Origin of the sequence: Mammaliicoccus sp. J-M40 (genome assembly GCF_022386395.1) — a bacterium.
Classification (GTDB): Bacteria; Bacillota; Bacilli; order Staphylococcales; family Staphylococcaceae; genus Mammaliicoccus; species Mammaliicoccus lentus.
This window is the reverse complement of record NZ_JAJNIQ010000004.1, coordinates 115,344-208,399: the sequence shown is the minus strand read 5'-3', so window position 1 is coordinate 208,399 and position 93,056 is coordinate 115,344. Positions and strand designations below refer to the sequence as shown.

General features: G+C 32.5%; 103 protein-coding genes, 2 tRNA genes and 2 riboswitches. Of the genes, 10 read left to right on the top strand and 95 right to left on the bottom strand.

Annotated features, from left to right (window positions below; translation table 11 throughout):
• Positions 1-152: 152 nt before the first annotated feature.
• The 19 genes from LQ688_RS07370 to LQ688_RS07280 form a co-directional block, all read right to left on the bottom strand.
• A tRNA-Gly gene (locus tag LQ688_RS07370) sits at positions 153-226 on the bottom strand.
• A 22-nt stretch (positions 227-248) separates the two neighbouring features.
• Positions 249-334: transfer RNA gene (locus LQ688_RS07365), tRNA-Leu, on the bottom strand.
• Between the two features lie 259 nt (positions 335-593).
• On the bottom strand, positions 594-1,049 hold the full coding sequence (locus LQ688_RS07360; protein ID WP_064204135.1) for a SprT family protein: 456 nt from the start codon (positions 1,047-1,049) through the stop codon (positions 594-596).
• On the bottom strand, positions 1,039-3,192 hold the full coding sequence (locus LQ688_RS07355) for a Tex family protein (RefSeq protein ID WP_064204136.1): 2,154 nt from the start codon (positions 3,190-3,192) through the stop codon (positions 1,039-1,041). Before LQ688_RS07355 ends, LQ688_RS07360 begins: the two co-directional genes overlap by 11 nt.
• A gap of 133 nt (positions 3,193-3,325) precedes the next feature.
• Positions 3,326-4,096, bottom strand: a complete 771-nt coding sequence (gene sigB / locus LQ688_RS07350; protein ID WP_016999688.1) for an RNA polymerase sigma factor SigB — start codon at positions 4,094-4,096, stop codon at positions 3,326-3,328.
• Entirely contained in the window at positions 4,071-4,547 is a 477-nt protein-coding gene (gene rsbW / locus LQ688_RS07345) for an anti-sigma B factor RsbW (RefSeq protein ID WP_016999689.1), read from the bottom strand. Before rsbW ends, sigB begins: the two co-directional genes overlap by 26 nt.
• A 1-nt stretch (position 4,548) precedes the next feature.
• Positions 4,549-4,875, bottom strand: coding sequence for an anti-sigma factor antagonist (locus LQ688_RS07340; RefSeq protein WP_016999690.1), 327 nt, complete (start codon positions 4,873-4,875; stop codon positions 4,549-4,551).
• Between the two features lie 72 nt (positions 4,876-4,947).
• Entirely contained in the window at positions 4,948-5,952 is a 1,005-nt protein-coding gene (locus tag LQ688_RS07335; RefSeq protein WP_016999691.1) for a SpoIIE family protein phosphatase, read from the bottom strand.
• 103 nt (positions 5,953-6,055) lie between these two features.
• The gene (locus LQ688_RS07330; protein WP_016999692.1) at positions 6,056-6,427 is read right to left on the bottom strand and encodes a type II toxin-antitoxin system PemK/MazF family toxin; all 372 of its coding nucleotides are present in this window, start codon (positions 6,425-6,427) and stop codon (positions 6,056-6,058) included.
• On the bottom strand, positions 6,428-6,595 hold the full coding sequence (gene mazE, locus LQ688_RS07325) for a type II toxin-antitoxin system antitoxin MazE (RefSeq protein ID WP_016999693.1): 168 nt from the start codon (positions 6,593-6,595) through the stop codon (positions 6,428-6,430).
• A gap of 86 nt (positions 6,596-6,681) precedes the next feature.
• Positions 6,682-7,830: an alanine racemase gene (gene alr, locus LQ688_RS07320; RefSeq protein ID WP_070044858.1), complete on the bottom strand. Its 1,149-nt coding sequence runs from the start codon at positions 7,828-7,830 to the stop codon at positions 6,682-6,684.
• Between the two features lie 47 nt (positions 7,831-7,877).
• Positions 7,878-8,246: a holo-ACP synthase gene (acpS, locus tag LQ688_RS07315; protein ID WP_064204140.1), complete on the bottom strand. Its 369-nt coding sequence runs from the start codon at positions 8,244-8,246 to the stop codon at positions 7,878-7,880.
• Positions 8,243-8,743, bottom strand: coding sequence for a PH domain-containing protein (locus LQ688_RS07310; RefSeq protein ID WP_016999696.1), 501 nt, complete (start codon positions 8,741-8,743; stop codon positions 8,243-8,245). Before LQ688_RS07310 ends, acpS begins: the two co-directional genes overlap by 4 nt.
• The gene (locus LQ688_RS07305) at positions 8,733-10,265 is read right to left on the bottom strand and encodes a PH domain-containing protein (protein WP_016999697.1); all 1,533 of its coding nucleotides are present in this window, start codon (positions 10,263-10,265) and stop codon (positions 8,733-8,735) included. Before LQ688_RS07305 ends, LQ688_RS07310 begins: the two co-directional genes overlap by 11 nt.
• Positions 10,255-10,734: a PH domain-containing protein gene (locus LQ688_RS07300; RefSeq protein ID WP_016999698.1), complete on the bottom strand. Its 480-nt coding sequence runs from the start codon at positions 10,732-10,734 to the stop codon at positions 10,255-10,257. The genes LQ688_RS07305 and LQ688_RS07300 overlap by 11 nt, the downstream gene beginning before the upstream one ends.
• 86 nt (positions 10,735-10,820) lie before the next feature.
• Complete coding sequence (gene cshA / locus LQ688_RS07295) at positions 10,821-12,350, bottom strand: degradosome RNA helicase CshA (RefSeq protein WP_064210827.1); 1,530 nt, start codon at positions 12,348-12,350, stop codon at positions 10,821-10,823.
• Positions 12,351-12,514: 164 nt separating this feature from the next.
• The gene (locus LQ688_RS07290) at positions 12,515-13,204 is read right to left on the bottom strand and encodes an alpha/beta hydrolase (RefSeq protein ID WP_016999700.1); all 690 of its coding nucleotides are present in this window, start codon (positions 13,202-13,204) and stop codon (positions 12,515-12,517) included.
• A complete protein-coding gene (locus LQ688_RS07285) occupies positions 13,201-14,550 on the bottom strand; it encodes a UDP-N-acetylmuramoyl-tripeptide--D-alanyl-D-alanine ligase (RefSeq protein ID WP_103268923.1) in 1,350 nt (449 codons plus the stop codon). The genes LQ688_RS07290 and LQ688_RS07285 overlap by 4 nt, the downstream gene beginning before the upstream one ends.
• An 11-nt stretch (positions 14,551-14,561) precedes the next feature.
• On the bottom strand, positions 14,562-15,635 hold the full coding sequence (locus tag LQ688_RS07280; RefSeq protein WP_239706014.1) for a D-alanine--D-alanine ligase: 1,074 nt from the start codon (positions 15,633-15,635) through the stop codon (positions 14,562-14,564).
• A 180-nt stretch (positions 15,636-15,815) separates the two neighbouring features.
• Here LQ688_RS07280 and LQ688_RS07275 point away from each other — a divergent pair, with 180 nt between their 5' ends.
• Positions 15,816-17,009, top strand: a complete 1,194-nt coding sequence (locus LQ688_RS07275; protein ID WP_135021140.1) for an FtsW/RodA/SpoVE family cell cycle protein — start codon at positions 15,816-15,818, stop codon at positions 17,007-17,009.
• A gap of 105 nt (positions 17,010-17,114) precedes the next feature.
• On the opposite strand, the gene LQ688_RS07270 is transcribed toward LQ688_RS07275, so the two are convergent.
• Both LQ688_RS07270 and LQ688_RS07265 read right to left on the bottom strand, forming a co-directional pair.
• Positions 17,115-17,249: an Lmo0850 family protein gene (locus tag LQ688_RS07270; protein WP_016999704.1), complete on the bottom strand. Its 135-nt coding sequence runs from the start codon at positions 17,247-17,249 to the stop codon at positions 17,115-17,117.
• A gap of 140 nt (positions 17,250-17,389) precedes the next feature.
• Complete coding sequence (locus LQ688_RS07265; protein ID WP_016999705.1) at positions 17,390-17,593, bottom strand: copper ion binding protein; 204 nt, start codon at positions 17,591-17,593, stop codon at positions 17,390-17,392.
• A 164-nt stretch (positions 17,594-17,757) separates the two neighbouring features.
• Here LQ688_RS07265 and cls point away from each other — a divergent pair, with 164 nt between their 5' ends.
• Positions 17,758-19,239, top strand: a complete 1,482-nt coding sequence (gene cls, locus LQ688_RS07260; protein ID WP_135021137.1) for a cardiolipin synthase — start codon at positions 17,758-17,760, stop codon at positions 19,237-19,239.
• Between the two features lie 132 nt (positions 19,240-19,371).
• Complete coding sequence (locus tag LQ688_RS07255; RefSeq protein ID WP_239752705.1) at positions 19,372-20,028, top strand: HD domain-containing protein; 657 nt, start codon at positions 19,372-19,374, stop codon at positions 20,026-20,028.
• A gap of 240 nt (positions 20,029-20,268) precedes the next feature.
• On the opposite strand, the gene yidC is transcribed toward LQ688_RS07255, so the two are convergent.
• From yidC to LQ688_RS07220, 7 genes are all read right to left on the bottom strand, one after another.
• Positions 20,269-21,138, bottom strand: a complete 870-nt coding sequence (gene yidC, locus LQ688_RS07250; RefSeq protein ID WP_016999708.1) for a membrane protein insertase YidC — start codon at positions 21,136-21,138, stop codon at positions 20,269-20,271.
• 78 nt (positions 21,139-21,216) lie between these two features.
• Positions 21,217-21,861, bottom strand: coding sequence for a thiamine phosphate synthase (gene thiE / locus LQ688_RS07245; RefSeq protein WP_135031212.1), 645 nt, complete (start codon positions 21,859-21,861; stop codon positions 21,217-21,219).
• Positions 21,861-22,652: a hydroxyethylthiazole kinase gene (gene thiM, locus LQ688_RS07240; RefSeq protein ID WP_135031101.1), complete on the bottom strand. Its 792-nt coding sequence runs from the start codon at positions 22,650-22,652 to the stop codon at positions 21,861-21,863. Before thiM ends, thiE begins: the two co-directional genes overlap by 1 nt.
• Complete coding sequence (gene thiD / locus LQ688_RS07235; RefSeq protein ID WP_103268929.1) at positions 22,645-23,457, bottom strand: bifunctional hydroxymethylpyrimidine kinase/phosphomethylpyrimidine kinase; 813 nt, start codon at positions 23,455-23,457, stop codon at positions 22,645-22,647. The genes thiM and thiD overlap by 8 nt, the downstream gene beginning before the upstream one ends.
• 2 nt (positions 23,458-23,459) lie before the next feature.
• On the bottom strand, positions 23,460-24,140 hold the full coding sequence (gene tenA, locus LQ688_RS07230; protein ID WP_135031102.1) for a thiaminase II: 681 nt from the start codon (positions 24,138-24,140) through the stop codon (positions 23,460-23,462).
• A 76-nt stretch (positions 24,141-24,216) separates the two neighbouring features.
• Positions 24,217-24,314: riboswitch (TPP riboswitch) on the bottom strand.
• Positions 24,315-24,459: 145 nt separating this feature from the next.
• Positions 24,460-25,293: a LysM peptidoglycan-binding domain-containing protein gene (locus LQ688_RS14115; protein WP_135031103.1), complete on the bottom strand. Its 834-nt coding sequence runs from the start codon at positions 25,291-25,293 to the stop codon at positions 24,460-24,462.
• Positions 25,294-25,763: 470 nt separating this feature from the next.
• Positions 25,764-26,345: a single-stranded DNA-binding protein gene (locus LQ688_RS07220; protein WP_016999714.1), complete on the bottom strand. Its 582-nt coding sequence runs from the start codon at positions 26,343-26,345 to the stop codon at positions 25,764-25,766.
• 183 nt (positions 26,346-26,528) lie between these two features.
• Here LQ688_RS07220 and LQ688_RS07215 point away from each other — a divergent pair, with 183 nt between their 5' ends.
• Positions 26,529-26,966 carry a YwpF family protein gene (locus LQ688_RS07215; RefSeq protein WP_016999715.1) on the top strand — a complete coding sequence of 146 codons (438 nt, stop codon included), beginning with the start codon at positions 26,529-26,531 and terminating at the stop codon, positions 26,964-26,966.
• Between the two features lie 93 nt (positions 26,967-27,059).
• Here LQ688_RS07215 and fabZ read toward each other — a convergent pair whose 3' ends face one another.
• The 30 genes from fabZ to LQ688_RS07065 form a co-directional block, all read right to left on the bottom strand.
• The gene (gene fabZ, locus LQ688_RS07210) at positions 27,060-27,503 is read right to left on the bottom strand and encodes a 3-hydroxyacyl-ACP dehydratase FabZ (protein WP_016998917.1); all 444 of its coding nucleotides are present in this window, start codon (positions 27,501-27,503) and stop codon (positions 27,060-27,062) included.
• Entirely contained in the window at positions 27,503-27,787 is a 285-nt protein-coding gene (locus tag LQ688_RS07205; RefSeq protein ID WP_016998916.1) for a DNA-directed RNA polymerase subunit beta, read from the bottom strand. The genes fabZ and LQ688_RS07205 overlap by 1 nt, the downstream gene beginning before the upstream one ends.
• A gap of 1 nt (position 27,788) precedes the next feature.
• Positions 27,789-29,084, bottom strand: coding sequence for a UDP-N-acetylglucosamine 1-carboxyvinyltransferase (gene murA / locus LQ688_RS07200; protein WP_016998914.1), 1,296 nt, complete (start codon positions 29,082-29,084; stop codon positions 27,789-27,791).
• A 152-nt stretch (positions 29,085-29,236) separates the two neighbouring features.
• Positions 29,237-29,467: a DUF1146 family protein gene (locus LQ688_RS07195; protein WP_016998911.1), complete on the bottom strand. Its 231-nt coding sequence runs from the start codon at positions 29,465-29,467 to the stop codon at positions 29,237-29,239.
• A 192-nt stretch (positions 29,468-29,659) separates the two neighbouring features.
• Complete coding sequence (locus LQ688_RS07190; RefSeq protein ID WP_016998910.1) at positions 29,660-30,064, bottom strand: F0F1 ATP synthase subunit epsilon; 405 nt, start codon at positions 30,062-30,064, stop codon at positions 29,660-29,662.
• A 22-nt stretch (positions 30,065-30,086) separates the two neighbouring features.
• The gene (gene atpD, locus LQ688_RS07185) at positions 30,087-31,502 is read right to left on the bottom strand and encodes a F0F1 ATP synthase subunit beta (protein WP_064204155.1); all 1,416 of its coding nucleotides are present in this window, start codon (positions 31,500-31,502) and stop codon (positions 30,087-30,089) included.
• Positions 31,503-31,519: 17 nt separating this feature from the next.
• A complete protein-coding gene (gene atpG, locus LQ688_RS07180) occupies positions 31,520-32,389 on the bottom strand; it encodes an ATP synthase F1 subunit gamma (protein ID WP_016998909.1) in 870 nt (289 codons plus the stop codon).
• Positions 32,390-32,420: 31 nt separating this feature from the next.
• Positions 32,421-33,935 carry a F0F1 ATP synthase subunit alpha gene (gene atpA, locus LQ688_RS07175; RefSeq protein ID WP_016998908.1) on the bottom strand — a complete coding sequence of 505 codons (1,515 nt, stop codon included), beginning with the start codon at positions 33,933-33,935 and terminating at the stop codon, positions 32,421-32,423.
• 19 nt (positions 33,936-33,954) lie between these two features.
• Positions 33,955-34,494, bottom strand: a complete 540-nt coding sequence (locus LQ688_RS07170; protein WP_016998907.1) for a F0F1 ATP synthase subunit delta — start codon at positions 34,492-34,494, stop codon at positions 33,955-33,957.
• Complete coding sequence (locus tag LQ688_RS07165; RefSeq protein WP_016998906.1) at positions 34,494-35,018, bottom strand: F0F1 ATP synthase subunit B; 525 nt, start codon at positions 35,016-35,018, stop codon at positions 34,494-34,496. Before LQ688_RS07165 ends, LQ688_RS07170 begins: the two co-directional genes overlap by 1 nt.
• A gap of 98 nt (positions 35,019-35,116) precedes the next feature.
• Positions 35,117-35,335: a F0F1 ATP synthase subunit C gene (gene atpE / locus LQ688_RS07160; protein WP_016998905.1), complete on the bottom strand. Its 219-nt coding sequence runs from the start codon at positions 35,333-35,335 to the stop codon at positions 35,117-35,119.
• A gap of 51 nt (positions 35,336-35,386) precedes the next feature.
• Positions 35,387-36,109: a F0F1 ATP synthase subunit A gene (atpB, locus tag LQ688_RS07155; RefSeq protein WP_016998904.1), complete on the bottom strand. Its 723-nt coding sequence runs from the start codon at positions 36,107-36,109 to the stop codon at positions 35,387-35,389.
• Positions 36,110-36,139: 30 nt separating this feature from the next.
• Positions 36,140-36,490 (bottom strand): ATP synthase subunit I, encoded by a 351-nt coding sequence (locus tag LQ688_RS07150; protein ID WP_016998903.1) that lies wholly within the window; start codon positions 36,488-36,490, stop codon positions 36,140-36,142.
• 161 nt (positions 36,491-36,651) lie between these two features.
• Positions 36,652-37,788 carry a non-hydrolyzing UDP-N-acetylglucosamine 2-epimerase gene (wecB, locus tag LQ688_RS07145; RefSeq protein ID WP_239752704.1) on the bottom strand — a complete coding sequence of 379 codons (1,137 nt, stop codon included), beginning with the start codon at positions 37,786-37,788 and terminating at the stop codon, positions 36,652-36,654.
• Positions 37,789-37,809: 21 nt separating this feature from the next.
• Positions 37,810-38,439: a uracil phosphoribosyltransferase gene (gene upp / locus LQ688_RS07140; protein ID WP_016998902.1), complete on the bottom strand. Its 630-nt coding sequence runs from the start codon at positions 38,437-38,439 to the stop codon at positions 37,810-37,812.
• A gap of 21 nt (positions 38,440-38,460) precedes the next feature.
• On the bottom strand, positions 38,461-39,702 hold the full coding sequence (locus LQ688_RS07135) for a serine hydroxymethyltransferase (RefSeq protein WP_016998901.1): 1,242 nt from the start codon (positions 39,700-39,702) through the stop codon (positions 38,461-38,463).
• A 24-nt stretch (positions 39,703-39,726) separates the two neighbouring features.
• A complete protein-coding gene (locus LQ688_RS07130; protein WP_016998900.1) occupies positions 39,727-40,251 on the bottom strand; it encodes a TIGR01440 family protein in 525 nt (174 codons plus the stop codon).
• Positions 40,248-40,685, bottom strand: a complete 438-nt coding sequence (gene rpiB, locus LQ688_RS07125; RefSeq protein WP_239752703.1) for a ribose 5-phosphate isomerase B — start codon at positions 40,683-40,685, stop codon at positions 40,248-40,250. Before rpiB ends, LQ688_RS07130 begins: the two co-directional genes overlap by 4 nt.
• Positions 40,686-40,771: 86 nt before the next feature.
• A complete protein-coding gene (locus LQ688_RS07120) occupies positions 40,772-41,188 on the bottom strand; it encodes a low molecular weight protein arginine phosphatase (protein ID WP_016998898.1) in 417 nt (138 codons plus the stop codon).
• Complete coding sequence (locus LQ688_RS07115) at positions 41,185-42,231, bottom strand: L-threonylcarbamoyladenylate synthase (RefSeq protein WP_239752702.1); 1,047 nt, start codon at positions 42,229-42,231, stop codon at positions 41,185-41,187. Before LQ688_RS07115 ends, LQ688_RS07120 begins: the two co-directional genes overlap by 4 nt.
• Before the next feature lie 91 nt (positions 42,232-42,322).
• Complete coding sequence (prmC, locus tag LQ688_RS07110; RefSeq protein WP_239752701.1) at positions 42,323-43,177, bottom strand: peptide chain release factor N(5)-glutamine methyltransferase; 855 nt, start codon at positions 43,175-43,177, stop codon at positions 42,323-42,325.
• On the bottom strand, positions 43,164-44,240 hold the full coding sequence (gene prfA / locus LQ688_RS07105) for a peptide chain release factor 1 (protein ID WP_016998895.1): 1,077 nt from the start codon (positions 44,238-44,240) through the stop codon (positions 43,164-43,166). Before prfA ends, prmC begins: the two co-directional genes overlap by 14 nt.
• Positions 44,233-44,832 (bottom strand): thymidine kinase, encoded by a 600-nt coding sequence (locus LQ688_RS07100; protein ID WP_016998894.1) that lies wholly within the window; start codon positions 44,830-44,832, stop codon positions 44,233-44,235. Before LQ688_RS07100 ends, prfA begins: the two co-directional genes overlap by 8 nt.
• Before the next feature lie 117 nt (positions 44,833-44,949).
• On the bottom strand, positions 44,950-45,204 hold the full coding sequence (locus LQ688_RS07095) for a type B 50S ribosomal protein L31 (RefSeq protein ID WP_016998893.1): 255 nt from the start codon (positions 45,202-45,204) through the stop codon (positions 44,950-44,952).
• Between the two features lie 110 nt (positions 45,205-45,314).
• Complete coding sequence (rho, locus tag LQ688_RS07090) at positions 45,315-46,631, bottom strand: transcription termination factor Rho (protein ID WP_064204158.1); 1,317 nt, start codon at positions 46,629-46,631, stop codon at positions 45,315-45,317.
• Positions 46,632-47,054: 423 nt separating this feature from the next.
• Positions 47,055-48,482, bottom strand: coding sequence for an aldehyde dehydrogenase family protein (locus tag LQ688_RS07085; RefSeq protein ID WP_016998892.1), 1,428 nt, complete (start codon positions 48,480-48,482; stop codon positions 47,055-47,057).
• Positions 48,483-48,679: 197 nt separating this feature from the next.
• Positions 48,680-49,009, bottom strand: a complete 330-nt coding sequence (locus tag LQ688_RS07080; protein WP_016998891.1) for a winged helix-turn-helix transcriptional regulator — start codon at positions 49,007-49,009, stop codon at positions 48,680-48,682.
• A 68-nt stretch (positions 49,010-49,077) separates the two neighbouring features.
• Positions 49,078-50,334 (bottom strand): UDP-N-acetylglucosamine 1-carboxyvinyltransferase, encoded by a 1,257-nt coding sequence (locus LQ688_RS07075; RefSeq protein ID WP_016998890.1) that lies wholly within the window; start codon positions 50,332-50,334, stop codon positions 49,078-49,080.
• A 176-nt stretch (positions 50,335-50,510) separates the two neighbouring features.
• Entirely contained in the window at positions 50,511-51,368 is an 858-nt protein-coding gene (fdaB, locus tag LQ688_RS07070; RefSeq protein ID WP_016998889.1) for a class IIb fructose-bisphosphate aldolase FdaB, read from the bottom strand.
• Positions 51,369-51,453: 85 nt separating this feature from the next.
• Complete coding sequence (locus tag LQ688_RS07065; protein WP_016998888.1) at positions 51,454-51,807, bottom strand: response regulator; 354 nt, start codon at positions 51,805-51,807, stop codon at positions 51,454-51,456.
• Positions 51,808-51,867: 60 nt separating this feature from the next.
• Between LQ688_RS07065 and LQ688_RS07060 the strand changes: the two genes are divergently transcribed.
• Positions 51,868-52,395, top strand: a complete 528-nt coding sequence (locus LQ688_RS07060) for a DUF2529 family protein (protein ID WP_016998887.1) — start codon at positions 51,868-51,870, stop codon at positions 52,393-52,395.
• Positions 52,396-52,813: 418 nt separating this feature from the next.
• Here the strand turns inward: LQ688_RS07060 and LQ688_RS07055 are convergent, their stop codons facing one another.
• From LQ688_RS07055 to LQ688_RS07045, 3 genes are all read right to left on the bottom strand, one after another.
• Positions 52,814-54,418, bottom strand: a complete 1,605-nt coding sequence (locus LQ688_RS07055; protein ID WP_016998886.1) for a CTP synthase — start codon at positions 54,416-54,418, stop codon at positions 52,814-52,816.
• 143 nt (positions 54,419-54,561) lie between these two features.
• The gene (gene rpoE, locus LQ688_RS07050) at positions 54,562-55,089 is read right to left on the bottom strand and encodes a DNA-directed RNA polymerase subunit delta (protein WP_016998885.1); all 528 of its coding nucleotides are present in this window, start codon (positions 55,087-55,089) and stop codon (positions 54,562-54,564) included.
• A gap of 104 nt (positions 55,090-55,193) precedes the next feature.
• Positions 55,194-56,054 carry a GNAT family N-acetyltransferase gene (locus LQ688_RS07045; protein WP_064204161.1) on the bottom strand — a complete coding sequence of 287 codons (861 nt, stop codon included), beginning with the start codon at positions 56,052-56,054 and terminating at the stop codon, positions 55,194-55,196.
• Between the two features lie 151 nt (positions 56,055-56,205).
• Here LQ688_RS07045 and LQ688_RS07040 point away from each other — a divergent pair, with 151 nt between their 5' ends.
• The 3 genes from LQ688_RS07040 to LQ688_RS07030 all read left to right on the top strand — a co-directional run bounded on the left by LQ688_RS07040 (position 56,206) and on the right by LQ688_RS07030 (position 59,383).
• A complete protein-coding gene (locus LQ688_RS07040; RefSeq protein ID WP_103268942.1) occupies positions 56,206-57,810 on the top strand; it encodes a BCCT family transporter in 1,605 nt (534 codons plus the stop codon).
• Between the two features lie 160 nt (positions 57,811-57,970).
• Positions 57,971-58,594, top strand: coding sequence for a pentapeptide repeat-containing protein (locus tag LQ688_RS07035; RefSeq protein ID WP_016998882.1), 624 nt, complete (start codon positions 57,971-57,973; stop codon positions 58,592-58,594).
• Between the two features lie 18 nt (positions 58,595-58,612).
• Positions 58,613-59,383, top strand: coding sequence for a TrmB family transcriptional regulator (locus LQ688_RS07030; RefSeq protein WP_182094050.1), 771 nt, complete (start codon positions 58,613-58,615; stop codon positions 59,381-59,383).
• A 73-nt stretch (positions 59,384-59,456) separates the two neighbouring features.
• On the opposite strand, the gene LQ688_RS07025 is transcribed toward LQ688_RS07030, so the two are convergent.
• The 9 genes from LQ688_RS07025 to LQ688_RS06985 all read right to left on the bottom strand — a co-directional run bounded on the left by LQ688_RS07025 (position 59,457) and on the right by LQ688_RS06985 (position 66,835).
• Entirely contained in the window at positions 59,457-59,990 is a 534-nt protein-coding gene (locus tag LQ688_RS07025; RefSeq protein ID WP_064204163.1) for a hypothetical protein, read from the bottom strand.
• Positions 59,987-60,607: an ABC transporter ATP-binding protein gene (locus tag LQ688_RS07020; protein ID WP_135031109.1), complete on the bottom strand. Its 621-nt coding sequence runs from the start codon at positions 60,605-60,607 to the stop codon at positions 59,987-59,989. Before LQ688_RS07020 ends, LQ688_RS07025 begins: the two co-directional genes overlap by 4 nt.
• The gene (locus LQ688_RS07015) at positions 60,604-61,302 is read right to left on the bottom strand and encodes a hypothetical protein (protein ID WP_016998877.1); all 699 of its coding nucleotides are present in this window, start codon (positions 61,300-61,302) and stop codon (positions 60,604-60,606) included. The genes LQ688_RS07020 and LQ688_RS07015 overlap by 4 nt, the downstream gene beginning before the upstream one ends.
• The gene (locus tag LQ688_RS07010; protein ID WP_016998876.1) at positions 61,302-61,955 is read right to left on the bottom strand and encodes a hypothetical protein; all 654 of its coding nucleotides are present in this window, start codon (positions 61,953-61,955) and stop codon (positions 61,302-61,304) included. The genes LQ688_RS07015 and LQ688_RS07010 overlap by 1 nt, the downstream gene beginning before the upstream one ends.
• The gene (locus LQ688_RS07005) at positions 61,942-62,739 is read right to left on the bottom strand and encodes a hypothetical protein (protein WP_016998875.1); all 798 of its coding nucleotides are present in this window, start codon (positions 62,737-62,739) and stop codon (positions 61,942-61,944) included. Before LQ688_RS07005 ends, LQ688_RS07010 begins: the two co-directional genes overlap by 14 nt.
• A gap of 211 nt (positions 62,740-62,950) precedes the next feature.
• On the bottom strand, positions 62,951-63,613 hold the full coding sequence (locus LQ688_RS07000; protein ID WP_016998874.1) for a DUF2750 domain-containing protein: 663 nt from the start codon (positions 63,611-63,613) through the stop codon (positions 62,951-62,953).
• Positions 63,614-63,718: 105 nt separating this feature from the next.
• Positions 63,719-64,906 carry an L-aspartate--L-methionine ligase LdmS gene (gene ldmS, locus LQ688_RS06995; protein WP_218688336.1) on the bottom strand — a complete coding sequence of 396 codons (1,188 nt, stop codon included), beginning with the start codon at positions 64,904-64,906 and terminating at the stop codon, positions 63,719-63,721.
• Positions 64,903-66,090 carry a M20 family metallopeptidase gene (locus LQ688_RS06990; protein WP_070044868.1) on the bottom strand — a complete coding sequence of 396 codons (1,188 nt, stop codon included), beginning with the start codon at positions 66,088-66,090 and terminating at the stop codon, positions 64,903-64,905. Before LQ688_RS06990 ends, ldmS begins: the two co-directional genes overlap by 4 nt.
• Before the next feature lie 61 nt (positions 66,091-66,151).
• Positions 66,152-66,251: riboswitch (SAM riboswitch) on the bottom strand.
• Positions 66,252-66,292: 41 nt separating this feature from the next.
• Entirely contained in the window at positions 66,293-66,835 is a 543-nt protein-coding gene (locus LQ688_RS06985; protein ID WP_016998871.1) for a GrpB family protein, read from the bottom strand.
• A 138-nt stretch (positions 66,836-66,973) separates the two neighbouring features.
• Here LQ688_RS06985 and LQ688_RS06980 point away from each other — a divergent pair, with 138 nt between their 5' ends.
• Complete coding sequence (locus LQ688_RS06980; RefSeq protein ID WP_016998870.1) at positions 66,974-67,441, top strand: S-ribosylhomocysteine lyase; 468 nt, start codon at positions 66,974-66,976, stop codon at positions 67,439-67,441.
• 87 nt (positions 67,442-67,528) lie between these two features.
• On the opposite strand, the gene LQ688_RS06975 is transcribed toward LQ688_RS06980, so the two are convergent.
• The 5 genes from LQ688_RS06975 to LQ688_RS06955 all read right to left on the bottom strand — a co-directional run bounded on the left by LQ688_RS06975 (position 67,529) and on the right by LQ688_RS06955 (position 72,136).
• Positions 67,529-67,879, bottom strand: coding sequence for a DoxX family protein (locus LQ688_RS06975; protein ID WP_016998869.1), 351 nt, complete (start codon positions 67,877-67,879; stop codon positions 67,529-67,531).
• A complete protein-coding gene (gene deoB / locus LQ688_RS06970; RefSeq protein WP_016998868.1) occupies positions 67,879-69,063 on the bottom strand; it encodes a phosphopentomutase in 1,185 nt (394 codons plus the stop codon). The genes LQ688_RS06975 and deoB overlap by 1 nt, the downstream gene beginning before the upstream one ends.
• Before the next feature lie 11 nt (positions 69,064-69,074).
• The gene (locus LQ688_RS06965) at positions 69,075-70,376 is read right to left on the bottom strand and encodes a pyrimidine-nucleoside phosphorylase (RefSeq protein WP_239752700.1); all 1,302 of its coding nucleotides are present in this window, start codon (positions 70,374-70,376) and stop codon (positions 69,075-69,077) included.
• 75 nt (positions 70,377-70,451) lie between these two features.
• Positions 70,452-71,114 (bottom strand): deoxyribose-phosphate aldolase, encoded by a 663-nt coding sequence (deoC, locus tag LQ688_RS06960; RefSeq protein WP_016998866.1) that lies wholly within the window; start codon positions 71,112-71,114, stop codon positions 70,452-70,454.
• Between the two features lie 83 nt (positions 71,115-71,197).
• Positions 71,198-72,136 (bottom strand): sugar-binding transcriptional regulator, encoded by a 939-nt coding sequence (locus LQ688_RS06955; RefSeq protein ID WP_239752699.1) that lies wholly within the window; start codon positions 72,134-72,136, stop codon positions 71,198-71,200.
• 109 nt (positions 72,137-72,245) lie between these two features.
• Between LQ688_RS06955 and deoD the strand changes: the two genes are divergently transcribed.
• The gene (gene deoD / locus LQ688_RS06950; protein WP_064204172.1) at positions 72,246-72,956 is read left to right on the top strand and encodes a purine-nucleoside phosphorylase; all 711 of its coding nucleotides are present in this window, start codon (positions 72,246-72,248) and stop codon (positions 72,954-72,956) included.
• A gap of 531 nt (positions 72,957-73,487) precedes the next feature.
• On the opposite strand, the gene LQ688_RS06945 is transcribed toward deoD, so the two are convergent.
• The 20 genes from LQ688_RS06945 to dhaK all read right to left on the bottom strand — a co-directional run bounded on the left by LQ688_RS06945 (position 73,488) and on the right by dhaK (position 92,976).
• Positions 73,488-73,931 carry a Dps family protein gene (locus LQ688_RS06945; protein ID WP_016998863.1) on the bottom strand — a complete coding sequence of 148 codons (444 nt, stop codon included), beginning with the start codon at positions 73,929-73,931 and terminating at the stop codon, positions 73,488-73,490.
• A 209-nt stretch (positions 73,932-74,140) separates the two neighbouring features.
• Complete coding sequence (locus LQ688_RS06940; protein ID WP_026023602.1) at positions 74,141-75,055, bottom strand: D-ribose ABC transporter substrate-binding protein; 915 nt, start codon at positions 75,053-75,055, stop codon at positions 74,141-74,143.
• A gap of 22 nt (positions 75,056-75,077) precedes the next feature.
• A complete protein-coding gene (locus LQ688_RS06935) occupies positions 75,078-76,016 on the bottom strand; it encodes an ABC transporter permease (protein WP_016998861.1) in 939 nt (312 codons plus the stop codon).
• Entirely contained in the window at positions 75,997-77,493 is a 1,497-nt protein-coding gene (locus LQ688_RS06930; protein ID WP_239752698.1) for a sugar ABC transporter ATP-binding protein, read from the bottom strand. Before LQ688_RS06930 ends, LQ688_RS06935 begins: the two co-directional genes overlap by 20 nt.
• Positions 77,494-77,505: 12 nt before the next feature.
• Entirely contained in the window at positions 77,506-77,895 is a 390-nt protein-coding gene (gene rbsD, locus LQ688_RS06925; RefSeq protein ID WP_016998859.1) for a D-ribose pyranase, read from the bottom strand.
• Positions 77,888-78,769 (bottom strand): ribokinase, encoded by an 882-nt coding sequence (rbsK, locus tag LQ688_RS06920; RefSeq protein WP_016998858.1) that lies wholly within the window; start codon positions 78,767-78,769, stop codon positions 77,888-77,890. Before rbsK ends, rbsD begins: the two co-directional genes overlap by 8 nt.
• A 1-nt stretch (position 78,770) precedes the next feature.
• The gene (locus LQ688_RS06915; protein WP_070044870.1) at positions 78,771-79,736 is read right to left on the bottom strand and encodes a LacI family DNA-binding transcriptional regulator; all 966 of its coding nucleotides are present in this window, start codon (positions 79,734-79,736) and stop codon (positions 78,771-78,773) included.
• Between the two features lie 67 nt (positions 79,737-79,803).
• Entirely contained in the window at positions 79,804-80,190 is a 387-nt protein-coding gene (locus tag LQ688_RS06910; RefSeq protein WP_239752697.1) for a thiol-disulfide oxidoreductase DCC family protein, read from the bottom strand.
• Between the two features lie 171 nt (positions 80,191-80,361).
• A complete protein-coding gene (gene nhaC, locus LQ688_RS06905; protein ID WP_064204173.1) occupies positions 80,362-81,780 on the bottom strand; it encodes a Na+/H+ antiporter NhaC in 1,419 nt (472 codons plus the stop codon).
• A 176-nt stretch (positions 81,781-81,956) separates the two neighbouring features.
• Positions 81,957-82,319, bottom strand: a complete 363-nt coding sequence (locus LQ688_RS06900; RefSeq protein ID WP_016998854.1) for a transcriptional regulator, SarA/Rot family — start codon at positions 82,317-82,319, stop codon at positions 81,957-81,959.
• Positions 82,320-82,548: 229 nt separating this feature from the next.
• Entirely contained in the window at positions 82,549-83,925 is a 1,377-nt protein-coding gene (locus LQ688_RS06895) for an alanine/glycine:cation symporter family protein (RefSeq protein ID WP_239752696.1), read from the bottom strand.
• 159 nt (positions 83,926-84,084) lie between these two features.
• Positions 84,085-85,449: an EVE domain-containing protein gene (locus LQ688_RS06890; protein WP_218688334.1), complete on the bottom strand. Its 1,365-nt coding sequence runs from the start codon at positions 85,447-85,449 to the stop codon at positions 84,085-84,087.
• 181 nt (positions 85,450-85,630) lie between these two features.
• On the bottom strand, positions 85,631-86,626 hold the full coding sequence (locus LQ688_RS06885; protein ID WP_016998852.1) for a LysM peptidoglycan-binding domain-containing protein: 996 nt from the start codon (positions 86,624-86,626) through the stop codon (positions 85,631-85,633).
• 285 nt (positions 86,627-86,911) lie between these two features.
• A complete protein-coding gene (locus LQ688_RS06880) occupies positions 86,912-87,145 on the bottom strand; it encodes a hypothetical protein (protein WP_016998851.1) in 234 nt (77 codons plus the stop codon).
• A 17-nt stretch (positions 87,146-87,162) separates the two neighbouring features.
• A complete protein-coding gene (gene manA, locus LQ688_RS06875) occupies positions 87,163-88,104 on the bottom strand; it encodes a mannose-6-phosphate isomerase, class I (protein ID WP_070044874.1) in 942 nt (313 codons plus the stop codon).
• Between the two features lie 195 nt (positions 88,105-88,299).
• Positions 88,300-89,829 carry an AbgT family transporter gene (locus tag LQ688_RS06870; RefSeq protein ID WP_016998849.1) on the bottom strand — a complete coding sequence of 510 codons (1,530 nt, stop codon included), beginning with the start codon at positions 89,827-89,829 and terminating at the stop codon, positions 88,300-88,302.
• 449 nt (positions 89,830-90,278) lie between these two features.
• Entirely contained in the window at positions 90,279-90,971 is a 693-nt protein-coding gene (locus LQ688_RS06865) for a FadR/GntR family transcriptional regulator (RefSeq protein ID WP_064204178.1), read from the bottom strand.
• Positions 90,972-91,044: 73 nt separating this feature from the next.
• The gene (gene dhaM / locus LQ688_RS06860; RefSeq protein WP_016998848.1) at positions 91,045-91,419 is read right to left on the bottom strand and encodes a dihydroxyacetone kinase phosphoryl donor subunit DhaM; all 375 of its coding nucleotides are present in this window, start codon (positions 91,417-91,419) and stop codon (positions 91,045-91,047) included.
• A gap of 3 nt (positions 91,420-91,422) precedes the next feature.
• Positions 91,423-91,998: a dihydroxyacetone kinase subunit DhaL gene (gene dhaL / locus LQ688_RS06855; RefSeq protein WP_239704109.1), complete on the bottom strand. Its 576-nt coding sequence runs from the start codon at positions 91,996-91,998 to the stop codon at positions 91,423-91,425.
• 12 nt (positions 91,999-92,010) lie between these two features.
• Positions 92,011-92,976, bottom strand: a complete 966-nt coding sequence (gene dhaK / locus LQ688_RS06850) for a dihydroxyacetone kinase subunit DhaK (protein WP_239724176.1) — start codon at positions 92,974-92,976, stop codon at positions 92,011-92,013.
• Positions 92,977-93,056 lie beyond the last annotated feature (80 nt).

The window sequence follows — 93,056 nt, the reverse complement described above, 5'->3', positions numbered from 1 at the left end:
CAGGATCAAACTCTCCATAAAAGAAGTAAGCTTGATTAGCTCTTGTTGATTGGTTAAGCCAATCACTCTTTGAAGTACTTTCAGTACTCAATTATTGGAATTAACGTTGACATATTGTCATTCAGTTTTCAATGTTCATTTTAAAAATTTTATGGAGCGGGTGATCGGAATCGAACCGACATCATCAGCTTGGAAGGCTGAGGTTTTACCACTAAACTACACCCGCTTATTCGATTTAAATTGATGAATGGTGCGGCCGAGAGGAGTTGAACCTCCACGGGATTTCTCCCACTAGGCCCTCAACCTAGCGCGTCTGCCATTCCGCCACGACCGCGCATGGTTTGCAGCTCTTTCAATCAATTTCTTATTTAAGTGACTGTCATTAATTATATTACTTAATGTTTACAAAGTCAACAATTTAGTTTAACTTTTTAATGTAATTTTACTTTCTTGAAATTGCCTTAACGTTTTGGTTCGTTTTGTTTAAGCAACGTTTATTATCATACGACGGATTTCTAATTTCGTCAACAACTTTTGTACGTTTTTTTATAAAAAAAGTACTACACTTCAAATTTCTAGTGTAGTACTTTCCTTTAGTTTATTTTTGATACTATTTTTAACTTTCCACCACATCGTCCACATCTATATTTCTGTGTATTTACCTTTTTGATTCTTTTAAATTTCAATTTACATTTAGTACATGTATATACATAATTAGCTCGTTCATCATAACTTTTAATAGGTTTACAAAATCTCGGTGCATCTACTAATTGTATTAACTGCTTAAAATCTTTATCTCTATGTTGATATCCTTTACCTTCTATATGTAGATGATAGTGGCAAAGTTCATGTTTAATAATATCAATTAGTGCTTTTTCACCGAAATGATTAAGTTGTTCTGGATTAATTTCTATATTATGTGAATTAAGTAGATATCGCCCACCCGTTGTTCTTAAACGTTTATTAAATATTGCTTGATGTTTAAAGGGCTTTTGAAAATACTCCAACGAAATTTGTGAAACAAGTTCTTGTAGTTCATTATTTTCCATTAGGATCTATCATTGTTAGTGATACTTTTTGTTTTTCTAGATTAACATCTAACACCCATACATCTACAATATCTCCAACACTAACAACATTCATTGGATGTTTTACAAAACCTTTAGATAATTTAGATATATGAACTAAACCATCTTGTTTAACTCCTACATCTACGAACGCACCGAAATCTACTACATTTCTTACAGTACCACTTAATGCCATATTTGGTTTTAAATCTTCCATGGATAAAACATCTGATTTCAGAATTGGTGTTTCAAACTGATCACGTGGGTCCCTAAGAGGTGCAATTAGTGAAGAAATGATATCTTCTAATGTAGGTACACCTATATTTAGTTTCTCACTCGTTTCATTTAATTCTATTTTATTTAATTTTTCTTTTAAGTTATCTGTTCCTATATCTTCTTTAGATAACCCTACATATTTAATTAATTCATAAGCTGCTTCATAACTTTCTGGATGTATAGCAGTTTTGTCTAAAGGTTCTGTACCTTCTAAAATTCTTAAGAAACCGATACTTTGTTCAAATGTCTTATTACCTAATCTAGGTACTTTCGCAATTTCAGAATGATGTTTTATAGCGCCTTGCTCTTCTCTAAACTTGATAATATTATGCGCTACAGTATTGCTCAAACCTGATACATAACTTAATAATGATGGTGAAGCTGTGTTTACATCAACACCAACTTGGTTTACAGCAGTTTCTACAACGAATTTTAAAGTTTCTGATAAACTCTTTTGGTTAACGTCATGCTGATATTGTCCTACACCTATTGATTTAGGATCAATCTTCACTAATTCACTCAATGGATCTTGTACACGTCTACCTATTGACACTGCACTTCTTTCCTCAACTTTAAAGTCTGGGAATTCTTCACGTGCAACTTCCGAAGCTGAATATACTGATGCTCCCGCTTCGTTAACAATTATAAACTGACAAGATAAGTTATGTTTCTTTATCATTTCTGCCACAAATTGTTCCGACTCTCTACTTGCAGTACCATTACCTATAGCAACCAATTCAATCTGATGCTTATTAACCATATCTAAAAATACTTTTTCCGATTGTTCTATTTTAGATACTGGTGGATGAGGATAAATTACATTCTTATCTACAAATGAACCGTACTCATTTATTACTGCTAATTTACAACCAGTTCTATAGGCTGGATCTAGTCCTAATATCTTTTTACCTTTCAATGGAGGTTGTAATAATAAGTTCTTCAAATTCTCAGAAAAAATTTCAATAGCATGATTTTCAGCTTTTTGAGTTAATTCAGTTCTTATTTCTCTTTCAATTGATGGTAATATTAAACGTTTTAAACCATCTTGTATTGCTTCTTTTATAACTTCAAAATGTTTATGCTTTTCACCAATATATTGTTTTATCAAATATGACTCTAACTTTTCTTGGTCTATATCGAAACTTACTTTTAGTACACCTTCAGTTTCGCCACGATTAATTGCCAACACTCTATGAGGTACGATTTTTTTAATAGGCTCTTCATATTCGTAATACATTTCAAATATATTTTTTTCGTCTTCTGCTTTTTTCTTTTTCTCAGTTACGAGTTTACCTTGAGTTTCAATTTGATTTAATATGTATTTTCGGTATTTTGGTTCATCAGAGACAATTTCGGCGATTATATCTTGTGCACCTTTAATAGCGTCTTTTTCTGATTTAACTTCTTCAGTAATATATTGAGCCGCTTCATCTTCAAGTGTATGTGTATCTTCACCTTTAATAATCCATGTTGCTAAAGGCTCAAGCCCTTTTCTTTTTGCTTCTGTTGCTCTCGTTTTTTTCTTTTTCTTAAATGGACGATACAAGTCTTCTATTCTTTGAAGTTTTGTTTGTTTTAAAATATCATTTTTTAAATCTTCAGTAAGCAACCCTTGTTCATCGATAAGTCGTATAACTTCTTCTTTTCGTTTCTGTAAATTAACAGCATAATTATATTCAGTTTCTATAAGTTTGATTTCAACTTCATCTAATCCACCTGTTAGTTCTTTTCTGTATCTCGCAATAAAAGGAACTGTATTCTTATCTTCTAGCAATTCTAGAACTGTTTTAATTTGTTTTTCTGAAAACGGATGGTTATTTTTTATAATGTTAATCAATTCTTGATTCATAGTTGCCTCCTAAAAATGTTTATAATTTATTTTAACATAAATCACGAAATTGAAATTATTGCTAACTTATTATTAATATAAAAAAGTCCGAGACATAAATAAATGTCCCAGACTCACTATCGTTATAGTTTATTCACTTCATGGCTGCTTCTTGCAACTTTTTAATTGCTGTTCTTTGTAATCTAGAAACATGCATCTGGCTAAGTCCAATTTTTTCTCCAGTTTCTTTCTGACTCAAGCCTGTTATAAACGTGTATTGAATGATTTCCCGTTCACGCTCTGTTAATATTGGTAGAATTTTTTCAAGTATCATTCTTTTTTCAGTTAAATCGTAACCTTCTTCTGAATCTCCCATTATATCTAACAGCGTAACAGTCGATCCATCTTTATCTGCTTCAATAGTGTGGTCGACACTCAATGCATTATAACTTTGTCCCATTTCCATAGCTTCTAATACATCTTCTTCTGTTACTTCTAACCTATTTGCAATTTCAATAATTTTAGGCGAACGACCTAATTCATTCGTTAACTCTTCATTAGCTCTTTTAATCTTTGGGCCAATTTCTTTAATTCTTCTAGGAACGTGTACACTCCATGTTTTGTCTCTAAGATATCTTTTAATTTCACCAATTACTGTCGGCACTAAAAAAGCTTCGAATTTACGTTCGAACGATGTATCAAATCTTTTAATTGCGCCTAACAACCCGACCATACCTACTTGAACGAGATCTTCATGGTGTGCTTGACCTTTAGAATATTTATAAGCTAATGATTCGATTAACTTTTGATAATGTAATACAAGTTTTTCTTGAGCATCATTATTATTATTTTCCTGATAGTCTGCAATCCATGCATTTATTTCATTTGGTGAAACTTCTTTATAAGCTTTGGACTCTTCCGTCATGTGTTTGCACCTGCTCTTTAGATAAATACTTTATCATACTTATTGTAACACCAGCGTCTTTTTGAACACTCACTTCATCCATTAATGATTCAATAAGAAACAAACCTAATCCGCCTTGTCTCATGAAATTAACATTATCACTTTCTTGATATGGACCTAACACTTTTTTAGCTTCTTCATAGTTAAAGCTTTTACCTGAATCAGAAACGATGATTTCAATTTTATCTGTATATACAAGATAACCGATAAGTATTTCTCCATCAACTTTATCACTATAAGCATGTTTCACTGCGTTTGTGACCGCTTCTGATACTGCAATTTTTGAGTCTTCTATATCTTCATATGAAGCACCAGCACGATTGAAGACACCAGATAATGTTAATCTTACTAGTCCTACGTATTCCGCTGCTGCAGGAAATCTCATCTCTATATAATCATAGTTAGATGTCATTTTATTTTACCTCCGTTCCCTTGTTGACATGCATGAGTTCTTTAAGACCCGTAATTTCAAATAATCTTTCAATTCTTTCTGATACGCCGAGTACATATAAAGATTTCCCATGCTCGTTTAATGATTTTAATGTGCCAACAAATAAACCTAAACCGGTAGAATCTAAATAACTCACATCTTGCAAGTTTACATGTATATCATGAGTTCCTTTTTGTCTAATTGGTTGTAAAACTTCTTGTAGTTCTGGCGCAGTGTATACATCTAATTCACCGCCAACCTTTATTTCGTAATAATTTTCATGTTCTGTTGTTTCAATGTTAAGATTCATTCTTCCTTACACCCCTACTTATATTAGACTTTCATCATTAATATCTACCCTATATATTTAATATTAATCTTATTATTTTACACGTTTTACAATTAATATTGTTAAATCATCTCGTTTGTTAGGATTTTGAAGCTTCACAAGCTCTTCATATAGTATTTGTACGATATCTTGTGGATGTAACTGTTTATGTTCTTTTATCATATTAAGTAAATCTTTAGTTTTAATGAATTCATTTTGCTGATCTCTTAATTCAGTAACGCCATCTGTAAATACTATAATCATATCTTGCAATTCAATTTTAATTTCGCTTTGTTTATACCTTGTATGTTTATTTACACCAAGTACAATTCCTCTTTCGGTCATTTCCTCAAACTCTCCAGTTTGATCTCTGTATATATAACCAGGTTCATGACCAGCAGAGCTATAATAAAGCATATTATTAATTTCCTCATAAAGTCCATAAAACATCGTGACGAACATATTTTGGTTAACGTTTTTTTCGACTACTCGGTTTAAACGTTTTAAACCATCACTTGGTAATTGAGAATGGCCGTATGAGTCCATTCCAAATTTAATCATACTCATCGCAAGTGCTGCAGGAATACCTTTCCCTATAACATCTGCCACTGCAAAGCTCATTGTGCCATCATTATGGTCAATCAAATTGAAGTAATCTCCACTTACTCTTTGTGCTGGCACAGAAATTGCCCCAATTTGAATGCTATCAAACTGAGGGATTTGGGGTTTCAGCATCGTTTGTTGTAGACTTGACGCCACATCCATTTCCTTATCATGAATTTTAATCTTGTTTAACAATTTCTTATAATCTCTATATGTGAAACCATAGCCAATGATTACTTCTATTAATACGTCAAAAGAACTTACAATCTGTTGTTTTGTTAAATCATTTTGATCGCGAATGATTTCTAAATGCAATTGCACGATTTCTTCTGGCGAAACATTATCTTCAATTGCTTCATTAGAATAAGTTTGACAATTTGATAGAATATCATCATTTGAAGTATTTACGTATTCTAACAATAATTGTTGATAATATTGCTTCTTCTGCTCTGACACAAAGTCACCTCGTTTCTAAAAGACTAAAAAAGCTTTAGGCTAATCCTAAAGCGATTGTTGCTTTAAAAGATGTATAATTCTTCTAAAACATATATTCAATATCCTATGTATTACCTAATGTATCAAATTTATATTGCAAAGTGAGATTGAGGCTAATTGCAATTGCAGAATCAACCTCTTTCATCTTTGCATCAGATAAATATGTTAATTTTTCTTTCAACCGTTTCTTATCGATTGTTCTAATTTGTTCTAGCAAAATAACTGAATCTCTATCTAGTTTATATTTCGCTGCTTCAATTTCTACATGTGTAGGTATTTTAGCTTTATTAATCTTCCCAGTAATCGCTGCTACAATAACAGTCGGACTATATCTATTACCTGTGTCATTTTGTATAATAACGACTGGTCTTGTTCCCCCTTGTTCAGAACCAGTTACTGGAGAAAGATCTGCAAGATATACATCTCCTCTTCTCATTTATTCACCTTGTTGAGAAGTTAAGTGTGACTCATTAGAATCACAAGCTTCACATTCACTATAATATGCTTCAGACGCAAGGGAGAGATTTAAATCAGCCATATAACGGTATCCTTCTTTCAGTGTTTGTTCTAAACTTTGATTGCGATTTTGTGTTAACGATGTCATAACAAATACCTCCAGATTAATTAAGCTTTAAAATTATGAAAATTAAGTTATTAATATCATAACAAATGTATTTAGTTTTGACTATATCATTTTAGTAATTCATTTGTAATTTCACTATTTTCACCTGCGTAATATATACGTGGTAATCGTTTTTTCAGATTACAAAGCACCTCATAATTTATTGTATCTAAAGCGTTTGCAATTTTTTCAGCTGACTGTTCCGAATCAATATCGTTATCCATGAGAATAACCTTATCTCCAACTTCTACATCATCAGGTACTTTAATCATTGTTTGATCCATGCAAACTCTACCTATTACAGGGCACTGAGAACCATTGACATTAACATAGGTATTTTGCATTTTTCTTAAATAACCGTCTGCATAACCAATAGGCAAAGTTGCTACTTTCGTTTTTTCTGAGGTCGTGTACGTTGCTCCATAACTAACAGTATCGCCTGCTTCGAGATATTTAGTTTGAACAACTTCTGTTACAAGTTGTGCTGCTGGCTTTAATTTCAAGTTTGAAATTTCTTGTATATATTGTGATGGATAATATCCATATAGTGAAATACCAAACCTTACAGCAGTACAAATAGATGCGTCATATCTTAAAGCACCAGCAGAATTTTGAGCATGAACATACTCTGGAGTATGTGAAGATTCTACAAATTTCTCGAATAAATTATATTGTTGTTCAGAAAAGTCATTTGGTTCATCAGCAGATGCAAAATGGGTATAAACACCTTCAAAAATTAAACGTTCATTCGTTTCAATCGTATTAATGACCTGTTGGTATGATTCGATACTTCTCAGTCCGATTCTACCCATTCCTGTATCTATTTTAACATGCATCCAAAGTGGCTTATCTGTTTCATCATTTAAAAATTCAATTGCACTTGATAACCATTCTTCTGATGGCACCGTTACTGCTACTCTATGTTGAACTGCTTTATTAATATCTTGAGTGTTGATTACACCTAATACTAGAATCTTAGCTTTAATACCATGCATTCTCAGTTCTATTGCTTCGTCTAAAGTAGCAACAGCAAAAAAGTCTACCCCTTCATTCATAAGATATGTTGCTATTGGCACACTTCCTAATCCATATCCATTAGCTTTAACTACCGCCATAATCTTTTTATTTGGGTGTAAACGGCCTACTGCTTGATAATTTTCTAGAATCGCTGGTAGATCAACGTTGATATAAGTTGGCCTATAATATTTTTCGGACAACAGCAAAGCACCTCCTTGTATAATATTTGTATTTTATCATATCGCTGTTATTCTTGCTTACTATTATCCACTTCTACTACAACAAATGCTTCCGCGTACGATTGAGTATGTGCAATGGAAACATGCGTTATAAATCCCTCACATTTAATATTCGGTTTCCCTTTTGAATCAGGTAAACAATTAACAGAATGAAATCCATAATCTTTTCCTATACCTGTTCCCATTGCTTTAGTAAAAGCTTCCTTTACAGCAAATCTACCTGCCAAAAATTCTACTTTCCTATCTTCTAAAGAAATGTTATTAAAAATTTCTATTTCATCATCTGTGAGTATTTTTTGTGCCATTGATGGTCGTTTATTATACCAATCACGAATGCGGTCAATCTCAATTAAATCAATCCCTACTCCGTGAATCATACGTTTTCACCTTCATTTTCATATTCATCTTTATTATCATCAATTCTATTTTGTATAGAACGTTTAATTTCGTTTGCTATATCAACTTTTAAATATTTTAATCCGCTATTTCCACCTGCAGTAGATAATGAAATACTAGCTAAGTTAAATTTTCTCATGAAAAAACCTTCATACAAGTCAACATTCTGAATTCTACCCATCGGTATTGTCGATTCTTCAATCATAAAAATACCTGATTTAATATTTACTTCATCATTTGTTATGTCATAACGGAAATTGCGGTACATATAATATGGTTGAATGATTAAGCCATATATACCAATAATCAAACCTATTCCAATAGGAATTAATATAAACCATTTCGAAATATCTGTTAACCACAATTTAAGTACGACAAACATAGCGATTGTTATGATTAAAATTATTGCTAAAGTAATCAGAGTACCTATTCGTTCAACTGTTTTTCCTTTTGGATCCATTTTATGTTTAGGAAGCATCTTCACTTACCTCCTTTTCCTTATACCAATTATAAATATCGATAGCATCTTTTTTATTAATAAATCTCAAGCCTTTAGATAACATTCCATTGCCATATGCAAGATGAATATTAAAATGTGCTATATCTTTTCTTTTAATAATAGGATTTTCGCTTAACTCATACGTTAAAATTTTATCTCTATTTGCCCAAATTGTTTCATATTCAAATGGCGATGCATTTAAAATACTAATCGAATCATCAAATACTTTAAATCCGGATTTTGTAGTTTGAACAGTCGCATATAATAACATGATTAAAATAATTGCCGCTCCTATAATCCAAGTGTATGACCATAAGTATATTTGTATAGGTAATACAATAGCGATAATAAATAAGCTTGGAATAAAAATTCTTCTTCTAATTCCTTGTAATGGTAATCCTTGTTTTACTGGTTTAAATTGAAATTGTGGAATAATTTCTTCAAGTAACTTGTATGCTTTTTGTTTCTTTAAAAATGGTAATATCGTTACATGTGTAACATCTAACTCTTCAGCATTTTCAAAATTACCGTCTGTCGTTATAATTGCAGAAATTTTAGTATAACCAATCATTCTTCTAAAAAGTGTTTCTTCTTCTTTCAATGCTTGAATTCTTGTAATTGGTACTGTTCTTTTCTTAACTGTTAACAATCCGTATTTTACAGTTAAAAGTTCTCCGTCAAACGTTAGCTGATACCTAAAGTTCTTAACAAAGACAATTAATGAACCAATAATATAACTCAATATAACAAATATTACGCCTAAACTTACCATAATAACTGTTAAATTAACAAATTGGTTAATAAGCGGATCTATTAATGCTTCGACATCCATAACTTGTGCTAAAAAGCCATACAGTGACCCTAAAGCTGCGAACACTATTAAAATACCACCACTTGTAAAACTCATCTTCAATAATTCTTTTACTGATAATCTGTAGAAAACGACATCTTCTTTCTCATTTATCGTTTCTTGTTCATTTTCATTTCGTTCTTCTTTATGTTCATCATTTAAATCAGCTTCATTATCACTAACTTTACTATTTGCATTTTTAATTTTATTTTTTCTTTCTTTTATGTAATTAGATAAATCATCGCTTTGTTTTTTAGTGACTGTATCTAGTTCTATACCATCACTTGCAGTTTTTACACTTAGATTAACACCACCTAATATTTGATGGACTATATTTTGAGATGTATCCATAGATTGTATACGTGCAATGTTTAATTCTTTTCTATTTTTAGAAAAAACGCCCCATGTCATAATAAGTTGGTCATTTTCAATCCAATATCTTGTTTTGTATATTTTAATACTTTTAGTAATTGTGCCCAATACTGAAAAAATTAAGATAGCCCCTGGAAATATTAACTCGAAAATATTATCGAATCCACTTCTAATTACTAAAAAGATACCTATAATTAAAGGGAATAAATTGGATTTTATAGATTGTAATAGTCCACTGACATATGAGATTGGATGTAATTTTTGAGGATTAAACATCATCTGTCACCTCTTTTACTTTAGTAATGATTTTCTTCCTTGTTTCTTCGGCTAATTTTCGATTAACCATTGGTAGTCTGATTCTACTACCCGCTGTTACGACTACAACGAAATATATATTAAATCTTCTAGAAATTGGTCCATGTTCAATTTCAATAAATTGAATTCTATTAATAGGCTGTACTGAACGCTTTTGATAGTATAACCCTTTTTGAATTTCAATTGAGTGTTCACTTATTTCAAATGAAGTTCGCTTCAATCGTATAATCGGATTTATAAAACCTAAAACAATTATGATTACCAATAAGGCTGTAACAGGATAAATTAGAAAATGCCACCAATCAAACCTTTGCCATAACCAAATAAAAACACTGTATAACAAAATTAAAAAAACAATTGAAATACAATGATCGATATAATCATATTTTATAGATTGCTTTGGCATTTTGTTATCTAAAACTTTTTTATACATACTATCTCCTTCTCCATTACAATTTAGGTGTATTATATCATAAAAAAAGACGCATAACCTTTGAGATTATGCGTCTTTTTTAATTATTATTTTGAATGCTCAGCGAATGTTCTACCTGAGAATTGTTTTTTTGAACGTGGTTTACTAGGTTTATTATTTTTACCTTTATTACGATCAAAATTATTGTTTTTATCATTGCTACGACGTTTGTTTTTGCCATCAAATCTAGTTCTAGATTTACCACGACTACCGCCACCACTGCGGTTGCCTTGTTTACCTTTGTAACCTGATTTTTTAGATAATGGTTTCTCAAATGTTAATTGTACGTCAGCCTCATCATTAGATTTAATTAATTCTTGTAATAAAGCTGCTACTAATTTTTGATTACCGTATTCACTGATTAATTCTTCAGCAATTTTTTCGATACGGCCTTCAATTGGGTTTTCTACCCATTTTTTAACTTTATCTTTAACATCTGATTCTTTTGCTTTCATTACTTCACCTGGTGTTGGTGGACGTAAAGCAGTCATTTGACGTTTGTTTGCTTTTTCAATTTGACGGATATAATCCATTTCAATTGGGTTAACAAATGTTACTGCAGCGCCTTTTTTACCTGCTCTACCTGTACGACCAATACGGTGAGTATAGCTTTCAGTATCTTGAGGAATATCAAAGTTATAAACATGACTTACGCCAGAAATATCTAATCCACGTGCCGCTACATCAGTAGCAACTAGAATATCAATTTGGTCATTTTTGAATTTTTTCAATACTTCTAAACGTTTAGCTTGTGTAATATCTCCGTGTAAACCTTCAGCACGATAACCTTTAGTGATTAAAGCACTTGTTAATTCATCTACACGTCTCTTTGTACGGCCAAATACAATTGCTAATTCTGGATTTTGTACGTCTAGTAAGTTTGTGAAAGTTTCGAACTTCTCAAGTTCTTTAACAATAGTATAATATTCATCAATTTGAGGATCAGAAAGTTCGTTTGACATCGTCTTAACGATTTTAGGGCTCTTCATGAATTTTTGTACTAATTCTTGAATTGCTTTAGGCATAGTAGCAGAGAATAGTAATGTTTGACGATTTTCACTTGGAAGTTTAGACATTATAAATCTCATATCATCTATAAAGCCCATGTTCATCATTTCATCTGCTTCATCTAATATTAAAGTGGTAATAGAATCTGTTTTTAACGTTTTTCTATTTAAGTGGTCAATAACACGTCCAGGAGTACCTACTACAATTTGAGGTCCTTTTTTCAATGATTTAATTTGTCTATCGATTGGCATACCACCAAATACAGTGATAACATTTACGTTTTGACCTTTACTAAAGGTACGTAATTGTTCTGCTACTTGCATTGCTAATTCACGCGTCGGTGCAAGTATTAATGCTTGTACGCCTTGTTTGTCGGCTACTTTATCTATTAATGGAATACCAAAAGCACCTGTTTTACCTGTACCAGTTTGTGCTTGACCTAACACATCTGTACCATTTAATGTATGTGGAATACTCTCCACTTGAATAGGTGTTGGTTCAGTAAATCCCATTCCGTCCAAAGCGTTTAAGGTAGCTTCGGAAATACCTAATTCTTTAAATTTTTGCAAAATAATTCTCCTTTTATATAGTTAATTCTCTCGTCTTTTTTATTCAACTTCTATATACTACCACCCTTTTTACAATAGCGCAATCTGATAAAACTGTAGTTTACATTTAATTTTCACTAATTAAAATGCAAAAAAACTGCGCTAAAAAAGGGTTTAGCCCAGTTTTAAAATATTTTTTTATTTTTAAATATAAATTTTTCAACTTCATAAAAAACAGTTTTATTAACTTTTGATATACAAATTTCATGTGGTCCTCTATCAACTTCTACCAATTTAGCATGTTTCATTCTTTTAACTAATTGACGAGATTTTTCAATTGGTACTAGTCCATCTATTGTACCATGTATAATTAAAGTTGGTGAAACTATTTGTTCTGGTATATATAAAGCTCTTTGTTGTAATTTCTTAAACGATAGAAAGGATTCAAAATTAATTCTAATTGTTCTTAGGAGAATCATTTCTAAAATTTTAACATCAGCGTATCTCATGTTATTAATAAATCTATATGGATTTTTAGCTAAATATTTAATATTAACATTCTCATAAGCTGGCGCTATCAAAACTAATTTGTCTGGAGGATGTATTTTAGCAAGTAACCCTGCAATGATTCCTCCCATAGAAAAGCCTACTATAACAATTTTATCTACTTTTTTACTTAGCAGCTCGTATGATTGTTTCGCTTTTTCGAACCACATATCTTCGTCTGTTCCTTTTAATAATAGAAGTGAACCATGTCCTGGATATTCTGGTGCTTCTAGCATGAAATCATAGCGTTCACTTAAATACTCAATCAATGGTAATAATTCGTATCTGCCACCTGTGTACCCATGTAAAAAAAGTATGCCTAATTTCATTTTAGTTCATCAATAATCGTTTCAAGTGACATTCCTCTCGAACCTTTAAATAAAGTGACAGAATCAGAATTTAAATGTTTGCTTAAATATGTTTTTATATCTTCTTTGTTTTCAAAATGACGAGCATCAGTTACAAAGCCTTGTGCCTTATTATAAATATGCGCCGCTTCTTGTCCATAAGTTAAAAGTCTTTGAATATCTTTACCTTCAAAATATAATCCCACTTGTTCATGCATATCTTTACTGATAGAACCTAATTCTAATACATCTGCCAAAACAATTGTTTTATCTTTTTGTTCTATATTATGAAGTGTATCAATTGCTGCTTTCATGCTCGTAGGACTAGCATTATAAGCATCGTTTATAAATAAACCATATTGAGATGTATCAATTTGTTGCATTCTCATGTCTGTAATCGTTAAATCTGCAAGTGCATTTTGTATAACATCATCAGTTACACCTAACTGCTTAGCGACTTGAATAGCATATGTTGCATTTTTCACGTTATGTGCACCTAATATATTTAAATGATAGACAATATGTTCATTATTCAAATTAAAGTTAATACCACTACTTGAAGTTTGGTTCGTATATATTTTAACTTTATTTTGATCATTGAGACCAACAGAAATTGATGACTTATCTAATTCTGCAACTAATGGTTGAAGTAACGGTTCATCACCATCGTAAATCAAGATGCCATTGTCATTTAAACCTTCAGCGATTTCGAATTTAGCTTTTGCTATTCCTTCTCTAGATCCTAAATCTTGCATATGTGATTCGCCAATATTTGTGATTATTGCAATATCTGGTTGTGCAATTTTCGTTAATTCTCTTATTTCTCCAAAGCCGCTCATACCCATTTCTAATATAGAAACTTCAGTGTCTTCATCTAAATCCAATATCGTAAGCGGGCAACCAATTTCATTATTATAATTACCTTGTGTTTTTTTTACTTTGAAGTTTTGACGAAGTACACTTTCTACCATATCTTTAGTTGTTGTCTTACCATTTGAACCAGTTATAGCAACAACTTTTGGATTCACATATTTTAAATACGCTTTAGCTAAATCTTGAAGAGCTTTTAAAGTATCTTCTACTTGAATAATCGGACCTTCAGGTGGATTTGGTATGTCTTTTTGCCAAAAGGCAGCACCTGCTCCATCAGCTAAAGCTTGTTTAACAAAACGATGTCCATCAACGTTTTCTCCTTTAAATGGAATGAACAATTGTCCTTTTGTTAAGCTTCTAGAGTCAATACAAGTACCGTCGACATATGTGTCTAAAAATTCATCTTGAATTTCGCAATCTATCCAATCTTTTATTTTACTTAATTTAAATTTCATACGTATAACCCTCAGTCAATTTTGTATTTAATTTCTTTTTTACTATTATATCTCTCAATAGCAAGTTCAATTAACTTTGTAATTAATTCAGTATAGCTAAGATTCATGTTTTCCCATAATAATGGATACATACTATACTGTGTGAAGCCTGGCATTGCATTTGTTTCATTTATATATATAGTGTTATCTTCTGTTAAGAAGAAGTCTGCTCTTGCTAAACCAGAACAATCAGTTGCTTTGAAAGCTTCTATTGCCATATTACGTAGAGTAGTTGCAGTTTCATCATCTATATCAGCAGGAATTTGAAGTTTTGCCTTCCCATCCTGATATTTAGATTTATAATCGTAGAATTGAACTTCTTTTACAACTTCACCAGGTAAAGTTGTTTCAGGATAATCATTTCCCAATACTGCAACTTCTATTTCTCTCGCGTCAACACCTTGCTCAATAACAAGTTTACGATCGAATTGAAAAGCTTCTTTAATGCCTTCAAGTAATTCTTCTTTATTTGCACACTTACTTATACCAACACTTGAACCTAAGTTAGCTGGTTTAACGAACACTGGGTATTCTAATTTGTTTTGTATAAGTTCAATAATATTATGTTCATACTTTTCATATTCACTTTTTAAAAAGCTGACATATGGTAACTGAGGTAATCCTCTATGTGCAAATAAATGTTTCATCACTAATTTATCCATACTACTAGACGCAGCTAGTACCCCGTTTCCAACATAAGGTATATCTAAGACTTCGAATAAACCTTGTATTGTACCGTCTTCACCATTAGGTCCATGTAATAATGGGAATACCGCATTATACGGTTCACCGTGATTACTTTGTTCTAATAGTCTTGAGATAGGTGTTAATTCTTCAGATTGAAGACGTAGCTTTTCAATATCTTCAATTTTATAATCGATGGACTCTGCTCCTTTTATCCAATCACCATCATTTGTTATGTAAATAATATCTACGTTATATTTATTTAAATCTACTGCATTTATCACATTTTGTGCTGTGAGAATAGATACATCATGTTCTGCGCTTTTCCCACCATAAATGATACATATATTTTCTTTAGACATTAAGACGCCCCCATGTAAATTAGTAGACTACATTTTATCATGTTTTTAATGATTGTTGCACCTTTCTACATCTTTAATTTAAAAATTAACTTCTTGAAAATGGCAAAATTGTACCATCTTATGTACAATCGAGTTATAATGGAAAATATGTAATTTAGCGTTAATTAAAGGAGTATATTAATGGAAACTTCTACTCGTACATTAAATAAGTCATTTATTCAAAGAATCGATTGGCGATTAATATTTATCGTCCTTCTTCTATTTGCAACAAGCTGTTTAATTATCAATTCAGCAATGTCTAGTGGACAATATGGAACAAACTTTTTGTTAAAACAAGTTTTGTATTATGCCATGGGCTTTATTTTGGCCATAATTTTAATATTTATATCGCCAAAAACAATACGTAAATATGTATGGATTGTTTACATCTTAGGTAACCTGTCTTTAGTTGGTTTATTAGTGTCACCTGAATCAAGTTTTACACCGATTATTAATGGCGCTAAAAGTTGGTACAGACTTGGACCAATAAGTGTTCAACCATCCGAGTTTATGAAAATTATATTAATATTGGTGTTAGCAAATGTTGTTTATCAACATAATAGGTTTACATATAATAAATCAATAACAAGAGATTTTAATTTATTATTCAAAATCTTCTTAACTTCTCTCGTTCCAATGGGATTAATCTTGTTCCAAAACGATTTAGGGACGACTTTAGTTTTAATAGCGATTATTTTAGGTGTTATTATCGTATCAGGCGTTACGTGGCGAATTTTGGCTCCAGTGTTTATAGCATTATTTGCTTTTGGATCTAGTGTTATTTTGCTAATGATTTATAAGCCAAGTATCATTGAAAAAGTTTCAGGCGTTCAAACTTATCAATTTGGACGTATTAATTCTTGGTTAGATCCATACACATATAGTTCTGGAGACGGGTATCATTTAACAGAATCTTTAAAAGCAATCGGTTCCGGCCAAATATTCGGTAAAGGACTGAATAACGGCGAAGTATATATACCAGAAAACCATACCGATTTTATTTTCTCTATAATTGGTGAAGAGTTTGGTTTTATTGGAACAATAGCGGTGCTTATAATATTTTTAATGTTATTCTTCCATCTCATAAAACTGGCAACGACTACTTCGCATCCGTTCAATGCTATTTTCATCATTGGTTATTTAACATTTGTACTATTCCATGTTGTACAAAATATTGGTATGACGATACAGTTGTTACCTATTACAGGTATACCTTTACCGTTTATTAGTTACGGCGGATCTTCACTATGGTCGCTTATGGCCGGCATAGGTATTATCCTATCAATTTATTATCATGAAAAAGATAAATTTGCAGTTGTCAAAGAAGATAAATAAAAAAAGGATTTATTCATTAGATAAAAACCTAATGAATAAATCCTTTCTTATTTGAGATTGGAGATATTTATTCCAAACTCAATTTATACACAATCTACTGAACAATTATTTCAATTTATTTGTAGCTACGTTTGGTAAACTGCGCATAATCTCAATGCGAGACTTTGTTTCTGTTATGTTTACGCCTAATGATGATAAAAGTTTGACCACATTCTTTACCTTTGACTTAGGTTGTTTCATGGGTACCACCTCTTATTCAAATTAAATATCTTATTATCATTTTACATTATTATATAGTATTTGACTATACTTCAAATGGACTATTTTGTTATTTTTCTATATATTTTGTTAATTTATACTAAAATTTTAACATTTATATCTTAAATAACTTCATATCCTGCATCAAAAATTGCATTTTCAATATTATCTATGCTTGCTGGATCTTCAAATACAACACGCACTTGATTATCTTCAGGGCTTGCTACAACTTCTTTAACACCAATTAATTGCCCTACTGATTCTTCTACAGCTTGTTTACAATGAGCACAACTCATTCCTTCAACATCTATGATACGTTCTTTCATTATGAACATCTCCTAATCATATTTTTATTTATTTACATTGATTTATATATATACCTATTTTGTTTAATTATATGTATATATATGAAAATGGTCAAATACAACCTTTCCATTTTTATTTTAAATGTATTATACTAGTTTAAAGATACAGAAATGGAGGCATTGATATGAATTTTGTACCAAATTTTTCATTTGATTTTTCTCTTATTATATCAGTGCTATTGGTATTGGCATTTATATTAAACGTTGTATTTGGATTTGTTATCATATTCCTAGAACGTAGAGAAGCGAGCGCAATTTGGGCATGGTTGTTAGTATTATTATTCGTACCATTACTCGGTTTCTTTTTATACTTATTATTTGGTAGACAAATTCAGAATAAAAGCATCTTTAATTTAGATGAACAAGATAAAATAGGTTTAGAACATATTGTTAATGAACAACTTAAAGCAATTGATGAAAATAATTTCGAAGTAGATAAACCAGAAATCGCGAATTATAAACATTTAATTCATATGCTTTTATACAATAATTCAGCCTTTTTAACAACTGATAATAAAGTGAAAATTTTTACTGATGGCAATGATAAATTCGATGCATTAATCGAAGATATTAGAAATGCTAAACATTACATACATATTCAGTATTATATTTTTAGAAAAGACAATCTAGGTAAAAAAATATTAAACGAACTCGAGAAGAAATTACACGAAGGCTTAGAAGTCAAAATGTTATATGATGATATGGGCTCACGTAAACTTAACCTTTCATCATTCAAAAAGTTTAGAGAAATTGGCGGAGAAGTGGCAAGTTTCTTCCCTTCTAAATTACCTCTCATTAACTTTAGAATGAACAACCGTAATCATAGAAAAATCGTAGTGATTGATGGCGAAGTTGGTTATGTTGGTGGATTTAATGTTGGCGATGAATATTTAGGACTAGATAAAAAGTTCGGTTATTGGAGAGACACGCATTTACGATTAGAAGGCGACTCTGTTAATGCCTTACAACTTAGATTTATGATGGATTGGAACTCTCAATCAACACGTGACAAAATGCGTTATGAATCAAGATACTTCCCAGATGTTGAATCTGGAGGTAAAGTTGGTGTGCAAATTGCTTCCAGTGGTCCCGACGAAGACTGGGAACAAATCAAATATGGTTATCTTAAAATGATTTCAGAAGCTAAAAAAAATATCTATATTCAAACACCATATTTTATACCTGATTCATCATTCTTGGACGCTGTGAAAATAGCTGCATTATCTGGTGTAGATGTGAACGTCATGGTACCTAATAAACCAGATCATCCTTTTGTTTATTGGGCTACTTACGCTAATGTTGGTGAATTAATAAAAGCCGGCGTTAATGTTCATATATATGAGAAAGGTTTCATTCATTCAAAAATGGTCGTTATAGACGACGAAATTGTAAGTATCGGTACGGCTAATATGGATAACAGAAGCTTCGTATTAAACTTTGAAGTCAATGCATTCATTTATGATGAGGAAATAGCTGAATCATCAAGATTAGCATATCAAAACGATATGAAACATTCTTCAACATTAACTATTGAAAAATATGATAGTAGAAGTACATGGATAAAACTTAAAGAAGGTTTAGCTCGATTGCTAACACCACTTCTTTAAACAATATGAGAGTGAGACAAAAATCTTATTTTGTGAAAAAGATTTCGTAGTCCCACTTAATCACCTTTACCAATATAATATACAGTCCGGGACAATTATTTATGTCCCGGACTTTTTTAAGGAGAAAATGATATGGATAAACAATGGATTATAAAAGAGGCTGAACGTCATGTCCGTTCATTACACAAAGAGGATACAACAGGTCATGATTTTGAACACATTATGAGAGTGAGGCATCTCGCTTTAGATATAGCTAAACATGAAAAAATAGATACTTTCATAGTAGAATTAGCAAGTTTGCTACATGATTCTGTAGATAGAAAATTATTTAAAGACGCAAATAAAGCTTGGGATAATTTATACGTATGGATGAACAAAGTACAACTTTCAACTGAAATACAAAAAGAAATCATTCATATTTTAAAATACATCAGCTATAAAGGCGGCAAAAATAAAGGTAAGCTTAATAGTTTAGCTGGTAAAGTTGTACAAGATGCGGACAGAATAGACGCTTTAGGTGCTATAGGTATTGCTCGAACATTTCAATTTGCAGGTCATTTTAATGAACCTATGCATATTACAGATTCAAAACCTAGAGATTTAAATACGATAACAGCAGATCAATATCATAATGAGCCTAATACTGCGATTAATCACTTTTATGAAAAATTATTATTACTTAAAGACCAAATGAATACAGTTAGAGGAAAAGAAATCGCAGAAGATAGACATAAATTTATGCTAATGTTTTTAGAACAATTTTTCGAAGAATGGAATGTCGGAATATAGTGTCGTCGAATGTTGCACATGGACCTCGTCTTGCAACTTAGAACGCCGGTATGTTGCACGTGTGCCTCGTCTTGCAACTTAGAACGCCGGTATGTTGCACGTGGGCCTTGTCTTGCAACTTAGAACACTAGAATGTTGCACGTGGACCTTGTCTTGCAACTTATACAACAAAAAAAGCGGAAATTCTTATTTAAAAGAATTTCCGCTTTTTCTATTTTACAGGATTGTTGTTACCCTGACTTATTTCTTTTTCTTTTTATTTGAAACGAGCTTAGCTGGTTTCTTATCATTGTTAGCTTCTTGTTGGTTTTTTTCGTGCGCTTCAATGATTGGTTTCATTTCTTCTTCAACTTTACTGTTATAGAAGACATTACCTAACCAAGTTTGAACAACTAGGAAAGCACCACCGACAGCCCAGTATAAACCTAATGCTGAAGCTGAAATGTATGACATCCAAATAATCATGATTGGAGAAATGAACATCATCATTCTCATCATATTCTTTTGTTCATCAGGTACATTAGCGTATTTCATAGAAACAAATGCTTGTAATGCATAAATGATACCTGCAATTATAGTAATGAAGATATCTGGTTGCGTTAAGTTGAACCATAGGAATTGTGGATATTCTGTAATTCCACCTTCAGTTGGGAACTTCAATACATAGAACAAGCCCATTACGATAGGCATTTGAATAACAATTGGTAAACAACCCATGTTCATTGGGTTAATACCGTGCTTTTTGTATAGTGCCATCATATCTTGATTGGCTTCCATTTTTTCTTCTTGAGTTCTAGCACGTTTAACTCTTTCCTGAATTTTTTCCATTTCAGGTTTAGCTAATTTCATTTTTTCACGCATTAATTTTTGATTTTTATACGTTTTCATCATGAATGGGAATAAGACTAAACGCACGATTAACGTAATAATTATAATTGCTAGTCCATAGTTGTGATCTAAGTTAGCACCGAGCCAATGAATTAAATTGTCCATTGGTTTAACAAATGTATTATAAAAGAATCCATCTCTATTCTCAGGTTTAGAATAATCACACCCAGCTAGCACAACCATTACACCGAATAATAATGGCCATAAAGCTTTTTTCTTCATTTTTCCACCTCTATTGATATACTCACATAAAGGTTATTCTACCATAGTTTCTATTCAACATAAATCAATATCTTAAATTTATAGTACTTTTTTATATTGATTATGAAAGCCCTTCACAGTTTGTTCAATATTTGTACTTTTTGCTATAGCTGAAATAATGCTAACCCCATCCGCACCAGCGTTTATCAAAGGTATGACGTCAGCTTCTGTTATACCTCCAATAGCAACAATTGGTATATTTTCATCATATCTTCTTAAGTTAGAAATGAGGTCATAACCACCCTCTTCACCTGCATCACTTTTAGAAAGCGTTGAATGTATAGGACCTGTACCTATATAATCAACAAGTGAAATATCTGATAAATTATATTCTTCTTTATTAGCAACGCTTAATCCAATGATTTTATTTTCAAACTTATCTTTAAATAACGATACATTTTTATCGTCTTGTCCAACATGGATACCATCAGCATTTATTTTTAAGGCTAAATCGACATCGTCATTTACTATGAACGGTACATTATATTTTTTACATAGTTCAAATAATTGTTTCGCTAATGTTTCTTTGTCTTTGCCTGTTTTACTATTAGGTCCTTTTTCTCGATATTGAAACATTGTAATACCTGATTTTAATGCTTCCTCAAGAACAGTATATAAATTTTTGTTAGGGACGTCTTGGCTGCCTGCTATAAAATAAACTTTTAGCAATTCTTGTTTAAACATTATTTCACTTCTTTCACTTTCTGTTTTTGCTTAACAATTTCATCCGTTATTGCATTCAATTGATCAATAAATGCAACTTTGAATGTACCTGGTAAATGCGCGCCGGATTGTTCACTCGCAATTTCGCTAGCGATATTATACGTTGATAATGCTTCTCCTAATAAATCTACTGTAATTTGTTTTTCATTTGCAAGAAAAGCACCCACTACAGCACCTAGTAAACATCCTCCACCAGTAATTTTTGTCAGCATTTCACTACCATTATTTAATTCTAAATATTGATTATTACATGCAATAACATCTGTTTTTCCTGTTAATATAATCGGTAAATTCAATTGTTTATGCGCTTTTTTAGCAATTTTTACTACGTCTAACGAATCATCACTATCTGTGCCTTTCATAGTTGTTTCTTCGTCAACTAAAGCTAATATTTCTGATGCGTTACCTCTTATTACATCAACTACTTGATCGTTAAGAAGTGTTTGGCAGAATGTCTTTCTAATTGTGGATGCTCCAACTGCAACTGGGTCTAGTACAACGGGCACTCCGTTATCATGCATTATTTTCGCATATTCTTTCATATCATATGCTTTATCAGTTGTAATTGTACCTATATTTACTAAAAAGGCGCTTGCTACTTTGGAAAATTCTTCCGCTTCTTCTGGTTCTTCACTCATAGCTGGACTTGCTCCTAGCGATATTAAACCGTTCGCTGTAAAGTTTTTTACAACATCGTTTGTATAACATACTACGAGTGGTCCTGTTTCTCGAATATTTTGTAGTTTACTCATAATCCAATCCCTCTACTTTTTGATATGCGAAATGATTTACTGGTCCTCTACCTTTTCCTATTTCTGGCGTGTACTTAATTGCTAAAGTAATAAATCTCTTAGCTGTATTAACCGCTTCTTCTATCGTATGTCCTTTAGCTAATTCTGCTGTAATCACTGCGCTAAATGTACAACCAGTCCCATGTGTGTGTTGCGTATCAAATCTTTCACTCTTCCAACTTCTTATACCCTCTTGTGTAAATAAATAATCAATAGCATCACCTTCTAAATGACCGCCTTTAATGACAACACCTTTAGAACCAACTTCATTTAAGAAAAATTCTCCAGCTTTTTTGATTTGTTCTTCTGTTTGAATTTTATACCCTGTTATATCTTCAGCTTCTGGTATATTTGGCGTTACCACAGTAGCTAATGGTAATAATATAGATTTTAATTTATTTTTACCTTTATCATCCATCAGTGAATCTCCACTTTTAGCGACCATTACAGGATCAATGACATAAGGTTTATTAGCTTGTTCAATATAAGGTTTGATTGTTTCCATCATTTCTTCTGATGCAATCATGCCCGTTTTTATTGCATCTGGCGTTTCATCATCGAATACACTTTTCAATTGAGATTCAAGTACTTCTATAGGTAAATGGTAGACATCTTGTACACCTAAAGTATTTTGAGAAACGATACTAGTTGGAACTGCCATTCCATATACTCCTGACGCTTGAAATGATTTTAAATCTGCCATGATACCTGCTCCGCCTGTTGGGTCGGTACCAGCAATCGATAACGCAATGTTTGGTTTTTTCATATTTATCTCTCCTCAAATTCCCATTTTTCTTGAATATACGACATGTTGAAGAAATTGCGTTCATGAACAGTGCTTTCTAAAAAATTTCTTTCGACTAGTTCTATTTCTGCTTTAGATGCATTTTCACTAAAAGTATCGAGCCAGTTGTCTAGTACGTCCATTAGTTCATCCATACCTTTATAGTAAAATTTAAACCATTCTTGTAACTTATGATTAGACGAAAAATTATTTCTCTCAATAGCTAGTTGAGCTATCCTTCTATATACATATGGACATGGTGCCATAGCTGCTACAGTATAAGCAACATTTTCATGTGCGTACGCATTATAATACATATGCTTAATATAGTGATCTGCAGTAGGATACCATGCCCCATCTTTTATTACTTCATGATAATCTTCACCGATATAATCCGCTAATATTTGATGAGCTCCTACTTCCCCTGAAGAAGCGAATTCTATTTGTTCTAATAAAAATTTCAACTCTTCTTTAGAGTCTATTTTAGGAATTAATAGCGCATAGACTTTAGCAAATTCATTTAAATATCTGGCATCCGCTTTTAAATAATGCTTTACAGCTTCTGCTGAAATATCATCATTTACAAACCCTTGAATGAATCCATCATTATATATTTCTTCAATAATTGGTTCTACTTTTTGTTGTAACTGCTCAGAAAAACGCATGTTATCTCTCCTAATAATTTTTTAAATAAAAAAATGACTTCTTTCGTATAAAAAGAAGTCAATTAAAAGTAGAGTATACGTTAATTGACCACTTTCCTACGTTGGCATTATCCAAATCAGGTATAAGGGACTGAACGAATTCATCTCAGCCTATAGGCGCCCCTAGTAGTCATTCCTTTATTCAATTACTTTAAGATTATCAAATACATTTATAATGGTCAAATTAAACAACATTAGTAAAATATAAAAAATCGCCTAGGATATTTCCTAGACGATTGAATTAATATTATTTATATAACTTGAAAATTAAGCTTTTAGCTTACCACCAATTGTTTTGAGCACGGAAAGCTATTGCTGCGTCAACAGAACCATAACGTTGTTTCGCATAGTTTAACATACCTTTAGTTTGTGTAGCTACAGAACCAGTTCCCCATGATTCTTTAGTTTGACCTAAACCTTGGTAACCATTAGGGCTTACCGCATTTGGATTACCACTTGATTCTGGTAATACAATTGTATTCCACATTGCTTCAGTTCCACCTGCAGCTAAGAATTGAGCTTTAGTAGATCCACCAGTGCTAGCCGATTGAGCTGGCGCTTTATATGAAGTTTGTGAAGTTTGAACTTTATTATATGTTGGTTGAGCTGGTGCTTTGTATGATTGTGTTGGTGCTTGATAGTTAGCTTGGTAAGCTGGTGCTTCAACTTGTGTTTCAGTTTGTTGAACCGGAGCTTGTTGAGCTACTGGAGCTGTTGCTGGTTCAGCTGATTGTGCTGGTGCTTGTAATGATAAAGTTTGACCAACAACAATTAGATCTGAATTTAAGTTGTTCCATGCTTTCAATTGAGATACTGTTACATCATATTTAGATGCAATTTTCCCTAAAGTATCTCCTGAAACTACAGTGTATTCTGTAGTCGCTTCAGTATTTTCTGCTTTCGCTTCATTAACTTTTATTACTTGGTTAGGTAAGATTAAGTTTGAATTTAAACCATTGTCCGCTTTAAGTGCGTCAACTGTTGTTCCGTATTGTTTAGAGATCTCAAATAAAGTGTCTCCCGATTTTACTGTATGAGTTGCTGCATCAGCTGTAGCTGTTACCCCTGTCGTAACTGCAACTGCTGCTGTTGAAACTGCTAATAATTTTTTCATGATTGAATATTTCCTCCTGTAAGGTTATCTCTTTATTTATGATTTTTACTTTATAAACTATATCATTAAATTTGATGACATAGGTTACAACCATATGAAAAAACACAGCCAATTATTACAATTGTATTACATAAATCTCAAGAATATTTTACAGCTTTATACTTTCTTCAGAACTTTCATGAAAGTATTCTTTTAAGTTGTGTAAAATTAATTAAAGTGCAATTTGTAACACCACTGTAATTGGTTACACAATTATAATTAAACTCTTAAGTCATATATAAACTACTTATAAAATATAAAATACTTCCCACAAATTTTAGAATAAGTTTGTAGGAAGTAATTAAACGTCCAATAATTTGAACAATTTAATAAGCGTCTGGTTATTTATATTCTTGACACATTGGAATATAGAATCGAGAGTATTTTAGTTTTGGAAGACTATTTTTATTAATAGAGGAATTAGAATGAATCTATGATTTTACTACCATAGATTTATTCGAGGTTTGTGGTTGTTCAGATGTGTCTGTTTCATCATGTATAATTTCAATCATTTTATTATACTGTTTATAAACTTCATCTTGCGACAAGTTATCTTGTTCGTTCTCTTTGGCCTTTTGTTCAGCTGTATTTCTTTCATCGCTCATTCTAACAGATAGTTCTTCTGAATAAGTGTCAGCACTTTCACTTATTAAATCACTTATCTCTTCTTTAGATTGAGGGACACCTTTCCTATTTGTTGAAGGCATATTTAAAAACTTTATCGTTTCACAAATAATTTCAGTAATATATTGCTTTTTATCATCTTTAATATATACACGTGTTTGTATTTGGCCTGTTAAAGCTATTAATTGACCTTTCTTGGTATATTGATGAATATTATATGCTAATTTCCCAAAAGCTTTGCACACAATAAAGTCAACAACCATATTACCTTCTTTAGATTTATAACCCCTTTCAACGGCTAAACAAAATGTAGAAATGATAGTGTCACCTTTCTTAAAATAGGCAGGGTCTTTAGTTAACCTCCCAACTAAAACAGATTTATTAAGCATATCTTTCACCTCCTTATATTTTTAATATAAGGAATCAACATTTTTACGTCAAAATCCATTTTTTTATATTTACAATCATAATTTTCAACAATATCCTTAGAATATTGTTATTTACTTAAAAAGTGCTTTATAATAGAACACAAAGTTAAACATTCGTAGTTTTAACATTTAAGGGGGATGTTTATGAAAACATTTAAAGCAGTTCGCTTTCAAATCGTAAATGATGAACAGATTACAGAATATGAATTGTTAGATGGTATTATTATAAATAAAGAAAATAGTGGAACAGGTTGGTTATTAGAAATTTTAATCTCTGATATTCATTATGAACAAATGAAAGAATATCATGACACTCAAAAATTATTAGACACACGCGTCGTTATTACAAGACCATCTAATGACCCTGCATTATTTGATGCGACTATAAAATATATAGAGCAATTAGATGAAAAAATTTCAGTAGTATTTGAATGTCATATTTATACTTTAAGACAAGTTTATGCTGAACGATTACTAGAACAATTAATAGAAGAAGGATTAACAGGTGAAGAACTTAAAACTTCATTTAATCGACTTATGCAATCTAAACCAAAATTAAAAGATGAAAAAAGTAATATATAATAAAGAGTGATATAAAAACTCTCGACTATTTACAACAAATAAAGCCACACCATTGAACGTTCAATGGTGTGGCTTTATACATCTATATAATTTTTATTTTTGATCCACAAGTGCAAAGCTAATTTCACAACTACATGCAACTTCTCCATCTACTGTTGCTTTAGCAGTACCTTTTCCTATTGGACCTTTAATTCTATTGATTTCTACTTCTAATCTTAGCGTGTCACCAGGCACTACTTGTCTCTTAAATCGACACTTATCGATTCCTGCAAACATAGCTAACTTACCTTGGTTTTCTTCTAATCGTAACATTGCTACTGCACCTGTTTGTGCTAAAGCTTCAACGATTAGTACGCCAGGCATTACGGCATAATCAGGAAAATGACCTTGGAAGAAAGGCTCATTCCCAGATACTTGCTTAATACCAACACAACGTTTACCATCTTCTAATTCTACAATTTTATCTAATAATAAAAATGGATAACGATGAGGTATTATTTTTTTAATTTCATTATAATCGTAAATAATTTCTTCCATCATGAACTCCTTCCTGTTAATTCAAAGATGTGCTGCCAAGTTTCAGGTTTAAATACACCAAATGGATTATGCAAAATGCCATAACCAATCATAGTCCCGACAACAAATAGCAAGACCATTAAAATTAGCAATATAAGTAATTTCATCCATAACGGTATCACACGATGTTCAACTTCAATACCTTGAATCGTTTCAACTCTACTCGTTTGAATTTTTTCTTTAAACCTTTTAAATGGCGACTTTCTATTTTTTTCGTCAGTTCTCGATGATTGTGTTTCAGCCATACTAAACCCTCGCTTTATCTTTTAACTTGCCTTCATCATTAATGCGTTCTACATCTGCACCTAATGTTTTTAGTTTACCATGAAAATCAACATAACCTCTATCTAAATGTTTAAGTTCTGTAACATTTGTATAACCATCAGATACTAGTCCAGCAAGTATAAGTGCTGCACCTGCTCTTAAGTCTGTTGCTTTTACATCTGCACCTTGTAAGTCATCATGTCCCGTAATCATAGCACTTCTACCGTTAATAAATATATCAGCATTCATACGTTTAAATTCTTCAACATGCATGAATCTATTTTCAAAGACAGTTTCAGTTATTTTACTTGTTCCGTTAGCAGTTAATAACAACGCCATAATTTGAGATTGCATATCCGTCGGGAAACCAGGATGTGGCATCGTTTTAACATCGATAGCTTTAATTTCACCAGGCACTTGAATATTTAAGCCATCTTTAATTTCTGTTATTTGAACACCAGCTTCTTCTAGTTTCGAAACTAAGCTTGACATATGTTCTCTTATTGCTCCGATTACATTTATATTACCTCTTGTAATAGCACCAGCAATCATAAATGTACCAGCTTCAATTCTATCAGGAATAATAGAATGCTCCGCACCTACTAAATGATCGACTCCAATTATTTTAATTGTATCCGTACCTGCTCCATGTACTTGAGCGCCCATTTCATTTAAATAATTAGCTAAGTCAACTATTTCCGGTTCTCTAGCAACGTTTTGTATTTCAGTTTTTCCGTCTGCTAATACAGCTGCCATCATAATATTTTGAGTAGCACCAACGCTTGGGAAATCTAAATAAATTTTACTGCCTTTTAAACCATTAGGTGTAGTTGCTTCTATAAATCCATTATGTAATTCTATTTCAGCACCCAATGCTTCGAAGCCCTTTAAATGTTGTTCAATTGGTCTTGATCCAATTGCACAACCTCCCGGTAAAGCAACTCTAGCATGACCTTCTCTTGCTAATAATGGACCCATTACTAATATGCTTGCTCTCATTTTGCTTACATATTCATAAGGTGCCTCTATTTTTAAAGGATTAGATGAATCAACCTTTACAGTATTATTATCTGCCTCATATTCTATTTCTGCATTTAAATGTGTTAATACGTTATTTATTGTATCAACATCACTTAACTTTGGTACATTCGTTAAAACGCTTTGACCTTCAGACGGTAAAAGTGTAGCTGTCAATATAGGTAGAACTGCGTTTTTAGCCCCTTCTACAACAACTGTTCCTTCTAGACGTTTCCCGCCTTTTACGACGATTTTATCCATATAATTGTCCTCCACAAATACATCACTATTATTTAATTTACAAAAGTATATATATATTAAATACACACTTTTAATTAATCATAAACATTCACCAAAACATTATACTACTTTTTTGTTCTTTTTACATACATTTATGTATTTTCTTGTAATTTTTAGAAAAGTAATTTTAATTGTAACGAATATTGGAGGATATCTAAAATAAAACGACTCAGACTTGTACCTAATAAAACAGCTAAAATGATTATAAATGTTTGAGCTTGCGCTATATGATTTTTCTTGAAAATTTGCTCTAACCTAACGCCTTGTAACGCCCAAAAAGCTAAACATACACATACAACATGAAGAATTAATCCTATAATACCTAATTGACCATAATATTCCATACTCTCAATCCTTTCACTAGAACAAAGGGAGTGGGACAGATATTTCATTTTCCTAAAATATTTCATAGTCCCATCCCGGCAAAGATGACCAGAATTGAAATAACTTTGATATAAGCGTATTTTCAGTCCAGTCAGCTACTGCCATTATAATAAATTAGGCTGAGACATATATTTTTGTCTCAGCCTGTATAATTATCTAAATTTAGCCACTTCAATTCGATTAATTGCACGACTTAACGCGCGTTCAGCACGTCTATAATCAACATCATCACGATTACTATGTAATCGTTCTTCTGCACGTTCTTTAGAATTAATCGCACGTTCTTTATCTATATCCTCAGCTGTTTCAGCTGACTGAACTAGAACAGTAACTTTATCAGTTCTTACTTCAACAAATCCTTCGGAAACAGCTAAATACTCTGTACCACTTGCTTTGTTTACTTTAACATATCCTGTTTTTAATGCTGCAACAGTTGGAATATGGCCAGCCATTACACCCATTTCTCCAGTTTCAGTATGTAAAACAACAAGTTCAACATCTTTTGCTGAGTAAACAGATCCATTAGGAGTGACAACATCTAAGGTAAATGTATTCATTTTCCATTCCTCCTAATTAGTATTAGACCTCTACACCCATGTTTTTAGCATTTTCAAGAACTGCTTCGATACCACCGACTAAACGGAAAGCATCTTCTGGTATATGGTCATATTGTCCCTCTAGTATTGCTTTGAAATCTTGTACAGTTTGACTAACTGGTACATATGATCCTTTTTGGCCAGTAAATTGTTCTGCTACATGGAAGTTTTGAGATAAGAAGAATTGAATACGACGAGCACGTTCAACTGTTTTCTTATCATCATCTGATAATTCATCCATACCAAGGATAGCTATGATATCTTGTAATTCTCTATACTTTTGTAAAGTCTGTTGAACACGACGTGCAACGTCATAATGCTCGTCACCAACAATTTCAGGTGTTAAGGCACGCGACGTTGAAGCCAAAGGATCAACCGCTGGGTATATACCCATTTCTGTCAATTTACGCTCAAGGTTTGTAGTTGCATCTAAGTGAGCGAAAGCAGTAGCTGGCGCTGGGTCAGTATAGTCATCGGCTGGTACGAATACCGCTTGAATAGATGTAACTGATCCTTTATTAGTAGATGTAATACGTTCTTGTAATTGTCCCATCTCAGTAGCAAGAGTTGGTTGATAACCAACTGCTGAAGGCATACGACCTAACAATGCAGAAACTTCAGAACCTGCTTGAGTAAAGCGGAAGATGTTATCAATGAATAATAATACATCTTGTCCTTGTTCATCACGGAAGTATTCAGCCATAGTTAAACCTGATAATGCAACTCTAGCACGAGCACCTGGTGGTTCGTTCATTTGTCCAAAGACCATTGCCGTTTTCTTAATAACGCCTGAATCGCTCATTTCATAGTATAAGTCGTTACCTTCACGTGTACGTTCACCTACACCTGCGAATACAGAAATACCACCATGCTCTTGAGCAATGTTATTAATTAATTCTTGAATAAGAACTGTTTTACCTACACCGGCACCACCGAATAGACCGATTTTACCACCTTTAATATATGGCGCTAATAAGTCTACTACTTTAATTCCAGTTTCAAGAATTTCTACTTTTGTAGATAAATCTTCAAACTTAGGAGCTAAACGATGAATAGGGTCACGACGAACACTTTCATCAAGCTCTTCACCTAAATCAATTTTTTCACCTAAAACATTAAACACACGACCTAATGTAGCATCTCCAACCGGTACTGAAATAGCTTTACCAGTGTCTACTACTTCTTGACCACGTTTCACACCATCAGTTGATGCCATAGCTATTGTACGTACAACATCATCACCAAGGTGTAATGCAACTTCTAATGCTAAATTAAAAGTGTTACCGTCGGGACGGTCTACTTTTATTGTCAAAGCATTATTAAGTTCCGGCAATTCACCATGTGGGAAACGTACGTCAATAACTGGCCCTGTAATTTGCGTTACTCGGCCTAATCCCATGTAAATTCCTCCTAATCTTATTCTAGTGCAGCTGCTCCGCCTACAATCTCAGTAATTTGTTGAGTAATTGCAGCTTGTCTAGCTCTGTTATATTGTATTGATAATTCGTCAATTAATTCAGAAGCATTGTCTGTAGCATTTTTCATAGCCGTCATTCTAGAAGCATGCTCACTTGCTTTACCGTCTAATACAGCACCATAGATTAAACTAATAGCATATTGTGGTAATATAACTTCTAAAATAGTTTCTTTATCTGGTTCGAATTCGTAGCCAGCCATTAAGCTTGAACCTTTTCCTGTATCTTCATCAGATAAAGGTAGTATCCTTTTAGACCTAACTTGTTGCTCAAGAACACTTACAAAGTGACTATAGTATAAAGTCAGTTCATCGTAGAATTCTTCGTTGAATAAGTCTACTGCTTTTTCAGTTAAAGCTTGAACATCTTTAAAAGTAGGTTGATCTGGTAATCCCGTATATTCTTCAACAACATTATAATCTCTGTTCTTCAAGAAATCTCGACCTACACGACCTACTACAACAATTGCATATTCATCTGGGTTGTTGTTATGTTTTTCTTTAATATCATTTACTAAATTTTTTAATATATTTGCACTATATGGTCCTGCTAATCCTTTGTCAGAAGTTATCACTAAATAACCTGAACGTTTTACTTCTCGTTTTTTAAGCATCGGATGAGATACATCCGAACTTTTAGAAGCAATAGCTGTTATTGCATCTTGCATTTTATTCATATAAGGTTCAAATGCACTTGCGTTTTCTTCAGCTCTACGTAATTTAGAATTAGAAACCATGTTCATTGCTTTTGTAATTTGACTCGTACTTTGCGTAGAAGTGATTCTTCCTTTGATTTCTCTAAGTGAAGCCACAATTTCACCACCTTTTATTTAAAGCTTAATATTACTCTACTTGAGATTTATTAAATACTTTTTTGAATCCTTCGATAGCAGAAACAAATTTATCATCAGATGGTAATTGTTTTGTTTCGCGAATTTCTTTATATAAATCGCTAGCATTAGAATCGATCCAATTTAAGAATTCATCTTCAAATCTTGTAATGTCTACAACAGGAATGTCATCTAAATGACCTTTAGTCAATGCGTATAAGATAACAACTTGTCGTTCAACAGATAATGGTTTATTTTGATCTTGTTTAAGTACTTCTACTGTACGTTTACCACGTTCTAATTTCGCTTTAGTTGCAGCATCTAAGTCTGAACCGAATTGAGCAAATGACTCTAATTCACGATAAGAAGCTAAGTCTAAACGTAAAGTACCAGCAACTTTCTTCATTGCTTTAATTTGTGCCGAACCACCAACACGTGAAACTGATAAACCTGCGTTAATCGCTGGTCTTACACCTGAGAAGAATAAGTCTGATTGTAAGAATATTTGACCGTCTGTAATTGAAATAACGTTTGTCGGTACGTAAGCAGAGATATCACCTGCTTGCGTTTCAACGAAAGGTAATGCAGTAATTGAACCGCCACCTAATTCATCATTCAATTTAGCAGCACGTTCTAATAAACGACTGTGTAAGTAGAATACGTCACCTGGATAAGCTTCACGGCCTGGCGGACGACGTAGTAATAATGATAATTCACGGTAAGCTGCTGCTTGTTTCGTTAAATCATCATAAACAACTAATACGTGTTTACCATTGAACATGAACTCTTCACCCATAGCTACACCAGAATAAGGTGCAATATACAGTAAAGGAGCAGGTTGAGCTGCAGATGCTGATACAACGATTGTGTAATCTAATGCACCATGTCTACGTAATGTTTCAACTGCTGTACGAACTGTAGATTCTTTTTGACCTATAGCTACGTATATACAAATCATATCTTGGTCTTTTTGGTTTAAAATAGTATCGATTGCTACAGTAGTTTTACCTGTTTGACGGTCACCGATGATTAACTCACGTTGTCCACGTCCAATTGGTACTAATGCGTCAATCGCTTTAATACCAGTTTGTAGAGGTTCATCTACTGATTTACGATCCATAACACCTGTTGCAGGTGATTCTACAGGGCGTGTTTTAGAAGTGTTAATTGGACCTTGTCCATCTATTGGTTGTCCTAAAGGATTCACAACACGTCCGATTAATTCTTCGCCTACTGGTACTTCCATGATACGTCCAGTACGCTTAACTTCATCGCCTTCTTTAATACCTTCTGCAGGTCCTAAAATGACGATACCTACGTTATTTTCTTCTAAGTTTTGTGCCAAACCTAAAACGCCAGTATGAAACTCTAAAAGTTCACCAGCCATAACGTCATTCAAGCCATGAGCTAATGCAATACCATCCCCGACTTGGATAACTGTACCAACGTCGGTAACTGACATTTCAGACTCATAGTTTTCAATTTGAGAGCGTAATAAAGCACTGATTTCTTCAGCTTTAATGGCCATCTATGTCACTCCTTAATAATTATTTCATTTGATGAAATGATTTTGTTAATTGATTTAAATCATTCTGAATCGAGCCGTCGTAAACTTTCGTACCTATCGTTACACGAACACCGCCAATTAAAGAATCATTTATTTCATTTTCTAAAATTAATTTCTTTAAACCTGTACGCTTAATAAAAACTTTCCCTATTTCATCTAATTCTTCGTTAGATAACGGATAGACAGATTCAACTTTCATTAAATCTTGACTATGTACTTGATTATAAATATTTCTATAATCTATAAAAACACTAGGAATTAAAGACAATTTGTTGTTATTAGCTAATAAGAATAATGTGTTCATTAAAGGTTTAGATACGCCTTTGAATACATTTTCAACTAAAGCTTGTCTGTCTTCTTGAGCTAACTTTGGATTATAATCTATAGCCTTAATTTCATCTAGATTTGGTTTCACACTATTTTCTAGGGTTTCGAGTTCGTTTAATATTGTGTCTTCTATGTTATGTTCTTCTGCTACATCATATAAAGCTTGGGCATATTTTTGACTTATATTCGCCATTATTTTTCCCCTGCCTCTTTAATGTATTTTTCAACAAGTTCTTTTTGATCTTGTTCAGAAATCTCTTTATTAATTACTTTAGAAGCTATTAATACAGAAAGTTCAGATACACGATTATTAATATCAGCAATTGCTCTTTGTTTCTCTTGCTGAATCTCTGCTTGTGCTGATTGAATTAACCCATTTGCTTTAACATTTGCATCACTTATAATTTGCTCTTGTTGTACTTTAGCTTGATGTTTTGCATCATCAAGAATTGTTTGTACTTCTTCTTGAGTCTTTTTAAGGATGTCTCTATTTTCTTCTTCTAATTTTTTTGCATTTACCTTTGCTGCTTGAGCGTCATCAATATCTTTATTGATAGTTTCTTCACGTTCATCCATTATGGATTTCAATGGTCCCCAAGCATATTTCTTTAATAAAGCTAACAGGATTAAAAACGTGATTAATGTGAATAAAGCTGTTCCCCATTCAACGCCACTGCCTGTTGCACCTAAAACCAATACGTTATGATCCACTGCCAATTACACTCCTTTCATTGCAAGTCAAGGTTCTAACACCTCATAAATGAATGGCGAAATCCTTTTTAGATAGACTCCGCCTGTTCTAAAAATATGTTAGCTTATCGGTTCATTACCATGAATGCTACTACAACTGCAATGATAGGTAGGGCTTCAACTAAACCAACACCGATAAACATAATTGTCATTAATGGACCACGTGCTTCTGGTTGACGTGCAACACCTTCAACTGTTCTTGAAACGATAAGACCGTTACCAATACCTGCTCCTAATGCTGCTAAACCGATTGCGATTGCCGCTGCTAATACACCTAAACTCATTATAATTTTCCTCCTAGAATTAAAAATATTAATTGTTTTTTAAATTTTATATTAATGATCTTCTGCCACTTTGTGGGACATATAAACCATTGATAACATTACAAATATGTACGCTTGAATTGAACCTATAAAAATTGAGAATGCTTGCCATACCATAGCAGGTAAAAATGCGCCTAAAACTCCTAAAGCGCCGCCAGCAGCTAAAGTACCTAGTAAACCTAATAATACTTCACCTGCAAATATATTACCGTACAAACGTAGACCAAGCGTCAATGTTGAAGCAAATTCTTCAACAATTTTGAATGGCACCATTAAAGCTACCGGTTGAACGAACGATTTTAAATATCCACTCGTTCCACGCATTTTCACACCGTAGAAGTGTGTGAGCAATACCATTAAAGTAGCTAATGTTAATGTCACAGTAGGATCTGCTGTTGGTGATTTCCACCATAATGTGTGTCCTACAACAATTGAGAATGGAAGTCCTAACATATTAGAAACAAAAATAAATAATATTAATGTTACTGCAAGGAAATGGAATTTCCCTCCCTCTTTCCATGCCATATTACTTTGAATGATGCCTTTAACGAAGTCAAAAATCCATTCAATAAAGTTTTGAGCACCAGAAGGTCTTACTTTTAAATTTCTAGTACAAGCTACAGCTATCGCAAAAACGATAATTGCTGAAACTACTATCATTAAGACACTTGAAAGATTGAATATTAAGTCAAACCCTCCAAAATTGATGGACCACAAAGGTGATTCGTGTTCCATATTTTCACCTCTTTTCACAATTTTAATTATTTAATCGAGATTTTTGAGTGACCTAAACATGATTAACACATATGCAATCATCAGCCCTACTAAAATTCCGATAATATCAACAATTATTGGATATTTAAGCCAGAAACAACATGCAACAATAGTTACAAGGTACCTTACCCAGTTTCCAGTTGATAATTGTAATGATTCAGCATTTTTTGCTCGATTGAGGTAAACTTCCCATGAAAACAAGTTAACAGCTGATGCTATTGTTCCAATTATTAGTCCTAAAATGAACTCATGTTTCAAGAAGAAATAAACGACAACTAGAAAAATAACGAAGAAAATAAAATACTGTAAATAAGACTTGAAAAAGCCCTTGAAATCAAACATGCAGCTGAAACTCCTTTAATTAGTTGTATATCTTTGAAAACCGTTTCATCACACAATTTTCATGATAATATAGTGGCCTTATAGTGTCAATGCTATGTCAAAAATAGAAAACAAATTTTTGTCATTTTTTTGTCACAGAATTGACACAAACCACTTCTAACTTATTTTGTTTTGAACGGTGCAGGTGCTTCAGTCAAAATATCAAAATAATACTTAATATTTTCACATATTCTCTTAGATGCTAAGCCATCACCATATGGATTTTGAGCAATGCTCATGCTTTCATATGAAGATTGATCATTTAATAGTTTTTTCGTTTCGTTGTAGATATCCTCTTCTTCTACGCCAACTAGTTTTAACGTACCAGCTTCCACCCCTTCTGGGCGCTCAGTTGTATCTCTCAATACAAGGACTGGCTTCCCAAGTGAAGGTGCTTCTTCTTGTACACCGCCAGAATCAGTAAGAATCAAATGAGAATTTGCCGCAAAGTTATGAAAATCAATAACTTCTAATGGCTCTATTAGTTCGATACGATTATGATCACTTAATAATTGTCCAGCTATATCTCTGACCTTTGGATTTTTATGCATTGGGTATACAACGACAACATCTTCATGCTCTTCAACAATACGTCTAACAGCTTTGAAGATATTTTCCATTGGTTTACCAATATTTTCGCGTCTATGCGCTGTTAACAACACGATGCGTTTATCTTTATGGCGGTTAATGATTTCACTTTCGTAATTTTCACTAACCGTTGTTGATAATGCATCAATAGCTGTATTACCTGTAACAACAATAGATTCGTCTTTTTTATTTTCTTGAAGTAAATTATGTTTAGACTGATCAGTTGGTGAGAAGTGTAAATCAGCAAGGACCCCCGTCATTTGTCGATTCATTTCTTCTGGGAATGGAGAATACTTATTCCAAGTTCTTAAGCCTGCTTCAACGTGTCCAATTGCGACTTCGTTATAAAAAGCAGCTAAGCTACCAGCAAAAGTAGTAGTTGTATCTCCATGTACCAATATCATATCTGGTTTCGCTTCTTGAATAACACTTTCAAGTCCACCTAGCACTCTAGAAGTTACTTCAGAAAGTGTTTGCCCTTGTTTCATGATATTCAAATCATAATCTGGTGTGATATCAAATGTTTCAAGAACTGAGTCCAGCATTTCTCTATGTTGTGCAGTCACAACTACAATTGGTTGTAACTCCGGATCATTTTTCAGTTCTGAAACCAAAGGTGCCATTTTAATAGCTTCAGGTCGCGTACCAAATATCGTCATAATTTTCTTCATTGTAATAAAATCCTCCTATTATTATTTAGTGCCAAACAGACGGTCGCCTGCATCACCAAGTCCTGGTGTAATGTATGCATGCTCGTCTAATTTTTCATCTAAAGCGGCAATATATATATCTACATCTTCATGTGCTTCTTGTAGTGCCTTAACCCCTTCAGGTGCAGCAACTAATCCCATAAAGCGGATTTTAGTAGCGCCACGATTTTTTAATGATTGAATAGCTTCAATCGCAGATGCACCTGTAGCAAGCATAGGATCTACTACAATAATTTCACGTTCTTCAATATCTTGAGGTAACTTAACAAAATACTCTATTGCTTCAAGTGTTTCTGGGTCACGATATAAACCAACGTGGCCAACTCTCGCAGCAGGTACAAGTTTCATAATACCGTCTGTCATACCAAGACCAGCACGTAAAATAGGAATGAGCGCTAATTTCTTACCTGATAATCTTTGCGCTGTCATTTTTGTAACAGGTGTTTCAATTTCTACGTCTTTTAAATCAAAATCTCTTGTAACTTCATAAGCCATAAGCATGCCTACTTCGTCAACAAGCTCTCTAAATTCCTTTGTTCCAGTTTTTTTATCACGAATATAGCTCAATTTATGTTGAATGAGCGGGTGATTAAAAACATGTACTTTACCCATAAGGCAATCCTCCAATAACTATTATTTGTTGTAAAGTGGGAACTTAGAAGTTAATGATAATACACGTTCATGTGCTTCTTTTAATGTTGTTTCATCTTCAGGATTTTTTAGCACTGTCGCCATTATTCTACCAACTTCTTCCATTGCACTTTCATCAAATCCACGAGATGTAACAGCTGGTGTACCTAATCGAATACCACTTGTTACGAAAGGCTTTTCTTGATCAAATGGTATTGTATTTTTATTACAAGTTATGCCTACTTCATCTAAAGCATTTTCAGCAACTTTCCCTGTAATACCAAGAGAACCTTTAACATCGACACAGATTAAATGGTTATCTGTTCCACCAGATACAATACGTAAACCTTCTTCTTCTAGTGTAGCAGCTAACTTTTGAGCATTCTTAATCACTTGTTTTTGGTAATCTTTAAATTCTGGTTCTAATGCTTCACCAAATGATACAGCTTTACCTGCAATGACATGCATTAATGGACCACCTTGGATACCAGGGAAAATGATTTTATCGATTTCTTTAGCATATTCTTCTTTACAGAAAATCATGCCACCACGAGGCCCTCTAAGTGTCTTGTGCGTCGTAGTTGTAACAAAGTCAGCATATTCTACTGGGTTTTGGTGTAAACCAGCAGCAACTAAACCAGCGATATGAGCCATATCTACCATTAATTTAGCGCCTACTTCATCTGCAATTTCTTTGAAACGTTTAAAATCAATTCCTCTTGGATAAGCAGAAGCACCAGCAACTATTAATTTTGGTTGAGTTTCTTTAGCTACTCTTAAAACTTCATCATAGTCAATTTGTTCATTTTCTTTAGACACGCCATACTCTACAAAGTTATATAGTTTACCACTAAAGTTAACTTTAGCTCCGTGAGTTAAATGTCCACCATGACTTAAATTCATTCCAAGTACAGTATCACCTGGTTCTAAAGCAACAAAATACACAGCCATATTTGCTTGTGAACCAGAATGTGGTTGTACGTTAACATGGTCTCCACCGAAGATTTCTTTTGCGCGTTCTCTCGCTATATCTTCTACGATATCAACATGCTCACAACCACCATAATAACGACGACCAGGGTAACCTTCTGCGTATTTATTAGTTAATACAGAACCTTGAGCTTCCATCACCGCTTCAGAAACAAAGTTCTCAGACGCGATTAATTCTATGTTGTTATTTTGTCTGTCGAACTCTTTTTCCATTGCTTCGAAAAGTTTTTCGTCTTGCTTTTTAATAAATGACATGTACAATCCCTCGCTTTTAAGAATTTAATACTTTGCTCTTTCACCGCCAATTAATTTTGGACGGCTTGTTGCTACTGTTACTACTGCTTCACCGATTTGTCTAGTTTCAACTGATATCGGTACTGCTACATGCTTAATATGCATACCAATTAATGTTTGACCAATATCAATACCTTTATCGCATTTGATATGTTCAACTAATACAGGATCATCCATATGTTGATATGCATAGGTTGATAAGCTGCCTCCAGCATTCCGTTGTGGAACAACAGAAACCTCAGTCATTAAGTAGGGATCAAACAGTTCGCGTTCGATTGTAATAGCTCGATTTATATGTTCACAACCTTGAAATGCAAAATGAACACCTGTCTCTTTATGTATTGAATCAAGCGTTTCATACAATTCTTTCGCAATCTCTGCTGAACCATTCGAGCCTATTTTTGCCCCTCTAATCTCTGAAGTAGAACATCCTATAATACATAGTTCATTTTCAGTAAAAAATTGTTTAGACTTAAGCTCATTAAATAATTGTATTAAACTATCTTTCATGAACAATCACCTTCAATTTTATCTATGCGTTTTTGATGTCTACCGCCTTCGAACTCGCTCGTCAACCAAGTTTTGACGATGAGAAGTGCTAATCCTTCACCGATGACACGTTGGCCTAATGCTAATACATTTGAATCATTGTGTTGTCTTGTTACTTCCGCAGTAAAAACATCATGCACAAGTGCACAACGTACCCCTTTTACTTTATTAGAAGCAATCGACATACCAATGCCAGTTCCACAAATTAAAATACCTTTATCGAAATTACCATTTGCTACATTTTCTGAAACAGGTTTAGCATAATCTGGATAATCCACTGATTCATCTTTATGTGTTCCAAAATCTTTATATTCAATGTTCATTTCTTCTAATAATTTTTTAATTGCTTCTTTGTATTCAAAGCCTCCATGGTCTGCTGCAATAGCTACTTTCATCTTCCCACCTCCCAATTTGTTTATACTTTCATATTATAACGTATTTTTCATGCGTGATATAGCTATTATACAAATTATTTGTATTCTTAATTACTCTGTAATAATTCGATTATCAATTTCTTAATTTCTTCATAAGTATTTCTATACACACCTATTTGCTGTCCAATTGGATCTACTACGTCTCCAGCTTTTCCACTCGTATAATGTTTTAATGAATCAATATTTTTATGTTCATACATGGATTGCAATATCGATTTGTGATTTTCTGTCATAGTCAAAATTAAATCTGCATCTAAATCTGCATCGCTAAATTGTTGCGCTGATTCAGGAATCGGTAAATTATTTTCCAATATAATATCCATTGATTGTTGAGATATCGGTGCACCGTTAAATGCTGAAATACCTCTCGAATGTATTTCGTAATCAGGCATCAAATCTTTAGCTATAGCTTCTGCTAATGGACTTCTACAAGTATTACCTGTACATACAAATATTATTTTCACAATTCATCTTCCCCTTTAAATCTATGTCCGCTTGCTTTATCTATTCTATTCATTAATGCAACAGTTTGATCTGTTCGTTCATAACCATTTATCAATATATGTTCAATATCATTTAATTGGTCTGCGATTCTTAATGCATCGTATAAATCATGATGAGCACCTTTAATATCATTTTTATTTTTTCCTAAAGGAATAAATTTAATGTTTTCAGGAACTAAATGCTCTATGCTCCTTGGACCAATAAAAGCTAGTTTTTTACTATTTAATAAATTAAGATCGAGCGGTTTTGTTATACCACCCTCTATTAACGTTACTGGTTGAGAAGGTGCATAGTGCTGATATTTCATTCCTGGGGCAATTGGTTTATTTATATCTATTTTTTTATCTATAATACTATTCGGCAAAACCTCATTAATCATTTCAACAGTTATAGACCCTGGTCTTGCTATTTTAAAAGGAAAAGTCGTACAATCTATTACTGTACTTTCTATTCCTTCATCTATATCTTCAGCTTGTATAATTCCATAAATCCTCGTATTTAAGTCATGTTTTACATGTTCAAATTTTGTAGGCGAAGGTCTCCCACTTAAATTTGCACTTGGAGCTGCAATTGGTAAATTGACTAATTGCAAAATCTCTCTTCCAATAGCATGACTAGGCATTCTTACAGCAACTGAATTCAACCCTCCCGTTACTCTATCATCTAAATATCCTGACTTATATGGAACGATAAATGAAATTGGACCTGGCCAAAAAGCATCCATCAACAATTCTGTTTCTTCTGAGATATTTTCAGTAAAATCTTTTAATTGATTTTTATTATGAATATGAACGATAAGTGGGTTATCAGATGGACGACCCTTAGCTTTATAAATATTTTTAATTGCTTCTTCGTCTTTTGCATTTGCTCCTAATCCATATACTGTTTCCGTCGGCAAAGCTATAAGTTGATTTTGACGGTAACCATCTATAATCTGATTGATGTGTGGATAACTAGCTAAGTTATGAACAAACTTACGCACATCCCAAACATATGTTTCCAAGGCTATACTTCCCTTCCTCATCGTATTTACTGTATACAAATAAAAGTTATACACATTTTGTGGATAACTCAACCCTTTTGTGCATAACTTATTAACAACCCATCCAATTAAATTGTATCATACGATTCTTTTGATTTATATCTTTGATAATTGCCAAATTTTTAACTTTATAGTGTTCATGAATATATGATTTTAAAATTTCACCTTGTAAATGACCGATTTCAAATATGACTAGTCCATCTTTTTTCATCACTTTATCTAAATCATTTAGTATGCGTTTGTAAATAGCTAAACCATTGTTTTGTGTGAATAAAGCAAGGTGTGGTTCATATTCCAGTACGGTTTCTGACATTTCTACTTTTTCTTCGTAGCTTATATAAGGTGGGTTTGATAAAAGTACATCGACTTTAATGCCATTATTAATCAGAGGTTTCAAAGCATCGCCTTGAAGAAACTCAATTTCTGCTTGATTTAATCGAGCATTTTCTTTCGCGACTTTTAATGCATCATCGCTAATATCAGTTGCAATAACATTTAAATTAGTACGCTCCTTCTTTAAGCTAATTGCAATAGCCCCTGTGCCTGTTCCAATATCGCAAACTGTTTGTTCGTGTTGATTTATAGTATTTAATGTTCGCAAAACTAATTCCTCAGTTTCAGGTCTAGGGATTAGTACATCATTATTTACTATAAATTTTCGTCCATAGAACTCAGCAAATCCAACGATGTACTGTACGGGTTCCCCTAAATACATTCGTTCTCTATAAATCAAAAATTTCTTAAGTATATTATCTGGTACTGGCTCTTGTTGTTTTAAAAGGATTTGTGTTCTGGACAAACCAGATATGTCTTCTAATAGCCAATCAGCACGAGAAGTTTCTAACCCTCGTGCTGATAAAGCTTTATATGTTTCAGTTAATAATGTATGAAAATTATAATTCTCCATTGTTTAAATCTTCCAATTTCTCTGTTTGTTCATGCATCGTTAACGCATCTATAATTTCACCAATTTTACCGTCCATTATTTGATCTAATTTTTGAATTGTTAAACCTATGCGATGGTCAGTAACTCTGTTTTGTGGGTAATTATATGTTCTAATACGTTCAGAACGGTCACCTGTCCCAACAGCTGATTTCCTTTTTTCAGCATATTTGGCATGTTCTTCACGAACCATCATATCAAAAACTCTTGCTTTTAATACTTTTAGTGCTTTTTCACGGTTTTTAATTTGTGATTTTTCAGAAGATGTTGCAATAATACCTGTAGGTACGTGTGTAATTCGCACAGCTGAGTCAGTCGTGTTAACGTGCTGACCACCTGCACCACTTGAACGATAAGTTTCAATTTTCAAATCTTCACTACGAATATCAACTTCCACGTCTTCAGCCTCTGGTAATATAGCAACAGTCGCAGTTGAAGTATGAACTCTACCACCCGATTCAGTTTCTGGAACACGTTGCACACGGTGTGCACCATTTTCATATTTTAATTTACTAAACGCACCTGTCCCTTGAACAGAAAAACTGATTTCCTTATAACCACCATGATCGCTTGGGTTTTCTTCTACTACGTCTATTTTGTATCCTTCCATTTCAGCAAAACGAGAATACATTCTAAATAAATCTCCAGCAAATATTGCAGCTTCATCTCCACCTGCTGCACCACGTATCTCAACGATTACGTTCTTCTCATCATTTGGATCTTTCGGAATAAGTAAGAACTTCAACTCTGACTCTAATTCTGGGATGCGATCAGTTAAACTGTTAATTTCATCTTTTAACATTTCTTGATCGTCTTTGTCATCTGTTTCTTCTAGCATTACTTTCGCGTCTTCGATATCAGTTTTCACTGATTTATATGTTCGATAAACGTCTACTGTTTTTTGTAAATCAGATTGTTCTTTAGAGTATTCTCTAAGCTTATCCGTATCAGATACAACATCAGGATCACTCAATAGTTCGTTAAGTTGTTCATATCTATTTTCTACGATTTCTAATTGATCAAACATTTATATCACTCCTTGTTTCTGTTCTTATAATATGATGATCCCTACATCTCGGTTCATAACTTTCATCTGCCCCTACTAAAATAATAGGATCATTAATATGAGCGGGTTCCCCGTTAATAAGCCTTTGTGTGCGACTGGAAGGTGATCCACAAACAGCACAAACAGCCTGTAATTTAGTTACGATTTCAGCGACTGCCATCATTTCAGGCATAGGTTCAAAGGGTACACCTTTGAAATCCATATCCAGTCCTGCTACAACTACACGATAGCCTTCTTCGGCTAATTTTTGTGCAACTGCAACGATTTCATTGTCAAAAAATTGAACTTCGTCAATACCAATTATATCAATACCTTGTAAATCGTGCTTTAAAATTTCACTTGAATGTTCAATACTTATAGCATCTAATTGATTACCGTTATGAGACACGACTGCTTGTTCACTATAACGATTGTCGATAGCCGGTTTAAATACTTTAACATCTTGTTTAGCATACAAACCTCTTCTGAGCCGTCTAATTAGTTCTTCAGATTTACCACTAAACATACTTCCGCAAATACATTCTATCCAACCGGAATGGTAATTTTCGTACATATTACTTGTCCACCTTTTTCAACATAATCGCTTAATTATATCATATTATAAATTTCTGTTCTTAATTTTTACAAAAAAAAGCACCCTTTAAAAAAGGATGCTTGATGCGCTTCATGATTAGTTGTTTGATTTGAAACCAAATTTTTTGTTGAAGCGTTCCACACGACCATCCGCAGATGCGAATTTTTGACGTCCAGTATAGAATGGATGTGAATCAGAAGAGATATCTAAACGGATAACTGGGTATTCGTTGCCATCTTCCCATTCCATTGTTTCACTAGAAGTACGAGTAGAACCACTTAAAAATTTGAAGTCTGTAGTCGTATCTAAAAAGATTACTTTATGATACTCTGGATGAATTCCTTGTTTCATTTCTTTCAGCTCCTTTGCCCTGAACCATCTGGAACAGAGTTTATTTGTGACTTATTCACTCAATACTTACATATTATATATGTTGAGTAATTAAATTGCAACCTTAAATTTTATATGATGGACTTGCCAGTTTTAGCACTTTCTAACATAGATTTTCTTAAAACTTCAAAGAACTCTTCATTAGTTTTTGTGCGTTTTAATTTTCTTATAAAACGTTCTGCAAAATCATTTTGGTCCGTAAATAGGTTTCTTAACTGCCATACCATTTCTAATTCTTTTGGATCAAGTAACAATTCTTCTTTACGTGTTGAACTTCTTCTTATGTCAATTGCAGGGAATACTCGTTTCTCTGATAATTTACGATCTAAATGAAGTTCCATGTTACCTGTACCTTTAAATTCTTCATAAATCATATCATCCATGCGTGAACCAGTTTCAACAAGTGCAGTTGCTAAAATTGTTAAACTACCACCCGCTTCAATATTTCTTGCAGCGCCGAAGAAATGTTTAGGTCTGTGTAAAGATGCTGGATCTAAACCACCGGATAAAGTTCTACCACTTGGTGGAATAACTAAGTTATATGCACGTGCTAATCTCGTTAATGAATCCATTAAAATGATTACGTCTTCACCAATTTCAACAAGCCGCTTAGCGCGTTCTAATAACAACTCAGCTACTTTGACATGGTGTTCTGGTGGCTCATCAAAAGTAGAATTCACTACTTCTGCTTGTTCTACAGATCTCTCAATATCTGTAACCTCTTCAGGTCGTTCTCCAATTAATAATACAAATAATTTCGCATTAGGTTGATTTATTGCAATAGCATTAGCGATTTCTTTTAATAATGATGTTTTACCTGCTTTAGGAGGGGCAACTATCATTCCACGTTGTCCAAGACCAATTGGTGTAATTAAATCCATAATTCTTGTTGAATAATTTTTTTCTGTTGTTTCTAATTGGATACGTTCTTGTGGGTATAAAGGGGTTAACGCTTGAAAGTGTGGTCTTTTTTTAACTTCTTCTGCATTTTGATCATTCACAAAATCTACTTGTAATAGACCGTAATACTTTTCATTTTCCTTAGGTTTTCTAACTTTACCAGTTACTTTATCACCTTTTTTTATTTCAAAACGTCTTATTTGGCTAGCTGAGATGTAAATATCTTTCTCACCTTTAGAGTAGTTAACTGTTCTTAGGAAACCATATCCATCAGGTTGTATGTCATCTAAAATGCCTTCCATATAATAGTTTCCGTCTTTCTCCATTTGTGCTTCCATAATGGCTAAGACAAGTTCTTTTTTATTTAATTTACTATAGCTACTGATTTTGAGTTCTTTAGCCTTAGATGTTAATTCTTTAGTTGTATAATTCTTGTATAATTCGTGAAACGATTCATACTGAGGACTTGTTCTGACTCTTTCTGCCATGATATTGACACCCATTTCTTAAAATCTATTTATTACTTTTACCCAGATTTACAATCTGCCATTAAACTATAGCATTTTTTTACGTTTAAGACAAAATATGTTGTGAACTTTAATTAAAAAATACTTTTATATGGTAAAATATACCTAAACATCTATATTTATCTCTTTTTATAGTAAAATTATACTAAAATTTGTTACTTCAATCGTAAAAATAGCTTAAAACATCAAGGAATAATACATTATTTTTGTAATTATAACTTAATTATACAATGTGAATTTACTCAATTTTGAACGTTAGTAGTTGTTAATTTCCAAATCCTAATTACTATTTATTAAAAAACCAGCAACTTTCTATTTTGATTAAGAAAGTTGCTGGTTTTAATATTCACAGGAATAATTTATCCTGTATCATTTTTATAATACTTATTTAAAGTAGCCTGGTATTGCTTTGACTTCTAGGAATTCTTCTATACCATAGTCTCCCCATTCTCTACCAATACCTGATTGTTTATAACCACCGAATGGTAAGTCAGGTTTTCTACCTGCGTCATTTAACTCGACAGTTCCTGCTTCGATTGATCTAGCTACTTTTCTAACTTGATCTGTATCATTACCATAAACATAAGCTGCTAATCCGTATACTGTATCATTAGCAATTTCAATTGCTTCATCTAAATCTTTATAGGTAATGATTGTACCTACCGGACCGAATATTTCTTCTTGAGCAATTGTCATATCGTTTTTAACATCTGTAAACAATGTCGGTTTTATGAAATAACCTTTTTCTAGTCCTTCAGGTTTGCCTACTCCACCTGCTGCTAGTGTTGCGCCTTCATCGATACCTTTTTGAATATAACTTTGTACTGTATCAAATTGTTTTTTAGAAATAACTGGACCAATATCTTGTCCTTTTTCTCTAGGATTACCAACTTTTACATTGTTTATAGCTTTTGTTGCAGCTTCTATAAATTCATCTTTAATACTTTCAGGTATAATTGTACGAGTTGCTGCTGTACAAACTTGACCAGTATTTAAAACAAATTTAGCTACTGCTCCTTTAGCTGCTTTTTCGACATCAACATCATCTAAAATAACTAATGGTGATTTACCACCTAATTCTAATGAAACTTTCTTGAAGTCTTGTGCAGCTTTTTCCATAATTTTTCTACCAGTTGGGCCTGAACCTGTAAATGACATCATGCGAACATCTGGATGCTCACTTAATGGATTACCTACACCTTCACCATCGCCATTTACTAAGTTGAATACACCTTTTGGCACTCCAGCTTTTTCAAATATTTCAGCTAAAATGATAGCTGCAAACGGCGTTTCTTCTGATGGTTTTAACACTACAGGTGAACCTGCTGCAAAAGCACCAGCTAATTTTAATGATGTTTGGTTAGTTGGGAAGTTCCATGGTGTAACTAAACCTGCAACACCAATACCTTCTTTAACAACTAAGTCATCACCACGACGTTCTTCAAATTCTATTCTATCTATCGCTTTACTTGCTTCTCTAAAATGATTTAATCCCATTTGATAATGAACTGATTCTGATTTTTCTATCGGTGAACCAAGTTCATCTGTCATTGCATCTATTAAATCTTCTTTTCTATTTTCATACTCATCAGCAATTCTTTCTAATAATGCTTTTCTTTCTTCTACTGATGTGTTTCTAAATTTTACATATACACTTTTTGCTGCTGCTACAGCATCGTCAACATCTTCTTTGTTACCTGCAGCAATCTTACCTGCAACTTCTTCAGTTGCTGGATTGATTACGTCAAGAGTTTGACCACTATGACTATCTACCCATTCGCCATTAATATATTGCTTTACATCTTGTCTCATATATTATCTTCTCCTTTATAGTCATTACATTATTTATTATAGTATGTTATACCCACTTTTTTAAAATAATGTGTTTATAGAAATAAAAAAGAAGTAGGACAGAAATCTAATTTTCCAATCAGATTCCTGTCCTACTCCTATTTTCGTATCTTAAACTTAAATAATTTTTAGATAAGTTTATAAAACAAAACACTGTTTTATGAATGGTTTTCCTCTAGTTCTACATTGCGTTGCGCCCACTCTTCTAATGGGACAAGTGCTTGCGCTAATTCGTAACCTTTGTTAGTAAGATGATATTCAACTGATAGAGGTGTTGTTGTCACAACTTTCTTTTCTACTAATCCCCATTCACTTAATTCAGTTAGTTTGAGGGATAAAGCTCTTGGTGTAATACGTTTCAAATCTCTCTTCATATCAGAAAAATGAGCTGCTTTGTCATTACAACGAGATAAATAATTGAGTATTAAACCATTCCAACTACGCCCGATAACTTTAAAAGTTTCTTCTAAGTATGGACACATTTCCATGTTACTCACCTCTTTTACTTCATACTCCTATATTACTACATTTTATATATAAAGTATATATTTTATACTCAAACTTCTTCAGTCCAAATATCTGCCCCTAAATGTTTTAATTTGTCTACTATACCACTATAACCTCTATAAATATGGTTAACATTATATACAGTTGTAACGTCTTCAGCAATTAATCCCGCAATTAATAATGATGCACCCGCTCTCAAATCACTAGCAGCCACACTGGCACCTGTAAGCTTTGATGGATAATATATAGCTGTTCCGTTTTCTAAATTAACTTTTGCTCCCATTCGCAATAATTCATCAACATGTTTAAACCTTGCTGGGTAAATTGTTTCTACTACTTTACTTTGTCCTTTTGCTTTTAATAAAAGCGGTGTGAATGGTTGTTGTAAATCAGTAGCAAAACCTGGGTAAACTGATGTTTGAATGTCTACAGGTTTATATTCATCCCTACCTCTAATAATGATAGAGTCTTCTCCTAATTCAATCTCAGTGCCCATTTCTTTTAATTTCGCAATCAGAGGTTCTAAATGTAGAGGGATGATGTTTTCAATCAATACTTCTTCTCCCATAGCAGCTGCTGCACACATATATGTTCCAGCTTCTATTCTATCAGGAATAATTGAGTGATTAGTTCCATGTAAATTCTCGACACCTTCAATTTTTAAAGTATCAGTACCTGCGCCTCTAATTTTTGCACCCATATTGTTTAACAACGTAGCAACATCTACTATTTCAGGTTCTTTAGCAGCATTTTCTATAACTGTTTTACCTTTAGCTAAGCATGCAGCTAACATGATATTAATAGTTGCTCCAACACTTACAACGTCCATGAAAATTTTTGCTCCAGTTAATTCTTCAGCAATTAAATACATAGCACCTTGTTCATTCGTTACCTTAGCACCTAAAGCTTCAAACCCTTTAATATGTTGATCGATTGGTCTCGGACCAAGCGGACAACCTCCTGGCAAACCAATTACACACTTTTTAAAACGTCCAAGCATTGCACCCATCATATAATAAGAAGCTCTTAATGATTGAACTTTATTATTAGGTAATGGTAGATTAACCGCATCACTTGAATCAACAACGATTTGATCACCATTTAATTCAGTTTTTATATTTAAATCTCCAAGCAGGCTCATTAATGTCTTAACATCTGAGATATCTGGCAAGCCGTCTAGAGTTACAACATCATTGGCCATTAAACTAGCAGGTATTAATGCAACCGCACTATTTTTGGCACCACTAATTTGGACTTTGCCATTTAGTTTTTTTCCGCCTTTGATTTTTATTACTTCTTGAGACATATGTTTACTCCTTTACTTCATCGTCTTAGAGAATGCATACTCTCTCAACATGAATAATATGATAATTAATTCCATTATATACTATTCAATAACATAAACGCAAAAACGTAAAAAGTAAATAGTAAGAAATAAATTCATAAAAAAAAGACCTTGAAAAAGGTCTTTTTTTAAATAAATTAAGCTTGGTTTGAAGTACCAAATTCTTGGATTTTACCTTGTACTGTTGCTTTAATCGCTTCACGAGCAGGTCCTAAATATTTACGTGGATCGTAAACTTCACTGTCGTTGTTTAACACTTCGCGAACTGCTTTAGCAGAAGCTATTTGGTTCTCAGTGTTAACGTTGATTTTAGCTGTACCGTATGAGATAGCTTTTTTGATATCGTGTGTTGGGATACCAGTACCACCGTGTAATACTAATGGTAAACCAGTTGAAGCACCGATTTCTTCCATTTCTTTAAATCCTAAGTTTGGTTCACCTTTGTAAGGTCCATGAACTGAACCTAGTGCTGGAGCTAATGTGTCGATACCAGTTCTTTCAACTAGTTCTTGACATTCTTTAGGGTCAGCATAGATAACACCTTCAGCGATTACGTCGTCTTCTTGTCCACCAACTGTTCCTAATTCCGCTTCAACAGAAACACCGTTAGCGTGAGCATATTCAACAACTTTTGACGTGATTTCAATATTTTCTTCAAATGAATGATGAGAAGCATCAATCATAACTGAAGTGAATCCAGCATCGATTGCTTCTTTACATTTGTCAAAACTTGAACCATGGTCTAAATGAATAGCTACAGGTACTGTAATGCTATAATCTTCAATTAATCCTTCAACCATTTTTACGACAGTTTTGAAACCGCCCATATAACGTGCAGCTCCTTCAGAAACACCTAAAATAACTGGTGCATTTTCTTCTTGAGTAGCTTGAAGAATCGCTTGTGTGAATTCTAAGTTATTTAAGTTGTATTGACCAACTGCATAACTATTTTCTTTCGCTTTAATTAACATTTCTTTCATTGAAACTAAAGGCATTGAGTTTCCTCCTATATGTGCAAGGCACGAATATTTACAAACTAATTATACCAAATTATTTTCATATTTGCATCTTTTGAAAGCCCTATCCTAAATGTTTTCTTACAATTTTCATAACTTCTTCAATTGTAAACGGCTTCATTAATACACCAGTTATATTGTCTTTAGTGAGCGTCTCTATATCTGTAGACGTTTGGAAAGCCGAAATGATATAAACTGGAACATCTGGATTTGTTTCTCTTATTTTAAATAAAACTTTTTCCCCTGATATACCCGGCATTCTTTTATCTATAAATATAAGTTTATATTCATTTTCGAGAAATTTATTTATACCTTCTTGGCCATTTTCAGCTGTATCAACATGATATTGATTTAACTCAAAAATTTCCTTTAATAATTGTCTTATATTTTTTTCATCATCTATAATAAGTACATCCATTGAAGATACCTCGCTTTTTATATAAAATAAATTTATTATCATTTAAAGGAGAATGCAATAGTGCTTAAAATTTTTAATACACAGCTGAACGGCATTTTTAGTAAAATAGATGCACAAGAAGAAGAAATCGCAATTGCTTCACAATTACTTATGCAAGCTGCTGGTGGTGAAGGTAAAATCCATATAAAAACTTTTGATGAGGCCAATCACCTTTCATCATTTATAACAGAAAGCAAAGAAAGTTTGCCTCAATCTCAAACAATGTCTTCATTAACAGATATAGATTCCATCGATACAACGGATCGCGCTTTATTAATTGCGCCATTCTTTACTGATGAATTAAATACTTGGATAGAGAAATTAACTGATAAAGATGTTGATTTTGTTGTTATAGCGAATAAAGACAAAGAAAATAAGGCCCACGAAACTTTAATGCATTATATTGATTTATGTACACCACGACCAATCGTACCTACAGCTGATTACAGCAAAATTATAACACCACATATGATGGCAATAAATTACATACATTATATCATGTATGCTGAAATGTATGAGATTACTCAAGACTTAAATGAAGAAATATAATAAGCAAATGTTGCTAGACAAGTGCCACGTGCAACATAGAGCGTCAGAATGTTGCTAGACAAGTGCCACGTGCAACATAGAGCGTCAGAATGTTGCTAGACAAGCGTCACGTGCAACTTAGAGCGTCAGAATGTTGCTAGACAAGTGTCACGTGCAACATAGAGCGTCAGAATGTTGCTAGACAAGTGTCACGTGCAACATAGAAGACCAGAATGTTGCTAGACGAGGTCCACGTGCAACATAAATTCTCCTTATTGACAAAACTATCGAGAAAAGTCAATAAGGCCCTCGTTATTGACACGTTTGGTGAGAAAAGACAATAACTTGCCCGATACAACCTAAAACTGAGAATCCTTAAAAAAGAAGAGTCTGGGACATAAATACTTGTCCCAGACTCTCTTTAATTTAAAACCTATAATTATTGTTGATGATTAATACTTGCTTCTACAAATCCATGGAATAATTTTTGTGGACGTGTAGGACGAGATATAAATTCTGGGTGGAATTGACATGCTACAAACCATGGATGATTTTCTAATTCTACAATTTCTACTAATCTTCCATCTGGGCTTGTACCAGAGAATCTCATACCGTTTGCTTCTAATTTTTCACGGTAATCGTTATTGAACTCATAACGATGACGGTGTCTCTCTTCTACTTCTGTTTCGCCATATACTTTATGTGCAATTGTCCCTTCTTCGATTTTACATGGATAAATGCCTAATCTTAAAGTACCACCTAAATCTTCAATGTCTTTTTGTTCTGGTAATAAGTCGATGATTGGATAAGGTGTATTTGGATTTAATTCTGCTGAATGTGCATCTTGTAAACCTACTACGTTCCTTGCAAATTCAACTGTTGCTAATTGCATACCTAAACAAATACCTAAATAAGGTACATTGTTTTCACGAGCATATTGAATTGCTAAAATCTTTCCTTCAACACCTCTATCTCCAAAACCACCAGGTACTAAAATACCATCAACATCTGCTAATTCTTCTTTATAATTAGTTGAATCTAAATTTTCAGAGTTAATCCATTTAATTTCAATATCTTTTTTGAAGTCATAACCTGCATGTTTTAAAGACTCAGCTACTGATAAATAAGCGTCTTGTAAACTAACATATTTACCAACTAATCCTATTTTTACAGAACCATCTAGATTACGTACTGTTTCTAGTAATTGATTCCATTCAGTTAATTCTGCTTCTGGTGCTGCATCTAATGATAAGCGATTAATAACGATATCATCCATATGTTGTTCTTGTAATGCAAGTGGGATTTGATAAAGTGTATCTGCATCTCTACATTCTATTACTGATTGTTTCTTAATATCACAGAACAATGCAATTTTATCTCTTAAATCTTCCGTCATTTCATACTCAGTACGAACAACAATTAGATCTGGCTGTATTCCTAAGCCTCTTAGTTCTTTAACACTATGTTGAGTTGGTTTTGTCTTCATTTCACCAGCAGCTTTAATGTATGGAAGTAAAGTACAGTGAATATACATAACGTTTTCTCTTCCAAGATCACTTTTAATTTGTCTAATTGCTTCTAAGAATGGTAATGACTCTATGTCACCTGTTGTACCACCAATTTCTGTAATAACAACATCAGCATTTGTACTTTCACCCGCCATTAACAATCTTGATTTAATTTCATTTGTAATATGCGGTATAACTTGAACAGTACCACCTAAGAAATCCCCACGTCTTTCTTTTTTAAGTACGTGTGAATATACTTTCCCAGCTGTTACGTTTGAATATTTATTTAGATTAATATCTATAAATCTTTCATAATGTCCTAAGTCTAAATCTGTTTCAGCGCCATCTTCTGTTACGAAAACTTCACCATGTTGATAAGGACTCATTGTCCCTGGATCGACATTTAAATATGGATCGAATTTTTGTATCGTTACATTAAGTCCTCTATTTTTAAGTAATCTTCCTAGTGATGCTGCTGTAATACCTTTACCAAGAGACGAAACTACGCCACCTGTAACAAATATGAACTTTGTCATGTCCTTACCTCCATTTGATAATTAAAAAATAAAAAAGCTCCCACTTACATTAATTAAAATGTAAGATGGGAGCTATAGTTTATACGTTTGTCCTATTTAAAGGAGCCCAAATAAAATATTACCATCTTTTAATGAAAAGTCAATTATAATTCTTCTTCTTCCTCTTCTTCCTCGTCGTCGTCTTCTTCCTCTTCTTCGTCAACGACTAGCCCAGCTTCATCTAATTCATCTTCAACTTCTTCATCTTCTGGATCTGCAGGATCATTTAATCCTTCTTCATCATCTTGAGCGATTGTTATATCAACATCTTTAGTTTTATCTTCTTCACCTAATAATGTGATGCCTGTATCTTCTTCATCATCTTCATCTAACACGTTGAATTTTTGAATAGTTGGTGCTATCTTCTCTTCGATATCTTCAACTGAATACCAGTCACGAAGACCCCAAATGTTCTCGCCTACACTTAAAAAGCGTCCATCTGTATTTAAATCTGTATAAAATTGTAGGATACGGTTTTCAATTTCAGAATCTTTATAATTACCGATACGTTTAAACTCATCAACCATGTCATATAAATTTGTTTCTTTGCTATTCTCACTTAAGTAAATATAAGCCATTTCTATAAATGAATGTTCATCGACCATTTCTTTAGTAAAATCTTTTAATTTCATGCTTTACTCTTCCTTTCAACAATCGTACTATTGTCGCGCATTAATATTTATAATCATAACAGTTTACGATTATAATTGACAAGCTGATTTTTAGCAAATGTTTGTTAATAGTTAATATATTTCATCAACTTAATATAATCGTCAGCTTTTTGTATTTCAACAAAGTTCGCTTTGTAACATAATGCTTTTAATTTATTGTTTGAACCAAACAGAGATATGTGCAACTCTTTCTTGTCTGGGAACTTCCTTCTTACGAAAGTACTAAGTTGTCTTAATGCACTTTCAGCTATACCTTCTTTTCTTTCGCTCTCTTCAACTTCTATACTTCGAATATCAAAGTTATCACTTTTATGTTCTAAAACAATAATACCCACTTTTTTATTATCTTTCATTAAATGTATGTTTATAAATTCATTATCGTAGTCATCATCATGTAATTCTAGTTTTAACGAAGATACATACTTAGAATCTAAATCTAAATAATACAATCGTTCTTTGCCAAGTGGTCCTTCTTCTTTAGTTGCGGTATGCATGAAGCCTGCTCTTTCATACAAGTTCCATGCTGCCTCATTTTCAGCATCTACTACTAAAAATAAATGATCAAAATCAGGAAACACTAATTGTACATATTCAGGCAAATTCATCATGATTGTCGTGCCATAACCATTACCTTGATATTTTTCATTGATTGAAAGTGAACGAATATACACAACATTTTCTGGTGTTTCATAACCTTCATGCTGATAATATTTATGTAAAACGAAGAAACCAACTATTTCATTGTCTCGATTAACTACGACATTTGGTCTTCTATCAGAATCTTGTATCGCTTCATCTAGAACTTCTTTAGGTAGTGAAGAATATATTTGTTGACGCTCATTTAATTGAAATTCAGATAGTGCTGTTCTCATACTTTCTTCAAATGGTTTAATAAAAATATCACCGAACTGTTTTTCTTTAATCATTTACGATCCCCCCGTTGATTTAAATATATCATAACCAATTATAAGTTACTTCCGCAATTAAGAACCTTTTATTTATAAAATATGTATGTTATCTCTATAATTTTTAGGGTACTTGAATATAGACTGTTAAAGTTTAAAAAGGGGGAAAACAATGAGTCAGTCGAATGAACAACCAGATAATCAGAGTAACAAAACAACGTTAGTGTTCTGGGTATCCATGTCTATAATCATATTAATCACTTTATTAGCCGGAGTATTTCCTTCAGGCTTTGGAAAGTACGCCAATATTTTATATGGATGGATATCCAATAGTACGGGATGGTTATTCCTTATTATTGTATTTGTTTTAGATATATTTTTAATAGGGTTAGCTATAACTAGATTTGGACGTTTTAAGTTAGGTAGAGATGACGAAGAGCCAGAATTCTCATTCATATCCTGGGTTGGTATGCTGTTTTCTGCAGGCTTAGGTGTAGGTATCGTCTTTTGGGGCGTTGCCGAACCTATGACACATTATTTAAAATCACCTCTTCCTAATGAAGTAGACGGTAGTACATTAGAATCAGCAAGGTTAGCAATGGGATATACATTTTTCCATTGGGGTATATCTCAATGGTCAATCTTTGCTATGGCTGGGCTAATCGTAGCATTCTTCCAATTTAGAAAAAGAAGAAATGGCCTAATTTCTACTGCTATGGAACCAGTATTTGGTGAAGCTTATAAAAAGCCATATAGAAATGTCATTGATGTGTTAGCGATTGTAGCTACTGTTATGGGTATTGCTACTTCCATCGGTTTAGGTATTATGCAAATCGGTGGAGGGCTTAATCATGTATTTGATATACCCAACAATAATTGGACTAAAATTATTATTACTATCATTATGACATTAATTTTCCTAGGATCTGCCGCTTCAGGCTTGAACAAAGGCGTAAAATGGTTAAGTAATTCAAACATTTTTATATGTTTTGCATTACTAGTATTCATTCTAATTTTAGGACCAACACAATTTATATTTGAAACATTCACAGTTGCAATTGGCGATTATATCACGAATTTTGTTCAATATAGTTTAAGATTAAATCCATATGAAGGAGATAATTCTTGGATACAACAATGGACAGTGTTCTATTGGGCATGGGTGATTGCATGGTCTCCATTTATAGGTGGATTTGTAGCTCGTGTTTCACGTGGTAGAACAATACGCGAATTTGTAATCGGTGTTCTAATTATACCACCACTTATCTCAATGAGTTGGATTGCGACATTCGGTGGAACAGCAATGTATCTTGTTATCAATAAAGGTGCAAGTATAGCAGAAGATGTTAAAGGTGATTACACAGTAGCACTCTTCTCATTATTATCACACTTCCCTCTATACGAGTTCACAAGTATACTAGCGATTATTTTAATTTTCTTATTCTTAGTTACGAGCGCTGATTCAACTACATTTATTCTTTCAAGTATGTCGGACAGAGGCTCAATTACACCACCATTCAAATACAAATTAGTTTGGGGTATACTGATTGGTGCTATATCAGTCGCAATGACGTTAGCAGGTGGTTTAGAAAGCTTACAAACTGCTTCCATCGTCGCCGGTCTTCCATTCGCATTCATACTCTTTATGATGATATTCTCTATCATGAAAGCATTGCGAAGAGAGCCTACTAAGCATTTCAAAATGACTTATATCGATGACGACACAGATTTTTCTAAATCATTAGAAGAACGTGAAGACGAAGAAAATAAAAAATAAAAAATATATACACTTTCACATAGAAAATTTGAATTTCTAAGTGAAAGTGTTTTTAATTTATACTTAACTTTCTTATCATTATATTTATAGTATAATGAATAATAATTTATGTCGTTATATTATTTAGGTACAAACGCATATTATAATAAGGAGTACATTCATGAAAATTATTCAACCAAAAATAAAGAAAGAATTTGAATATGAACCTGAAGAGCACTATACACTGTTACAATCTTCTTATGATTTATATTTTAACAAAGCGCATATCGAATTCGATGAAGACACAACGCAAATGGATACACTATATTTTAACCAATGTACGTTTGAATCTATTGATTTTACAAAAATACATGGGCTTGACCTTGTGTTTCATGGCTGTGACTTATCAAATTGCCAGTTTGAAGACGCTTCATTAAATAGAATACAATTTAAAGATTGCCGTATGATTGGTGCGACATTTACTGACTTAACACTTAAACATGTCCAATTTTCAAATTGTCAGTTAAAGATGAGCCAATTTGTTAATTGCCAATTTGACCACGTTTTATTTAATGATAATCAAATGTCTGAAACTTACATATCATTCTGTAAGCAAAAAGCTCTTGAAATTAAAGATTGTAGTTTAACTTCATTAGAAGTAGTAGAAACATCTTTAAATGGCGTTGATTTATCATCAAATGAAATAGAAGAACTTGTAATACAGCCTACAGATTTAAAGGGCGCTACTGTTTCGGAATACCAAGCCTATGACATACTCCCTTTATTTGGAGTCAAGGTAACTTAAAGTTAAAGGATGATCAGCATGAATAAAATGATAGATTTATTAAAGCAATTTGGTTTAAGTGAATATGGATCAAAAGCTTATATTTATTTAGTACAAAACCCAGGTATCACTGCATACAAATTAAGCGAACTATCAAGCGTACCCAATTCAAAAATTTATGAATCATTAAATAAATTAGAAGAACAAGGACTTGTATACTATAATTTACAAAATCAAAAAAAGTTTTATTATGCTATTTCACCTAAACAAACAGTAGAATTATTTGAGAAGAAACAAAATAATGCATTGATTCAATTAGAAGAAGAAATGGATAAATTAAATATCGCAAATCAAAATGACGCAATACAAATAGAAGTTTTAACAAACGCATCAAACATATATAGTAATATTTCAGAAGCGGTTAAAACTGCAAAAAAGCAAATAACTGTTTCTATTTGGCCAGATATATATGAAGTCATAGACAAAAATGCGCATAAAGATATTCATATCCAAGGAATGACTTTTCAAGTAGATAAACCAGGACACGATTTAATCAATCACAGATATACCAATTATGTTCAAAGCTCATTGACCCTTAAACCATTTATCGTAATCATCGATAATCAATATATGATTTACGGTCAAACACCAGATGATGATATGCGTGCGTATATCAGTCGAGATAGCACGCAAATTAAAATGATGAAAGATTACATTTGGCACGACGTTCTTGTGAATTTATATATAAGCAAGTTCGAAGAAAATATAGAAGACGAAATAACCCTTAAGAGAAAAAGATTTTTCTCTTAAGGGTTATTTTAATGGAAAAATTATTTTACTACGTTGGGATGTAGTAACTACCTAAGTAGTTAGTAATAATGTATCAAACTATCTTCCCACCGTCAACACGAATCGGTAAATATAATTTCTTTAACTTATGACCATTACGGTCGAGGTAAGCTAGTTCTAAATCATTTTCTCCATCAGGATCTATTGGTGTATATCTAAATGTAACGTGTCCCTCATAAACATTATGCTTATCAAAGTATGGTCTATCCGGCACAAGTCTTTTACCTTTTTTCGTTTTAAATTCATCAGACTGTTGTAAGATTTCATCATTAACACGTAAAAATAAACTTGCATAAATATTATTATAATATTTATCTGGATAGTCATCCTTTTTAACTACTTTGATATCAGCACTTAAAAATATCTCTTTATCTTTAACTTTATAACTCAAATTACTAAATTTCATTGTTCCAAAAGTTATATTATGCGTTTGATTAAGTTTAATTTTCTCTTCCTTAAATTCATAATCTTGAAATTCTGCGTTTACTTTACGATACTGAATGAATCCTAATATAACGAGAACTACAAATACAATTAAAGAAGATAATAGAATTACTTTATTTTTCATTCTAATGCACCTGCTTCTATATGAACAACCTCATCTACAACACTTTCTATGTCTTCAAATTGATGTGAAGCAATCAATATTGTACATCCTTGCTGTTTTAATTTTTCAAGGATTTGAACAAGTTTCTCAATACTCTTCCTATCCAAAGCATTGGTAGGTTCATCTAAAACAATTAATTCAGGATCACCCATTAAAGTTTGAGCAATGCCAACTTTCTGTTTCATCCCTAATGAATATTTTCGAACTTTTCTTTTATCTTTATAATCTAATCCAAGTTCTACTAAATATTTAGTCATTTCATTGATATCTGTTATTCCTTTTAATGCAGCTACTAATTTAAGATTTTTTAAAGCCGTAAATTCAGTTATAATGCTTGGTTTTTCTATAAATACACCGACTTTAAGAGGGTATTTTGAGCCAAATTTAAGCGGTTCATTATTAATCATTACTTGCCCATCAACTTTAATCAATCCTAATATCGCCCTTAAAAGCATTGTCTTACCAGAACCATTACGTCCTTTAAATCCATAAACTTTTCCACGCTCAATTTCTAAATTAATATTTTTAAGCAATTGATTGCGTTGGTGTTCTTTTGATACATCTATTAATTTAATCATACTTCATCATCACCTCTTTGAAATTTCATGTGATGATCACGTCCTAATTCAAAGACCAATAACATATTCACCACAACAATAGATAGCACACAACATATAAAATTTGTGTAAGAAACGCCTTGTATTCTTGAAAATAAAGATGTATTTAAAATGTTAAAATCTAAATCAAATCTTGTTGTGGCGATAATCCACATCAACGATATTAAAAAGCTTATATAAAATTTATAAGCAATGTAACTCCAAATAAATACAATCATTAAGAAATAAACACTTATTATTAAGTTCAATAAGTGAGTTACATTATGCGAAAATTCTCCGTCAATAGCAGAAATGGTAAACCATATACCTAGAATATAAATTAAACTCATAATGAATGATATGATGATAAGAACCATCCATCTTCCCTTAATATTTAATAGCATTTGCCACTCTACAATGTAATATTGATAAAGAACATGTATAAAGCGATAAATGAAAAATATGGCAAGAAACATAATCATTATGTACAACCCAGGTATCCTATATAAATGCACACTTAACTCAGCTTCATTATTACCACGAAAAATAAAATTCCATAAACCATCTCTTAAATATGGTCTGAATAGCATTAGTACCAAAATAAATATTCCGTTTATAATCATGAACGTTTTCCATAAACTTTGTATAATACCAACAGTAAATTTTAGAATATTCATCACATTATTTCCTTTTTCATAATAGTCCATTCAACAATTAAATAGACAAACACTATAAATAACAATTGATATATCATCCACGACCAAGAAATTGAAAATAATTTCTTTGAATCAAGAATTAACCAATTCCATTTTCCACTTTGCATTATGACAAAATCTAAAAGCACAAGCACATTTACAAGTAATAATGATATTGCACGATTAAAAAATCTTAAATATAAAGTAAGTGACAATAATGAAATCGTAAAATTCCCTACTATCATCAAGCAAGCTGTTACAATAAACACTATATTAAATTGAAGTTGAAAGTTCATAGCAACCATACTTGCCAACATCATTTCGATACTTATTAGCAAAGATATAAAACCGACATATAACAACACATCTATCTTTAAATAATTTCTATATCCAATAAACACTTTATGAACAAGTTCATTTCGGTAAAACACAATCGTCATAATGGTTAATATTGGTAGAACAACATAAGTAAGCGTAAACTTACTTAATAATAAATTTGTAAATTGAAAATCATCAGAAGGAAAATACCCGACGTTTCCCTTCTGATAGATAATCATTAATCCAAAGAATAAAATATGCCACGCTAGAAATTTTGTATTAATCAATGATGTAAATCGATATTTAATCAAGTTCATATTTGCGCATACCTCTTATATAGAAATAAATTGATAAACTGATAAACAATATGAAAGTCAAGACAATCGGTAAAAATTCGAAATACATGAATTCCGTTCGTCCCGTTAAGAAATATATTGGAGGAACTACATATGGTTTATATGATAAATTTGTTAATATAATCAATAAAATTTGAAAAATAAATGGACCAATCATTGCCAAAATTCTATTATTCGTATATATAGAAAGAGTTATCCCAAATATATTCATTATTGCCCCCCAAATACCAGCCAATAAAATATATAATAAGATATATAATAATGGCATTGTATAGTATAAAGGTACACTTAATGTATTTGAGCTATGAATTCCTATTAGATTATTAGTATATCTTTCTGGCGATATATTAGGTAATATTAAAAATTCACCTATAAGATTCATTAATAAAGGGATTATTACAAGAAGCGAAGCAATAATACTTGAGTATAAAATCACCTTTATATCTACTGACTTATTCACATGATACATATAAGCATGATGTAATAAATGTTGCTTACGATCTTGTATAAAAATATCACTTACACCTATGGATACAGCTAAAGGCATAATCAATAGATAAACCGTTTGTAAAGCACTAAACCCATCAAATAATAAAGATCGTGTATATGGTGTGTTTTCTAATAGTACATAGATACCATAAGTTTGATAAGCATTGTATAAATGCAATAGAGCAATTATCGTTAAAAGGATAAATGCTATAAATAGTTGTAACCTTAATATGCGTAATTTCATATATTTAAACATTATTATCACCTTATGTAGAAGCTCTTTAGTGGCATAATTTTCTACTATTTCAATCTTAAACTTTTTTTTACATTATTTTACATTTTAATCTAATTAAAGCTCTTTTACAACAATGCTTTAATTTATTTAATTTAATTATTACCAACTTATTCAAGGCATAAAAAAAAACTTTTGCTATTTAGCAAAAGTCTAAAATTAATATTTTATTCCCTTAACAAGGCATCGCGTTTAATACTACTTTAGGATCTGTAACTGTACCAATCATTCCCGGTTTTAAGTTCACACCTAATGCAATATTATCTTGTTTTAAATCTTCTAGCCATTCTTCAAATACTTCAGTTTCTACTTCGATGATGTCATATTCCTCAAAATCATTGCGGTGTACTTTTTCTACAAGTTTTCTTGTACTCCATACTGTCATCATATTTGGTAAGCTGCTGTCTTCTTCTGAAACGATAATAAATTGCTTTTGCCCTTTTACTGTTAACCCGTATACATAGTCTTCATTACAAATATCTTCAGCAAATTCTTCAATACGAATATCATCTAACTCACTCATGATTTGTTCGATAAATCTTATCGCTTCGACTTCTGTACCTGAAAATTCTTCATAACGGTCTACTATGAATCGGTCACCTTCGTCTAATATATCGTCCATTTCATAAGTTACAAAGCGGTCTAGATCTAATTCCATCACTTTTTCGTATGTTGTAATGTTAGTTTCTTTTAAATACTTTTCTGCGTATTCTTGTTTTGACCAAATTAAACGAGTATTTGTATCTGCATCTCTTAAAATTCTTTTATCTGTTAGAACAACGTAAAATTTTTCTTTCGTTAATATTTGTTTGAACATAGACATATCCTGGATAGCCATTGTTATACCACCCTCTTCTTTATATTTAATACCAATAAAATATAGTATATTTAAAAGCTATAAGTCAATGAAAATTTGCTTTAATTTCCATAATTATTTTAAACGCTATTCATCGTAGAGTTCAGAAAGGAATTTTTGTTCTAATTGAAGTGCTTTAGATTCTGTTTCAGCATGCCATATGCCAGCAAATCTTGCATTTACTTTATTCTTTCCAAACCAATCCCCATCGAAGAATGAGAGTGGATAAAGATGGCCATCTTCAACATATTTTTCAATCACTTTATAAAAGTGTTCGTTATCTCCTTTTGCATGGTAACTTAAAAATTTATGAAAACCATCTTTTAATCTATTTTTAAGTAAAAGCATACTCGTTGAACCATTTTGTCTAAAGTTTAAATCTATGGCATATATTTTTCCTTCTTTATCTATCAGTAAATCAAAGCCTGAAACACCTTTATAACCATATTCAACACCATTTTGCATAATTTCATATCCTGCATCTATAACGCTTTGTGGTACTTCGTCTGAATTAACATTACCATTATAAAATCCGTAGTCATCTGTTAATTGTTTAACTGCCCCTATATATTGGATACCAGTATCTTCACTATATACATATTGTACACAATAATTGTCTACCTCTTCGATAAATTGTTCTATAATAATATGTTCTGTTTCAGTAGCTTCTTTAATTCTTTGATTTGCTTTCTTTAGATCATCTTCAGTATAACATATCATAACCCCATACCCACCTGCTGTCGGTAATTCATCTCCCGGCTTTAATACAAGAGGTAGTTCCCAATTTTTAATTTCTTCTTCATATTCTTTAACACTAACACATTCACGTCTAGGTAAATACTTTCCTTTAGTCCACTGTGATAATTTCGATTTATTATTTAAGTCTATAAACTTTGGTTTATATATAGCATAATCGTCCTTATCACATAAATGTTCTCCATGAATATATTGAAAGAATATTTTATTACGTTTATTTGTTAATTGCTGTATCAATTGTTCGTAACTTTCTTTATCTTTAAAACGATGTATATTGTCTGGCACTTTTTCTCCAACTAGATTTAACAAATCTTCTATCCTTTTTGTTAAACATGCTTCATGAATAATCATTGGCATTTTACTAATAACCAATTCTCTAGCTGTTAAAAAATTAGATTGATCTTCTTCGGCTTTTAACCAAGGATTATCTTCATAGGATGGCCTCGAATTATAGATAATATTATCTTCATATAAATCTTTAAGTGTTAATAATAAAGGTTTATGATAGGCTTTTGTCATAATAAGTTCTCCCTTAATGTTTGATGATGCTCGATAATCTCATTTCTAAGGGGTACGTTCTCTATTAATTCTAATCCCATCGATGCTAATATTTTAGCACCGCTTATCAATGCTTTATCTCCCATTGTACTTGCTGCAGCTTGGCAAAATTCTTTCGTATGACCAACTAAATTAGATGGTCCGATTTTAATATGTGGATGTATAGTAGGTATGATATGACTTACATTCCCCGTATCTGTTGATCCAAAACCAAAATCATCTTCTATAACATCTTCTCCTAAAGATTCTGCATGTTTTCTAAACAATTCATCTAAAGGTTTATTAATAACAAATTCATTTACACCGTTTTGTATTGGTCTTACTTCTGACTTACAACCAGTTTGCAATGCAGCTCCTTCAGCGATTTTTCGAACTCTATCAGTCAGTTCATCTAAATGTTTACGTGAGGTTGCTCTAGTATAAAATCTTGCATGTGTAAAATCAGGAATAATATTTGCCGCTTCACCTCCATTTAATATTACACCGTGCACTTTATCTGTTTTCTTAATTTGTTGTCTCAACATACTTACACCGTTAAAGAAGGACAACATAGCGTCTAAAGCATTAATCGCTTCAAAAGCATTCTCAGACGCGTGAGCACTCCTTCCATAAAACTTTACATCGAATACATCTACTGCTAATGATGGCACTGTGACATACGTCTCATGGCCAGGGTGTACCATAAGTGCAATGTCTAAATCGTCTATAATACCCGCTTTAACATAACTAGCTTTAGCGCTACCATTAACCCCGCCTTCTTCTGCTGGACAACCAAGCACGACTATTTTACCGCCCACTTGGTCAATAACTTTTGATAAACTAATACCTGCTAAAACGCTCGAAGTACCGATTATATTGTGTCCACATGCATGCCCTAAGCCTGGCAATGCATCATATTCCGCTAAAAAACATATCGTTGGACCTTCTATTTTCGTGTCATATGTAGCTATAAATCCAGTCGGATGCTTTGCTATATTTTTCTCTATCTTAAAATGATGATTTTTCAGTTGATCACTTAACAATCTTGAAGCAAAAACTTCTTCATTACCTAGTTCTGGACGTTCGTGTATTTGATGGCTCATAGACAAATATAAGTGTTTATTTTGTTCAATATAATTTAAAATATTTTGCGATAAATTGCTCATTCACTATACAACCTTTCCAATATAAAAGCGCACTCCTTAGTTAGGAAATGCGCCAATCGAAATTTTATCTCTCAGTTGAACACTGCAGGATTTGGCACCTTTCCATGTAGGGAGGTTGCTGGACGTCAAAGGGCCTTTCCCTCAGTCACTCTTGATAATACGTATGAAATTGTTTTAATTCTAACTTTAACACTCGGATATGTCAATGTTTTGCGAGCGCATCATTTGAGTTTAAGTACCATTTTTCAGCCTTTTTCTCAAATTCTTTAATCATACTATCTTTACCTTGATAATACTCTACACTATCCGCTGGAAAATCTATAGATAAGTCATGTTTAAGGCGACTATATCGTTCTCTCTCGCCGTTAAATGTTCTCAAATAATCTCTAAAAGAAATAAGTCTCAATATGTGTGGGCTGTCTTCATCATAGATATGTAAATGATGAGAGACATCACCGTTATGATTATATTTTTTAAAATAACGATTTCCAATAACGCCTCGTTCTCCTTTAGACTCGTAACCTAGTGCAGATAATTCCTTTGTATAATCATCTATCGTTTCACTATCTTTTACCACCATTAAAATATCAATGATAGGTTTAGCTGATAACCCTGGGATAGCTGTAGATCCAATATGTTCTATATTTATGCTATGTTCTTTTAATAACGATTGTAAATATTTCTTTTCTTCTAAAAAAAGATGTTGCCATATACTATCGTATGGGACGACTCTTAATCTCTCCATACACATCACTCCATTTTCAGAATAATTTATTTTATTATCTTATAAAGTAACACATAAAGAAAGTAATTGAAATCTGAATTTATTGTTTTTTCAAAATTTACTTGATATAATGATGCCGAAATCAAAGGAGGAATCTTCATGACAAAGATGAATGTAGAAAGTTTTAATTTAGATCACACTAAAGTAGATGCACCATTTGTAAGACTTGCGGGAATTAAAGAAGGTTTAAATGGAGATGTTATTCACAAATATGATATTCGTTTTAAACAACCAAATAAAGAACATATGGAAATGCCCGCTTTACACTCTTTAGAACATTTAATGGCTGAAAACATTAGAAACCATACTGATAATGTTGTAGATGTAAGCCCAATGGGTTGTCAAACAGGCTTTTACGCTTCATTTATAAATCATGACGATTATGATGATGTCTTAAATATTATAGAAAAAACGTTAAAAGATGTTGAGCAAGCTACAGAAGTTCCAGCATGTAATGAAGTACAATGTGGTTGGGCAGCAAGCCACTCATTAGAAGGTGCTCAACGACTTGCAACTGAATTCTTATCGAAAAAAGATGGATGGAATGTAATATTTAAAGAAGATTAATAAAATACACTATTATGTTTAAAATAGAAAAAAGGAGTGAAACGGAGATTTAATTTTTCAAAAAATCTCTGTTTCACTCCTTTTTAATTACATTTTTCTAACGATTTTAATAAGTACATATTGTAATGGTAATCTACCCCATAAAGCCCATGTAGGTAATTGTTTCCCATTTAACGGTATATTTTTTTGTGCCATATATACGTTTGCTGGAAATACAGCAACTAAGAACCATTCAATTAATTTCTTAGTCATACTACTTGGTTTTCTAACGAGTAATAAAATACCGAAAATAATTTCCATCACGCCTGAAATCCATACAATTCCTTTTTTAAAGGGTAAGAAATTAGGTACGATAGCTTCAAAACCTTCTGATCTCATAAAATGCATAAGGCCTGCAAAACTAAATGCAAGACCAAAAATACGTCTTACTGCGTTCATTATTTAATCCCCATTTCACTTAAATAGCTCTTACCGAACTGCGGTAATTCTACATTAAAGTTATCTGCAATTGTTGCACCAATTGAACTAAACGTTGTATCCCCTGAAAGTTCGTGGTATTCCGTAATGCTTGGGCTAAACATTAATAATGGAACATATTCACGAGTATGGTCAGTACCATCAGCTGTTGGATCATTACCGTGATCTGCTGTAATAATAACTAAATCATCTTCGCGAACATTTTCTAACAATTCACCTAAACGATTATCGAAATCTTTAATTGCTTGAGCGTAACCTTCTTTATCTCTTCTATGGCCATATAACGCATCAAAATCAACTAAATTTAAGAAACTAATTCCTGTAAAGTCTGTATCTACAACTTTAAGAAGTTGGTCCATGCCGTCCATATTATCTTTCGTACGTATTGCTTTTGTTACACCTTCTCCGTCATAAATATCATTAATTTTACCAATTGCAATTACATCGTAATCTGCATCTTTTAGCGTGTTCATGACAGTTTTACCAAATGGTTTCAATGCATAATCGTGTCTATTAGATGTTCTTGTGAAATTACCTGGTTCTCCTAGATATGGTCGTGCAATAATACGCCCGATTAAATATTTAGGGTCTTTAGTTAGTTCTCTAACTTTTTCACAAATATCATATAATTCCTCTAATGGAATGATATCTTCGTGTGCAGCAATCTGTAATACTGGGTCTGCTGACGTATAAACGATTAAATCGCCTGTTTCCATTTGATGTTTACCGTATTCTTCTATAATTTCAGTACCTGATGCTGGTTTATTTGCCACAACTTTTCTACCTGTTAAATCTTCTATTTCTTTAACAAGTTCTTCAGGGAAACCTTCAGGATATACTTTGAATGGTTTATCAATATTTAATCCCATGATTTCCCAATGTCCTGTCATTGTATCTTTTCCTACAGACGCTTCACTTAATTTTGTATAAAATGCTTCAGGTTTTTCTACATTATTGATAACTGGTAAAGATTCTATATTTCCAAGTCCTAATTTTTCTAGGTTTGGTAAGGATTCTTTGAAACCTTCTAGCGTATGCTTTAATGTATGTGAACCTTCGTCACCAAAATCTTTAGCGTCTGGTGCTTCGCCTATTCCTACTGAATCCATTACAATTAAATGAATACGTTTAAATCGGTTTGTCATTTGACACACTCCTAATCTGTAATCACTTTATGGATTAAAGTCGGCTTCACTTGTTCATCAGAAATATCAATGTTATTTAAAATTTTCTCTTCAACATCTTTAATATCTTCTTGATTTGCATAGATTGTTACAAGTGATTCTCCTTCTTCAACTTTATCTCCAACTTTTCTATTTAATACTAAACCAACGGCTAAGTCAATTATATCATCTTTTGTAGCTCTTCCTGCCCCTAAAAGCATTGAAGCAACACCAATCTCATCAGCTACAATGTTAGATACATATCCAGATTTTTTCGCCTTTACTTCAAACGTATGTTGAGCTTGAGGTAATTTAGAAACATCATCAACTACCGAACCATCTCCACCTTGGTTTTCAAGGAATACTTTAAACTTCTCAAGTGCTTTACCGTTTTGGATAACTTCTTGTAATTTTTCTCGTGCCTCATCTAAATTCTCAGCTTTTTTAGCTAATACAACCATTTGAGATCCTAAAGTTAATACAAGTTCTGTTAAATCTTCAGGTCCTTCACCTCTTAACGTTTCTATTGCTTCTTTCACTTCAAGTCCATTGCCAATTGCTCTTCCTAATGGTTGACTCATATCAGAAATAATAGCCATAGTATTTCGCCCTACATTATTCCCTATTTTCACCATTGCATGCGCTAATAATTCTGAGTCTTCTAGCGTTTTCATAAACGCACCAGCACCCGTCTTCACATCTAAAACAATCGCATCTGCTCCAGCTGCAATTTTCTTACTCATTATAGATGACGCAATAAGTGGGATAGAGTTAACTGTTCCAGTAACATCACGTAAACCATAAAGCTTTTTATCTGCTGGTGTTAAGTTTCCAGTTTGACCAATAACAGCTACTTTATCTCTATTTACTAAATCAATAAATTCTTGTTCTGATATTTCTACATGGAAACCTTCAACCGCTTCTAATTTATCTATTGTACCGCCAGTGTGACCTAATCCTCGGCCACTCATTTTTGCTACAGGTATATCTAATGCAGCTACTAAAGGAGCCAATACTAAAGTAGTTGTATCTCCCACTCCACCTGTTGAATGTTTATCCACTTTAATACCTTCAATTTCAGATAAATCAATTTGATCGCCTGATTCAACCATTGCCATCGTTAAATATGCACGTTCGTTATCAGTCATGTCTTGGAAATATGTCGCCATTGCAAAGCTTGAAGCTTGATAATCAGGTATTTCTCCATCAGTATACCCTTTAATGAAAAATTCAATTTCTTCTTTCGTTAATTCTTTCCCGTCTCGTTTCTTAGCTATAACATCTACCATTCTCATAATGAAACCCTCCTGTTTATGAATACGCTTACTTGTATTTCAAAAGATTAAAGGTACATAAACGTACCTTTAATTTTAATAATCTGAATCAGATGATTCACCTTTTAATATTTTCACACCTGCTGAAGCACCAATACGAGTTGCACCATTATCAATCATCGTCTTAACATCTTCGTATGAACGGATACCACCTGAAGCTTTAACGCCCAAATCAGGACCAACTGTTTCTCTCATTAATTTGATATCTTCTGCAGTTGCGCCACCTGATGAGAATCCAGTTGATGTTTTAACGAAATCTGCACCTGCAGCAAGCGCTAATTCACATGCTCTAACTTTCTCATCTTCTGTTAATAAACAAGTTTCAATAATTACTTTAGTTGTTACACCATTTGCTGCTGCTACAACACTTTCAATATCACGTTTAACTTCTTCATCACGACCGTCTTTAAGCGCACCAATATTGATGACCATGTCTACTTCTTGTGCACCTTTTTTAATAGCGTCTTCTGTTTCAAAAGCCTTCACTTCACTTGTTGTTGCCCCTAAAGGGAACCCAATTACTGTACAAACTAATACATCTGTACCTTCTAATGCTTTTCGTGCATGTGCAACATGTGTTGGATTAATACATACAGATTTAAATCCATATTCTTTCGCTTCTTCTAATAAAGCATCAATTTGTTCCAGTGTTGTGTCTGGTTTTAAAGCTGTGTGATCGATATATTTTGCTAATGTCATAGTGAATCCTCCTCGTATATTCTATCTTTAACTATATTATAAACAAGCTTTGAACAAATGTAAAATGATATAAGAAATTTTGTTCATAAATCTAGTAATGCTTGTGCTGTATATTGATCAGTGATCAATATATTACTTAAATGACCTTCTAAAGCACCACGTATAGCAGAAATTTTGTGGTCTCCTCCAGCTACTAAAATAGAATTTTCTATTTCTTTTAGAGCATCTAATTCAATACCTATCGTTCGGTCATTTATAGCTTGATCTGCAACTTCCCCTTGCTCGTTATAAAAGCGTGAGCAAATATCTCCTACAGCTGAGTGTTTAATTCTCTCTTTTTCTTCATCGTTAAAAAATCCTAATTTAAATAATAAAGAAGAATCTCTAACTGTTCCTACTGTAAACAAAGCGATATTAACTTGTCTTCCTTGTTCTAAAATAGATTGGATGTGTCTATCTTTTTCTACCATTTGCTTAACTTCTTTCACATCAAATATAACTGGTAGAGGCAAATCTCTAGGTGTCGCATTATAAGCTTGTGCAAACCTTTCAAGGATTTGATGGCTTCTTGTGTCTATATGAGAAAAACTAATACCACCTTTAAGTTGTATTACACCAATACCCTTTAAATGTGTAGACTGTAAAAATTGAGACACTTGATACATTGTTTTACCCCAACTAATGCCAATATTATCTCCATCTTTAACAATAGTATTTAAATATTCCGCGGTACGCTTTCCAATAGCACTTTGTACGTTTAAATAATCATTATGCGATGCATGTTCAACAATACAATCTTTCAATTGGTATTTAGCTTTTAATAGTGAAGCTAAACTTTCAGCATCTTGATATGGATCTTCAATTGTTACTTTGACAAACCCATGTTCTTTCGCGTGATTCAATAATCTCGATACAGTTGGTCTAGAGATATTAAGCTTTTGAGCTATTGCTTCTTGACTTAAACTATCTTCATAATATAGTTTTGCTACGCGTATGCTGTCTTTATTTTTTTGTAAATCCATCTCCATTCACCACTTTCTTTCAACTTAATCGTACAAAAATTCGCAAAAAATTGAAACAAATGTTATCTTTAAATTGAAAAAACTTTTATTTTTAAAGGAGAAGATAGTTATGACACAAGGGACACCGCATATTCAACCAAATGGTGTAAAAATTGCAAAAACTGTACTAATGCCTGGGGATCCATTACGTGCTAAATTTATTGCTGAAAACTTTTTAGAAAATGTTGAACAATTCAACGATGTAAGAAATATGTTAGGATACACAGGTACATATAAAGGAAAAGAAGTATCGGTTATGGGCTCAGGTATGGGTATCGCTTCAATCGGTATTTATTCTTATGAACTATATAATTTCTTTGATGTAGAAACGATTATCCGAATTGGATCATGCGGTGCTATGCAAGAGAATATCAATTTATATGATATTATTATTGCACAAGGTGCATCTACTAATTCTCGCTATGTTGACCAATTCAACGTACCAGGTTACTTCGCACCAATTGCTGACTTCGGTTTAGTATCAAGCGCTAAAAATAAAGCAGACGAAATTGGAGCAACTACTCATGTAGGTAATATCTTCTCAAGTGATATTTTCTATAATGCAGACACAGAAGTAACAAGTAAATGGGCAAGATTAGGTATTTTAGGTGTTGAAATGGAATCAGCAGGTTTATACGTAAATGCTGCTGCTGCCGGTAAAAAAGCACTAGGTATCTTTACAGTTAGTGACCACTTATTAAGAGACGAAGCAACAACAGCAGAAGAAAGACAAAATTCATTTACTCAAATGATGGAAATTGCTTTAGAAATCGCTGAATAATAAAGAGAATATATTAGTAGGGAGTGGGACAGAAATCTCATTTTATTAAAAAGATTTCGTAGTCCCACCCCGGCAAAGATGACTAGGTATGAAAAAAGCTTGATATAAGCGCGTTTTCGTACCAGTCAGCTACTGCCAATACAAAAAGAGAGCCTGGGACAATTATTTATGTCCCAGGTTTTTTTTATAACGTTGTTACATTCAAGGGCGCTATGTTACACGTGAACCTCGTCTTGCAATATTCAGGTCCCTTATTGTCACTTCTTACCAAACGTGTCAATAACAGTACCTTTATTGTCATTTCTCATCAAACGTGTCAACAACAGGTCCCTTATTGTCATTTCTCATCAAACGTGTCAACAACAGTGCTCTTATTGTCACTTCTTACCAAACGTGTCAACAAGCAAAACTATATACATCAAATATTCTATATTCTTTAATAATAAAAAAGCACCGGCTTATTGAGAATTCTCAATAAGCCGGTGCTTGATAATGAGATAGATTTATTTAAACTACCTCATTTATATTTTATTATCCTAAGAATGATTTAAGCATCCAGTTGTGTTTTTCAAGACTTGTTACCATACCTAATAACATGTCTCCTGTCATTTCGTCATCTAATTTTTCCGCTAATTGTATACCTTCTTCTAATTGTCCAATTACAGTTGTGAAGTCTTTTGATAATTGTTCTACCATTTGGTTAGCTGATAGATTTTTCTCTGCTTCTTTAACTTCTGACCATTCTAAAGCTTCTTGTAAAGTAGCGATTGGGTTACCATCGATTGCTAAAATACGTTCAGCAATGTCGTCGATATATACACTTGCTTCATTGTATAATTCTTCAAATTTTTCGTGTAGTGAGAAGAAGTTTGGTCCTTTTACATACCAATGATAATTGTGTAGTTTAGTGAAAAGTACTGTCCATTCTGCTACTTGTTTGTTTAATACTTCAATTACTTCTTTATTGTTATTCATTTATTACACTCCTCTAAGATTTGTTTGTTATTTGGTCTCTTTTGATTACAATAACTATTATATTATAATCATTCTAATCTGTCAACGCTATTTACACACTTATTTAGAATGATTATAAATAAGTTGCAAATTCTAAAAATTTTTTTCTCAAATAAATTAAGGTAAAAGACTACATTAGTCTTTTACCTTATTCACCATAAAATAAACATTTATTTAGATTTTTCGAGTTTAAGTGGTACTTTAATTTCTTTATCTACTTTTTTACCTTCCATCAGTTTCAATACTGAATTTACTGATTCTTGTCCCATTTTTTCAGGTTGCTGAGCGATTGTTGCATCTAACTTACCTTCTTTAATAGATTGCATCGCATCTTCATTTCCGTCAAATCCTACAACGAGTATATCTTTATCGCCTACCGCTTCTATTGCTCCTAAAGCCATCTCATCGTTATGAGAGAATATTGCTTTAACACCTGGATGAGCTTGTAATATGTTTTGAGTGACATTGAGCCCTTCTGCACGATCAAATTTAGCGCTTTGCTTTGCGATAACATCTAATGATTTATCTGCTACTTCATGGAATCCTTTTCCTCTTTCTCTAGTAGCACTTGCGCCAGGTACACCTTCTAATTCAGCGACTTTAGCATTTTCACCTAATTCATCTAAGATAAATTTGCCACCCATCTTACCGCCTTCTATATTATCCGAAGCAATAAATGTAGCGACATCACCTTTATCAACTGATCTATCTAAAGTAATAACTGGAATACCTTCATTGTTAGCAGATTGAACTGCACTAGAAATGGCACTTGAATCAGTTGGATTCACAACTAAATAATCAACCTGTTGTTGAACTAAGTCTTCTATATCATTTGTTTGTTTAGCAGAATCATCCCTTGCATCTACTACTTTAACATTCATACCTTGCTTTTTAGCCTCTTTTTGAAGTCCTTCTTTAATTGAAACAAAAAATGGATTATTTAAAGTCGAAACACTTACCCCTATTGTAATATCTGATTTCTTTTTATTCGTTTTACTACCATTGTCTTTTTTTAATGGAGATTCTAACGAACATGCTGATAAAAACACTACCAACGAAAGAAAAAGTATTAAAAATTTCTTCATCATTTATCCCTCACTTTGTTAATTATTTTTTACGATCTATAAGAACAGCAATTAATATAACAATACCTTTTACTACTTGTTGATAGAATGAAGATACACCTAATAAGTTCAATCCGTTATTCAACACGCCGATAATAAGTACACCAATTAGTGTACCAACGATACGCCCTTTACCACCTGTTAAAGACGTTCCACCTAACACTACTGCTGCTATGGCATCTAGTTCATATGAAGTACCAGCAGTCGGTTGAGCTGAATTTAGACGTGATGTTAATATTGCTCCAGCTAAAGCTGACATTAAACCAGATATACCATAAATTAAGATTTTTACTTTATTAACTTTGATTCCTGAAATTTTAGAAGCTACTTCATTTCCCCCGATGGCATATGTATGTCTACCAAAAGTTGTCTTCTGTAGAATAATTGCCAATACAATAAATACGATAATCATCGTTACTGCCGGTACTGGTATACCAAAGAAATAACCTTTACCAAACAATTGGAATAAATAACTATCACCTAAGTCTGTTATAGGATTACCATCTGTAATAACTAACGTTAATCCTCTAAAAATTGTCATAGTTGCCAATGTTGCAATAAATGGCGCCATGCTACCGAAAGTAACCAAAACACCGTTAAATACCCCTAGTAAAAATCCTCCTAATACACCAACAATTAAAGCTACAATTGGATCAAGACCACTCGTAATTAAAATTGCTGTAAATGCACTTGATAAAGCTAATATAGACCCTACTGATAAATCTATACCACCTGTCAAAATAACAAACGTCATACCAAAAGCAATTAAACCGTTAATAGATACTTGTCTCAATAAGTTAAGTAAATTCGATAAATCTAAAAATGCAGTATTTAAAACACTTATAACAACCACTAAAAGAATCAATCCTATAAATGGTATAATTTTTTCTAACAATGATGATTTAGCTGTTAACTGTTGCATTTAATTTCCCTCCTGTAGCCAATGTCATAATATTTTCTTCTGTAATTTGTTCCGCTTCAACTTGTCCCTTTATTTCTCCTTCTTGTACAACTAAGACTCTATCACTCATACCAATAACTTCTGGTAATTCTGAAGAAATCATTATAATAGAAACACCGCGCTCAGTTAATTCGTTCATTAATTGATAAATTTCTCTCTTTGCTCCAACATCAATACCTCTAGTCGGTTCATCTAGTATTAAAACTTGTGCACCCGTACCAATCCATTTAGCTAAAACTACTTTCTGTTGATTACCACCGGAAAGTGAAGAAACAAGTGCTTTTCTATTTGTTTTAATATTTAGTCGTTTACTCATTTGATCAGCAAATATATGAACAGACTTTTCTTTCATAAAGCCTTTATTGGAAAAGCTTTCTAAAGAAGGTAAAACCATATTATCTTCAATAGAGAAATCTAATATCAGACCTTCGTCCTTTCTGTTCTCAGTAATAAGCCCAATTCCGTTTTTCATAGCGTCTTCAGGTGAATTAATGGAAACTTTTTTATCGTTAATCGTAATGTCTTTACTGCCTTTATCTATGCCGAATAAACTTCGCATTATTTCAGTTCTGCCAGCCCCCATTAGTCCACTAACACCAAGAATTTCTCCTTTTCTTAATGAAAATGATATATCTTTAATTTGATGTTCATCATTATTTAACGATTTAACGTCCATGATGATATTACCAGGTGAAACAGTTCTTTTCGGGAATTGTTCTGTTAAATCTCTACCTACCATTGATTTAACTATCTCATCATAATTAGTATCATTCGTTTCTTTATATAACACTGTTTTACCATCTCTCATTACAGTTATCTCATCAGATATCTCAAAGATTTCTGCCATTCTATGTGAAATATACACAAATGCAACGCCTTGTTTTTGCAAGCTTTTAATAAGCTTAAACAATTGATTAATTTCTTTATCCGTTAAAGCAGCTGTTGGTTCATCCATAACGATTATTTTAGCGTTCGTCATCAATGCTTTAGCAATTTCTATCATTTGTTGTTCACCAATAGAACATTTTCCTGCAACTTTTTTAAGTGGTATTTTAAAGTTTAACTTTTCAAATACCTTCATTGCTTCTTTCTTCATCTGTCTCTCGTTTAAGATTCCAAATTTATTTCTAATTTCTTTACCAATAAACAAATTTTCTAACACTGTTAATTCTGACCAAATATTTAATTCTTGGTGTATAAAAGTTATGCCTGCTTCTTCAGCCATTTGTGCATCTTTATATTCAATATTTTCATCTTTGTATATTATCTGACCCTCATCTTTGCCGTGTATACCTACTAAAATTTTCATTAACGTAGATTTACCTGCCCCGTTTTCTCCCATCAATGCATGTACAGAAGCTTCCTTTAAAATAAAATCTACCCCAGTTAATACTTTATTTTGTCCAAAAGCTTTATGTATATTCTTCATCTGTAACATGGTAACCCTCCTTTAGAATAAAACATCACTTTCCAATATGACATTTGCAAATGGTGTTGCTTCTCCAGTTCTAATAATCGCGACTGTATCATTTGTTAATTCTTTAAATCGTTCATGTGATACATATTCTGTATCAATATTAGATTGAGTAATCTTTTCAAAAAGCGAAACATTATCTTCTTTTATTTCTTCCGCAACGATCATTTTTTGAACCGACATATGCTTCATCACTTCTTCGTAAACGCTTTCAAAATTTGGTACACCAAAAGACAGTGCTAAATCAATCTTCTTCACTTCTTTTGGAATTGGTAGACCACAATCTGCTATTACTATTCTGTCTGTATGACCAAGATCACTTAATACTTTAGATATTTCACTGTTTAAAATCCCTGTTTTATACATGCCATTCTCCCTCTATTTCTGAAAGTTTAGGCATACCACCTTGTGCACCCATACCTGTTACTGAATAACTTGCTGCTAAGTTTGCAAAATCTAACGCTTTTTCTAGATTGAATTCTTTCTGTAACGCTACTGCAAATGCACCGTTAAATGTATCACCTGCGCCAGTAGTATCTTTAACTTCTCGTTTATAACCTGGTACTTCTACCTTTTTGTTACCATCGTGATAAACTGCCCCTTTATCTCCTAAAGTAACAATCAATTTATTCGGATATTTTGCTAACGCTTCATCCATATTTCCTTTAAACATTCCGTCACTTTCTGTTTCATTAGGAGTTAAGTAATCAGCTTTTTCAATAACATTATCACTAACTTCTCTAAAAGGAGCTGGATTTAATATAGATGTAATTTCATTTTCCTTACAGTAATCAATTACATGTTCAACTGTTTCACTAGGTATTTCTTGTTGAAGAAGAACGATGTCACCTTTATTAAGGTGTGCTAAATGTTTCTCAACATATTCAGGTGTTACTTCGTTATTGGCAGATGGAACAAAAATGATACTATTATCTTGTTCAGCTAATGTTATGTGAGCAGTACCTGACGGCATTTGTGTAACGGGTTCCACACCATCTACTAAAACGTAGTTATTTTGTAGATTTTGATAAATCTCTTTACCGAAATCATCATCTCCTATGCGCCCTACTAAATATACTTCTTCCCCTAATCTTGCTGCTGCCACAGCTTGATTAGCGCCTTTTCCACCTGGTGTAGTGAAAAAACTATCTCCTAATATTGTTTCACCTTTTTCAGGTCTTTTTGAAGCTGAAACTACTAAATCTATAGACATACTTCCTATAACCATAATCTTTTTCATTTTACTCTCTCCTCGTCGATTGTCGTTCTATTAAACTAACGTCTAATATTTGATGATGTTCTCTTTCTTTACCTTCTAGTTGATTGATAAGCTGTTGACAAGCCTTTTTGCCTATTAAATATGCTGGTTGATGAATTGTAGTTAAACTTGGTGTATACATACGAGATAATGGTATATCATCATAACCTACAACTTGAACATCAGAAGGTACTTTAAATTCATGATGTAACAAAGTACGCATAACAGCAAATGCGCTCACATCATTACTACAAATAATACTATCAATATTGTGCTTATGAATCATCGATACTAAATCTTCTTCAATGAGAAAACGTTCATCTACAGTAATGTAAGGGATGTTCTTTTCATCAAAAATAGATTTAGCACCGGATAGTCTTTCGTTAAATGATTTATATTGTAAGTTTTGTTGCATAATTAAAACAGATTTTGTCGAACCTTTTATAACGGCTTGAGCTTGTAACTGTCCACCTTTATAATGATTTGTTTCAACAAATTCATGGTCGGCATACACTCTATCTAATAAAACAAATGGCATATTATATGATTTAAAAGAATCAAATGTTTCTTGAGTAGATAATTGTGATGCAATAATCCCACTACAATTATGCACATTGAATGTGTTTATATACGCTAATTCTTTTTCTTCATTTCCATCACCATTACCTAAAATGATGTGATAACCCTTAGCCATCGCTTCATCTTCAACACCTCTAGCGACAACCGTGAAAAATGGATTGCTAATATCAGGTAATAATAAACCTATCATTTTAGATTTACGTTTATACAATGTCCGAGCTGTTTCATTTGGTCTGTAATTTAAATCTTTGATCGCTTTATTAATCTTCTTTCTTGTTTCTTCTTTGACATACCCACTTCTATTAAGAGCTCTTGAAACTGTCGCCACTGAGACACCAGCGTATTTAGCAACTTCTTTAATCGTAGCCATTCGTTCAACTTCCTTTTGTGTAACCGTTTACATAAAAGGATACCACCACTCTAAAACTATTGCAATACTAATCTAAAAAATACTGACGTTCTTCTTTAGTTGGTAGTTTACATGCTTGCTTAAATTGGATGCGATGTCTTATTTTTGCAAATGAATCGTAACCTAGATTTCTAAGAAAACGAGGCACTATTTTCAATAGGAATGCAAAAATTTTATATTTCTTAATTTGATTCAATAAGTGAATAATAGCATCTGTTTTAGTAAATACTTGTGATTTATCAACTACAACAATTGTGTCTATATTTTTCAATTCAGGTTGAACTTTAATTAAGTTCTCTCCATATTGCCCTTCTAATTGTGCAAATTGGAATCTCGTTGGAATATTATGATGAATCAACCACATTACTACTCTATTACAATAACCACAATCACCGTCATAGTATACTATAGCCATAAATATCACCTTATTCCTTTCTTTAGTTTTAAGATAACACGATTATAAGAAACATTAAATTAATAAGGGAGTGAACCAGAAATATCATTTTACTAAAAAGACTTCATAATACCATCCCTATATAATGAAACAGTCCGAGACATTTATATATGTCCTGGACTGTTATTATTGTTATTGAGCTTCTTTAAATTGTTTATATTCTTGTTCGTTAATTGTTATAATTTTAAATCCTATGTATCCAAATATTATAGATATGATTGGGACCGTATAATTAAATACTGCATACATCCCATACTCCAATACGTTTACATTTAAGGTCTGAGCTATAAACACACCACAAGTATTCCATAAGAAAAATACTGAAGTCACTGTTCCACCATCTTCTAGAGCTCTAGATAAATTTTTAGGGTGTAACCTCTTTTCTAAAAACGTATTAATATACATTCTTGATGGTACAACAATTGAAATATATTGTTCTGAGCATGAAGCGTTTGTACCAATACATGAAATAATAACAGAAGCGATTAGTCCACCAGTACCTTTAGCTACTTTCAAAACTTGTGTAATAATTGCCTTCAACATACCTGAATATTCGAGTATTCCACCAAATGTCATCGCAACAATTGTCATAGAAATGGTATAAAACATTGACTCCAAACCACCCCTATTAAATAGTTCTTTTACGAGTTCATTCTTTGTTTCTAACACATATCCTGTTTGTAAAGCTTGAACGCTATCATGAATACTTCCACCTTGAACAAAAATTTGTGATAAAAATCCTAAAATAATACCAACTACCAATGCAGGTATTGCAGGTACTTTTAAGGCTACTAAAATAATAACAATCAGTGGTACTAATAGTAACCAAGGTGAAATGACAAATTTATCAATCATTTCATTATTAATTGCATCAATTTTACCTTGATTAATGTCACCTGCGGAAAATTGTCTACCGAGTATAAAGAAAGCAATTAACGAAATTACAATAGCAGGTACAGTTGTATAGAACATATGCTTAATATGATCGAATAGATTTGTACCAGTTAAACCAGCTGCTAAATTTGTGGTGTCAGATAAAGGGCTCATTTTATCACCAAAATAAGAACCTGATATGATAGCACCAGCAATCATTCCCGCTGGAATATCCATACTCAGTCCTATACCCATTCCGGCTACGCCTACTGTGGCCATCGTAGACCAACTACTACCAATTGCTAAAGATACAATGGCGCATATAATAGCAATGGTCACTAAAAATAATGAAGGCGTAATAAGCTTTAAACCGTAATAAATCATCGTGGCAACTATACCGCCACCTATCCATGCCCCAATGATTAAACCGACTAGTATAATAATAACAATCGCAGGTAGTGCTAATTTTATCCCCTTATACATCATTTCTTCTATATCTTTCCACGTATGCCCATGATAATAGGCAACTATGGCTGCTATAGCTGTCCCTATCATTAAAGGAATATGAGGTGCTAATTCTAAAACAACAACAGTATAGAGCATGCTTACTATCATAAATAGAAACGGAACAATAGCCCATACAAAACTTATATTCTTTGTTGTAGATTCTTTTACCATAATGACTAATCCCCCTATAATAAAGCGCTTACATTTAAAATTGTATAACTTTCCACCATAATTTACAAATTAAATTTTAAAATATAATTTGATTATAAATACAAAAATGCATTGTAAAAGTTAGCCTTTGACTAACTTTTACAATGCATTTCATTAATATTAAAAAGATTTATAATCTAAGCTACATTTAACATATCCAATACTTCTTGCATTATCACTTCAAAATCATCTTTATAATCATCGTTAAAGCGTAATATAACTGCTCTTTCATCTGTTTTTAAGCGGTTTTTTAATATATATTTCTTTTCGAATAGTCTCTTAATGGCACGAGCAGATTTGTTTTGCTTTATGTATCCTTTTTCAATTGCATCTTTAAGGTGTACTTCTTTCACTTCATTTAATTTCATTAAGAAGAAAAATTCATGTTTCTTTAAGCCATACTTTTGTTCAATTACTACAAAGATATTGTCAATTTTATTTTGGTAATCAAAGAATTCAGAACATGAAGTAATTGCTTCTGAATAAGATTGAGTGCTCATTGTTGTAACCTCCTAAAAATTAGTTAATTAAATTATCTTAAAATAATCTTACCATAAAATTAAATAACATCAATATGGAATTTAATAAAATATTTGACATTTTGTGTAAATTAGAATAATTTATATGACTACATACAAAAGAGGTTTATTTTTGAAGACATCTACAATTTTTTTAAATACAAAAAAAGATTATAACGATAACGTTATAATCTAAAAGGAATAAACTATTTCAGTTTTTATTATTTTTATCTTTCAAATAAAATTCTTTGCTTGTGAAAAATTCTCGTGTCAAGTCTTTAACTTTAGGTGATAACATAATAACAGCTATAATATTGGGAATAAGAATGCATGCTAACGCAATATCTAATAAATTCCACAATTGTGTACCTGCCCCAAACGCACCGAGCGCTATAGATAAAACATATACTATTTTCATAATAAATCCAGCTGTTAATCCAAATAAATATTCTGCCATTCTTGAACCATAATAAATAACTACAATTATAGTAGAGAATACAAAGAATACCATTGATATAGAAACAATCCAGCTTCCAAATGTACCAAATGCATCATTAAAAGCTCTAGCTGTCAGTGCAGCTGATTGTTCTTTTGCATCATCTGCTTTCCAAACGTCTGAAACCAATACAACAAACGCTGTTGTACTACATATAATTAAAGTATCAACAACTATTTCACTTACACTCCAAAAAGCTTGTCTCACTGGATGGTCTGTCTTAGCAGCAGCGTGGGCAATTGGAGAAGTACCTAAACCTGCTTCGTTTGAATAGATACCTCGAGCAAACCCCCATCTAACCGTTGTAGCTAAAGCAGCTCCAAAACTACCTCCTAATGCTGCATCAGGATTAAAAGCTTTTTCAACTACTAACGCTATGACTCCCGGTAAATGTTGAATGTTCATTAAAATGATAATAAAACCCATAATACAATATAATCCAACCATAACCGGCACAATCATTTCAGTGAATGTCGCAATTCTTTTAATACCTCCAAACACAACTAAAGCAGCTAACACAGCTAAAACGATTCCTGTATAACCCATATCGATATTGAATGTATCTTCTACCGTGCTTGCTGCTGAATTTCCTTGCACCATAATACTCGGAATGAGTTCCAACATAAGCGCGAATGCAAAAATAAAAGCGAATACTATTCCAACTTTTTTATTTTTCATTCCTTTTTTCATATAGTATGTAGGTCCCCCTACAAATTCGCCTTTACTATTCTTTTCTCGATAATGTATACCAAGTACGTTTTCACTATACTTTAGAGCCATCCCTAAAAATGCAATAACCATCATCCAAAATACTGCACCAGGTCCACCCATCATGATTGCTGTAGGTACCCCTACGATATTTGCTGCACCAACAGTAGAAGATAAAGCAGAAGTTAATGCTTGCCTCGGTGTAATCGTTCCTTCACCTTTAGGTTTTTTATTAATACTGCCAAATGTTTGTTTCATCATATAGCCAAAATGTCTAAACTGTATAAACCCTAAATAAATTGTTAAAAATAAACTAGATACTAATAATAGAGTTACGAGTGGATATCCCCATAACCAATCTGAAAATGCTACTATTTTGTCCATAAACACGTCCCCTTTGTTGTTTATTGATAAGAGCAATTTTAATTATATATATCATATTACAGAAAATTCTATCAATTTAAAAGATAATTTTTCACTTATAAATTAAAAACACCATTTGATATTAAACAAATAGTGTTTTTCAATGAAAATTTATTTTATTTATCCAACGTGTATTACACGACAATGTTTTAAAAATTGATGTGAATATTGTTTTTTTATATCTTCAACTGTCCCATAACATAAACCTATCATTCTCCATTTTGGATTATGGCGGTAGAATGAGTCTTTTTCTAAACTCCATTTTACCATTTTTCCATCATGATTATATCTAGGTAGTGTCATTTCATGACCATCTAAAACATTTAGGAATAGTTGGAATATTTCAGGGTCTATTCGCTCAAATTGATCGATTACAAGCCATTCTCTTTCTGAATTTGTGATATGCCCCGTGATAAATCCTTCACGATAATATAGAGCTCCACTTTCGTTAGGTAAATACCTTCCGTATAACATTTCTTCAGAAAAATCTGGATGCCCTGTTGTATAAATACCTTTAGCAAGCTCGCGCTCTACGTAATGTTTTGCTTTTTTTATACCTTCTTCTTTACTATCACATAACATTAATATAATTGGCTTATCTTTTTTATCTTCTTGTTCTTGTGGAATCGAGACTTGATATTGTTGTGAATTATTTTGAGAAAACTCACCTCTACTCATATCCATCATTGCATCATATTGAGCTTTTGTTAAATTAGCTATAGATTGCTTAGAATTTTCTTGTAAGAAATATAATTTTTTTAATGTTTGATGTCTATTTAGTTCTGCTACACTTATAGGATTAATATCCTTTTCATATCTAATAGTTATGCAAGTTGAATCAGTTCGTCCTGGTTGTGGTGGAAGTTTATGTATACTATCTGTAACTTCACCAACACCAATAATAGAATGATTCGCGTTTTTATTTAAGAATACAAGCTGATCCCCGATTTCAAGTTGTGTATAATAAATATAACCATTTCTTTTAATACCATTCACTGTATGTGTGAAAATAGTATATGTTTCATCTTCTTCAAACTGTATTTCTTCTGAAAGTAAGAAATATCTAGGTATTTTAACTTCTCCTTGTCCTAGGCCAATAATTAATTCAAATTCTTCTTTAGATATACGATTGAATAATTGATCCGTTAGTTGCTTAATACGCAATTCTAAATGTTCACTTCTCTTTAAGTATTCAACTGAAAGCATTGTTAAAGAAGTTTCAAATTTAAAATGAATGCTTACTTTTTGGTTGCCGCCTGTCTGAACATCAATAATTTCCCCATATCCTAATAATCCCACTTGATTTTGGACTTGATAATAAATTACTTTATCACCAGGTTTTGCCGTCTTAAAGGCATGGTAACCTTGAGTAGGATTAAAACTTGCACCCGATTCAAATACTGCAACTTGTCCTTCTAGAGGTTCTGTATGATTCCACCTATTATATCCACAATTTAGCCAAAAGTAGTTTGTTTCTTCAGACATATGTATACTCCTTGTTATAAATAATTATCAATTTTAAACGATTTACTATGTAAATATGACGTTTATTATACTAATCATATTTTTTACATGACATTAATATTAACATTGTATAAGACATTAGCATCCGTGTCTATGTTTACACAAGTAAAAACTGAGACATTATATATGCCTCAGTTCAAGATTAATGTATAAAATTATAACTTGGTACGAGTGAAGCTGGTACAGTTCTGTATGTTAATACACCAGGTGAAGATGTAAAATTCATTTCTGATACTTGAATACTACCGTCATTATTAATGCGTTCAACAAACGAAACATGACCGTAATAACCAGCAGAAGATTGTAAAATCGAACCTACAGCAGGTTTATGATTTACTCTATATCCATCTTTAGCTGCAGCGCTAGCCCAGTTGTTCGCATTCCACCAATAAGTGCTTATTGGTTTACCGATTGCTTTACGTCGATTAAATACGTGCCAAGTACATTGACCCCAATCATATAAATTTTGGTGGTAGAACATAGGAGGTGTATAGCTACCAGTGTTATTAGAGCTTGATTGTCCACCACCTGTTGACACTGAACCACTTACTTTTAATTTTTGGCCCGGATAAATAATGAAATTTGATAAACCATTTAAAGACATTATTTTTTGATATGTTGTACCATATCGAGCAGCAATTACTGATAATGAATCTCCTGATTTAACCGTATAAGTAGTTGTACTAGTAGATGTGTTTGATGAACCCGTATTATTTGAACTTGAACTACTAGAAGTCCCTTTTACTTTTAATTTTTGGCCAGGATAAATAATTGTATTATTCAACCCGTTTAAAGACATTATTTTTTGATATGTTGTGCCATATTTACCAGCAATTACTGATAACGAATCCCCTGATTTAACCGTATAGTACGTCGTTGATGACGTTGAAGTCGATCCTGTATTCGTATTAGACGAACTAGAAGAACCAGGTACTTGAATGATTTGATTCGGAAAAATTAGATTAGAGCTTAATTTGTTTAAGCTTTTAATTTTTGCGATAGTTGTATTATGTTTTTCAGCAATTAACCAAAGTGAGTCTCCGCTCTTAACTTTATATGATGCAGCTTCAGCACTTTGTGATGTTAAAGCTACTGCTACAGAAGCACCTACAAATGCTGTTAATGTCTTCTTCTTCAAAATTAGTTACCTCCATTATCTTACATTTTTATATAAAGATATTAATTCTTCCTAATTATACACTGTTATGGCGCAATTTTATATTACAGTTTTATTTCATTTATATTAATAGAATTATAGAAAAATTCTTTTAAAGACAATTAATTTTTTTATTTATATGATGAGAATACACTGTAAAATTGAAATAAATGACAATATAACAATTTAAATCTGCACAAAAAAACTGTCGTCAAAGTTATTAACTTTACGACAGTTTAAATGTATATTACAAAACTAATAATCTATTTATTGAAGTATTAACGATAAACCGGCTAATGTTGGCATTAAATTAACTAGAACGCCTCCGATTTTCAACCCCATTGTTATTTCTTTATCTTTAAAAGTACTAATAGCTAATATTAGCCCAATTAAAGCAATAATAAATGGTATCACTGGATTTGGATATTTTGGCTGTTCAAAAAATATTCCTAGACCAGCTATAACGGCACAAACAAGTGATAAATATAAGAATTTTTTCATATTAGTATAACTCCTATCTAGACGTAACTTACTATAACTTCTAGTTGCCCGTTAATGTGATTATCTAAATCATCAGCCGTTAATATGAGGTGACTTCCCGTTGACACTTCATATACATTTCCGTCTGTTATGATTTCACCTTCCCCAGAAATAATACTCACTAAGCAATAATCTCTAGGTTTTCTGAAGTTAAATGTACCTTCTATTTGCCATTTCGTAACAGTGAAAAAGTCGCTTTCTACAAGCATTTGACCTTTTTGTTCATCAGAATCTATTCTCACAGGTGCTACATTTGGGCTTGTTGGTCCTATATTGATAACATCAATACTTTTATCAAGATGTAATTCACGTTTCTTACCATCTTGCTCAATTCTATCATAATCATAAATTCTGTAAGTAGTATCTGAGTTTTGTTGCGTTTCTAGTATCATAATACCTTCTCCGATTGCATGCACTGTACCACTTGGCACATAGAAAAAGTCTCCCTTTTCAACTTTAACGCGCTTGAATAAATGATCCCAATCTTCATTTTGAATATATTCTTCAAGCTGTTCTTTCGAATTTGCATAAGTTCCATATATAATTTCTGCGTCTTCTTTTGCGTCAAGAACATACCAGCACTCAGTTTTACCAAACTCACCATTTTCATGTTCGTGTGCATATTCATCATCTGGATGAACTTGTACAGATAATTTTTGGTTTGCATCTAATATTTTCGTAAGCAATGGAAATTTCTTTTCTGAAGGATTTCCAAATAATTCAGGATGTTCTTCCCAAACCTTATCCAATGTTTGACCTTCGTAAGCTCCATTGGCAATAACATTAGGTCCATTTTGATGCGCTGATATACCCCAACATTCCCCAATATTACCATCAGGAATGTCGTAGCCCATTTTTTCTAAATTACGTCCTCCCCAAATACGCTCTTTAAATACGGGTTTCAATACTAATGGAGACATTTAATCATCCTTTTCTTTTTTGTCGTTAAAAATATATGTAAGTTCAATTAATTAAATTAAATATATACCCTTCGTGATTGTACCATATAGTGCTTTACTTATGAAATACTGAAATGGCAGTGGGAAGGAAATCTCATTTTTCTAAAAAGACTTCATAGCCTCATCCTAGAAAGAATGAGACTACATTTTAACTTATTATTTACTCCAATATATATCTCCACCAGGTCCTAATGGTAAACCTAGTAAGAACCATATAATCATAAATATAGGCCAAACAATCGCCAATACAATCGAATATGGCATTAAACTAGAAATTAATGTTCCAAGTTTCATATTCTTATCATATTTTTGAGCATATGATAGTAATAGTGGTAAGTAAGGCATCATCGGTGTTATTGGATTTGTGATTGAATCTCCTATACGATAAACCATCTGTGTAAACGCGGGATGATATCCTAATAACATAAACATAGGTATAAATATTGGTGCTAATATCGCCCATTTTGCGGATGCGCTACCTATTAGCAAGTTAATTAAACAACTTAATAATATTAATCCTATTATTAACACTACACCATTTTGACCTTGTAATAATTCTGCGCCTTTAACTGATATAACAACACCTAGGTTGCTCCAATTTAAATACGCTAATAATTGTGAAGCAAAAAATACAATTACGATAAAACTTCCCATTGTCGCCATTGAATCAGTTAACATTTTCCCTAAATCTTTTGTATTTTTAAGTTTACCTGACATAATTCCATAAACAAAACCGGGAACAAAGAAAACAACAAGAATGATTATACCAACACCATCCATTAATGGCGATTCTTCGATTAAGCTTCCAGTTTTAGCGTTTCTTAGCCAGCCATTTTCAGGTATTGATAAAGCTAATAAAATTACTATAACCGCAAAGAAACTCCAATTAGCAAACTTTAATGCTTTGTTTTCTTTAGATGTTATTTCATTATCATCACTTGAACTATCTGTTTCTTCTTTATATGTACCTAGACGTGGTATAACAATTTTCATACTTACAAAATAAATTGCTGGTAATAAAATGATAGAAGATGCTGCTATAAAATACCAGTTCATAGCTACGTTCAACGAAATATCTTTGCTAATAATTTCAGCTGCTGGTTTGGTAAATGCATAAACAAGCGCATCACTCATACCTAAAGTTAAATTAGCTGCAAACGCCCCTAAGGCAGAAGCATATGCCATCGCTAAACCAGCTATCGGATGATAACCAAGTTTAATAAAAACTAATGCCGTCAAAGGTGGTAAAACTACTGGAGCTGCATCTCCAGCAGCATTCCCAATAATACCTACAAATATAATAATGGGTACTATAATTTTCTTAGGCGCTTTATTAACTATCATTATCATTAATTTATCAAAATATCCTGTTTTTTCTGCTACACCTATTCCGAGCATAACTGCAAGTACAAGGCCTAATGCTGGGAATTCGGAAAAGTTTGTTATAGATTCACTTAATATTTTAGAAAAACCTTCTCTAGAAATTAGATTTGTTACTTCTACTGTTTTTCCTGTACCTGGGTTTTCTACTTTTATATTGAACAAAGATACAAACCAAGATAGTACAATTAATCCTACACATAAAAGGAAAAATAATATACTTGGATCTGGCAATCGGTTTCCTGCTTTTTCTATGAAGTTTAAGAATCTATTAATAATAGAAACTTTTCTCTTTGTCTGATTCATAATAGCCCCCTTAATATAAGAAATTAGAAATATTATATCATAAAATATCTATATATTTTGAAGTTTCTGACGATTTGTAATGTATGATTTTATTATTTATATAAAATCTATTTATTCGGTGTAATTTGGATATTATTTTTTAATAATTAATATTGCTAAACTCTTGAAGGGACCTTATACTTAAGATACAAATATTAAATTGTAATAAGCTTTTTCATTATTGCAATGATAAGTTACAGTTTATTATTTTACTGTGAGAAGTCTTTATATATGATTATGAAATGGAACGGATGGGTTATACATACCCAAAGCGATAAGCATCCTGAAGCTTATCGCTTTTTATTTTTATAAATAATATATAACGAATAGAGGCCGAGACAAATGTCTCGGCCTCTTTCGGTTTATTGAGCAAGTGTTTCGTCTCAAGCTTTATTTAATATCATTAATCATCATCTAATGTGTTTTAATACTGCGTTTTCAACTTCAGACAAATGAAATGCCATTTTTTCTTCAGCTAATTTACTATTTTGACTTTTTATAGCTTCGTATATATCTTTATGTTCATTATAGAGCTTCTCAATCGATTTGCTTTTTGTATATAAATATATTCTTCTTGTTTCTTTCATAGTATGTTGCATTAATTCTGATACATTGCGCAATAGCTGTTTTAACATGTAATTATTTGAAGCATCAGCAATAGCAAGATGGAATCTTAAATCTGAAGCTTCTCCTAATTCATTTTTTTTAATTGCTACTTTCATATCAAAAAGTGCCGCTTCAATTTCCTTAAGATTATTTTCATCACGATTAGATGCTGCCAATCTTGCTACACCAACTTCAACTATATTACGTACTTCTAATAAATTTTCGATGTCTTCCACATTAGCATTAATTGCTTCAAGATTAAATTTTGTTTCTTCTCTATTTATAACAAAAGTTCCTTGTCCATGTTTAATATCGACATATCCCATTGCTCGTAAAGCATTCAATGCTTCTCTAATAGTAGCTTGACCAACACCAAAACTCTCAGATAATGCTTTGATTGACGGTAATCGATCACCAGGATTTATACGACCTTCGTTAATATCAAATATGATGACATCTGCAACTTTTTCATATAATTTCTGATTCGATATTTTCATTTTTTATTTCTCCACCTTGTAAAATCATTAGTAGAGCAATTATATCATTTTATATTTTTGACTTGATCACATTTTAAGATTTTTTAGAAAATTCCCTTTCAATGCTTGAAATTGCTTCTTCTAATGTTGCTCCTGTTGATAATGATACGCTCGCTAGAAATGCGCCTTCAACAATAGGCCCGTCAACTTTATATAATTTATAATCACCTTCGTATAAATCAATAGCCATTTCCAAGTTCATTTCTGCTGACCCAATATCGTAAAATAACAATGCATCTTCTGTCAGTTCATCGATGATTTCGTTAACTGTATCGATACTTGTTCCTATCTCACCTTCATTATTTCCGCCTTTAGCAATTACTGTTACATCTGGTGACATTTGTGCTAACAAATCTTTCACACCTTGTGCTATATCTTTACTATGACTAATAATTCCTATTGTCGCCATTTTCTACACATCCTCACTTAAAGCATTCAATACAAATACCATACTCTGTGCACCTGGATCGATATGTCCAATTGAATCCTTTTTGAAATATGCTGCTCTACCTTTAGTAGCTTCTAAATCTTTCGTATCATCTGCAAATTGTTGTAATTGTTCTTTACTTATAGATTGATTGTTTTCTAAGTACTCAGATGTTTTTTGTAGCACATCATACATCGTTTTTTCGCCACCAGAAACTTTACCTCGTGTTGCTACAGCATTTTTAAATTCATCAATGTATTCTTTCAAATTATCTTGATTAATTTCATCATAGTTAAGAGAAGCCATTTTTACAAAACTAAATCCATAGAGTGGACCAGACGCCCCTCCTACAGAACTCATTAATGTCATACCTGTTGATTTCAAAACTTCACTTAACGTATCCCCAGAAATTTTCTCGTCAACTGCTTTGAAACCTCTCAGCATATTAACGCCATGATCCCCGTCACCAATTGCTCTGTCTAAGTCTGTTAAAAGTTGTTCTTCTTGTTCAAAAGTATTTCTTAAATCTTTTAATTTTTTAGTTAATAAATCTGCATCCATGGATAAATCCTCCTATACGAAATATTTACTTTCTGTCGGTGCATCAAAAGCATCGCAATATTCATCATCATAAGGTACTAAAGTAATAGAAAAACCTTGCATATCTAAAGCTGTCATATAATTACCGATTAAATATTTTTCGATATTTAATTCATTTTCTTTAGCATATTCATTAAAGTAATGTGAAACAATCGCTAATTCAGAATCTGGAGTTGCACCCATGCCATTAATCATTACGATTAATGTTTTATCTGATATTTCTTTCTCTAATTCGTGCATTAACCTTTTAATAATTTCATCGATTGGTTCAATATCCTCTTGATATATACTACGTTCACCATGAATACCGATTCCTATTTCCATTTGATTCTCTTTTAAATCAAAACCGTATTGACCAGTAGTTGGTACTAAACAAGGATAAATAGCCATACCAATTGTTCTTATCTTTTCGATAAATGTTTCTGTTCTACTCTTTATATCAGCGAGATTGAATCCATTATCGGATAAGAAACCTGCATATTTATGGACTAAGACTGTTCCGGCTACACCTCTTCTATCTTCTATGTTTTCGATAGATATATCATCTCTCACCACGATTGACTCACAAGAGATACCTTCCATCTCAGCCATTTCTTGCGCCATCTCAAAATTCATTACATCCCCTGCATAATTTTTCACTATTAAAAGAACACCTTCATCTGTAGCTACATGTTTGATTGCTTCTAAAATTTTATCAGGAGTAGGAGATGTAAACACTTCACCACATACAGCTGCATCTAACATACCCTCTGCCACATAACCAGCATGAGCAGGTTCGTGGCCTGAACCTCCTCCAGAAACTAAAGCAACACCTTTTGTTTTTAGTTTTTTTCTTACTACTACATTTTCACTTATTATTTCAACCGCATCATCCATTATTTCAATGCCTTTTAACATATCAGCAACAAAATTTGTTTTTTCTTTCATTAATTTCTTCATACTATGACCTCCCGATTGAATTCTATTACCTCAATACTATTATAAAACGTTTAAGGTAGTAAGCGTTAACAATATGGATA

Excerpts from the sequence above, each read along its gene's own strand:
- sigB (WP_016999688.1), bottom strand. The coding sequence starts at position 4,096 with ATGACGGAAGAGTCCAAAGCTTATAAAGAAGTTTCACCAAATGAAATA.
- LQ688_RS07085 (WP_016998892.1), bottom strand. The coding sequence starts at position 48,482 with ATGAGACAAGATGTAAAGCAATATATTAATGGCGAATGGGTAGATAGT.
- LQ688_RS06975 (WP_016998869.1), bottom strand. The coding sequence starts at position 67,879 with ATGAACGCAGTAAGACGTATTTTTGGTCTTGCATTTAGTTTTGCAGGC.
- LQ688_RS07220 (WP_016999714.1), bottom strand. The coding sequence starts at position 26,345 with ATGCTTAATAAATCTGTTTTAGTTGGGAGGTTAACTAAAGACCCTGCC.
- rpiB (WP_239752703.1), bottom strand. The coding sequence starts at position 40,685 with ATGAAAGTAGCTATTGCAGCAGACCATGGAGGCTTTGAATACAAAGAA.
- dhaL (WP_239704109.1), bottom strand. The coding sequence starts at position 91,998 with ATGGATGCAGATTTATTAACTAAAAAATTAAAAGATTTAAGAAATACT.
- LQ688_RS07000 (WP_016998874.1), bottom strand. The coding sequence starts at position 63,613 with ATGGCTATCCAGGATATGTCTATGTTCAAACAAATATTAACGAAAGAA.
- LQ688_RS06895 (WP_239752696.1), bottom strand. The coding sequence starts at position 83,925 with ATGGACAAAATAGTAGCATTTTCAGATTGGTTATGGGGATATCCACTC.
- LQ688_RS07360 (WP_064204135.1), bottom strand. The coding sequence starts at position 1,049 with ATGGAAAATAATGAACTACAAGAACTTGTTTCACAAATTTCGTTGGAG.
- LQ688_RS07265 (WP_016999705.1), bottom strand. The coding sequence starts at position 17,593 with ATGAAAGAACGTATCATAGATGTTGAAGGAATGAGTTGTGCTCATTGT.
- LQ688_RS07045 (WP_064204161.1), bottom strand. The coding sequence starts at position 56,054 with ATGATTAAAGAAAAACAGTTCGGTGATATTTTTATTAAACCATTTGAA.
- rho (WP_064204158.1), bottom strand. The coding sequence starts at position 46,631 with ATGGCAGAAAGAGTCAGAACAAGTCCTCAGTATGAATCGTTTCACGAA.
- LQ688_RS06955 (WP_239752699.1), bottom strand. The coding sequence starts at position 72,136 with ATGGATTTACAAAAAAATAAAGACAGCATACGCGTAGCAAAACTATAT.
- LQ688_RS07005 (WP_016998875.1), bottom strand. The coding sequence starts at position 62,739 with ATGTTTAAATATATGAAATTACGCATATTAAGGTTACAACTATTTATA.
- LQ688_RS07305 (WP_016999697.1), bottom strand. The coding sequence starts at position 10,265 with ATGATGTTTAATCCTCAAAAATTACATCCAATCTCATATGTCAGTGGA.
- LQ688_RS07270 (WP_016999704.1), bottom strand. The coding sequence starts at position 17,249 with ATGAAACAACCTAAGTCAAAGGTAAAGAATGTGGTCAAACTTTTATCA.
- LQ688_RS07285 (WP_103268923.1), bottom strand. The coding sequence starts at position 14,550 with ATGAAATTTAAATTAAGTAAAATAAAAGATTGGATAGATTGCGAAATT.
- atpE (WP_016998905.1), bottom strand. The coding sequence starts at position 35,335 with ATGAGTTTAGGTGTATTAGCAGCGGCAATCGCAATCGGTTTAGCAGCA.
- cls (WP_135021137.1), top strand. The coding sequence starts at position 17,758 with ATGAATTTTGTACCAAATTTTTCATTTGATTTTTCTCTTATTATATCA.
- LQ688_RS07015 (WP_016998877.1), bottom strand. The coding sequence starts at position 61,302 with ATGAATATTCTAAAATTTACTGTTGGTATTATACAAAGTTTATGGAAA.
- thiD (WP_103268929.1), bottom strand. The coding sequence starts at position 23,457 with ATGAAAAAACCAAACATTGCGTTATCGATTGCTGGTACCGACCCAACA.
- thiM (WP_135031101.1), bottom strand. The coding sequence starts at position 22,652 with ATGAGTAAACTACAAAATATTCGAGAAACAGGACCACTCGTAGTATGT.
- LQ688_RS07075 (WP_016998890.1), bottom strand. The coding sequence starts at position 50,334 with ATGTCTCAAGAAGTAATAAAAATCAAAGGCGGAAAAAAACTAAATGGC.
- rbsD (WP_016998859.1), bottom strand. The coding sequence starts at position 77,895 with ATGTATAAAACAGGGATTTTAAACAGTGAAATATCTAAAGTATTAAGT.
- upp (WP_016998902.1), bottom strand. The coding sequence starts at position 38,439 with ATGGGTAAAGTACATGTTTTTAATCACCCGCTCATTCAACATAAATTG.
- LQ688_RS07355 (WP_064204136.1), bottom strand. The coding sequence starts at position 3,192 with ATGAATCAAGAATTGATTAACATTATAAAAAATAACCATCCGTTTTCA.
- atpD (WP_064204155.1), bottom strand. The coding sequence starts at position 31,502 with ATGGGATTAGGCCGAGTAACGCAAATTACAGGGCCAGTTATTGACGTA.
- LQ688_RS07330 (WP_016999692.1), bottom strand. The coding sequence starts at position 6,427 with ATGAGAAGAGGAGATGTATATCTTGCAGATCTTTCTCCAGTAACTGGT.
- atpA (WP_016998908.1), bottom strand. The coding sequence starts at position 33,935 with ATGGCCATTAAAGCTGAAGAAATCAGTGCTTTATTACGCTCTCAAATT.
- murA (WP_016998914.1), bottom strand. The coding sequence starts at position 29,084 with ATGGATAAAATCGTCGTAAAAGGCGGGAAACGTCTAGAAGGAACAGTT.
- LQ688_RS07215 (WP_016999715.1), top strand. The coding sequence starts at position 26,529 with ATGAAAACATTTAAAGCAGTTCGCTTTCAAATCGTAAATGATGAACAG.
- LQ688_RS06900 (WP_016998854.1), bottom strand. The coding sequence starts at position 82,319 with ATGAGCACTCAATCTTATTCAGAAGCAATTACTTCATGTTCTGAATTC.
- LQ688_RS06870 (WP_016998849.1), bottom strand. The coding sequence starts at position 89,829 with ATGAATCAGACAAAGAGAAAAGTTTCTATTATTAATAGATTCTTAAAC.
- LQ688_RS07065 (WP_016998888.1), bottom strand. The coding sequence starts at position 51,807 with ATGGATGTACTTATTATAGATGATGAAAAAAATATAAGACAATTATTA.
- ldmS (WP_218688336.1), bottom strand. The coding sequence starts at position 64,906 with ATGACAAAAGCCTATCATAAACCTTTATTATTAACACTTAAAGATTTA.
- deoB (WP_016998868.1), bottom strand. The coding sequence starts at position 69,063 with ATGACAAACCGATTTAAACGTATTCATTTAATTGTAATGGATTCAGTA.
- rsbW (WP_016999689.1), bottom strand. The coding sequence starts at position 4,547 with ATGACATCTAACTATGATTATATAGAGATGAGATTTCCTGCAGCAGCG.
- yidC (WP_016999708.1), bottom strand. The coding sequence starts at position 21,138 with ATGAAGAAAAAAGCTTTATGGCCATTATTATTCGGTGTAATGGTTGTG.
- tenA (WP_135031102.1), bottom strand. The coding sequence starts at position 24,140 with ATGCGTTTTTCTGAGCAGTTACAACAAAAAGTAGAACCAATTATTGAA.
- LQ688_RS07290 (WP_016999700.1), bottom strand. The coding sequence starts at position 13,204 with ATGAAATTAGGCATACTTTTTTTACATGGGTACACAGGTGGCAGATAC.
- rpoE (WP_016998885.1), bottom strand. The coding sequence starts at position 55,089 with ATGAAATTAAAAGATTTTACTAAAGAAATGGTCGATGAACATTCATTT.
- LQ688_RS07195 (WP_016998911.1), bottom strand. The coding sequence starts at position 29,467 with ATGGAATATTATGGTCAATTAGGTATTATAGGATTAATTCTTCATGTT.
- LQ688_RS06980 (WP_016998870.1), top strand. The coding sequence starts at position 66,974 with ATGACAAAGATGAATGTAGAAAGTTTTAATTTAGATCACACTAAAGTA.
- LQ688_RS07040 (WP_103268942.1), top strand. The coding sequence starts at position 56,206 with ATGAGTCAGTCGAATGAACAACCAGATAATCAGAGTAACAAAACAACG.
- LQ688_RS06945 (WP_016998863.1), bottom strand. The coding sequence starts at position 73,931 with ATGAATAACAATAAAGAAGTAATTGAAGTATTAAACAAACAAGTAGCA.
- LQ688_RS07135 (WP_016998901.1), bottom strand. The coding sequence starts at position 39,702 with ATGTCATTTATTAAAAAGCAAGACGAAAAACTTTTCGAAGCAATGGAA.
- acpS (WP_064204140.1), bottom strand. The coding sequence starts at position 8,246 with ATGATTCACGGAGTAGGGATTGATTTAATTGAGATTGACCGCATTCGT.
- nhaC (WP_064204173.1), bottom strand. The coding sequence starts at position 81,780 with ATGGTAAAAGAATCTACAACAAAGAATATAAGTTTTGTATGGGCTATT.
- wecB (WP_239752704.1), bottom strand. The coding sequence starts at position 37,788 with ATGAAGAAAATTATGACGATATTTGGTACGCGACCTGAAGCTATTAAA.
- LQ688_RS07095 (WP_016998893.1), bottom strand. The coding sequence starts at position 45,204 with ATGAAACAAGGAATTCATCCAGAGTATCATAAAGTAATCTTTTTAGAT.
- manA (WP_070044874.1), bottom strand. The coding sequence starts at position 88,104 with ATGTCTCCATTAGTATTGAAACCCGTATTTAAAGAGCGTATTTGGGGA.
- LQ688_RS07130 (WP_016998900.1), bottom strand. The coding sequence starts at position 40,251 with ATGAAAGATAGTTTAATACAATTATTTAATGAGCTTAAGTCTAAACAA.
- LQ688_RS07255 (WP_239752705.1), top strand. The coding sequence starts at position 19,372 with ATGGATAAACAATGGATTATAAAAGAGGCTGAACGTCATGTCCGTTCA.
- LQ688_RS06965 (WP_239752700.1), bottom strand. The coding sequence starts at position 70,376 with ATGAGAATGGTAGATGTTATAGCTAAGAAACGAGACGGGAAAGAATTA.
- LQ688_RS06990 (WP_070044868.1), bottom strand. The coding sequence starts at position 66,090 with ATGAGCAATTTATCGCAAAATATTTTAAATTATATTGAACAAAATAAA.
- LQ688_RS07035 (WP_016998882.1), top strand. The coding sequence starts at position 57,971 with ATGAAAATTATTCAACCAAAAATAAAGAAAGAATTTGAATATGAACCT.
- LQ688_RS07340 (WP_016999690.1), bottom strand. The coding sequence starts at position 4,875 with ATGAATCTTAACATTGAAACAACAGAACATGAAAATTATTACGAAATA.
- dhaK (WP_239724176.1), bottom strand. The coding sequence starts at position 92,976 with ATGAAGAAATTAATGAAAGAAAAAACAAATTTTGTTGCTGATATGTTA.
- LQ688_RS06930 (WP_239752698.1), bottom strand. The coding sequence starts at position 77,493 with ATGTTACAGATGAAGAATATACATAAAGCTTTTGGACAAAATAAAGTA.
- LQ688_RS07100 (WP_016998894.1), bottom strand. The coding sequence starts at position 44,832 with ATGTACGAAAATTACCATTCCGGTTGGATAGAATGTATTTGCGGAAGT.
- LQ688_RS07080 (WP_016998891.1), bottom strand. The coding sequence starts at position 49,009 with ATGGAAATGTGTCCATACTTAGAAGAAACTTTTAAAGTTATCGGGCGT.
- LQ688_RS06910 (WP_239752697.1), bottom strand. The coding sequence starts at position 80,190 with ATGGCTATAGTATACTATGACGGTGATTGTGGTTATTGTAATAGAGTA.
- LQ688_RS06865 (WP_064204178.1), bottom strand. The coding sequence starts at position 90,971 with ATGAAAATATCGAATCAGAAATTATATGAAAAAGTTGCAGATGTCATC.
- LQ688_RS07170 (WP_016998907.1), bottom strand. The coding sequence starts at position 34,494 with ATGGCGAATATAAGTCAAAAATATGCCCAAGCTTTATATGATGTAGCA.
- dhaM (WP_016998848.1), bottom strand. The coding sequence starts at position 91,419 with ATGGCGACAATAGGAATTATTAGTCATAGTAAAGATATAGCACAAGGT.
- LQ688_RS07020 (WP_135031109.1), bottom strand. The coding sequence starts at position 60,607 with ATGATTAAATTAATAGATGTATCAAAAGAACACCAACGCAATCAATTG.
- LQ688_RS07310 (WP_016999696.1), bottom strand. The coding sequence starts at position 8,743 with ATGCTTCCTAAACATAAAATGGATCCAAAAGGAAAAACAGTTGAACGA.
- LQ688_RS06935 (WP_016998861.1), bottom strand. The coding sequence starts at position 76,016 with ATGCAACAGTTAACAGCTAAATCATCATTGTTAGAAAAAATTATACCA.
- LQ688_RS07055 (WP_016998886.1), bottom strand. The coding sequence starts at position 54,418 with ATGACAAAGTTCATATTTGTTACAGGTGGCGTAGTTTCGTCTCTTGGT.
- LQ688_RS07275 (WP_135021140.1), top strand. The coding sequence starts at position 15,816 with ATGGAAACTTCTACTCGTACATTAAATAAGTCATTTATTCAAAGAATC.
- LQ688_RS06890 (WP_218688334.1), bottom strand. The coding sequence starts at position 85,449 with ATGTCTGAAGAAACAAACTACTTTTGGCTAAATTGTGGATATAATAGG.
- LQ688_RS06915 (WP_070044870.1), bottom strand. The coding sequence starts at position 79,736 with ATGGCTACGATTAAAGAAGTTGCTAAATACGCTGGTGTCTCAGTGGCG.
- LQ688_RS07010 (WP_016998876.1), bottom strand. The coding sequence starts at position 61,955 with ATGAACTTGATTAAATATCGATTTACATCATTGATTAATACAAAATTT.
- LQ688_RS07025 (WP_064204163.1), bottom strand. The coding sequence starts at position 59,990 with ATGAAAAATAAAGTAATTCTATTATCTTCTTTAATTGTATTTGTAGTT.
- LQ688_RS07300 (WP_016999698.1), bottom strand. The coding sequence starts at position 10,734 with ATGTATAAAAAAGTTTTAGATAACAAAATGCCAAAGCAATCTATAAAA.
- LQ688_RS06880 (WP_016998851.1), bottom strand. The coding sequence starts at position 87,145 with ATGAAAAAATTCTTATATTTATCACTTGTTTGTGCCGTTATAGCTGGT.
- LQ688_RS06940 (WP_026023602.1), bottom strand. The coding sequence starts at position 75,055 with ATGAAGAAATTTTTAATACTTTTTCTTTCGTTGGTAGTGTTTTTATCA.
- atpB (WP_016998904.1), bottom strand. The coding sequence starts at position 36,109 with ATGGAACACGAATCACCTTTGTGGTCCATCAATTTTGGAGGGTTTGAC.
- LQ688_RS07205 (WP_016998916.1), bottom strand. The coding sequence starts at position 27,787 with ATGGCTGAAACACAATCATCGAGAACTGACGAAAAAAATAGAAAGTCG.
- fabZ (WP_016998917.1), bottom strand. The coding sequence starts at position 27,503 with ATGGAAGAAATTATTTACGATTATAATGAAATTAAAAAAATAATACCT.
- deoC (WP_016998866.1), bottom strand. The coding sequence starts at position 71,114 with ATGACATTAGCAAAATATATCGATCACACAGCTTTAAAACCAGACACA.
- prfA (WP_016998895.1), bottom strand. The coding sequence starts at position 44,240 with ATGTTTGATCAATTAGAAATCGTAGAAAATAGATATGAACAACTTAAC.
- mazE (WP_016999693.1), bottom strand. The coding sequence starts at position 6,595 with ATGACATCGTTAACACAAAATCGCAATCAAAGTTTAGAACAAACACTG.
- LQ688_RS07150 (WP_016998903.1), bottom strand. The coding sequence starts at position 36,490 with ATGTTTGATTTCAAGGGCTTTTTCAAGTCTTATTTACAGTATTTTATT.
- LQ688_RS07280 (WP_239706014.1), bottom strand. The coding sequence starts at position 15,635 with ATGTCTAAAGAAAATATATGTATCATTTATGGTGGGAAAAGCGCAGAA.
- rbsK (WP_016998858.1), bottom strand. The coding sequence starts at position 78,769 with ATGAAAAAGATTATGGTTATAGGAAGTATGTCTATAGATTTAGTAGTT.
- thiE (WP_135031212.1), bottom strand. The coding sequence starts at position 21,861 with ATGTTTAAACAAGAATTGCTAAAAGTTTATTTTATAGCAGGCAGCCAA.
- prmC (WP_239752701.1), bottom strand. The coding sequence starts at position 43,177 with ATGGAGAATTATAATTTTCATACATTATTAACTGAAACATATAAAGCT.
- LQ688_RS07030 (WP_182094050.1), top strand. The coding sequence starts at position 58,613 with ATGAATAAAATGATAGATTTATTAAAGCAATTTGGTTTAAGTGAATAT.
- LQ688_RS07190 (WP_016998910.1), bottom strand. The coding sequence starts at position 30,064 with ATGAATACATTTACCTTAGATGTTGTCACTCCTAATGGATCTGTTTAC.
- fdaB (WP_016998889.1), bottom strand. The coding sequence starts at position 51,368 with ATGCCTTTAGTTTCAATGAAAGAAATGTTAATTAAAGCGAAAGAAAAT.
- deoD (WP_064204172.1), top strand. The coding sequence starts at position 72,246 with ATGACACAAGGGACACCGCATATTCAACCAAATGGTGTAAAAATTGCA.
- LQ688_RS06985 (WP_016998871.1), bottom strand. The coding sequence starts at position 66,835 with ATGGAGAGATTAAGAGTCGTCCCATACGATAGTATATGGCAACATCTT.
- LQ688_RS14115 (WP_135031103.1), bottom strand. The coding sequence starts at position 25,293 with ATGAAAAAATTATTAGCAGTTTCAACAGCAGCAGTTGCAGTTACGACA.